The sequence below is a fragment of the Enterobacter sp. Ap-1006 genome (genome assembly GCF_011752835.1).
Classification (GTDB): domain Bacteria; phylum Pseudomonadota; class Gammaproteobacteria; order Enterobacterales; family Enterobacteriaceae; genus Cedecea.
The window spans coordinates 1,496,010-1,598,340 of the sequence record NZ_VWWU01000001.1 but is presented as its reverse complement, the minus strand read 5'-3'; the positions used below and the strand labels follow the sequence as shown (position 1 = coordinate 1,598,340).

General features: G+C 55.2%; 92 protein-coding genes and 1 pseudogene (1 of these 93 running past the window's edge). 50 read left to right on the top strand and 43 right to left on the bottom strand.

Going from position 1 to position 102,331, the window contains the following annotated elements; all coding sequences use genetic code 11:
* The 3 genes from F3J28_RS07330 to cueP all read left to right on the top strand — a co-directional run.
* A partial coding sequence (locus F3J28_RS07330; RefSeq protein WP_205247088.1) for a CS1-pili formation C-terminal domain-containing protein occupies positions 1–278 on the top strand: 278 nt, incomplete at its 5' end.
* The gene (locus F3J28_RS07325) at positions 278–1,531 is read left to right on the top strand and encodes a hypothetical protein (protein ID WP_166874330.1); all 1,254 of its coding nucleotides are present in this window, start codon (positions 278–280) and stop codon (positions 1,529–1,531) included. The genes F3J28_RS07330 and F3J28_RS07325, both read left to right, overlap by 1 nt.
* A 153-nt stretch (positions 1,532–1,684) precedes the next feature.
* Positions 1,685–2,233: a copper-binding periplasmic metallochaperone CueP gene (gene cueP, locus F3J28_RS07320; RefSeq protein ID WP_166874327.1), complete on the top strand. Its 549-nt coding sequence runs from the start codon at positions 1,685–1,687 to the stop codon at positions 2,231–2,233.
* Positions 2,234–2,270: 37 nt separating this feature from the next.
* On the opposite strand, the gene F3J28_RS07315 is transcribed toward cueP, so the two are convergent.
* A complete protein-coding gene (locus F3J28_RS07315) occupies positions 2,271–2,834 on the bottom strand; it encodes a helix-turn-helix transcriptional regulator (protein WP_353620571.1) in 564 nt (187 codons plus the stop codon).
* A gap of 698 nt (positions 2,835–3,532) precedes the next feature.
* Between F3J28_RS07315 and pgaA the strand changes: the two genes are divergently transcribed.
* The 4 genes from pgaA to pgaD are packed head-to-tail and all read left to right on the top strand — an operon-like array spanning position 3,533 to position 9,774.
* Positions 3,533–5,974, top strand: a complete 2,442-nt coding sequence (gene pgaA, locus F3J28_RS07310) for a poly-beta-1,6 N-acetyl-D-glucosamine export porin PgaA (protein ID WP_166874321.1) — start codon at positions 3,533–3,535, stop codon at positions 5,972–5,974.
* 8 nt (positions 5,975–5,982) lie between these two features.
* Complete coding sequence (gene pgaB / locus F3J28_RS07305) at positions 5,983–7,998, top strand: poly-beta-1,6-N-acetyl-D-glucosamine N-deacetylase PgaB (RefSeq protein ID WP_166874318.1); 2,016 nt, start codon at positions 5,983–5,985, stop codon at positions 7,996–7,998.
* Positions 7,991–9,319 (top strand): poly-beta-1,6-N-acetyl-D-glucosamine synthase, encoded by a 1,329-nt coding sequence (gene pgaC, locus F3J28_RS07300; RefSeq protein WP_166874316.1) that lies wholly within the window; start codon positions 7,991–7,993, stop codon positions 9,317–9,319. The genes pgaB and pgaC overlap by 8 nt, the downstream gene beginning before the upstream one ends.
* Positions 9,319–9,774 (top strand): poly-beta-1,6-N-acetyl-D-glucosamine biosynthesis protein PgaD, encoded by a 456-nt coding sequence (gene pgaD, locus F3J28_RS07295; protein WP_166874515.1) that lies wholly within the window; start codon positions 9,319–9,321, stop codon positions 9,772–9,774. Before pgaC ends, pgaD begins: the two co-directional genes overlap by 1 nt.
* Before the next feature lie 44 nt (positions 9,775–9,818).
* On the opposite strand, the gene F3J28_RS07290 is transcribed toward pgaD, so the two are convergent.
* The gene (locus F3J28_RS07290) at positions 9,819–10,724 is read right to left on the bottom strand and encodes a LysR substrate-binding domain-containing protein (protein ID WP_166874313.1); all 906 of its coding nucleotides are present in this window, start codon (positions 10,722–10,724) and stop codon (positions 9,819–9,821) included.
* A gap of 117 nt (positions 10,725–10,841) precedes the next feature.
* Between F3J28_RS07290 and F3J28_RS07285 the strand changes: the two genes are divergently transcribed.
* Positions 10,842–11,468, top strand: a complete 627-nt coding sequence (locus tag F3J28_RS07285) for a LysE family translocator (protein ID WP_166874309.1) — start codon at positions 10,842–10,844, stop codon at positions 11,466–11,468.
* Between the two features lie 4 nt (positions 11,469–11,472).
* On the opposite strand, the gene F3J28_RS07280 is transcribed toward F3J28_RS07285, so the two are convergent.
* Positions 11,473–11,787, bottom strand: coding sequence for a hypothetical protein (locus F3J28_RS07280; protein ID WP_166874307.1), 315 nt, complete (start codon positions 11,785–11,787; stop codon positions 11,473–11,475).
* Positions 11,788–11,789: 2 nt separating this feature from the next.
* The gene (locus F3J28_RS07275) at positions 11,790–12,878 is read right to left on the bottom strand and encodes an AbrB family transcriptional regulator (protein ID WP_166874304.1); all 1,089 of its coding nucleotides are present in this window, start codon (positions 12,876–12,878) and stop codon (positions 11,790–11,792) included.
* 191 nt (positions 12,879–13,069) lie between these two features.
* On the opposite strand from F3J28_RS07275, the gene F3J28_RS07270 reads away from it, so the two are divergent.
* Positions 13,070–13,678 carry a TetR/AcrR family transcriptional regulator gene (locus tag F3J28_RS07270; RefSeq protein WP_166874301.1) on the top strand — a complete coding sequence of 203 codons (609 nt, stop codon included), beginning with the start codon at positions 13,070–13,072 and terminating at the stop codon, positions 13,676–13,678.
* A gap of 7 nt (positions 13,679–13,685) precedes the next feature.
* Here the strand turns inward: F3J28_RS07270 and F3J28_RS07265 are convergent, their stop codons facing one another.
* Positions 13,686–14,825, bottom strand: a complete 1,140-nt coding sequence (locus F3J28_RS07265) for a DSD1 family PLP-dependent enzyme (protein WP_166874296.1) — start codon at positions 14,823–14,825, stop codon at positions 13,686–13,688.
* 93 nt (positions 14,826–14,918) lie between these two features.
* Here F3J28_RS07265 and F3J28_RS07260 point away from each other — a divergent pair, with 93 nt between their 5' ends.
* On the top strand, positions 14,919–15,824 hold the full coding sequence (locus F3J28_RS07260; RefSeq protein WP_166874294.1) for a LysR family transcriptional regulator: 906 nt from the start codon (positions 14,919–14,921) through the stop codon (positions 15,822–15,824).
* Between the two features lie 2 nt (positions 15,825–15,826).
* Here F3J28_RS07260 and F3J28_RS07255 read toward each other — a convergent pair whose 3' ends face one another.
* Positions 15,827–16,678 carry an MBL fold metallo-hydrolase gene (locus tag F3J28_RS07255; RefSeq protein WP_166874291.1) on the bottom strand — a complete coding sequence of 284 codons (852 nt, stop codon included), beginning with the start codon at positions 16,676–16,678 and terminating at the stop codon, positions 15,827–15,829.
* Positions 16,679–16,915: 237 nt separating this feature from the next.
* Between F3J28_RS07255 and F3J28_RS07250 the strand changes: the two genes are divergently transcribed.
* The 3 genes from F3J28_RS07250 (at position 16,916) to F3J28_RS07240 (ending at position 19,495) form a co-directional block, all read left to right on the top strand.
* Positions 16,916–17,818: a LysR substrate-binding domain-containing protein gene (locus F3J28_RS07250; RefSeq protein ID WP_166874288.1), complete on the top strand. Its 903-nt coding sequence runs from the start codon at positions 16,916–16,918 to the stop codon at positions 17,816–17,818.
* A gap of 42 nt (positions 17,819–17,860) precedes the next feature.
* Positions 17,861–18,823 carry a D-2-hydroxyacid dehydrogenase family protein gene (locus tag F3J28_RS07245; protein ID WP_166874285.1) on the top strand — a complete coding sequence of 321 codons (963 nt, stop codon included), beginning with the start codon at positions 17,861–17,863 and terminating at the stop codon, positions 18,821–18,823.
* Positions 18,824–19,012: 189 nt separating this feature from the next.
* A complete protein-coding gene (locus F3J28_RS07240) occupies positions 19,013–19,495 on the top strand; it encodes a glutathione peroxidase (protein ID WP_166874282.1) in 483 nt (160 codons plus the stop codon).
* Between the two features lie 121 nt (positions 19,496–19,616).
* Here the strand turns inward: F3J28_RS07240 and F3J28_RS07235 are convergent, their stop codons facing one another.
* The 6 genes from F3J28_RS07235 to F3J28_RS07210 form a co-directional block, all read right to left on the bottom strand.
* On the bottom strand, positions 19,617–20,648 hold the full coding sequence (locus F3J28_RS07235) for a methionine synthase (protein WP_008459294.1): 1,032 nt from the start codon (positions 20,646–20,648) through the stop codon (positions 19,617–19,619).
* Between the two features lie 25 nt (positions 20,649–20,673).
* The gene (locus F3J28_RS07230) at positions 20,674–21,651 is read right to left on the bottom strand and encodes a DUF1852 domain-containing protein (RefSeq protein ID WP_166874279.1); all 978 of its coding nucleotides are present in this window, start codon (positions 21,649–21,651) and stop codon (positions 20,674–20,676) included.
* A gap of 243 nt (positions 21,652–21,894) precedes the next feature.
* On the bottom strand, positions 21,895–24,963 hold the full coding sequence (locus tag F3J28_RS07225) for an efflux RND transporter permease subunit (protein WP_166874275.1): 3,069 nt from the start codon (positions 24,961–24,963) through the stop codon (positions 21,895–21,897).
* Positions 24,963–26,075 carry an efflux RND transporter periplasmic adaptor subunit gene (locus tag F3J28_RS07220; RefSeq protein WP_166874273.1) on the bottom strand — a complete coding sequence of 371 codons (1,113 nt, stop codon included), beginning with the start codon at positions 26,073–26,075 and terminating at the stop codon, positions 24,963–24,965. Before F3J28_RS07220 ends, F3J28_RS07225 begins: the two co-directional genes overlap by 1 nt.
* Positions 26,076–26,153: 78 nt before the next feature.
* Positions 26,154–26,771 carry a TetR/AcrR family transcriptional regulator gene (locus F3J28_RS07215; RefSeq protein WP_166874270.1) on the bottom strand — a complete coding sequence of 206 codons (618 nt, stop codon included), beginning with the start codon at positions 26,769–26,771 and terminating at the stop codon, positions 26,154–26,156.
* A gap of 81 nt (positions 26,772–26,852) precedes the next feature.
* Positions 26,853–27,731, bottom strand: coding sequence for a LysR family transcriptional regulator (locus tag F3J28_RS07210; RefSeq protein ID WP_008459283.1), 879 nt, complete (start codon positions 27,729–27,731; stop codon positions 26,853–26,855).
* Between the two features lie 107 nt (positions 27,732–27,838).
* On the opposite strand from F3J28_RS07210, the gene budA reads away from it, so the two are divergent.
* The 4 genes from budA to F3J28_RS07190 all read left to right on the top strand — a co-directional run bounded on the left by budA (position 27,839) and on the right by F3J28_RS07190 (position 33,147).
* Complete coding sequence (gene budA / locus F3J28_RS07205) at positions 27,839–28,618, top strand: acetolactate decarboxylase (protein ID WP_034809472.1); 780 nt, start codon at positions 27,839–27,841, stop codon at positions 28,616–28,618.
* A 23-nt stretch (positions 28,619–28,641) separates the two neighbouring features.
* Complete coding sequence (gene alsS / locus F3J28_RS07200; protein ID WP_166874268.1) at positions 28,642–30,321, top strand: acetolactate synthase AlsS; 1,680 nt, start codon at positions 28,642–28,644, stop codon at positions 30,319–30,321.
* A 19-nt stretch (positions 30,322–30,340) separates the two neighbouring features.
* Positions 30,341–31,111: a (S)-acetoin forming diacetyl reductase gene (locus F3J28_RS07195; protein ID WP_008459277.1), complete on the top strand. Its 771-nt coding sequence runs from the start codon at positions 30,341–30,343 to the stop codon at positions 31,109–31,111.
* 143 nt (positions 31,112–31,254) lie between these two features.
* Positions 31,255–33,147 (top strand): potassium transporter Kup, encoded by a 1,893-nt coding sequence (locus tag F3J28_RS07190; RefSeq protein WP_166874265.1) that lies wholly within the window; start codon positions 31,255–31,257, stop codon positions 33,145–33,147.
* Here the strand turns inward: F3J28_RS07190 and F3J28_RS07185 are convergent.
* Together F3J28_RS07185 and F3J28_RS07180 are read right to left on the bottom strand one after the other, a co-directional pair.
* Positions 33,144–33,725, bottom strand: coding sequence for a TetR/AcrR family transcriptional regulator (locus F3J28_RS07185; protein WP_166874262.1), 582 nt, complete (start codon positions 33,723–33,725; stop codon positions 33,144–33,146). The two genes, F3J28_RS07190 and F3J28_RS07185, sit on opposite strands and share 4 nt — an antisense overlap.
* A gap of 41 nt (positions 33,726–33,766) precedes the next feature.
* Positions 33,767–35,272, bottom strand: a complete 1,506-nt coding sequence (locus F3J28_RS07180) for an MFS transporter (protein ID WP_166874259.1) — start codon at positions 35,270–35,272, stop codon at positions 33,767–33,769.
* 189 nt (positions 35,273–35,461) lie between these two features.
* Here F3J28_RS07180 and F3J28_RS07175 point away from each other — a divergent pair, with 189 nt between their 5' ends.
* Entirely contained in the window at positions 35,462–36,076 is a 615-nt protein-coding gene (locus F3J28_RS07175; RefSeq protein WP_166874256.1) for an alpha/beta hydrolase, read from the top strand.
* A 99-nt stretch (positions 36,077–36,175) separates the two neighbouring features.
* On the opposite strand, the gene F3J28_RS07170 is transcribed toward F3J28_RS07175, so the two are convergent.
* Positions 36,176–37,210, bottom strand: coding sequence for an AI-2E family transporter (locus F3J28_RS07170; protein WP_008459267.1), 1,035 nt, complete (start codon positions 37,208–37,210; stop codon positions 36,176–36,178).
* 254 nt (positions 37,211–37,464) lie between these two features.
* On the opposite strand from F3J28_RS07170, the gene F3J28_RS22620 reads away from it, so the two are divergent.
* The 6 genes from F3J28_RS22620 to mrdB all read left to right on the top strand — a co-directional run bounded on the left by F3J28_RS22620 (position 37,465) and on the right by mrdB (position 42,733).
* Positions 37,465–37,563, top strand: a complete 99-nt coding sequence (locus tag F3J28_RS22620) for a protein YdgV (RefSeq protein ID WP_442892170.1) — start codon at positions 37,465–37,467, stop codon at positions 37,561–37,563.
* A 108-nt stretch (positions 37,564–37,671) separates the two neighbouring features.
* Positions 37,672–38,046: a multidrug/spermidine efflux SMR transporter subunit MdtJ gene (gene mdtJ, locus F3J28_RS07165; RefSeq protein WP_166874253.1), complete on the top strand. Its 375-nt coding sequence runs from the start codon at positions 37,672–37,674 to the stop codon at positions 38,044–38,046.
* On the top strand, positions 38,033–38,362 hold the full coding sequence (mdtI, locus tag F3J28_RS07160) for a multidrug/spermidine efflux SMR transporter subunit MdtI (protein WP_008459264.1): 330 nt from the start codon (positions 38,033–38,035) through the stop codon (positions 38,360–38,362). Before mdtJ ends, mdtI begins: the two co-directional genes overlap by 14 nt.
* A gap of 134 nt (positions 38,363–38,496) precedes the next feature.
* Complete coding sequence (locus F3J28_RS07155; RefSeq protein WP_166874252.1) at positions 38,497–40,650, top strand: bifunctional diguanylate cyclase/phosphodiesterase; 2,154 nt, start codon at positions 38,497–38,499, stop codon at positions 40,648–40,650.
* Between the two features lie 193 nt (positions 40,651–40,843).
* Positions 40,844–41,485 carry an ATP-dependent Clp protease proteolytic subunit gene (locus F3J28_RS07150; RefSeq protein ID WP_166874249.1) on the top strand — a complete coding sequence of 214 codons (642 nt, stop codon included), beginning with the start codon at positions 40,844–40,846 and terminating at the stop codon, positions 41,483–41,485.
* A gap of 135 nt (positions 41,486–41,620) precedes the next feature.
* The gene (gene mrdB, locus F3J28_RS07145; RefSeq protein WP_166874246.1) at positions 41,621–42,733 is read left to right on the top strand and encodes a peptidoglycan glycosyltransferase MrdB; all 1,113 of its coding nucleotides are present in this window, start codon (positions 41,621–41,623) and stop codon (positions 42,731–42,733) included.
* A gap of 51 nt (positions 42,734–42,784) precedes the next feature.
* On the opposite strand, the gene F3J28_RS07140 is transcribed toward mrdB, so the two are convergent.
* The 5 genes from F3J28_RS07140 to ynfM form a co-directional block, all read right to left on the bottom strand.
* Complete coding sequence (locus F3J28_RS07140; protein ID WP_166874243.1) at positions 42,785–43,591, bottom strand: trypsin-like serine peptidase; 807 nt, start codon at positions 43,589–43,591, stop codon at positions 42,785–42,787.
* A 98-nt stretch (positions 43,592–43,689) separates the two neighbouring features.
* Complete coding sequence (ydgU, locus tag F3J28_RS22615) at positions 43,690–43,770, bottom strand: small membrane protein YdgU (RefSeq protein WP_483862443.1); 81 nt, start codon at positions 43,768–43,770, stop codon at positions 43,690–43,692.
* Between the two features lie 115 nt (positions 43,771–43,885).
* Positions 43,886–44,365, bottom strand: a complete 480-nt coding sequence (gene asr, locus F3J28_RS07135) for an acid resistance repetitive basic protein Asr (RefSeq protein ID WP_166874240.1) — start codon at positions 44,363–44,365, stop codon at positions 43,886–43,888.
* Between the two features lie 152 nt (positions 44,366–44,517).
* Positions 44,518–46,002: a carboxypeptidase M32 gene (locus F3J28_RS07130; protein WP_166874237.1), complete on the bottom strand. Its 1,485-nt coding sequence runs from the start codon at positions 46,000–46,002 to the stop codon at positions 44,518–44,520.
* Positions 46,003–46,076: 74 nt separating this feature from the next.
* Positions 46,077–47,327: a multidrug efflux MFS transporter YnfM/SxtP(Kp) gene (gene ynfM, locus F3J28_RS07125; RefSeq protein ID WP_166874234.1), complete on the bottom strand. Its 1,251-nt coding sequence runs from the start codon at positions 47,325–47,327 to the stop codon at positions 46,077–46,079.
* Between the two features lie 99 nt (positions 47,328–47,426).
* On the opposite strand from ynfM, the gene ynfL reads away from it, so the two are divergent.
* The 3 genes from ynfL to bioD all read left to right on the top strand — a co-directional run bounded on the left by ynfL (position 47,427) and on the right by bioD (position 50,491).
* Positions 47,427–48,329 (top strand): multidrug efflux transcriptional activator YnfL/SxtR(Kp), encoded by a 903-nt coding sequence (ynfL, locus tag F3J28_RS07120; protein ID WP_166874231.1) that lies wholly within the window; start codon positions 47,427–47,429, stop codon positions 48,327–48,329.
* 125 nt (positions 48,330–48,454) lie between these two features.
* The gene (mlc, locus tag F3J28_RS07115) at positions 48,455–49,672 is read left to right on the top strand and encodes a sugar metabolism global transcriptional regulator Mlc (protein ID WP_166874228.1); all 1,218 of its coding nucleotides are present in this window, start codon (positions 48,455–48,457) and stop codon (positions 49,670–49,672) included.
* Positions 49,673–49,795: 123 nt separating this feature from the next.
* Entirely contained in the window at positions 49,796–50,491 is a 696-nt protein-coding gene (gene bioD / locus F3J28_RS07110) for a dethiobiotin synthase (protein ID WP_008459243.1), read from the top strand.
* Here bioD and clcB read toward each other — a convergent pair.
* From clcB to F3J28_RS07065, 9 genes are all read right to left on the bottom strand, one after another.
* A complete protein-coding gene (gene clcB / locus F3J28_RS07105; RefSeq protein WP_166874225.1) occupies positions 50,444–51,736 on the bottom strand; it encodes a voltage-gated ClC-type chloride channel ClcB in 1,293 nt (430 codons plus the stop codon). The two genes, bioD and clcB, sit on opposite strands and share 48 nt — an antisense overlap.
* A gap of 96 nt (positions 51,737–51,832) precedes the next feature.
* Complete coding sequence (osmV, locus tag F3J28_RS07100; RefSeq protein WP_166874221.1) at positions 51,833–52,978, bottom strand: osmoprotectant ABC transporter ATP-binding protein OsmV; 1,146 nt, start codon at positions 52,976–52,978, stop codon at positions 51,833–51,835.
* Between the two features lie 33 nt (positions 52,979–53,011).
* Positions 53,012–53,209, bottom strand: a complete 198-nt coding sequence (locus F3J28_RS07095) for a hypothetical protein (RefSeq protein WP_166874218.1) — start codon at positions 53,207–53,209, stop codon at positions 53,012–53,014.
* Positions 53,210–53,220: 11 nt separating this feature from the next.
* Positions 53,221–53,859, bottom strand: a complete 639-nt coding sequence (osmW, locus tag F3J28_RS07090; protein ID WP_008459235.1) for an osmoprotectant ABC transporter permease OsmW — start codon at positions 53,857–53,859, stop codon at positions 53,221–53,223.
* Positions 53,860–53,868: 9 nt separating this feature from the next.
* Complete coding sequence (locus F3J28_RS07085) at positions 53,869–54,774, bottom strand: glycine betaine ABC transporter substrate-binding protein (RefSeq protein ID WP_166874215.1); 906 nt, start codon at positions 54,772–54,774, stop codon at positions 53,869–53,871.
* An 18-nt stretch (positions 54,775–54,792) separates the two neighbouring features.
* The gene (gene osmY, locus F3J28_RS07080) at positions 54,793–55,509 is read right to left on the bottom strand and encodes an osmoprotectant ABC transporter permease OsmY (RefSeq protein WP_008459233.1); all 717 of its coding nucleotides are present in this window, start codon (positions 55,507–55,509) and stop codon (positions 54,793–54,795) included.
* 312 nt (positions 55,510–55,821) lie between these two features.
* Positions 55,822–56,448 carry a Tat proofreading chaperone DmsD gene (dmsD, locus tag F3J28_RS07075; RefSeq protein WP_166874212.1) on the bottom strand — a complete coding sequence of 209 codons (627 nt, stop codon included), beginning with the start codon at positions 56,446–56,448 and terminating at the stop codon, positions 55,822–55,824.
* Positions 56,449–56,538: 90 nt separating this feature from the next.
* A complete protein-coding gene (gene ynfE, locus F3J28_RS07070) occupies positions 56,539–58,980 on the bottom strand; it encodes a selenate/tellurate reductase subunit YnfE (RefSeq protein ID WP_166874209.1) in 2,442 nt (813 codons plus the stop codon).
* Positions 58,981–59,186: 206 nt separating this feature from the next.
* Positions 59,187–59,459: a DUF1161 domain-containing protein gene (locus F3J28_RS07065; RefSeq protein WP_008459230.1), complete on the bottom strand. Its 273-nt coding sequence runs from the start codon at positions 59,457–59,459 to the stop codon at positions 59,187–59,189.
* 106 nt (positions 59,460–59,565) lie between these two features.
* On the opposite strand from F3J28_RS07065, the gene F3J28_RS07060 reads away from it, so the two are divergent.
* The 7 genes from F3J28_RS07060 (at position 59,566) to paaY (ending at position 66,212) form a co-directional block, all read left to right on the top strand.
* A complete protein-coding gene (locus F3J28_RS07060; protein WP_166874206.1) occupies positions 59,566–60,276 on the top strand; it encodes a YnfC family lipoprotein in 711 nt (236 codons plus the stop codon).
* A 113-nt stretch (positions 60,277–60,389) separates the two neighbouring features.
* On the top strand, positions 60,390–61,808 hold the full coding sequence (locus F3J28_RS07055) for an ATP-binding protein (RefSeq protein WP_166874203.1): 1,419 nt from the start codon (positions 60,390–60,392) through the stop codon (positions 61,806–61,808).
* A complete protein-coding gene (locus F3J28_RS07050; protein ID WP_166874200.1) occupies positions 61,795–62,457 on the top strand; it encodes a response regulator transcription factor in 663 nt (220 codons plus the stop codon). The genes F3J28_RS07055 and F3J28_RS07050 overlap by 14 nt, the downstream gene beginning before the upstream one ends.
* Positions 62,454–63,272 carry a DUF2861 family protein gene (locus F3J28_RS07045; RefSeq protein ID WP_166874197.1) on the top strand — a complete coding sequence of 273 codons (819 nt, stop codon included), beginning with the start codon at positions 62,454–62,456 and terminating at the stop codon, positions 63,270–63,272. Before F3J28_RS07050 ends, F3J28_RS07045 begins: the two co-directional genes overlap by 4 nt.
* A gap of 89 nt (positions 63,273–63,361) precedes the next feature.
* A complete protein-coding gene (locus F3J28_RS07040) occupies positions 63,362–64,549 on the top strand; it encodes a glycoside hydrolase family 5 protein (protein ID WP_166874194.1) in 1,188 nt (395 codons plus the stop codon).
* Positions 64,550–64,674: 125 nt separating this feature from the next.
* Complete coding sequence (gene paaX / locus F3J28_RS07035; protein WP_166874190.1) at positions 64,675–65,601, top strand: phenylacetic acid degradation operon negative regulatory protein PaaX; 927 nt, start codon at positions 64,675–64,677, stop codon at positions 65,599–65,601.
* A gap of 14 nt (positions 65,602–65,615) precedes the next feature.
* On the top strand, positions 65,616–66,212 hold the full coding sequence (gene paaY / locus F3J28_RS07030; protein WP_166874186.1) for a phenylacetic acid degradation protein PaaY: 597 nt from the start codon (positions 65,616–65,618) through the stop codon (positions 66,210–66,212).
* A gap of 125 nt (positions 66,213–66,337) precedes the next feature.
* Here paaY and azoR read toward each other — a convergent pair whose 3' ends face one another.
* Complete coding sequence (gene azoR, locus F3J28_RS07025) at positions 66,338–66,943, bottom strand: FMN-dependent NADH-azoreductase (protein ID WP_166864322.1); 606 nt, start codon at positions 66,941–66,943, stop codon at positions 66,338–66,340.
* Between the two features lie 213 nt (positions 66,944–67,156).
* Between azoR and hrpA the strand changes: the two genes are divergently transcribed.
* A complete protein-coding gene (hrpA, locus tag F3J28_RS07020) occupies positions 67,157–71,056 on the top strand; it encodes an ATP-dependent RNA helicase HrpA (RefSeq protein WP_166874184.1) in 3,900 nt (1,299 codons plus the stop codon).
* A 96-nt stretch (positions 71,057–71,152) separates the two neighbouring features.
* Positions 71,153–72,256 carry a hypothetical protein gene (locus tag F3J28_RS07015; protein ID WP_166874181.1) on the top strand — a complete coding sequence of 368 codons (1,104 nt, stop codon included), beginning with the start codon at positions 71,153–71,155 and terminating at the stop codon, positions 72,254–72,256.
* A 36-nt stretch (positions 72,257–72,292) separates the two neighbouring features.
* Here F3J28_RS07015 and F3J28_RS07010 read toward each other — a convergent pair whose 3' ends face one another.
* Both F3J28_RS07010 and F3J28_RS07005 read right to left on the bottom strand, forming a co-directional pair.
* A complete protein-coding gene (locus F3J28_RS07010; protein ID WP_166874179.1) occupies positions 72,293–72,949 on the bottom strand; it encodes an O-methyltransferase in 657 nt (218 codons plus the stop codon).
* 67 nt (positions 72,950–73,016) lie between these two features.
* Positions 73,017–75,314 (bottom strand): FdhF/YdeP family oxidoreductase, encoded by a 2,298-nt coding sequence (locus F3J28_RS07005; protein WP_166874176.1) that lies wholly within the window; start codon positions 75,312–75,314, stop codon positions 73,017–73,019.
* Positions 75,315–75,500: 186 nt separating this feature from the next.
* On the opposite strand from F3J28_RS07005, the gene F3J28_RS07000 reads away from it, so the two are divergent.
* From F3J28_RS07000 to cybB, 9 genes and pseudogenes are all read left to right on the top strand, one after another.
* Positions 75,501–76,043: a GNAT family N-acetyltransferase gene (locus tag F3J28_RS07000; RefSeq protein ID WP_166874173.1), complete on the top strand. Its 543-nt coding sequence runs from the start codon at positions 75,501–75,503 to the stop codon at positions 76,041–76,043.
* A 397-nt stretch (positions 76,044–76,440) separates the two neighbouring features.
* Entirely contained in the window at positions 76,441–76,692 is a 252-nt protein-coding gene (locus tag F3J28_RS06995) for an HTH domain-containing protein (protein WP_166874171.1), read from the top strand.
* Between the two features lie 106 nt (positions 76,693–76,798).
* On the top strand, positions 76,799–78,448 hold the full coding sequence (locus tag F3J28_RS06990; RefSeq protein WP_166874168.1) for a putative bifunctional diguanylate cyclase/phosphodiesterase: 1,650 nt from the start codon (positions 76,799–76,801) through the stop codon (positions 78,446–78,448).
* Positions 78,449–78,611: 163 nt separating this feature from the next.
* A complete protein-coding gene (locus F3J28_RS06985; protein ID WP_166874165.1) occupies positions 78,612–80,306 on the top strand; it encodes a methyl-accepting chemotaxis protein in 1,695 nt (564 codons plus the stop codon).
* Between the two features lie 127 nt (positions 80,307–80,433).
* Positions 80,434–80,712, top strand: coding sequence for a VF530 family protein (locus F3J28_RS06980; protein ID WP_008459193.1), 279 nt, complete (start codon positions 80,434–80,436; stop codon positions 80,710–80,712).
* A 2-nt stretch (positions 80,713–80,714) separates the two neighbouring features.
* Positions 80,715–81,113, top strand: a pseudogene (fos, locus tag F3J28_RS22375) (fosfomycin resistance glutathione transferase); the annotation flags it as partial.
* On the top strand, positions 81,105–81,560 hold the full coding sequence (locus F3J28_RS06975) for a GNAT family N-acetyltransferase (RefSeq protein WP_166874513.1): 456 nt from the start codon (positions 81,105–81,107) through the stop codon (positions 81,558–81,560). The pseudogene fos and the gene F3J28_RS06975, both read left to right, overlap by 9 nt.
* A gap of 86 nt (positions 81,561–81,646) precedes the next feature.
* Positions 81,647–82,441: a YdcF family protein gene (locus F3J28_RS06970; protein ID WP_166874163.1), complete on the top strand. Its 795-nt coding sequence runs from the start codon at positions 81,647–81,649 to the stop codon at positions 82,439–82,441.
* 285 nt (positions 82,442–82,726) lie between these two features.
* Positions 82,727–83,263: a cytochrome b561 gene (gene cybB, locus F3J28_RS06965; RefSeq protein ID WP_166874160.1), complete on the top strand. Its 537-nt coding sequence runs from the start codon at positions 82,727–82,729 to the stop codon at positions 83,261–83,263.
* Between the two features lie 10 nt (positions 83,264–83,273).
* Here the strand turns inward: cybB and F3J28_RS06960 are convergent, their stop codons facing one another.
* Entirely contained in the window at positions 83,274–84,170 is an 897-nt protein-coding gene (locus tag F3J28_RS06960) for an AraC family transcriptional regulator (protein WP_166874158.1), read from the bottom strand.
* 124 nt (positions 84,171–84,294) lie between these two features.
* Here F3J28_RS06960 and F3J28_RS06955 point away from each other — a divergent pair, with 124 nt between their 5' ends.
* The gene (locus F3J28_RS06955) at positions 84,295–85,182 is read left to right on the top strand and encodes an SDR family oxidoreductase (RefSeq protein ID WP_166874510.1); all 888 of its coding nucleotides are present in this window, start codon (positions 84,295–84,297) and stop codon (positions 85,180–85,182) included.
* 41 nt (positions 85,183–85,223) lie between these two features.
* Here F3J28_RS06955 and F3J28_RS06950 read toward each other — a convergent pair whose 3' ends face one another.
* The 5 genes from F3J28_RS06950 to F3J28_RS06930 form a co-directional block, all read right to left on the bottom strand.
* Entirely contained in the window at positions 85,224–87,491 is a 2,268-nt protein-coding gene (locus tag F3J28_RS06950) for a TonB-dependent receptor domain-containing protein (RefSeq protein ID WP_166874155.1), read from the bottom strand.
* 90 nt (positions 87,492–87,581) lie between these two features.
* On the bottom strand, positions 87,582–89,690 hold the full coding sequence (locus F3J28_RS06945; protein WP_166874153.1) for a S9 family peptidase: 2,109 nt from the start codon (positions 89,688–89,690) through the stop codon (positions 87,582–87,584).
* 81 nt (positions 89,691–89,771) lie between these two features.
* Positions 89,772–90,560: a cell envelope integrity protein TolA gene (gene tolA / locus F3J28_RS06940; RefSeq protein ID WP_166874150.1), complete on the bottom strand. Its 789-nt coding sequence runs from the start codon at positions 90,558–90,560 to the stop codon at positions 89,772–89,774.
* Positions 90,561–90,566: 6 nt separating this feature from the next.
* On the bottom strand, positions 90,567–91,439 hold the full coding sequence (locus F3J28_RS06935) for a ChaN family lipoprotein (RefSeq protein ID WP_166874147.1): 873 nt from the start codon (positions 91,437–91,439) through the stop codon (positions 90,567–90,569).
* A 209-nt stretch (positions 91,440–91,648) separates the two neighbouring features.
* A complete protein-coding gene (locus tag F3J28_RS06930) occupies positions 91,649–92,446 on the bottom strand; it encodes an SDR family NAD(P)-dependent oxidoreductase (protein WP_166874145.1) in 798 nt (265 codons plus the stop codon).
* Between the two features lie 116 nt (positions 92,447–92,562).
* Here F3J28_RS06930 and F3J28_RS06925 point away from each other — a divergent pair, with 116 nt between their 5' ends.
* Together F3J28_RS06925 and F3J28_RS06920 are read left to right on the top strand one after the other, a co-directional pair.
* Positions 92,563–93,507 carry a GlxA family transcriptional regulator gene (locus F3J28_RS06925; protein WP_166874142.1) on the top strand — a complete coding sequence of 315 codons (945 nt, stop codon included), beginning with the start codon at positions 92,563–92,565 and terminating at the stop codon, positions 93,505–93,507.
* Between the two features lie 71 nt (positions 93,508–93,578).
* A complete protein-coding gene (locus tag F3J28_RS06920) occupies positions 93,579–94,130 on the top strand; it encodes a dihydrofolate reductase family protein (protein WP_166874139.1) in 552 nt (183 codons plus the stop codon).
* A 28-nt stretch (positions 94,131–94,158) separates the two neighbouring features.
* On the opposite strand, the gene F3J28_RS06915 is transcribed toward F3J28_RS06920, so the two are convergent.
* From F3J28_RS06915 to F3J28_RS06895, 5 genes are all read right to left on the bottom strand, one after another.
* Positions 94,159–98,169, bottom strand: a complete 4,011-nt coding sequence (locus F3J28_RS06915; RefSeq protein WP_166874137.1) for an NACHT domain-containing protein — start codon at positions 98,167–98,169, stop codon at positions 94,159–94,161.
* 142 nt (positions 98,170–98,311) lie between these two features.
* Positions 98,312–99,181 carry a hypothetical protein gene (locus F3J28_RS06910; RefSeq protein ID WP_166874134.1) on the bottom strand — a complete coding sequence of 290 codons (870 nt, stop codon included), beginning with the start codon at positions 99,179–99,181 and terminating at the stop codon, positions 98,312–98,314.
* A gap of 192 nt (positions 99,182–99,373) precedes the next feature.
* Complete coding sequence (locus F3J28_RS06905) at positions 99,374–99,760, bottom strand: hypothetical protein (protein ID WP_166874132.1); 387 nt, start codon at positions 99,758–99,760, stop codon at positions 99,374–99,376.
* Positions 99,761–99,842: 82 nt separating this feature from the next.
* On the bottom strand, positions 99,843–101,210 hold the full coding sequence (locus tag F3J28_RS06900) for a PepSY-associated TM helix domain-containing protein (RefSeq protein WP_166874130.1): 1,368 nt from the start codon (positions 101,208–101,210) through the stop codon (positions 99,843–99,845).
* A gap of 76 nt (positions 101,211–101,286) precedes the next feature.
* Positions 101,287–101,676 (bottom strand): DUF2946 domain-containing protein, encoded by a 390-nt coding sequence (locus tag F3J28_RS06895; protein ID WP_166874127.1) that lies wholly within the window; start codon positions 101,674–101,676, stop codon positions 101,287–101,289.
* Between the two features lie 259 nt (positions 101,677–101,935).
* On the opposite strand from F3J28_RS06895, the gene F3J28_RS06890 reads away from it, so the two are divergent.
* Positions 101,936–102,211, top strand: a complete 276-nt coding sequence (locus F3J28_RS06890) for a metal/formaldehyde-sensitive transcriptional repressor (protein ID WP_008459160.1) — start codon at positions 101,936–101,938, stop codon at positions 102,209–102,211.
* Between the two features lie 28 nt (positions 102,212–102,239).
* Positions 102,240–102,331 carry the 5' portion of an S-(hydroxymethyl)glutathione dehydrogenase/class III alcohol dehydrogenase gene (locus F3J28_RS06885; protein WP_166874124.1) on the top strand. It continues 1,027 nt past the right edge of the window, so only the first 92 of its 1,119 coding nucleotides appear in the window; its start codon is at positions 102,240–102,242; its stop codon lies off the right edge, out of view.

Genomic DNA, 102,331 nt, shown 5'->3' with positions numbered 1-102,331 from the left:
GCGATGGCCACGCCCTGGGCGGTGCTCAGGTGGTGAATCATGCCGGCAGGACGGTCACCGAATCCGACGGGCTGTTCACCCTCGAAGTGCATGAAAACAACCCGGTGCTGGCGGTGGAGTACCGCGCCACGAACCAGTGTGAAATACGCCTGAATCCCACCACGCAGAAAACGGCCGATGAGATTATTTTCCTCGGCAATCTGACCTGTGACGAATTATCGCTGGCGGGGAACGCAGGCTATGCGGCCAGCAAAGCAGCCAATAATAAGGACATATAATGTTTATCCGGCAGATGTATATTATCGACTTCATTAATAACGCCCTGTTTCGCAGAAGAAATACGGCAGCACTGTCCGCGCTGCTTTTATTGGCTATGATATCCACAGTCAACGCTGCAACGATGGACGTCACTGCGGAGTTTATCGCCGACCTGTCGCAGCCGCAGAAGAGTGCCTTTGTGAATACAACGCCCATTTCAGGGTTTTGTGCTGAATATCCCTCCTTTTGTCATGCTGACGAATTAAGTATCTTCATTCCTGGATTAGAGCACCACAAAGATTTTGATTCCGCATCCTTAGAGTTGAGGAATAATTTATCAATATCTATCAATGGAAGGGAAAAGCATATTGTATTAAAAGATATGAGAACATCGAATACGATCGATGCTGTATTTCGCATAACCTTTTTTGGTTTGAAATATAGCCGACTGAATGAGGCCGATGGTAGCTTAGGCGATGCATTGTACGCCGCAGTATATGAACCTCAGGGGGGGTGTTCAGGCAGAAATGGGACAGGGGGTCCCCACGTATACAATTTTGGATGGGGTGTGCCTGACAACAAAGTCGTTTGTTACTTTATGCTTAAAGCCCCCTTTAAAGGAACGGTCAACGCCTCCAATTTTAGTATTGGCTACAAGTTAGACATTGCTGACAATCCCTTAAATACTTATAGCGGAGACTATGAAAGCGAAGTGATTTATTCCGTGGGTGACGGGCAGGATATTGACTTTTATTCGGAAATACCTCCCGACAGCGAAATTCGAATCAAAATAAAAGCCACCGTTCGTCATGCGTTCAAGTTCTTCCTCGCGCCGGGCAGTGAAAACGTCAGCCTGGCTCCCAAAGGCGGCTGGAGCCAGTGGGTGAACGGCGGGCGGGTGCCGGACTTACTTAATAAAGAAGTCCCCTTTACCCTGTCGTCTACTTCTGGTTTCACCGTCAATATGCGCTGTGAGTATGATGTGGACGAGGGGTGTGCGCTGCGCGACTCACCCACCGGAGAAAAAATACCACTGGAGGTTGCCCTCACGTTACCGGGTTTTAAGGCGGAGAACGGCAGTGAAGTCAGAAATCTGTTGCTGAATTCATTACCGGCGGGTCATGTCATCCAGCCTCCCGGCAAGTTTGTGGTTGATCGTCGCTCACAGGTTGACTTCAGGGTCCGGAAACCCGGCGTTGAAACGATGGTGAAATCCCCAGGATCAACCTGGCGTGGGACTGTGACGCTGGTGTTTGATACTCAGACGGACTAGAAATGTCGAAAAATAGCTGATTGAGATCAATTAAAACTTCATAAATACAAATTCTTACCGTTCTTTACTGCCATGCCTTTGACCTTCCCCCCGGGGGAAGGTGTAACGTCCGCGTCAGTGGTTGTTAAACCTTACTCTGGAAAAGGAAACAGGATGAAAATACGTATCATGACGGCGTGGCTGGCGCTGGCCCTTAGTAGTTCTGCACTGGCGGCCACACCTGAGGCAAATGCCTTTCTGGCGAAACACGGGCTTGCGGGAAAAACCACCGAGCAAATGGTTGAGGCTATCGACCAGTCCCCGCAGGCTCGCCCGCTGGGTTTTAGCGCCGGTGTGACCAGCCGTGCGCTGGTGCTTTCGGACGGGCAGCAGAAGTTTAGCTACCCGCTGGGGGATAAGTTCTATCTGTCGTTTGCGCCATACCTGCAGCAAACGCATCCCTGCTTCAATCACAGCCTTTCCGGCTGCCAGGGTGAGATGGTCAATACGCCCTTTGAGATCAAAATTACCGATAAATTGGGCAACGTTATCCTGAATAAAACGCTTACCAGCCAGCAAAATGGCTTCATCGGCGTGTGGCTGCCGCGCAATACCGAAGGGACGGTCAGCGTCAGCTATCAGGGCCGCACCGCGCAATCCGCTTTTGCCACCTTCGACGACAGTCAAACTTGTATGACCACCTTGCCATTGCAGCAATCATAAGCCCGACGGGCGGCGGCCTCATGTCACACTGCCCAGACTAGGGGTACTGTTGCTCTTCGTCGGTATAAATGAGCAGGCAGGCCTCATTAAAGTTGGCCAGTCCCAATCTCTCGTGAAGTTCATTCCGTCGGCGATAAAGACTTTTCAGTGACGTGCAGAGCTTTTCCGCCACGGCTTCCATAGGTAAACCCTTTCTTAGCCACATCATCATCTTCCGCTCCTCCTGACTCAGACGCATGGCATAAAACCATTCCCCGGCCTGGCGATCTAGCTTCACTTTTTGCAGCAGCCAGAACAGTCCTTCAATGTCCCGGTACGGCATCGACATATCGAGGCTCCACTTAAGTCTCAGTGGGGAGAGTTCACTGTGGCGCATATCCAGCATGATGCAACGTACCGGTGCCTCCGCTTTCTCTGCGCTGGTGATGATGTTTTCCCACTGCTCCAGTGGTAACCGGCTATCGACCAGGACAGCGTACTCTTTGTAGCCATAGCTGAAGCTTCTTCTGTCGACGGAGTACAGCCGAATAACATCAGGAAAATAGTTTTTTATTCCCTGGTAAAGATAGCGATCTTGTGTGATCAAAATTGTCGCATTCACCGCAGTGTATTCCTTTAATATCATACAATCCAAATGTCTGGCCATTGAAACCAGAGGTATGCGTATTCACAGCGTGTCACTATTATTTCTTTAAAAATGAGCTAACTAACCTTTAGGTAAGTGTTGGTGTTGACATTAATTGTTGGTAAAGCGTTAGGGTCAAAGAGATATACTTCTTTATTCCTGTCGTGGGAGATTATAAATAAAATGAAATAAGAGAGAAGTCTGTGGTGTGGAAATTAGGATTCTTTGCCAGGAAATGTCCTGATTAATACGTTGATTTTCACTTAAACATATTGATAAAAACATCTCTCATATCATTTCTATATTTTTGATGTGGATTTTTTTCATTTAAAATCAGTTGCTTGTGTTTTTGTTTTGTATTGAGGGTCGTTCATTGAAAAGCCGGTACAGAGTATTCTTAAAAGCATGTTTTTGGCCGTCAGGAAGTGTTCACAAAATTATTCATGGTGACTTATCATTCTTGCTGTCTGACCTAATGTGTAATCTCCGCTATTTTGAGTTTGTTCCTAAAGCCAGATGCTGGAAAAGACGTTACGTGAGGTGTGCCCGTTTAAATAAATACTCTGCATATCAAGAGAGTGTTTTACCGTATGAATTACATCCGCTAATGCCGATATCCGGCATTTAACGCGGCGGATAAACTATGCTCATTCATAATGGAATAATAGATATTTATGGAACAGCGGCTGAGTATCAATAAGTTATTCTTTTATCGCGGCGTGAAGCTCTCGTTATTTTTAATCATGCCAGGGCTGCTTTCAGCGCAAGGGGTGGGGGCAACATCGCGCTATGACAGTCAGGTATTACAGGCACGAAATGGGAATTATCAACCCCTGCTTGACGCCTTAAAACATAGGGCACAGCAAAGAGCATTGAACCCGGAACAGGTGGCAGACTGGTTGCAGGTCGCCTCCTGGGCCGGGCGTGATGATGAAGTGGTCAGCGTGTGGCAGCGTTATCAGGAGCGTACTGCTATCCCGGCTCGTGGGGTCGCCGCTACTGCACAATCTCTGCGTAACCTTCATCGCTGGACGGAATCACTTTCCCTCTGGGAGCGGGTGCTTCAGCTCTCGCCTGGAAACGATGACTATCGTATAGGGCAAATTAAAACGCTGGCCGACGGGCAAAAAGCCTGGCAGGCCAGAGATAAAGCCCTGCGTTTGGTCGAGGAAAAGCCGACGCTGGCGCATTGGCAGACGCTCTCTTATGTCTATTTTCGGCAGGGAAAAACCTGGGACCAGTTGCTAAGCGACACGCAAGCTATCGCGCTTGCTCCAGGGGATAAAACGGCGCTGCAAAACCTGATATCCAGCCTGACAGTGAACAGGGTGAATACGCCAGCGCTGGCGTTTGCCAGGCAAGCGAACCTTCCGGCAAATGAGCGCAGAAGTCTGGAACTTAACGCGTTGGCCGAAAGGGTGCGCATGGCTGAAATCCCTCCAGGAGAGGAAAAAGCGCGTTTTACCGTCGCGCAGCGGGCGTTGGATCGTTACGACGTTTTGCTTGCCAAATGGCATGGTAATCCGCAGGCTCAGCAGGACGTCACCAGAGCGCGAATAGACCGGCTTGGTGCACTCTACGCCCACAATCATTACCCAAAGGTCATTCAGGAATATGAAGCCCTGGCCTCAGAAGGCGTGCGCGTTCCACCCTGGGCTTTACGCTGGGTTATTGCGTCTTACCTCGCAGTAAAGCAGGTAGAAAGGGCGCAGGCGCTAACGCCGCAGCTGTTCAGCGGCGCGACGAATGAGAATGAGCAGGCGATGTTTTATGCCTTGCTGGACAGCGGACAGTACGACGCTGCCGCTCGTTATCTGCAAAACCTGACTCAGACAACGCCTTATCGTCGCTACGTGCCGGGTTTCCCGAATCCCGAACCAAACGATCGCTGGCTGGAAGCTAAAACGCTCTCGCTGCAATACCTCCTGTCAACCAATGCACTGCCAGCAGCAGAAACGTTGTCCCAGCGCCTGGCCAGTACCGCACCGGGCAACCAGGGGTTACGTATTGATTATGCCAGGGTTTTGCAGGCGCGCGGGCTGCCGCGCGCCGCTGAACGAGAGTTAAAAAAGGCGGAGGTGCTTGAGCCATCCAACCTTGAGCTGGAGCGGCAGCAGGCTTATGTCGCGCAGGATCTGCACGAGTGGCGGCAAATGGATTTGCTGACCGACGATGTGATGTTGCGCGCTCCGCTGGATATCGCTTCTCAGCGGCTGAACCGAACGCGCGAAATTCACCGAATGTCCGAACTGCGTCTTAACGGTCAGCAGGGGCTCCACTCTGATACGCCCGTTAGCGGGGCGCACGACTTTAGCTGGGATATGGCGATTTACGGTCCACCCGTAGCCGACAGCTGGAGGCTGTTTGGCGGTCACCGCTTTGAGCGCGGTCGCTTTGAAGAAGGTAAGGGCTTAAGCCGCAGCGTGTTTGGGGGGATAGAGTGGCGGCCGCGCAATAGTTGGGTCGAGCTTGAACTGGCGAACAATAACTTCAACGGTGGCAATAAGCCTGGCGGGCGAGTTTCGTCCTGGCACAGCGTGAGCGACAGCTGGCGGGTAGGGGGTGAGGTGGAACGTTTGGCGCGGGCAACGCCGCTGCGGGCTTTACGCAACGGGGTAAGTGCTAATCAGGCCAACCTGTGGGTGCGCTGGCATCAAAATGAACGGCGTGAATATCAGCTTGCGACCGCGACCAGCTGGTTTTCGGACCATAACCACCGCCAGGAATACACCTTCCAGGGCAAAGAACGGCTATGGCAGACGGCGCGGGTCACGCTCGACCTGCAGCCCGGCGTGGCTTACAGCACCAACAGCAAGACCGACACCGCCTATTACAGCCCGAAATGGGACTTATCCGCCGCGCCGACCCTCGCCGCTAATCACGTGCTGTACCAGCACTATGACACCGTCTGGAGCCAGCAGATTAGCGCCGGAGTGGGCATTTACCGGCAAAAAAATTACGGAGCGGGGGCGATGACAACCCTGGGATATGGCCAGCGTATCCAGTGGAACAACGTGCTCGACACCGGGGCCATGCTGAACTGGGAAAAGCGCCCCTGGGATGGCAAACGAGAAACGCATCTCGCCGTCGCTTTTGATGCGAATTTACGATTTTAAGGACAAACATGCTGACCAACAGTTTTCGCCTCGGCCTGATCGTTTTGGGCTGGTTATTGACCTTTTCTGGCCCGTACGCGCAGGAGATCCATTTTCTGCCGCCAAAAGCGCGGCCGCAGCCTGAAGCCAACCAGCCCTGGCCGAAGAACCATTTTCTGGTGCTGGCTTACCATGACGTTGAAGATCGCGATCCCGATCAGCGTTATCTGGCGGTGCGCACCAGCGCCCTTAACGAGCAAATCAGCTGGCTGCTGCAAAACGGCTACCGTGCGGTTAGCGTTCAGTCGATTCTGGACGCTCACCGGGGCGGCACGCCGCTGCCGCCAAAGGCATTTTTGCTCACCTTCGATGACGGTTACAGCAGCTTCTACACCCGCGTGTGGCCGCTGCTTAAAGCATACAATGTGCCCGCACTCTGGGCGCCCGTGGGCAGTTGGGTAGACACCCCGCCGGGGAAGAAGGTGGATTTTGGCGGGCTGATGACCGCCCGCGATAAGTTTGCCACCTGGGATATGGTGCGCGAGCTTAGCCAGTCCCCGCTGGTTGAGATAGGGGCGCACACCTGGGCTTCACATTACGGTATTCAGGCGAATCCCCAGGGAAGCCGTGAGCCTGCGGTGGCCAACCGGGCGTGGAATAAAGTCACTGGCCAGTATGAAAGCGATGAGCAATTCACCCGCCGTATTGACGACGACGTGCGCCAAATCAGTCGCAAAATTCAACAGCTCAGCGGGAAGCCCCCTCGCGCCTGGGTCTGGCCCTATGGTGCGGCCAACGGCACCTCGCTTAGCGTGCTCAAAAAGCAGGGCTACCAGCTGGCCTTCACGTTGAATGATGGCCTCGCCGACGCCCGCGACCTGGACAATATCCCGCGCGTGCTTATCTCGGGCAACCCGACGCTCAAAGCGTTCGCCAGCATGGTGAGCCGCGTCCGGGAGCCCGATCCGGTGCGCGTTATGCATGTGGATCTCGACTACGTCTACGACCCGAACCCGGTGCAGCAGGCTAAGAATATCGATGCGCTAGTGCAGCGGGTGTATGACATGAAAATCAGCCATGTCTTTTTGCAGGCGTTCTCAGACCCGCTTGGCGACGGCAATATCAAGTCGCTCTATTTTTCCAACCGTTGGCTACCCGTACGCGCTGACCTGTTTAACTTTGTCGCCTGGCAGTTACGCACCAGAGGGGATGCCAAAGTGTTCGCCTGGCTGCCGGTGCTCTCTTTTGATCTGAATGCCGCGCTGCCCAGGGTGCAACGCTGGGACGCCGCCAGCGGGAAGACGCAGCGGGCCACCAGCCCTTATTTACGGCTTTCCCCATGGAACCGACAGGTTCGCCACCAGATAATCGACATCTACGAAGATCTCGCCAGACATGCGGTATTTGACGGCATTCTTTTTCACGACGACGCGCTCCTCACGGACTTTGAAGATGCCGGGCCGGACGCCATGGCAGCCTACCGGCAGGCAGGGTTCCAGGGCAGCATCGGCGACATCCATCAAAACCCTGTCGAACTGCGAAGCTGGACGCGCTTTAAAAGCCAGACGCTGATCGAATTCACACGCACGCTGACCGACGCGGTGCGGAATATTCGTGGCCCGCAGATAAAGACCGCCCGAAATATCTTTGCACTGCCGATTCTGGAGCCAGAGAGCGAAACGTGGTTCGCCCAGAACATTGACGATTTCCTGGCCGCTTACGACTGGACGGTGCCGATGGCGATGCCGCTGATGGAATCCGTGCCGCTGGAAGAGAGCAATAGCTGGCTGGAACGGCTAATTAAAGCCGTCGCGGCGAAGCCTTCGGGAATGAATAAAACCATTTTTGAGCTTCAGGCGCGCGACTGGAACCACAAGACGCAGAAAGGCATCGCGGATAAACAGCTGGTGGAATGGATGCAGCTGCTGCAGCTGAATGGGGTGAAACACTACGGCTATTACCCGGACGACTTCATCAATAACCAGCCTGATATTTCACATATCAGACCTGAAATGTCCTCTTACTGGTACCCAAACAATGACTGAACGTCTTCTTTCCTTGCTGATTCTGGGCCTGGTCTTTGGGCTGCCGCTCGGTATGGCGGCGGTATTTACCGGGAAAATCCTGCTGGATTTTGTGTTCTTCTGGCCACTGTTTATGTCGGTGCTGTGGATGACCGGCGGGCTCTATTTCTGGTACCGGCTGGAACGCCACTGGCCGTGGGGCAAAGATGTGCCGCCGCCGCAGCTGGAAGGTAATCCGCTGATTTCTATTCTGATCCCGTGCTTTAACGAAGGCAAAAACGCCCGCGAAACGATAGAGGCCGCGCTGGCCCAGCGCTACACCAACATCGAGGTTATCGCCATCAACGACGGCTCTCGGGATAACACCGCCGGGATCCTGAACCAGCTCGCGGTGGAATACCCAAAACTACGAGTGATTCATCTGGCAGCGAATCAGGGTAAAGCCGTAGCGCTAAAGGCCGGGGCCGCCGCCGCACGCGGGGATCTGCTGGTGTGCATCGACGGGGATGCCTTGCTGGAGCGGGACTCGGCGGCTTACCTTGTGATGCCGTTGATTCGGCACCCCAATGTGGGCGCCGTGACCGGAAACCCACGGATCCGCACCCGCTCGAACCTGATTGGCCGGATCCAGGTCGGTGAGTTTTCTTCGATAATCGGGCTGATTAAACGTACCCAGCGTATTTATGGCCGTGTCTTTACCGTTTCCGGCGTGATCGCCGCTTTTCGCCGCCAGGCGCTGGCGGATGTCGGCTACTGGAGTCCGGACATGATCACCGAGGACATTGATATCAGCTGGAAACTGCAGCTGCATCACTGGACGCTCTATTTTGAGCCGCGCGCGCTGGGTTGGATCCTGATGCCGGAAACGCTCAAAGGGCTTTGGAAACAGCGACTGCGCTGGGCGCAGGGCGGGGCGGAAGTGTTTCTGGTTAACCTGCGTCGCCTGTTCCGCTGGGAACACCGCCGGATGTGGCCGCTGTTTATGGAGTACGTGTTGTCGACGGTGTGGGCCTTCGCCTACGCGATCACCATCCTGCTGTTTATTGCCAGCCACCTGACCACGCTGCCGGCAAACCTGGTGGTTGAAACGCTCTTTCCGCCGGCGTTTACCGGGCTGCTGCTGGGCGTAATGTGCCTGATGCAGTTCCTGATCAGTCTGTTCATTGAGCGGCGCTATGAAAAGCAGATCGCCGGGTCGCTGTTCTGGATCGTCTGGTTCCCGCTGATGTACTGGATGATAGGCCTGTTTACCACTCTGGTGTCGTTCCCGAAAGTGATGCTTAAACGCCGCCGCGCCCGCGCGCGCTGGGTAAGTCCTGACCGTGGAAAAGGAAGAATATGATGCAGACCAACACGCTGATTTTGACCGAAGATCGACTGGGGCCGCGCCTGTTCGATGCCCTGATAACCGCTATTGCCTGGGCCGGTTTTTTGTACTTTGTGTGGAAAAACTTGCTGCTGCAGCTGATGTTATTGCCCAACCAGCGCGGGGAAATCATCGCGCAGTCGCTCAATTCCGTGCTGCTGTACCTGCTGATTGCGGCCATCAACGGTTGGTTGCTGATCCTCTGGTATCAGTACAGCCTGCGCAGGTACAGCGACCGATACCTCGATGAACACAAACCGTTTCAGCCTGGCGACCTGGCCCGCAGCTTTAACCTGCCGACGCAGCTGGTGTCCGAGATGAGCCGCTATAACCAGTTAACGGTTTATCACGACCAGATTGGGCAGATAATCGATCTTAAAAATAATCGTGCAGAGAGCGAGACAGGTTTCCCGGAGGAGGGGGCGGTGTAGATCCTTGTCAGATGGGGGCTCCCTGAGCCCTCTGCGAGACGTTTTCAGCGCAGCAGCGTCAATGTGTCGGGCAACTGCCGGGGAACAGCTTCTTTTAAGGCATCGCCCAGCAACGTGATATGGGCTACACGAGCCGAATGCTTCGGCCAGACCAGCCAGTAGCCTTCCCCGCTGGCAATCGCTTCGACAAAAGGCAGCGCGAGCTGGCCGCTTTCGATTGCCGTCTGGCATAACAACGCATCGCCGATTGAAACACCGTGGCCGCTGATTGCCGCCCGAATGCCCTGTTCCAGCGTGTCGAATACCGTGCCACGTGCAATATTAAGCTCGCTGAATCTTCCGGTACGTTTTAGCCATCTTAGCCAGTCACGGCGGTCCGGGGAAGGATGGATCAGCTCGCAGCGAGAAATGTCCATCCGGGCCTGTTCAACCAGGGGTGGTGCGCAGACCGGCACCAGCCATTCGTCGAACAGCAGACGGGTTTCCGTCCCTGCACCAAACCGACCGTCACCCAGCAGAATGGCGCAGTCATACGGCTCGCGCGTAAAGTCCACGCTATCGGTATCCATCCACACGCTGGTCATTTCAATTTCAGGCGTAGCGTGCCGCTGGCGGAAGGCGCTTAGCACGTCCAGCAGCCAGCGCATGGTCAGCGTTGACGGTGATTTTAAGCGCAGTTTACGGTTGCCGCTGCGAAATGCATGGCAGGCCTGATCCAGCCGATGAAATCCCTCCGAGAGCTGCATCGCCAGCGCGTTACCGGCGGCGGTAACCTCGACTTTGGGGCCATTACGGTGAAACAGCTCGCATTCGAACCAGGCTTCAAGCGTGCGGATATGTCTGCTGACCGCGCCGGGTGTGACGTTTAACTGCGCGGCGGCTTTGCTGAACGAACCTGACCGGGCGGCAACCTCAAACGCACGCAGCGCGTACAGCGGGGGCAGCGTCATAATAGCGCCTCTATTGTGAGTATTACTCACATTGAATCGCAGTTTTTTCCGTTTTTCAACGCCCGAAACAGAGGGTTTAATGCATCACAATGAAAACGATTGTGAGAATTTTGCACTATGAATCTTCCCCTGCTGGGCGCCTATACGCTCGCTGTCTTTATGCTGATCCTGACGCCGGGACCGGTTGTTGCCCTGGTGACCGGCACGGCGGCACGACACGGCAGCAAAAAAGCGTTTCTGACCGTCCTCGGGACCAACAGCGCTTCGCTGGTGCTGATTGCCTTTGCGGCCATGGTGCTGGCGGGCATTGTTTCGCTCTCGCCGCTGCACCTGTCTTTTTTGGGCCTGGCGGGCTCGGTGTTTATTGGTTGGGGGGCTATCGCCAGTCTGAAAAGCAGGCATGAAGGAGGCGGTGAAAAAACGGCAATAAGCGATGGGGGAGGACTCTTAAAAGGCTTTGTGGTTGGCGTTTCTAACCCGAAAGACATTCTGTTTTTTGTCTCTTTTTTCCCTCAGTTTATGGCGGTTACCCAGGATTTTAGCGCCAGTATTCTGACGCTCTCCCTGGTGTGGATTGCGCTTGATTTTGCCATCCTGGCGCTTTATATCCTCACCGTGCAGCGCTGGGTGCCTGAGCGACATGGTCAATTGCTCGACCGTATCTCAGCGCTGTTTCTGCTTGCCGTGGCGTTGTTTGGCCTGGTTTACAACGCCAGCGTGATTTTCTCGAACTATGGGGCGTAGCGACTTATTCCGGGCGAGTTGAAGTCTGTTTCACCTTGCCAAAGTGAACGGAGAGATAAAGTCCCATAAGCAAAAAACCGATGGCAGCGGGGATAAGATTATGGGGCTGGGCAAAAGCCGATTCGCTTTTGAAAATAAGCAGAAGCGCAATAAGTGCATTCAATGCGCCCCAAATAAAATTCATTAGCGACGAAGAAAGGCCCACGCCTCGGGGCTTGGCAAACGGCGTTGGGAAGCGTTCCCCCGTCAGGCCGCAAACCAAATGTGGTATGCAGTTGCACAGCAGTGCGCCGATAAACAAATTCATCACGAGATGCATTTTTACCTCTTAGCCTGTCGTTTCATGATATTGCCAATAATCGGCCCGAAGGCGACCAGAATAATAAAGCGGGTCATCTGCATCGACATCACAAAGGCGATGTCGATGTGCTTGCTGGAGGCGGCGATAATTGCCACGGAATCAGCCCCGCCGGGGCTCATGGCTAAATAAGCGGTGAGCGGGTCGATATCGGCCACGACCACCAATCCCGCCGCCATCAGGCCGCAAAGGGTAATTAAAATCACAATGCTGACCGCGATGCGCGGCAGTACCCGGGCGGCATGTTTTAACAGCGGACGCGTAAATTTCAGCCCAATGCGCCAGCCGACGATGGTGTATGCCAGCACCAGCACCCACTGCGGCAGCGCGATCTCAATCCAGTTATTTTGCGAGAGCACCACGCCAGCGACCAGCGTGATCAACAGCGCCCCGGCAGGCAAACGCAGAAGTTTAGCCGCAATACAGCCGAAGGCAATAAGCCCGAAAGTTTCAGCCATCGCAACGTAAGAGCCGTGCGCAAAAAGATCGATCGCCGCAGATGTGGCAGGGACGTGCTCGCCTGAGACTTTCATCAGCACGGAAGCAACGCTTGCCACCATAATCACCCGCAGATATTGCATGGCGGCCACAAGCTGTGTGTCTGCGCCGTTGGCTTCGGCCATCAGCGTCATGGCCGTGGCTGCGCCGGGGCTTAATCCCCAGAGCGCGGTGGTCCCGGGCAGGATGCGCATGCGGGTCATTATCCAGCCGAGCAGCATACAGATAAAAATTACCGAAAAGACGCAGACGATAAACAGCAGCCAGTGAGAGCCGAAGGTGTCGGCGAGGCTGCGGGGCATTTTGCTGGCAATCATGCAGCCGATGATGCCCTGCGCGATAAGAAACAGCGTACCGTTGGGCTGAATTTTTGCGCCGTTGAGGGAGACCACAATCCCGGCGGCCATCGGCCCGAGCAGCAGGGCGGCAGGAATATTCAGCCAGGTAAGCAGCCCGCCGAAAAGCGCGGTGGCAATAATCAGCGTGCTCCACTGCATACGCTGCGGTGACAGCAGGCGATAACCGTTAGGTGTGGCAGGATCTTGTTTCTTCATCGTTGTATAGCCGCCCGCAGCGCGGAAGAATATTCGGTTTAAGCTGGCTCACGCCGGAGTCGTGGCTTAAACTCTGGGAGAGTTAAGTTATGCGAGGATTCCCTCACATAACTTAGATTCTAGAGGATGCCCTCGCATATCTCAATGGGCGTTATGCGAATAAATGTTAGCGGATTGATACGAAATATTTTATGACGAAACCAGCGCCCTTAGCGGCAAACCAGCCTAAACGCCTGCGCGGCCATCTTCGCGTGGCGGCGATAACCGAAGCGGCCACCCGACTCTTCGCCGAGAAGGGCTTTGACGCCGTGACCATGACCGAGATCGCCGCCAGCTCGGGTACGGCCATTGGCTCGCTGTACCGGTTTTTCCCCAACAAAGAGTCGCTGGCCGACGCGCTGCTGCTGGAGTACACCCGCGAAGTGATCGACCGGCTGGAAGTGCTGGAGGCCAGCGTTACCGGGGTGGACATTCCCACCGCAGCGGACTTGTTCACTCGCTTTGTGCTTTCGCTGCAGTCACAGCGAACCTTTGCCCTGAGGCTGGTGGAGGAGCGTGGCGAGCATGAAGCGGCCCGCCTTCAGTTCAGGGATGCCATGCGCGGCGGGTTCTCCACCGCGCTGCAGGTTGTGATCCCCAGTTTATCCGCCGAACGTGCCGGCCTGATGACCATTGTTATCCTGCAAATGCTCAAAGGTGCGGCGGCGGCCAATCTGCAGAATGACGCAGAGCGTAAAGCGGTGCTCAACGAAGCACAGGCGCTGCTGGAGCTGTACCTTTTAACGGAACAGGCGAAGTAGAGGCAGGTTACCAGCCGACGATCCGCTGCCAGACCTCGTGCCCCTCGCCATCTTCGCTCAGAACCTGATAGTGCTGATGCATGGCGGCGGTGGCGCAGGCGTGGTTGGGCAGAATACGCACCCGGCTGCCGACGGGGAAATCATCGACGGTCAAAGTTGAACTGTCCGGCAGGGCAACGATGCCATGCTCCTGGTTGGTGGTGGTGACCAGCAGGTTTTCGTAGGGATCGCCGTTCAGGCTGCACACCTGGCCATAAGCGTAGTCCTGGCTTTGCGCCGCCGTGCCCCTGTCGCGAGAAAGCGCCATCCACCCGGCGTCAATAAATACCCAGCCTTTCTCCCTGTTGTGGCCAATCACCGTGGCGACAACGCTAAGCGCAATATCCTCCAGGCGGCAGACACCGACGTTTTTCATCACCAGGTCGAAAGTGGTAAACACCCCGGCTCTGACTTCGTTGATGCCCGTGAGATCGTCTGCAAAATGGGCTGTCGGCGTGGCACCTACGCTTAATACAGGGCAGCTATAGCCCTGCGAGCGCAGGTGGTTTCCGGCGGTTTTAATCGCGGCACACTCGGCTCTGGCGGCCGCGAGAATAGCTTCGTCCGTGCGGCAGCTATAGGATTCCCCGGCGTGAGCCAGCAGCCCGGTCAGCGTCGAGCCGCTTGCCTCAATGATGCGGGCCAGCGTCAAAAGCTCGTCGCTGTGCGGCGGCAATCCGCCCCGGTGGCCGTCGCAATCCACCTCAATAAATACCGAAAACTTGAGGCCGTGCGCCCGGCTGTATTCGGCCACGGCGCTAGCCTGGGGTTCGCTGTCGAGCAGAATGTGGAGGTTCACGCCTTTAGCCATCAGCGCCGCCACGCGGGGAAGTTTATGGGGCGCGATGCCGACGGCGTAAAGCAGGTTGGTGTATCCCGCGGCGGCAAACGCTTCCGCCTCGGCGAGCGTGGAAACCGTGGCCGGGGAATCACTTTGTTTAAGCAGGTAGCGGGCGGCCTCAATGGAGCGCAGGGTTTTCAGATGTGGCCGGACCTCGCTGCCCAGGGCGTGAACGCGCGAGTACAGGCGCTCAATGTTGCGCAAATATTTGCTTTTCTCGATCAGCAAAAAGGGGGTATCACGGGTGGTGAGCCATTCGGCGGACATAGCGGGTCTCCTGTGGGGTGAGGCTGCATCTTGTCATCCGGCTAATTAGGTATAAATTAATATAAAATCAATTAATGGTTAGGTTCAGACTTAATGATAAACAGCGACGATCTGGCTTTCTTCCGTACTATCGCTACTCACGATACGCTGGCCGCCGCCGCAAGGGCGATGAACGTCACGCCGCCCTCCGTTACGCAGCGGCTGCGCGGGCTGGAACAAAAGCTTGGCGTTGACCTTATTCTGCGGCCCTCGCGGCAGGTTTCACTCACCGATGAAGGCTCGCTGCTGCTGAGCCGGGCGGAGAAGATCCTCACCGAGCTGGCTGGCCTGCAGTCTGCCCTGGACGACAGGCGGCAGCAGGTCAGAGGCAAGCTGCGCGTGCTGGCGCCGCTGGGGTTTGGTAACGACTATATTGCGCCGCTGCTGGGGGAATACGCCTCGCAGCATGAAAACCTTGAAGTGGAGTTGACACTTTCCGACGACCCACACTGGGCCAGACTACACAAATGGGATCTGGTGATTTTCATCGGCGAGCTACGCGATTCCAGCATGCACTGCATCAAGCTTGCGCCTAACCAACGCTTTATCTGCGCTTCCCCGGACTACCTGAACCGAAAAGGCACCCCGCTGACGCCGGAGCAGCTGGTGGATCACGACTGCATTGCGCTGCGGGAAAACCGCGAAGACGTGACGCTGTGGCGTTTTTCCGGCCCAAAAGGAGACTGCCCGCAGCGGATCTCGCCCAAATTGTCGAGCAACGAAGGGCGAGTGGTAAAAGAGTGGGCGCTGGCGGGCAGGGGGATCATTATGCGGTCCGAATGGGATGTGCTGCCACAGATTCACAGCGGCGAGCTGGTGAGACTTCTGCCGGAATACACGCTGCCGGATGCCGATATTGTGGCGCTGAGCGGTGCCCCGCAGGCAGAACGAAGCCCGAGGGCGCAAAAGTTTATCGAACTGCTTAAGGCGCGGCTGGCGGGGAGGCCCTGGGGGGAATAGGCTCAGGCGATTGGCGCCAGGGCATAGGAAATAGCATCTCCATCATCAACCATGCCAAGGGTAGCAAAGCCTGCCCGGTCCAGATGCATGCCTGCAATCAGCAGTTTTTCCCTTGCGGCTTGTTTCAGCACTTTTTTCCGCGTTTGTTCGGCTTGCACCGGATCAACGTCAAAGAGAATAGAGGCGCCAGGCAGCGCAGATTGAATGTGGGGATAATGAACGATGTCTCCCCATATGAGTAAGCTTTTATCATCCGCATCAATGCGAAAGCCGGTGTGGCCCGGCGTGTGACCCGGTAACCAAACCGGGAGGACACCCGCTGTGATTTCACGCTGGCTAAAAAAATGCAGGTTCTGGGCATAGGTCTCTAATGTTTGACGTGCCAGCCTGAAGTTAAGCTTGCCCCGTTCGTTGGCGCCTGTTTCTTTTTCATCATCCCACCAATATTCTGCTTCCAGAGGGTGCAAATAAAGTTTCGCCTGTTTATAGACAGGGTTTCCTTCAGCATCCAGCAGGCCGCCAATATGGTCAGGATGACAGTGACTCAACAAAACCATGTCCACGTCATCAGGCCCGACGCCCAGGGCGGCAAGATTTGCTCTCAATTGCCCACCAACGTTATTCCGTCCCCCCGTACCTGTATCCACCAGCAGGGTTAGACCCTGCCCGCGAATCAGGTAAGCGTTAATGTGAATATTACCGGGCTCAGCCAGGCCTGCGCTCTGCTGGATGGCTTCTGCTTCTGCGATGTCGATGCCAGAGAGTAAATCCAGACTAGAGGGCATAGAGCCATCACTTAAGGCGGTAACCAGAAAATCGCCAATCTGGCAAGACGGAAAAGATGAATAATTCATAAAGACCTCAGGGGGAGTTCAGGAGAGAGACCCGGTTTTTATGCCTGACGGCGGTGGAGCAAAATCATTCGACGCTTGCTCACTTCCAGAAACATGACATCGACAAATTTCCGCAGGCTTAAATCAGCTTAATGATTTTTTGTCATGCTACTGGCTATGCTTCGGCAAATGAATCGACAATATTTCATTGATCAGTGATATTTAGTCACTGATTGTTCATTGTCTGTCTGGAGGCGTATGCGTAGAAAAATTCCCAGCAGTACATCTCTGCAAGCTTTTGAAGCGGCGGCCCGGCACGGTAACTTTGCCCGGGCCGCCGAGGAGCTTTCGCTGACGGAAGGGGCCATTAGTCGCCAGATTGCACGCCTTGAATCGTTACTGAATTGTCGACTATTTGACCGGACAGGGAGCCGAGTGAAACTCAACCCTGTCGGGACGCGTTATGCCTCTCATGTTCGCGAAACGCTTAAGCGAATGGAAAGAGACACTCAGTACATCATGGGGATGCCCAGGGACAGCAGGAGTCTGGATATTGCCGCCCCGCCGACATTTTCGAGCCGGTGGCTTATCCCCCGGCTGAGCCGTTTTGCCGCTTTGCATCCGGACATCACGTTAAATATTGCCGCCAGAACCGATCCTTTTGTTTTGAGCGGCAGCGGTTTTGATGCCGTAGTGCATTTTGAACATGCCGCGTGGACCGGGATGCGCGTGCAATTTCTCTTTGAGGAAAAACTGGTTCCCGTATGCCACCCGGATTTGTTAACAGATCATGAGGGAAAGGGGCAGTTGAAGGATTTACCAAGAATTCACCGACGACTGAACCCGGATGCCTGGCATCACTATGCCCGTGCAACGGGCATAAGCCTTGATAATCTGGCGCAGGGGGTCCGGTACGATCTTCATGAAATGGCCATTGCTGCCGCCCTGGCTGGGCAAGGCGTTGCCCTGGTACCACGTATGTACGTTGCACAAGAACTCGATAGCGGAAGGCTGGTCGCTCCCTGGCCGGAATCAGACTCGTTGAGTAAAAAATTCTGTTTAGTTAAACCGGTGGAAACGGGAATAAACGAATCTGCATTAAGCGATTTTGAGCGCTGGCTACTGGGCGAAATAAATACGCAAACAGGGACATTCCGCTAATATAGTGACGCAGCCTATAGCGTAATACCATTAAGGTGAATAATGACTATTCAGGTTTTAATTCCAGATGATTATCAGCTTGCCACTCAGGCACTCACTTTTCTCCGCAGCCATGATAAGTTCCGCTGCACGTCACTGGGGGATTTAACGAAAGCCGCTCAGGCAGACGAGGCGCTTTTGAATGCTCAGGCATTAATCCTTATTCGTGAAAGAACCGTGGTCGATGAGGCATTTTTACGCCGGACTCCGAATCTAAAGCTGATCAGCCAAACGGGTAAATTAGCAAGAAATGTTGATATTGAAGCCTGTACACGGGCAGGTGTTGCGCTGGTCGAAGGGGTGGGTTCTCCGGTGGCACCAGCAGAATTGACCTGGTTATTAATTATGGCCTCGAGGCGTAAACTGGTTTCCTCAGTGAATGCGATGAGAGAAGGGCGATGGCAAACGGAAATAGGATCTGCGGTCAGTCAGCAAGTCATCGGTATTCTTGGGTTCGGCAAGATAGGTAAACGCCTTGCAAGTTATGCGCAGGCATTTGATATGCAGGTTCAGGTTTGGGGAAGTGAACGGGCTAAGGAGGAGGCGCGGTCAGCCGGTTTCCAGGTGCCGGAAAATCGTGAACAGTTTTTTGCTACATCCGATATTGTCACCGTACACCAGCGCTTAGTGGCGCAAACAGAGGGCAACATTACCTTCGCCGACCTGTCAGCGATGAAAACAGATGCCTTATTCGTTAATACCAGCCGTGCGGAACTGGTTGCGGAAGGAGCACTTTACGAAGCGCTAAAGCAGGGGCGCCCTGGTTATGCTGCGCTGGATGTTTACGAGGATGAACCTGTCTATAACCCAACTAATCCTTATTTATGTATGCCGAATGTATTGTGTACGCCTCATCTTGGCTATGTAGAACAGGCCAGTTACGATTTATATTTCAAAGTGGCGTTTGATAATGTCATTAGATATTTCGAAGGGGATAGATCACAGGTGATGAATTTATCCTTTTGATAATCGATGGCGTGCAAAATAGATAAAGTTAGATGTCACTGGAGTGCTGGCTAATTTGCACTCCTCTCTGTGAATAATGTGGTAACCGGGGGGGATAGGTGAAGATGATATTTGATTTCATTTTTCTCTCTGGTTGCCCACACTGTTTTTATTGAAAGCATCGAGTAAACGAGCGCTAAGGACTCCAACATGCAGCCTTTTCATCAACTGACGGCTACCAGCCTGACTGGCCAGCAGATTACCCTGTCCGATTACGCCGGTAAGCTGGTGCTGGTGGTCAATACTGCCAGCCAGTGCGGCTTTACGCCGCAGTACGCAGGCCTTGAGGCGCTCTATAAGAAGTACGCCGCGCAGGGGCTGGTGGTGCTTGGTTTCCCCTGCAACCAGTTTGGTAAGCAGGAACCCGGTGACGCCGACGAAATCTCGCAGACCTGCCATATTAATTACGGTGTCAGCTTCCCGATGTTCGCAAAGGTCGAGGTCAACGGCACCGCAGCGCATCCTGTGTTTCGTTATCTGAAGAAAGAATTGCCTGGCGTGCTGGGCGGGCGGATCAAGTGGAACTTCACTAAGTTCCTGATTGGCCGGGACGGAAAACCGCTGAAGCGTTTTGCACCGTTCACTACCCCGGAGAAAATGGAAGCCGCAATTGTGGCTGCACTTAAAATATGAGTGGGCCCGTTATTAGAAAAGTAATGCCATCTGTGCGATGTGAAAGGGCTAAGCGAAGAACAGGATGATGAATAAAACCTGGCGATCTCTCAATCGCCAGGCGGGTTGCAAAGACTTTAGATTATTTACCCAGAATTTCTCTGCGCACGATCTCTGCCCCGGCACTCAGGGCATGCAGTTTGCCTCTGGCCACATGGCGCGGCAGCGGAGCCATACCGCAGTTGGTAGAAGGGTAGAGATTTTCGGCATCAACGAACTGCAGCGCTTTGCGCAGGGTGTTGGCCACTTCTTCCGGGGTTTCAATGGCGTGGTTGGCCACGTCGATGGCGCCCACCATCACTTTCTTGCCGCGAATCAGCTCGAGCAGGTCCATCGGCACGTGGGAGTTGTGGCATTCCAGCGAGATGATGTCGATGTTTGAGGTCTGCAGCTTTGGAAACGCCTCTTCGTACTGGCGCCACTCGGAGCCCAGCGTTTTCTTCCAGTCGGTGTTGGCTTTGATGCCGTAGCCGTAGCAGATGTGCACGGCGGTTTCGCACTTCAGGCCTTCGATGGCACGTTCCAGCGTGGCGATGCCCCATTCGTTAACTTCGTCGAAGAAGACGTTGAAGGCTGGCTCATCGAACTGAATGATGTCCACGCCGGCGGCTTCCAGCTCTTTCGCTTCCTGGTTCAGGATCTTGGCGAATTCCCAGGCCAGTTTTTCGCGGCTTTTGTAGTGGTTGTCATACAGCGTGTCGATCATGGTCATCGGGCCAGGCAGCGCCCATTTGATTGGCCGATCGGTCTGTTTGCGTAGGAACTTCGCATCTTCCACAAACACTGGTTTTTGACGAGCCACGGCGCCGACCACGGTCGGGACGCTGGCATCGTAGCGGTTACGAATGCGCACGGTTTCGCGTTTCTCGAAATCCACACCGTCCAGGTGTTCGATAAAAGTGGTCACGAAGTGCTGGCGAGTCTGCTCGCCGTCGCTGACGATGTCGATATCGGCCAGCTGTTGTTCGTGCAGCGCCAGGCGCAGGGCGTCCTGTTTACCCTCAATAAGTTCCTGATCCTGCAGTTTCCACGGCGACCACAGCGTTTCAGGCTGGGCCAGCCAGGACGGTTTTGGCAGGCTGCCGGCAGTGGACGTAGGCAATAATCTTTTCATGTCGAATAACCTTGTATTTGGTGTCTCAAAGAGGGTAGTTAGCAGACCACTGCTCTAAAATTGTTTGGTACGGTTTGATGAAGTGCTCTTCAGTAAACTTCCCTTGTTCGATGGCCAAACGGCTGCGTTCTTCACGATCGTAAACAATTTGAGTAAATGAATGATCCTGGTGGTTCAGGCTTGGCTGGAAGCACAGCCCGGCCGGAGAATTCGCGTTGTAAATCTCCGGGCGGTAGATCTTCTGGAACGTCTCCATGGTGCTGATGGTACTGATAAGCTCGAGGTTCGAGTAGTCATTCACCAGGTCGCCCGTGTGGTAGAAGGCAAACGGCGCCACGCTGTTGGGCGGCATGAAGTAGCGAGCCTTCAGCCCCATTTTGTTGAAGTAGAGATCGGTCAGGGAAGATGAATCTTGCTCATATTCAATGCCCAGCACCGGGTGGCGGTTCCCGGTCTGGCGGTAAACGTTTTTGCTGGAGACGCTCAGGCAAATCACCGGCGCTTTATTGAAATTTTCTTTGTAGGTGTCTGAGCCAACGAAGTGTCTGAACAAGTTCCCGTGCAGCACGCCGTAATCTTCCGGGATGGTGAATTCTGCGCGATCCTGGTTGTACGCTGGCAGCAGAACGCTGAAATCATAGTCGCGAACGTAGGAAGAGAAGTTGTTCCCGACGATGCCTTCGATGCGCTGGCCGGTTTTCTTATCCAGCACGTGAGTTTTTAAAATCTCAATCGCCGGGAAGGTCTTGCCGCTGCCTTCGACATCCAGCTCAACGGAAATAATTTCAAGTTCAACGCCGTAGCGATCGGAGGTGGGGTTGTCCCAGCTTGCCAGGGAGTTGAAGCGGTTATCAATCATGATCAACGCGTTACGCAGGTTCTCCTGACGCTTCTCGCCGCGGGCCAGGTTAGCAAAATTGGTTGTGATGCGCGTATTCCCTGACGGGTTGTAATTCTCATCAAAAACAATGCTCTTAAGAGTAAAAGTAAACGCTTTAGTCATGGTAATCCGGCACCTTAGTTCTGTTTTTTGCCTGTATCTACTGCTTGATTTCTCACAGATAACCTTTGGTTAGCTGTGGTTTTACCTGTCAGTAATCTTCACATTGCATGTCGTTAACAATATTGCATCTTTTATGCCTGAGTCACAGTTTTAGTAAAAGTGATTTAATTTCATTAGAACATGAGCGGTGTTCATGATTTGGAATATGGCCCGGAGAGGAGTCCTCCGGGCCTGATGAATCGGTCAGTTATCAATCTTTGGCGGGCGAATTTTGAACCAAATCGCATACATGGCGGGCAGGAACAGCAGCGTCATAAAGGTGCCGCCAAACGTCCCGCCGATAAGCGTGTAGGCCAGCGCTCCCCAGAACACGGAATGGGTCAGGGGAATAAACGCCAGAATCGCCGCCAGGGCGGTCAACAGCACCGGGCGCGAACGTTGGATCGTCGCTTCAACCACGGCATCAAAAGGCGTCAGCCCGGCCTGCTCGTTATGCTTAATCTGGCCGATGAGGATCAGCGTGTTGCGCATCAAAATCCCTGAAAGCGCAATCAGTCCCACCAGGGCGTTGATGCCGAACGGCTGGTTGAAAATCAGCAGCGTCGGTACCACGCCGATAAGCCCCAGCGGGCTGGTGGCGAACACCATCAGCATGGCTGAGATCGACCTAACCTGAAGAATAATCACCAGCAGCGTTAGCGCGATCATGATCGGGAACAGCGGAGCCATTGCCGCCGTGGCCTTGCCGGATTCTTCAATGGCGCCCGCTTCTTCGATGCGGTACCCCGCCGGAAGCTCTGCCACAATAGGTTGAATTTGTTTCACGATCGCCGTCGACACATCCGGCGGCTGAAGGCCATCGGCGACATCGCCCCGCACGGTTATGGTTGGCGTCCTGTCGCGACGTCGGAGCACCGGATCTTCCATCACAACTTCAACTTTACCGATTTGCGAGAGCGGCACTTTTTGCCCGTTCGCGCCAATGAGCGTCAAGGCGGCGAGCTGTGCCGGATCTTCCCGCACGCTGCCTCGCGCTCGCCCGGTAACCTGCACGGAACGGATATCTTCCCGCACTTCGGTCAACGGCGCGCCGGATAGCAGAAACTGTAATTGCTGCGAGACAGAAGCGGTGGTTAAGCCCACGGCGTAAAGCCGGTCCTGGTTCAGGGTGAAATGCAGGGTAGGAACCCTGGAGCCCCAGTCGATGTTCACGGTGCGCATCAGGCCGCTTTGATTCATCACTTTTTCAACCCGTAACGAAATCGTTCTGAGCACGTCCGGATCTGGCCCCATCACGCGAAACGCTACCGGGTAGGGCGTATAAGGCCCGAAGACCAGCTGGGTGACGCGCACCTGCGCCTCCGGTGCCAGGCCGTTGCTGATGGCCTGCCGCAGCCGCATTTTCAATGCTTCTCGTGCATCGGGATCGGGTGTGAGAATCACGATTTTTGCGAACGAAGGATCGGGCAGCTCCGGGGCCATGGCCAGGTAGAAACGCGGCGCGCCCTGGCCAATGTAGGAGGTGACGATTTTTGACTCTTTCTGCGCGCTGAGCCATTGCTCAATGCGCTCGGTAGTCTTCGTCGTTTGCTCGATAGATGTCCCGTAAGGCAGCTGAACTTCTACCAGCACTTCCGGGCGGTCAGAGATCGGGAAGAATTGTTTCTTTACCACGGCCATTCCGGCTATCGCCAGCACAAACAGGCCGACGACCGAACCAGCGGTCAGCCACTTGCGGGCGATGACTTTTTTCAGCAATGCCCGGAAGCGATTGTAATTTTTGCTGGTGTACAGCGCGTGTTCCGCCAGTGCGGCTTTGTGCATATCGGGTAGCAATTTCACGCCGAGATAGGGCGTGAATACCACGGCCACCAGCCAGGAGGCGATGAGCGCGATACCGACGATCCAGAACATGTTGCTGGTGTACTCCCCGGCGGTGGAGTGGGCGAAGCCGTTCGGCATAAAGCCGATGGCGGTTACCAGCGTGCCCGCCAGCATGGGCGCGGCGGTGTGGCTCCAGGCGTAGGCGGAGGCCTTCACGCGGCTATAGCCTTCCTCCATTTTCACCACCATCATTTCAATGGCGATGATAGCGTCGTCCACCAGCAGGCCCAGCGCCAGAATGAGCGAGCCTAAGGTTATCCTGTCGAAGTTTTTATCTGTGGCGGCCATGACGATAAACACCACCGCCAGCGTCAGCGGCACGGCGGCGGCAACCACGATGCCTACCCGCCAGCCCATGCTGATAAAGCAGACCACCATTACCACCAGCAGGGCGACAAAAAACTTCACCATAAACTCATCCACGGCGGAGCTGATGTTCACTGACTGATCGCTGACTTTACTGAAGCTCATGCCGAGCGGCATCGTGTCGTTGATTTTACGGGTTTCCTGATCCAGGGCTTTGCCCAAATCAAGCCCGTTCCAGCCGTCGCGCATGACCACGCCGAGCAGCAGGGCCGGCTCGCCGTTGTTTCTGACGAGGAACGTGGCCGGATCTTCATACCCGCGCTCGACGTCAGCAACGTCGGACAGTTTCAGCGTTTTCCCCTGGGCCACAATGGGGGTATCGCGGATTTTTGAGAGCTGATCCAGCGCGCCATCCACGCGGATAAACACCTGCGGGCCGGCAGTTTCTATTGAACCTGCGGGGGTGAGCAGGTTCTGGTTACTCAGCGCCTGAAAGATGTCCAGCGGCGAAACACCAAGCGTGGCAAGCCTGTCATGAGAGAACGAAACAAAAATGCGTTCCGCCTGTTCACCGATAATATTTACTTTTTTCACGCCGGGGACGTGCAGCAATTGCTGGCGCAGGTTCTCGGCATCACGCACCAGCAGGCGCTGCGGCTCACCTTTTGCTTTCAGGGCAAACAGCGCGAAGGTCACGTCCGAAAATTCGTCATTCACCAGCGGGCCAATCACGCCATCAGGCAGATTTTTGGCCTCATCGCTGATTTTTTTCCGCGCCTGGTAAAACTCCTCCGGCACGTTGGCGGGCAGCGTGCTGTCTTTTAGGGAGACAACGCTGTAGGCAAGGCCCGGACGGGTATAGGTTTCGGTGCGGTCATAATCGTCCAGCTCCTGCATTCTCTTTTCCAGCGGCTCGGCCACCAGATCCTGCATTTGCTGCGCGGTGGCCCCCGGCCAGGCGGTGATCACGGTCAGCTGTTTCACCGTAAAAGGCGGATCCTCGGCTCGGCCCAGTTTAAAGAACGCGATGATCCCGGCCAGCGTAATGAGCAGGATCAGGAACAGCGTGACTGATTTTTCACGTACCGCGAGGGCGGAAAGGTTAAAGCGAGAGTCGCTCATTACGGTGCTCCCGCCAGATCGGTGGCGCCCTGTGTAAGCAGTCTGACTTCTTCGCCGTCATGCAGCAGATGTGCGCCGAGGGCAACGATGCTGGCGTGGCTGTCGATTTGGGTGGCAACAATGGCGGATTCGTCGGTGATGCGGCGGATGCTCACCGGGTGCCAGCTCACTTTGGCGGGTTTGCCGCTCACTACCCAAACGCCTGTGCCTTTATCTTTCCCGGCGTCATAGAGCGAGGCCAAAGGCACAATCACGTTTTGTGAGGGCATGCCTGCGTCAGGAATGGTGACGGTCACCGTGCTGCCGAGCGGGGCCTGGGCAAGTGCGCCAGCGAGCACAAACTTCGCTTCAAATGTGCGGGTTTGTGGGTCGGCGGCGTCGGAAAGCTGACGTAAGGTAGCGGCCACGAGAGCGCTATCTGAACCGTAAAGATGAGCCTGAGCTACGGTGCCCAGCGCCGGGCGCAGCGTTTCCGGCAAATCGACGACCGCTTCACGCTGGCCCGCCCGGGCGAGACGAATCACCCCTTGCCCGGCGGCGACAACCTGGCCTGGCTCGGCCAGCGTATCCACGATCACGCCGTCAGAATCAGCCGTCAGCACCGCATAATTCATGGCGTTTTTAGCCACATTGGCCTGGGCAATGGCCGCCTGCAGATCCGCTCTGGCGCTGTCGGCCTGGGCTTTGATTTGATCGTACTGCGAGGCAGAAATTGCGCCACTGCCGACGATGCTTCTGTAGCGAGCTTCATCGGCGGCGGCCTGTTTAGCGCGGGCTTTGGCGGCGGCGACGGCCTGATCCTGCGCTTTAGCCTGCAGGCTTAAATCCTGAGGATCGAGTCGGAGCAGGGGCTGGCCGTTTTTTACCGTCTGGCCCTTGTCCACCAGGCGCTCAAGAATTTTTCCCGGAACGCGAAAACCGAGGTCGCTTTGGATTCGGGAGGCGACAATGCCGGTAAAAGCCCGGGCGTTGTCGTTGGCGGACTGAACCGCGACCACGCGAACCAGCGGAGGCTCGGTACGCGGATCCGCTGGCTGAGATGAGTCACCGCAGGCGGTGAGCGCCGAGCACAATAGCGCCACGGCGGCCGGAAAAGGCTTAAGACGAAACATACGTTCCCTTATAAACGCGGAGCAGGAACGCAGATAATTATTCAAGTGACCAATTTAGTCAATGGTCACAAGGTGCGATCAGGGCATCAAACTTTTGATGATAAGCGCGGGCAAAAGTTGTTCAGCCTGTTTAGCCAGCTCGAGGTTGTATTGCAGCTGTATCGGGCTGATAAACGGCAGCATGACGAGAAAAACGGCATTCACGGTGTCATCCATCGGGCTGCGGCGCTCGAATTCGCCGGACTGGCGGCCTGCATGAATGATGGCGGTAAGCACTTCCCGCAGCTGCAACTGGTAGCGTTCGGCCGAGGGCCAGTTCTCCAGGCAGGAAACAATGGCGATGTCGTGCAGTTTCCGGTCGTAGAAAAACAGATCGCTGCCTGCGGCAATAAGCGCGCTGAACATCGCCCGCAGCTTAGCCGACGCGCCGGGGGTGTCATCCACCGCCTGGCTGACGATTTCCATCATTTTTGTCAGGCGGTTGTCGCAGATAACTTCGCCAATTTCCTGCTTGGATTTAAAAAACTTGTAGATATAAGCCTTGGAATAGCCGATGGCTTTGGCCAGATCGGAAACCGTTGTTTTTTCAAATCCATAGTGGCCGAAGAATTCGGTCGCCGCCTCGATGATCTGTTCCCTGACGCTGTGTTCCGCAGGCCCTCTGGTTTCCCCGCCCTGAACGTGAGTTTCAGACATATTTTCTCCCTGTTTTCGGATTTGTGAATGGTGACTATTGTAGCATTGGGTCACTCAGGGAGCGATGTCGTTGCGGCCAGGCTAGTGGGCAAACAGCTGGATAAAGCGTTTCACCGTCGGAGAGCGTTCAAACTGCCGCCAGGCCAGCGCAATGTCCGTTTTCACCTGGTCACCGCGAATCGCGTGGAAGGTGACGTTCGGGCAGGCGATGCAGGTCATCGATTGGGGAACTAAGGCAAAGCCGAAGCCTGCCGAGACCATGCTTAACGAGGAAGAAATTTGCGAAGCCTGGCAGGCACTTTTCAGATCGATGCCTGCCCGCAGGCAGGCGTTATACATCAGTTCATATAATCCGGGGGCCACTTCTTCCGGGAACAGCACTGGCGGGACATCGGCCAGCGCCTGCAGGGCCAGTTCTTTCTCCCCGGAAAGAGGATGGTCCTTGTGCAGAGCAATCATCATCGGCTCTTCGTCAATCAGCTTGAGCGTAAACCGCTTGCTGCTTTCACATGGCAGGCGCACAAACGCCACGTCCAGCAAGCCATCATCCAGCTCCTGCATCAGGCCCGCCATATTGGTTTCTCGCTGGCGCAGTTCGATGGCCGGATAGTGAGCCTGAAACTGGCGCAGCAGGGAAAAAATCTTTGGATTGAACGCGTTTGAACTGGTTATCCCGAGCGACAGCTTGCCGTTAATACCGCGGGCAATGCCGCGGGCTTTCTCCAGCGCGGCATCGCTGTGGGCCAGAATCTGGCAGGCATCCTGATAAAACGCTTCTCCCGCATCCGTCAGCTCTACACCTCTGGTCAAGCGGTGCAGCAGGGGCGTGCCCACTTCACGCTCCAGGCGCTGAATCTGCTGGCTAAGAGGAGGCTGCGAAATACCCAACAGCTCGGCTGCCCGGGTGAAATTATGCGTCTGGGCAACGGCGACAAAATAGCGGAGATAGCGAAGTTCCATATCGAAAACGTCTCAAACCAGAAGGGCTTTTATATTGGAACTGTGAGCTGGATCACGTCAACATTTAATTAATGTTTCTTAACCTTCAGCCCGAGGTGACAGACGCCATGAGCGATCTAACTCTATGTTCCTGCGAAGAAAGTCTTTTAGAGATGGTCGAGACCTTCGCCGCAGCCAATAAAGAAAACATGATATATCAGACTTCATTGATGAGCGCGTTATTGAGCGGCGTCTATGAAGGGGAAACCACCATGGCCGACCTGCTTAAGCACGGTGACTTTGGCTTGGGGACCTTTAACGAGCTGGACGGCGAGATGATTGCCTTCAACAGCAACGTGTATCAATTACGGTCAGACGGCAGCGCCAGAGCGGCCAGCCCGCAGCAGAAAACGCCGTTTGCGGTGATGACCTGGTTTAAACCTCAGTACCGCTTGCGCATCAATAGCCTGACCAGCCGTCAGAAACTGCACGAGATTATCGACGCAAAAATTCCCTCCGATAACCTGTTTTGTGCGCTGCGCATCGACGGTCATTTCCACCACGCACATACCCGCACGGTACCGCGCCAGAAGCCGCCATATCGCGCGATGACAGACGTGCTGGACGACCAGCCGGTGTTCCGCTTTAACGGCCGTAAAGGCGTGCTGGTGGGGTTCCGCACTCCACAGCATATGCAGGGCATTAACGTGGCGGGCTATCACGAACACTTTATTACCGATGACCGCCAGGGCGGCGGGCATCTACTCGATTATCAGCTGGAGCAAGGCGAGCTGACCTTCGGTGAGATCCACAAGCTGATGATCGATCTTCCGGCAGACAGTGCATTTCTTAACGCCAACCTGCACCCCGAAAATCTCGACGCGGCTATCCGCGCGGTTGAAAACTAGCGTTCCCTGAGGAGATGTGAGCCATGAATAATAAAAAACCTTTGCGCCAGTGGGCGCACGGCGCTGACATGGTGGTCAGCCAGCTTGAAGCTCAGGGCGTGAAGCACGTCTTTGGGATCCCAGGGGCGAAGATCGATAAGGTCTTTGATTCGCTGAACGACTCGCCGATTGAACTTATTCCGGTCCGCCACGAAGCCAATGCAGCCTTTATGGCGGCGGCGGTGGGGCGCATCACCGGGAAAGCGGGCGTGGCGCTGGTGACCTCCGGCCCTGGCTGCTCAAACCTGATCACCGGTATGGCAACAGCCAACAGCGAAGGTGACCCGGTTGTGGCGCTTGGCGGGGCGGTAAAACGTTCCGATAAAGCCAAACTGGTACATCAAAGCATGGACACCGTGGCGATGTTCAGCCCGGTGACGAAATACTCGGTGGAAGTCCCTTCTTCGGACGCCATTGCTGAGGTGGTTTCAAACGCTTTCCGCGCCGCCGAGCATGGCCGCCCCGGGAGTGCCTTTGTCAGCCTGCCGCAGGACATCAGCGACGGCCCGGCAACCGGGAATATTTTGCCTGCCAACGGGGCGGTGAAAGCCGGTGCAGCGCCTGACGCCGCTATTAACGATGTGGCGAAACTTATCTCGCAGGCCAAAAATCCTGTATTCCTGCTTGGGCTGATGGCAAGCCAGCAGGAAAACAGCGCGGCGCTGTTCCATCTGCTGGAAAAAAGCCATATCCCGGTCACCAGCACCTATCAGGCCGCAGGCGCGGTGAATCAGCAGCACTTTGCTCGTTTTGCCGGGCGCGTGGGGCTGTTTAATAACCAGGCCGGTGACCGCCTGTTACAGCTTGCGGACCTGGTTATTTGTATCGGCTACAGCCCGGTGGAGTATGAACCGGCGATGTGGAATACCGGTGATGCCACGCTGGTGCATATCGACGTTCTGCCCGCCTATGAAGAACGCAACTACGTGCCGGACGTCGAGCTGGTGGGCGATATCGCCAGCACGCTGGACAAGCTCACCGCCCGTATAGAAAAACCGCTGGTCCTTAGCCCACGTGCGTCAGAAATCCTTGTGGACAGGCAGCACCAGCGTGAACTGCTGAGCCGCCGGGGTGCACAGCTGAATCAGTTTGCACTCCATCCGTTGCGCATCGTCCGGGCGATGCAGGACATCGTGAACGACGACGTGACCCTCACCGTCGATATGGGCAGTTTTCACATCTGGATCGCCCGCTATCTTTATAGCTTCCGCGCCCGTCAGCTGATGATCTCCAACGGCCAGCAAACCATGGGCGTAGCGCTGCCGTGGGCCATTGGCGCGTGGCTGGTGAATCCGGGCCGCAAGGTGGTTTCGGTGTCCGGCGACGGCGGGTTCCTGCAGTCCAGCATGGAGCTGGAAACGGCGGTGCGCCTGGGCGCTAACGTGCTGCACATCATTTGGGTGGATAACGCCTACAACATGGTGGCGATTCAGGAAGAGAAAAAATATCAGCGTTTATCTGGCGTGAACTTCGGGCCGGTGGACTTCAAGGCTTACGCGGATGCCTTTGGCGCTCGAGGCTTTGCGGTGGAAAGCGCGGAAGCGCTGGAGCCGACTTTACGCGCCGCCATGGATGTGAAGGGTCCGGCGGTGGTCGCCATTCCGGTTGATTACAGCGACAACCATTTGCTGATGAGTCAGCTGCACCTCAGCCAAATTCTTTAAACTACAGAAGGATATTGTGATGAAAAAAGTAGCATTGGTTACCGGGGCCGGTCAGGGGATCGGGAAAGCTATCGCGCTGCGTCTGGCTAAAGACGGCTTTGCCGTCGCCGTGGCGGACTACAACGCCAAAACCGCAAAAGAAGTGGCGGACGAAATTAACCGCAATGGCGGCCGCGCGCTGGAAGTGACTGCGGACGTGTCTGACCGCGATCAGGTCTTCGCCGCCGTTGAGGCTGCCCGCAAAGGACTGGGCGGGTTTGATGTCATCGTCAACAACGCTGGCGTAGCCCCTTCTACGCCTATCGAGGACATCACCCCGGAAATCGTCGATAAGGTCTATAACATCAACGTGAAGGGCGTAATTTGGGGTATTCAGGCCGCGGTTAAAGCCTTTAAAGCTGAAGGGCACGGCGGGAAAATCATTAACGCCTGTTCCCAGGCTGGGCACGTGGGTAACCCCGAGCTGGCGGTTTACAGCTCCAGCAAATTTGCCGTGCGCGGCCTGACCCAGACCGCGGCGCGCGACCTGGCCCCGCTGGGCATCACAGTGAATGGTTACTGCCCAGGGATCGTCAAAACCCCAATGTGGGCCGAAATCGACCGTCAGGTGTCTGAAGCAGCGGGTAAACCGCTGGGTTATGGCACCGCAGAATTCGCCAAACGCATTACCCTGGGCCGTCTTTCTGAACCAGAAGATGTGGCCGCCTGTGTGTCTTACCTGGCCAGCGCGGACTCCGATTATATGACCGGGCAGTCGCTGCTTATCGATGGCGGGATGGTCTTTAATTAAAAAAGCGTTTTAATGTGGAGTACCTTTTGGCCTGGCGGGGAACCGTTGGGCCTTTTTTATTTGCCCCTGTTTATCTTAAGTTTTTTATCCACCTCTATACTTTGTCATGGCAACAGCCAGAAAAATCACAGAAAGGACTGGACATGACAAACCTGTCGCAGACGGACGGCGCGGAAGCCTCCGGGACAACGCCGCATAAATTTATCCTCGCGGGAAGCGCCCTCGGCGTGGTGTTTGGCGATATCGGCACCAGCCCGCTTTATACCCTGAAAACGGTGCTGCTGTTATCCGGCAACGATCCGACCCCGTCGGTTATCCTGGGTCTGCTGTCGCTGATTATCTGGACGCTGATCCTCATCACCTCGGTGAAGTATGCGATGTTTGCGATGCGCATCGACAACCACGGGGAAGGCGGCATTATGGCGCTGATGTCGCTGCTGGTGGCGAGAGACAAAGGCTCGCGTTGGGTGGTGCTGGCGGCTTTATTGGGCGCGGCGCTGATCTACGGTGACGGAGCGATTACGCCCGCAATTTCAGTGCTCTCCGCCATTGAAGGGCTGAATATTATCCTGCCGGAGGCCGAAACCTGGGTGCTGCCAATTGCGGTGACGATTCTGGTACTGCTGTTTGCCGTGCAGCCTTTCGGCACGGCTAAGATAGGTAAAGTCTTCGGGCCGATTATGGCGCTGTGGTTTATTTCTATCGCCGGGCTTGGGATTTGGGGTATCGCGCAGCATCCGGCCGTGCTGCTGGCTATCAATCCCTGGTATGGCCTGCAGTTTCTCGTCTCTAACGGTTTTGTCAGTTTTATGGTGCTGGGCGGCGTGTTTCTGTGCGTCACCGGGGCGGAAGCGCTGTATGCCGACATGGGACATTTCGGGAAAAAACCTATCTGGATGGCGTGGTACGGCGTGGTATTCCCAAGCCTGCTGCTGAACTACGCGGGGCAGTCGGCGCTGATCCTTTCCGGGGCCGATATCACCCAGAATATCTTTTTCCGCCTTTGCCCGCCGGCACTGCTGATCCCACTGGTGATCCTTGCCACGCTGGCCACCATTATTGCCAGCCAGGCAATTATCACCGGGGCATTTTCGATGACCCGGCAGGCAATACAGCTGGGCTGGCTGCCGCGCCTGCGCATTCGCCAGACGGCGGCGGAAAGCTACGGGCAAATTTATATCGGCGTGATCAACTGGCTGCTGATGGGCGTCACGCTGTTCCTGACGGTGTTCTTCAGGTCGTCCGAGAACCTGGCGGCGGCTTACGGGATTGCGGTATCTCTCACCATGCTGATGACCTCCGGGCTACTGTACGTGGCGATGCGTCACATCTGGCAGTGGCGGCGGCTGACCAGCGCGCTGGTGGCGGGGGGCTTTTTGATCGTCGATACCTGCTTCCTGATCGCTAATCTGATCAAGGTACTGGAGGGCGGTTATATTCCACTGCTGCTGGCGGCGATTGTCTGCACGACGATGCTGGTCTGGCACCGTGGCGCGGCGGCGGCGTCCAGGGCGGTGAACGAAAAGGTGATCGATGTGAACACCTTCTTCGCCGCGCTGAAAGAGCGTGGCGTACCGCGCGTGCAGGGTTCAGCGGTGTTCCTGACCAAAACGCGCAACGGTATTCCGCCGGTGATGCGGTGGCATGTGGCGCGCAACCACGCGCTGCAGGAGCAGGTACTTTCGCTGACCATTTCTATCATGAACGTCCCGCGCGTACCGGCTGGAGAGAGGTTGGTGATCGTGGAGCAGGCACCGAATTACTGGCGCGGTATCGCCCAGTACGGCTTTATGGAAAGACCGCATATTCCTGAACTTATGGCGAGACTGGGAGAGATGGCGTGTGCCTTCCGCGTGGAGGATGTGACCTACTATCTGGGCCATGAAACCATCGTGGCCCGTGAGGACGGGCAGGGGATGCCAGCCTGGCAGCGTAAGTGCTTCGCGTTCATGGTGAGAAACGCCACGCACGTGACGCATTATTACCGCCTGCCGAGCGACAGCGTGGTAGAGATCAGCCGCCGGATAGCAATTTAATCCGCCCGCAGGACCAGGCGAATAAAACTGTCGATGTCGTCCAGCGCCAGCTGCCTGTCGGCAGGGGCTGAGGCGACCAGCAGTTTGTCGGCATAACCGTTTAGCAGGGCGCTAAACTGGCGCGTAGCTCTGGCGGCATCCACCGCCTTAAACACGCCGGCCGCAATGCCGTCATCGACGATATCGGCCAGCACTTTTTCCCATTTTTGCGTCATCACCAGCGCAAGCTCGGCCCATACGCTGCTGTGCGCTGCCTGGTGCCACAGCGCGCCGTAAAGCTGCCAGACAGCGTCCGGCGCGTGAGGGAGATACGTGTGGATCAAGCGTTGTAGCTTATCTTCCGGGGAAAACGTGTCGGTTTCAGCGGTAAACTTGTGCAGATCGGCCATCAAAAACGCGGTCATCGCTTCAATGCAAAGTGTTTGCCAGTCGCTGAAGTAGTGGTAAATGTGGCTCCGTGAAATACCCACCCGCTCGGTAAGTTCGCGGGTGGTCACTTTCTCAATACCTTTCTCAATGAACAGCTCAATGGCCCCGCTCAGGATTTTGCTTCTTAGCGTGTCCGGTGCTTCTTTCATGACGTTTCCACGGTTATCTGAATCGCTGGTGTGGCATCTTATCAGTTTTTAACTCGTTGGCTGGACAGCTTTTCCGGCTGGCGCAGCACATATTTCAAGATCGCGGTGCTGACGGCGACCAGCACGGCGGCGCAGATAATCACCGTCAGATAGGCGTGGCTGAAGGCGTTTCGCGCCAGCTCTTTCAGCAGGGCGGCGCTTGCCGTGCTCATCGAGCCTGCAAGGTGCAGAGCCTCATCCAGACTGTCGTACGCGCTGTTTCCTGCCACCAGGCCCTCAGGCAACACCAGGCTTGCGCTGTAGACCGCGGTCATCAGGCCGCCCAGCAACGTCACGCCAAGTACGCCGCCCATTTCCCATGAGACATCCTCAATCGCGGCGACCATGCCGGCTTTTTCTTCCGGGGCATTGAGCATGATGGATGTTGATGCGGCGGTAAACGCCACGCCGAGCCCAAGCCCGATGACAAACAGCGCGGCGAGCTGTGGCGTCAGGCTGTAATCGGCCAGCAAAGCCATACTCGTCATGCCCATCGCTGTCACCAGCAGGCCGAAGACCATAAGTTTGGCGCCGCCCCAGCGTGGCAGCACGACGCCGGCCAGCGGTGAAGCCAGGGCCGAGCCAATCGGGATAGGCAGAATCGACAGCCCGGCCAACAGCGGCGTCAGGCCCAGGACAAGCTGCAGGCGCTGGGTCAATACCAGCTCAATGCCGGTTAGCGCAATCATAGTAATGATGGCGACGCTAATGCCGCTGGCGAACATACGGTTGCGGAACAGCGAGAAATCGATCATCGGCTGGGCCGAACGCTGTTGGCGACGAACAAACAGCGTTAAAAAGACGACGCCAGCCAGCAAAGAGCCGGTCACGGTTAGCCACGAGGCATCCATCTTGCTGAGTTCCTTGAGCGCGTAAATCACGCCTACAAGGCCAAGCATAATCAGCAGCGAAGCGGTGAAATCACAGGGACGGCTGGCGTTCCCCGCATCCCGTGGGATCAAGAACCAGGCAAAAACGATAACCAGCAAGACGACCGGTACGTTAATCAGGAAGACCGATCCCCACCAGAAGTACTCCAGCAGCACGCCGCCAATAACCGGGCCAAGCGCCGCGGCGGCAGAAGCCACGGCAGACCAAATGCCGATGGCCAGCGCCCGTTCGCGCTCGTTGGTAAAGACCTGACGCACGATGGCAAGCGTGGCCGGCATCATCATTGTGGCACCAATAGCCAGAAACACGCGTGAAGCGATCAGCAGTTCAGCCGTGGGCGAGTAGGCCGCGCAGAGCGAAGCGAGGCCGAAAACAGGTAACCCGGACATAAATAGCAGCTTGTGGCCCAGGCGGTCACTCAGCATGCCCGCGCCGGGTAGCAGGCCCGCCGCCACCAGCGGATAGGCGTTAATGATCCACAGTTTTTCAGACGCCGTAGCGTTTAAGGCCTGGGTGAGCCTGGGCAGTGCCGTGTAAAGCACCGTCATATCTATAATGATCAGGAAAAGGGTGCTGGTCAGGATCGCCAGAATCAGCCAGCGGTTAGTGAAGCGCATGTTGAATGCCTCTAAAATAATCCAAATTTGAGCGGTTGCTCAAGCGCGAAATATACTTGAGCACTTGCTCAAAAACAAGCGCGACATTGCCGCGTATTTAGCGGTGGTTTACTTGTTGTAGAGGGGGCGAACGCGATAAGGTAGCCGCCTGCGAGGATATTCATTCAGGTTTGAGCACAGGGCAGGGAAATGAAAAAACTGATCGTGATGTTACATGGGGTAGGGAGTTCCGGGGCGGATCTCGAAGGGCTGGGGCTTTTTGTCCAGCAGGTCATGCCGGAAGTGCTATTTGCCTCACCGAACGGCAGCGAGCCTTTTGACGGCGGCGGCGATGCCTGGCAGTGGTTCAGTCTGGAAGGCGTGACAGCACAAAACCGCCCGCAGCGCGTTGTAGAGGCCCGGGCCGCGTTTGATGCGAAGCTGGAAGCTATTTTTAAGCAGCATGACGTGACGCCGGGTAAAGATCAGGTCATTCTGCTGGGCTTCTCTCAGGGATCTATCATGGCCCTGGATGTTCTGGCCACCTCCCGTTTTCCACTGGCGGGCGTGGTGGCGTTTTCCGGGCGTCTTGCTTCACCCAAACCGTATCATGTGGCGGCAGATGCGTCGGCGCTGTTGATTCATGGTATGGCGGATCAGGTGATTCCGTGGGCTGAAAGTGAAGCGACTGCGGCGGCATTAATTGAAGCCGGCGCGGAAGTTGAAACGCTGTTTGAACCCGGCGTGGTGCATACCATTAGCGCGGATGGTGTGTCGCAGGCGCTGGGGTATATTGCGGAGCGTTTTGAGTTAGATCCGGAGTGATTTTTTCCCTCACCCTAACCCTCTCCCAAAGGGAGAGGGGATAAAACATATTGCATGTGATCTTACCTCTCACCCCTTTTGGGGATAGGGGCAAAATCTTCAGGACTTGCTCATATCACTCAGCAGCACCGCAATGCTTTTCCCGCCTTCCGTTTGTTCCAGCGCAATCTTCACCGCAATCGTCAGCGGCACGGACAGCAGCATACCGACCGGGCCGAGCAGCCAGCCCCAGAAGATGAGTGACAGGAATACCACCAGCGTAGAGAGCCCAAGCCCTCGGCCCATCATGCGCGGCTCCAGGATATTGCCAAACACCAGATTAATCAGAAGATAACCCGCGACGACAATCAGGGCCTCGTACAATCCGTTAAATACCAGAACCTGCACCACCGGTGGGATGGCCGCCAGCACGGAGCCGATGTTTGGAATATAGTTGAGCGCGAAGGCCAGCAGCCCCCAGATAAAGGCAAAGCGGACGTCAAGGGCGGCAAGCATGCCCCATACGACAAGGCCGGTGACGATGCTGATGGCCGTTTTTAGCACCAAATAATGGCTGACGCTGTCCAGCGCACGCTGAATGGCGCCCATACCTTCTTCCGGGCGAGCCATCAGCTGCTGCAGCTTGCGCGGCAGTTGTGGGACCTCAATCAGCATAAACACCACGGTCAGCAGCAGTAAAAAGATAGACGTCATCGCGTTGGAAAGCTGCGTCAGCAGACCGGTAACCAGCGTCATCAGGGCATTAGGATCGACATACTTCATTAACTCATCGACAGAAACAGAAATTCCCGCGCGCTGCAGCCAGGGTTCAAGGGTTTTTAACGGCACCACCAATGAAGAGCGGTACTGCGGCAGGGTCCGCGCAAGTTCGTTTAGCGAAGTGCCGAGATAGGCCAGCAGCAGCACCATGCTCAGGATAATGACGACAATCACCAGGCTGATGGCCAGCACGCGCGGCACCCGAAGCCGTTCAAGACGACGAATTAGCGGGTTTAGAATAACGGCAATAAATAGCGCCAGAATAAATGGCACGATGATGTCGGCGGCCGCTTTAATACCCACCAGAATAATGACCAGCATTCCCAGCATAATCACGGCTTTCAGTGCTTTGAGTGTAATGATTGGTTTTGCCATTGTGGCTGGTTCTCCAGTGTGCGGGCGGGGGAAATAATACACCACCGTTAAAATAGTCTTCCCTTTATTACGTTATTTTAAACGTTAAAAACAGTTTATTACATCGTGTTTTTACTGCCGCCTTGCGTAAAGGAGTGTAAAGGTCAGGCGCTAACATACCGATTTATGGTATAAAATCGGCGTGTTTAACTACTGAGGACAATTTTCTATCCGCAACTGATGAGAAGCAACACCGCGGGTAAGTTGGAAATATTATGGACAATACGTTCAGCACTTCATTCAATCAGCATTCTGTTTTTATCACATCTACATCTTCACTCTCTGGTGAGCAGCACTGGCGCAACGCGCTATAGTCCCTTTCTTCTGACATTTTTTTTCTGGTTTTCAAATTTTCTCTTGCTCGTCGTGTGACGTGGCTTGTCGGTTTTTGCATCTTTATTTTCTCTGTCAGGAGAGAAATCATGATTTATTGGATTTTATTGGGCTTAGCCATCGTTGCCGAAATTACCGGCACCTTGTCAATGAAATGGTCAAGCGTAAACGAAAGTAATATGGGGTATATTTTCATGCTGGTCATGATCGCGATCTCCTATATTTTTCTGGCGTTTTCGGTTAAAAAAATCGCCCTTGGCGTGGCATATGCCATGTGGGAAGGCATCGGTATTCTGTTTATTACCGTCTTCAGCGTCATGCTGTTTGATGAGTCCATTTCACCGCTAAAAATACTTGGCTTAACTACGCTGGTTATTGGTATTGCGCTGATTAAGTCGGGTACGCGAGAGAAAAAATCACGCCCGGTGAAATCAGAGAAAGGGGAGCATCATGCAGTCGTTTGAGTGGGTACACGCCCTGTGGCTAACGTTAGCCATTATTCTGGAAATCGTCGCCAATATCTTTTTAAAACAATCTGATGGTTTCAAACGCCCGATTTACGGCGTGCTGTCTCTGCTGGCCGTGCTGGCCGCGTTCAGTGCCCTGGCTCAGGCCGTTAAAGGCATTGAGTTATCCGTCGCCTATGCGCTCTGGGGCGGGTTTGGTATCGCCGCCACCGTGGCCGCGGGCTGGATCCTCTTCGGCCAGCGCCTTAACCGCAAAGGTTGGGTTGGCCTGAGTTTGTTGCTGGTCGGGATGGTTATTATCAAAATTGCCTGATCCATCACGCTGCCCGTTAATTATTCGGGCAGCGCTTTCCTCAGGGTGTATTACGCTTATTTTACGGTAAAAGCACTTCTCTAAATCAAAAGCCTAAAAACCTTCACGTTATTTCACTTAGAAGAGAGCTGAAATTGCGTAATCCTCTTAGCTGGAAAAGCACGCCCGTTGCTGGAGCCCTGTTTGCCATGGTGTTTATGGCAGGCATCGGGCTGATCGTGTCTATTATCGCGCTCCTCTACCTTTCACTTCACCTTATTAGCAGTAAAACCAATGAGATAGATGAACACCGGAGCGCCCTGTCGGTACAGGGGGCCATACAGACTTCGGTCAACCGCGTGTGGGCGCTGGTGATTGATAATGCGGTCTGGGACGATGCCGTAAATCAAGTTTATCGCCCTGAGCTGGACGTTAACTGGCTGTATAACACCTGGGGCGCGGGTTACAAAATCAATAACCTCTATGATGGCGTGTACGTGCTGGATGAAGGGTTCAATGTGCTTTGGGGCTCGTTTCGTGGGCAACGCGTAACGGGGCAAAACATTTCTCAACTTGGGAAGGGGTTTGCGTCCCTCGTGTACCAGAACGCGCAAATGCTTAAAGACGACAAAAAAATTTTTGCCGGGATCACGCAAACCGAGAGCGGCGTTTCGTTTATCGGCATTGGGCTGATTCGGCCCATGTTGGGGCGGCTTCAGGTTCACGACGCCACGCGCCGTTACCTGGTGATTGGCCGTCAGATTAATAACTCGATGCTAAAAGAGCTGGGAAACACGTTTCAGATTGAAAACCTACGCCTGACGCCCACGCCATCTGATTCTTCAAGTGTGCCGCTGAACAGCGCCTCCGGTGAAACGCTGGGATATCTTAGCTGGCAGCCGCGGTTGCCTGGAGCAGAGGCGGCCCGCGCCGCTTCGGCAGATATTATGCGCATTACGATGCTTGCGGCGGTGCTAATCCTGGTCTTTATCGTCATCAGCAGTCTGGGACTGTACAAGCTGGCTCGAGGTGAAAAGCAGGCGAGAAATATCGCGTTAACCGACTGGCTCAGCCATTTACCTAACCGACGAGCGCTCATCGAGCGGCTGGAAACCATCAGCAAACGGGGAGATAACGACGAAAAAAGCGTGGTATTTATCGATCTCGATGGTTTTAAGGACGTGAATGATATTTACGGGCACGATAAAGGCGACCAGTTAATCGTGACCATTGCTCATGCTCTTCGCGATCGCGTGCCACCAAACGGCATGCTGGTGCGCATGGGAGGGGATGAATTCGCCATGATGATCGGCGGGGAGAGAGCCGGGGAACACTCAGCCGCCTTCGCGGGTTCAGTCCTGGATTTTCTTAGCCAGCCTGTCCCCGTGGGAGAAAGTACCCTTCATATTAGCGCCAGTATCGGAATAGCTTCGGGCTCGCTGGTGGATTGCAGCAGCTCGGAGCTGTTCCGCCGGGCCGATATCGCTATGTATCACTCTAAAATTACCGGAAAAGGTCGCACGACTTATTATGATGCCGCGTTGAATAACGTTCGCGAGCGCCGTTTAACCATCGAAAATGACATTCGCGCGGGCCTTGTACGGAATGAATTTGAGGTGTGGTACCAGCCGATTATGGATGCACGTAGCCAGGCGATGGTCGGTGTGGAAGCGCTGGTACGCTGGCCGCGTCGCCCTGGCGGAGAACTGTTGCCAGATGAGTTTATTCCGGTGGCTGAAACGAGCGGTCTTATCTATTCGCTCGGATTGTTTGTGCTCCGCCAGGCGTGCTGTGATTTAGCTCCCCATGAGGATCTGCGGCTGTCGGTAAACATTTCTCCGGCGCAGTTCCGGGACCCGGAATTTGAAGACAAGGTTGCCCGGGTGCTAAAGGAAACGGCGTTCCCGGCGCAAAGGCTTGAACTGGAAGTGACGGAAAGCTATGTGCTGGAAAACCCGGAGCGCGCCCTGGCGGCAATTCGCAATCTTAAGTCTCAGGGCACGGCGGTGGCGCTGGACGATTTCGGCAACGGCTATTCGAGCATCGGCTATTTGCGCCGTTTTAACTTTGACACCATCAAAATAGACAAGTCCCTGTCCGGACTGGTGGACAGCGATGAACAAGCGCTGGCTCTGGTTAATGGAACGGTACGTATTGCCACCGCGCTGGGGATGGCAGTGACGGCAGAGGGCGTAGAAAACGAAGAGCAGCTCAAGCTGCTTGGCCAGGCAGGCTGCGACCGGCTGCAGGGCTATTATTTCAGCCCGCCTAAGCCGCTGGAGGTCATTTTGGCGCTACGCCCGGCGTAGTGGGCTATTAAATTATGGGTTAATATTACCTGCTATTACAGAGGGTTATTTTATTTTTTATGTTGTTGGGTTTTTTCTTTTTAATATTAACTCTTTGTTTAATTACTGGTTATAAATCACCTTGCTTTTGCAATCCCATGTTATAAGCTATGAAGAAATGGAATGTTAAGTTGAGTTTATCAAGGAGAGACATGTGAAAGCCGCAATACACCTGATCATTACAGTGTTAATTTCGTATTCTTCATTTGCTGCAGCGCAGCCAGTGGAAGATAAAAATAAAATAGCCAAAATTTATTATACCGGGGAAATGCAACCTTCCGCCGTATCGAGGCTGGTCAGCGTTTTTGATGAAGTTAATAAAAATAATGATGTAGAAAGAATTTATCTCTACATCAATAGCTATGGCGGTGATATGGATGCGGGCTTGATGGCTGCCGCTGCCATCAGAAGCTCTGCTATCCCCGTAACAACCGTGGCTATGTCCACCGTCGGCTCTTCAGCAACGATTATGTTTTGCGCCGCAGACGACAGGCGTTCATTGCCTGAAGGTAGCCTGTTCCTGCACCCGGCCTCTATCTCACATCAGGGAGATGTCAGGCCAGCAGATGTGGCTTATCTTGAAAAAGAAACACGTCGTTTCAATGAGATGTTTAAAAAAACGTATCGGGCATGTACAAAACTTGATGATGCCAAAATAGCCGAGATATTGCATAGCGAGTATAACCTTACAAACTATTCTCCCAGTGAAGCAATGGCCGTAGGGTTAATATCCTCCGTGGATAAAAAAATAATTCCGGCCACCTACAGCTACGCTATCACCAGCAGCTCAAATTAATAGTCGAATATTACCGGGTAAACTATCGGGTCATGACCTGGATATGGCAATAACGCTGAGGGCAATCCGTTAGTTTGTCCCGGAAAATATATCAGGAACCATGCCTGAATTACCTTATGGTGGCAGAGGTATTACATGGAAAATATTCACCAGAAAAGAATGTTTTGGCTAAAGATTCATCTTGATGCTTCGCTGCTGCTGTTGATTATGCTGCTGCTTGCCTACAGCGCGTTTGTGATGTGGAGCGCCAGCGGCCAGGATCCTGGCATGATGGAGCGCAAAGCCGGGCAGATAGCTATGGGGCTTATCGTGATGATCGTCATGGCGCAAATCCCTCCTCGCTTTTATGAAAGATCCGCCCCCTGGCTCTTTGCCCTGTGCGTTATTTTACTGCTGCTGGTGGATAGCATCGGGCAAATCAGTAAAGGGGCTCAGCGCTGGTTGGATCTCGGCGTTATCCGCTTCCAGCCTTCTGAAATCGCAAAGATTGCCGTCCCGCTGATGGTGGCGCGGTTTATCAATCACAATCCCTGTCCTCCATCGCTGAAACATACCGCCATCGCCCTGGCGCTGATCTTTGTTCCCACCTTGCTTATTGCGATGCAGCCCGACCTCGGGACCGCCGTTCTGGTGGCCACATCCGGTCTTTTCGTGTTGTTCCTGTCCGGCATTAGCTGGCGGATTATCGCCGCCGCTGCAGCGCTGATTGCGGTGTTCATTCCGGTGCTGTGGTTCTTTCTTATGCATGACTATCAGCGTGAACGCATCATGATGCTGTTGGATCCGACCCGCGATCCGCGTGGGGCGGGCTATCACATTATTCAGTCAAAAATTGCTATTGGTTCCGGCGGTATGGTAGGGAAAGGCTGGCTGCACGGCACACAGTCGCAGCTGGAGTTTTTACCGGAGCGGCACACCGACTTTGTGTTTGCCGTTCTGGCGGAAGAACTGGGCTTTATCGGCATTTTAGTGCTGCTGGCGCTGTATCTGCTGGTGATTATGCGCGGGTTGATCATCGCCGCTCAGGCTCAGACGCTTTTTGGCCGCATGGTTGTCGGCAGTCTGATACTGATTTTGTTTGTTTATGTGTTTGTGAACATCGGTATGGTGAGCGGAATCTTGCCGGTAGTCGGTGTTCCGCTGCCGTTAATAAGCTACGGAGGCTCGGCGCTGATCGTGCTAATGGCCGGGTTTGGCATCATTATGTCAATACATACGCACCGCAAGATGATGTCAAAAAATGTTTAACTGCCGGGCAACCGTTATTGCTACGGTGCCCGACGGTATCGGGTTGAGCGCTTATTGTGCCAGCGCTTCCAGTCTGTCGCGGAAGCCGGTGACTGAAATGGCGCGGTTGTCAGCTCTGTATCTGTCTTTGGCTGCCGGGGCAGAACTTTGCACCGCAATCAGCTGCCAGCCCTGATCGGTTTTCAGCAACAGCGGTGAACCGCTATCGCCGGGGAGCGTATCGCACTGGTGCGACAGCACGGACGCCTGCGCCCAGCCCGTCACCAGGCAGTTGCTGTGGGTATACAGATCGTCGAGATGATCCAGCGGATAGCCGGACTGCGTCACTTTACGATCCTGCGCCTTTAATGCTTCGGTGAGCGCGTCTTTGTCGCCGGTAAACAGCGGCAGTGGCGTGATGCCCGAAGGCGGATTACGGATAATAATCAGGCCAAAATCGTAAGGCGCTGCGTTAGACGGAACCAGCCATCCGTCACCGTCCGGCTTAAGGCGGCGACCCAGGGATCTGTCCACGCGGCCTTCGATATCATGGATCTCATAGCGCCATTGCCCTTTGTGGGAAATAAAGCGCAGGGCGATGGCTTTGTCTGCCTTACCACGCGGCGGCTGCAGCAGGCAATGCCCGGCAGTTAAGGCCAGATGCGGTGAAATCAGGGTGGCGGTACATAAGTTGCCGCTGGCGGTTTCCAACTGGCCAATGGCATCCCAGGGGGCGTCCTCAGGGTTGGTCACGCGAATACGGTCATCTTTGCCGAAGAACAGTGTTTTAACGTTCGCCGGGCTGTCGTCTTCGTCCGCGTGAACGAGTTGAGGTAAAAGGATCAATGCTCCTAAAAACAACACAACACTTTTGCGCATAGCTCTCTCTGAAGGGGCTAATAATTATGGTTTTTATAGATGCAGTAACTATAGTCGGAACGGACCGAAAGTGGGAGTGAAAACAGCAGACTACGCTATCAGAGCCAGAAGCTCAGCGTAATAATACCGCAGATGATCAGCAGGGCGAGGATTAACTCGAAACTGTAGCGTCGCAACATTATCCGCACTCCAGAAATAAGTACGTGCTAAAGGCTGTGCCTTATTCCTAATAAAACACCCGGCAAGCCGGGTGTTTATGTAAACGCTTCAAGCTAACGGGTCGCCCCGTTTAACTTATGCTGCTGGCTGTGCAGCTGGTTTAGCAGCGGCTTTGTGATGTTTTTTCACGTGTTTTTTAGCAGCCTGAGCTTTCTGTGCAGCTGGTTTTACTGCTTTTTTGTGGTGTTTTTTAGCAGCCTGAGCTTTCTGTGCAGCTGGTTTTACTGCTTTTTTGTGGTGTTTTTTAGCAGCCTGGGCTTTCTGAGCAGCTGGTTTGGTTGCTTTTTTGTGGTGCTTTTTAGCAGCCTGAGCTTTCTGCTCGGTCGCTGGTTTAGCGGCTTTTTTGTGTTTCTTTTTAGCAGCCTGAGCTTTCTGAGCGGCAGCTTTTTTGTGTTTCTTGTGATGCGTTACTTTTGCAGCTGGCGCTTTAGCAGCAGGAGCAGCAGCGGTGGTTGCTGGAGCAGCAGCTGGAGCGGTAGCGGTGGTGTCAGCAGCGAAAGCGGCAGAAGACAGACCCATAGCAGCGGCAACAACCAGAGCTAATACTTTTTTCATTTCGACATCCTCGAATTTGTTTGTGTGTCAACCCCACTGCGGGGCCGTTGAAATGAACTATAGGCTGGGGAATCAAAGTGTTCAGTGAGTGATTGGTATCGGCATGTAACGTAATGTACAACGCCGGGTACAGACGACCCGGCGTGAGGGGATTACAGGTAACGTGATTCTAAATGTTTGCGGAAATACAACGGGTTAAGATCTTCTCCGGTTGCGTTGGTTATCAGCTGTGAGGTGGTGAAACGGCTGCCGTGCTGCCAGATATTTTGCTTCAACCAGTCAAATAAGGCGGTGAAATTCCCGCTGGCGATCGCCTGCTCCAGGTCCGGCAGCGCGCGTGATGCCGCGCTAAAGAGTTGCGCCGCGTACATCGCGCCCAGCGTGTAGGACGGGAAGTAGCCGAAAGCCCCATCGGTCCAGTGAATATCCTGCATACAGCCATTGCGGTAATTGCCTTCGGTGGACAGGCCCAGCCAGGACTGCATCTTCTCATTCCACAGCGCCGGAATGTCATCCACCTCTATATCACCGTCGATCAGCGCCCGTTCAATTTCATACCGCAGCACAACGTGCGCCGGGTAGCTCACTTCATCGGCATCGACGCGAATATAGCCGCGTTCCACCTGCTGGTTGACGTTGATAAAATTGTTCAGCTCGAACGCCGGCTGCGGACCAAAACGCTCAATCACTTTGGGTAACAGCAGTTTCAGGAACGGCGCGCTACGCCCAAGCTGCATTTCAAAGAACAGGCTTTGGGATTCATGAATGGCGGTAGAACGCGCCAGCGCAACGGGCTGGCCGAGCCATTCCCGGGGCAGGTTTTGCTCATAGCGGGCGTGGCCGGTTTCATGAATCACGCCAAACAGCGAGCTGAACATCTCTTCTTCGTTATAGCGAGTCGTGATTCGCACATCTTCAGGCACGCCGCCGCAGAAGGGATGCGCGCTGACGTCAAGGCGGCCGCCGTTAAAGTCAAAGCCGAGCAGCGCCATGGTATCCAGCCCGAGCTGACGCTGGGTTTCGGTGGCGAAAGGGCCCTGTGGCGTCAGCATTTTTTCTTTGGACTGCTTACCAACCACCTTCTGGAGCAGATCCGGCAGCCAGCCGCGCAGATCGCCAAACAATACGTCGAGCTTGGCGCTGGTCATGCCGGGTTCATAGATGTCCAGCAGCGCATCATAGCGGGAAATGCCTTTTGCCTCTGCGCGCAGACGTGCCTCTTCGCGGCTGACGCGCACAACTTCCTTCAGGTTCGCGGAGAAACCCTGCCAGTCGTTCGCCGGGCGCTGGGTACGCCAGCCGTGCTCACAGCGCGTACCTACCAGCGATTTCTCTTCTACTAACGCATCCGGGAGCAGCACTGCTTCCTGGTAGTGGCGAGTCATTTCACGCAGGTTGGCACGCTCCACATCGTTCAGATCTTCCTGAGCTGCGGCCTGGAGCAGGGTGGCAATTTTCTTGTCGGTCAGGATCTGGTGCTTAAGCACGCTGAGTTCAGCGAGAGCCTCGCCGCGCGCCTGGCTACCGTTAGCGGGCATCATGGTGGACATGTCCCAGCCGGCAATGGCTGACAGATGATCAAACCGGGACAGACGCTGGAAGGTTCGGGTCAGGTGATTATAGTTTTGCTTTTCCATATGGCCTCGTGAACAGGTTGTTAACGCCAAAGAAAATAGCATTAAGCTTACCTGAACACGAGAGCGGCAGCAGGTTAGTGCGCCTTATGGTGCAAACGGGTGGCAACCAGCAGGGCGACCAGCAGCAGCGAGCCGATAAACGCCGCCACGCCGTTCCAGCCAAACTGGTGCCAGAACACGCCGCCAAGGGTACCCGCCAGGCTGGAGCCAAGGTAATAGCTGAACAAATACAGCGACGAAGCCTGGCCTTTGGCCCGACGTGCGCGTGGCCCAATCCAGCTGCTGGCAACCGAATGGGCGGCAAAGAAACCGGCGGAGAACAGCAGCATCCCGGCAAAAATAACGATAAGCGAGGAGAAAACGGTCAGCGTCAAACCAAGGAACATAATGGCCGTGAAGCCAATCAGCACGGGGCCGCGGCCATATTTCGCGGTCATGGCGCCTGCTTTAGGTGAGCTCCATGTCCCGGTCAGATAGGCGACGGACAGCAGGCCCACCACCGCCTGGCTCAGAAACCATGGGGCTTCCATCATGCGGTAGCCAATGTAGTTAAAGAGGGTGACAAACGCCCCCATCAGCAGGAAGCCTTCCGCAAACAGCAGCGGTAACCCCTGGTCCCGCCAGTGCAGGCGGAAGTTAATAAACAGCGTTTTAGGGCGAAGGCTGGAGGCGCGAAAATGCTGCGACTGCGGCAGAATCTTCCAGAACATCAGCGCTGAGGCAAGGGCAAAACAGCCGATAGCCGCGACGGCCACGCGCCAGGTAAAGAAATCGGTGAGTACCCCGGCGATCAGGCGACCGCTCATTCCGCCGATTGAGTTCCCGCTGATGTACAGGCCCATCGAAAACGCCACCACGCTCGGGTGCATCTCCTCGCTGAGGTAGGTCATGCCCACGGCAGCAACGCCGCTAAGGGAAAGGCCGATGAGCGCTCGCATGATCAGAATGCCGTGCCAGCTGGTCATCAGCGTTGACAACAAAGTACAGCAGGAAGCCAGCAGCAGAGCCGTAACCATGACCTGTTTACGGCCAATGGCGTCCGATAGCGGGCCGGTAAACAACAGCCCGATAGCCAGCATGGCGGTAGAAACCGAAAGCGAAATACTGCTGCTTGCCGGGCTGACGCCAAATTCATGAGAGAGCACCGGTAAAATAGGCTGGACGCAATAGAGCAGGGCAAAGGTAGCCAGCCCGGCGGAAAACAGCGCCAGCGTGACGCGCATAAACTGAGGGGTACCGCGTTTAATATAGCTGACTGAAGGGGCAGACCGGCTTTCGTCAACGTCCTCTGTCGGGGCTGTGCTGACGGTAGTAGTACGACTCAAGGGAGATCCTTACGCAGGTGTTAACTTATTCTTTACAGAGTAGAAAAGTGTAAATGTTATGTCTAATATATTAATAATCTCAAATGATACTTTAAACATATGAATATCGAGCTGCGCCATCTGCGCTATTTCATCGCCGTTGCCGAAGAGCTGCATTTTGGCCGGGCGGCGGCACGGCTGCGGATCTCCCAGCCGCCTCTTAGCCAGCAAATTCAGATCCTTGAAGAGCAAATCGGCGCTCGCCTGCTGGCGCGCACCAACCGCAGCGTTAACCTGACCGCGGCGGGTCAGCAGTTTCTCGCCGACGCCAGGCAAATTCTCGGCCAGGTGGATGCCGCAGCCGCGCGTGCTGCCCGGCTGCATCAGGGCGAAACCGGCGAACTGCGCATTGGCTTTACCTCCTCTGCACCGTTTATTAAGGCCGTTTCTGACAGCCTGTCTCGCTTTCGCAAGCGCTACCCTGACGTGCATCTTCAGATGCGGGAAGTGAACACCCGGGAACAAATTGCTCCCCTGAATGAGGGCGAGCTTGAGCTGGGATTGATGCGCAATACGCGTCTGCCGGATACCCTGAACTGGACGCTCATCCTGCGTGAACCGCTGCTGGCGATGGTGCATCGCGATCATCCGCTGGCAGGCAGCCGTTCGATATCGCTGACACAGCTTGCTCAGGAGCCGTTTGTTTTCTTTGACCCGCACGTAGGCACCGGGCTTTACGACGACATTATTGGGCTACTCCGCCGCTATAACATCGTGCCGTACATCACCCAGGAAGTTGGTGAGGCGATGACGATCATTGGGTTGGTGTCTGCCGGGCTGGGGGTTTCCATCTTGCCAGCTTCGTTCCAGCGCATTCGCTTGAGTGATGTGGTTTGGCTTCCCATTGACGAGGCAGAGGCACAGTCTGAGCTGTGGCTCGTCTGGCCAAAGCATCGGGAATTATCGGAAGCAGCGAAGCGAATCTCGGCGCTGCTGACCGAGGCCTCATGGGCGTTAAAATAGGCCAAATGTGGCGGGAATATGTGCGGTAAATCACAACCCTACGTAAATATTTGACGACCCCACTTGAAGTGTTTCACCATAGCCTAAAAGTTTATTTCGAAGCGCGAAAATAAAGGGAGTACCACGTGGTTGCTGATAGTCAACCGGGCCATATCGATCAGATTAAACAAACCAATGCCGGCGTTGTTTATCGTTTGATTGATACCCACGGTCCGGTGTCGCGAATCGATCTTTCCCGCCTGGCGCAGCTGGCTCCGGCCAGTATCACCAAGATTGTGCGGGAAATGCTTGAGGCGCATCTGGTACAGGAAACGGAGATTCAGGACCCCGGCAGCCGTGGTCGCCCCGCGGTGGGCTTAATGCTTGAAACAGAAGCCTGGCATTACCTCTCCATTCGCCTGAGCCGCAGTGAAATTTCACTGGGGCTTCGCGACCTTAGCAGCAAACTGGTGGTGGAAGACACGGTAGACTTGCCGACGGACGACCCGCAGCCTTTACTGGAACGCATCATCTTTCAGGTCGATCAGTTCTTTATTCGCCATCAGCAAAAGCTTGAACGCCTGACCGCCATCGCCATTACGCTACCGGGCATCATTGATACCGTTCATGGCGTTATTCATCGCATGCCGTTCTACGATGTCTGCGATATGCCGCTGGGCGAAGCGCTGGGCAATCACACCGGCGTCCCGGTCTTTATCCAGCACGATATCAGCGCCTGGACCATGGCAGAAGGGCTATTTGGTGCTTCTCAGGGCGCAAGAGATGTGATTCAGGTGGTGATTGATCACAACGTTGGCGCAGGCGTTATCACCGATGGGCGTTTGCTTCACGCGGGCAGCAGCAGCCTGGTGGAAATTGGCCACACGCAGGTCGATCCTTACGGAAAACGCTGCTACTGCGGCAACCACGGCTGCCTTGAAACCATTGCCAGCGTCGAAAGCGTGCTGGAGCTGGCGCAGCAGCGTATGAGCCAGTCAATGGGCTCAATGTTACACGGCCAGCCGCTGAGCGTGGAATCCCTGTGCGACGCCGCGTTAAGCGGAGATCTGCTGGCAAAAGATATCATTATCGGCGTCGGGCAAAACGTGGGGCGTATTCTGGCCATCATGGTTAACCTGTTTAATCCGCAAAAAATTCTTATTGGTTCGCCGCTTAACCGCGCCGCCGCCATCCTTCACCCAGCGATTACGGACTGTATTCGCCAGCAGGCATTACCCGCCTATAGCAGTCATACGGTGGTCGAAGGGACGCAGTTTGATAATCGAGGCACCATGGCCGGCGCGGCGCTGGTAAAAGATGCAATGTATAACGGCTCTTTATTAATTCGTCTGCTGCAGGGCTAATCTTCGGCCCTGATTCAACAAAAATTGCGCTATCTCAATCTGGCTACAGCGCCATTCTTTTAGACTTTCCCGCGTTAGTTTTTCTCTTTATTTATCTGGCTAGCATTACCTCGGGAGACAGCCATGCTTAAGCGTTTCTTTATAACGGGTACGGATACTGCCGTAGGGAAGACGGTGGTGTCGCGAGCCTTACTGCAGGCGTTGTCGGCCAGCGGGAAAAGCGTCGTTGGCTACAAGCCGGTCGCGAAGGGCAGTAAAGAGACGCCAGACGGGCTGCGCAATAAAGATGCGCTGGTACTGCAAAGCGTCTCCACGATTAAACTGCCCTATGAAGCGATCAATCCTATCGCGCTCAGCGAAGAAGAGAGCAGCATCAGCCATCACGGGCCGATTAACTACTCGCTGCTGTCAAGCGGCCTGCAAAGGCTGGCCGACCAAATGGACCACGTTGTCGTCGAAGGCACGGGCGGCTGGCGCAGCCTGATGAACGATCTTCGTCCGCTGTCGGACTGGGTGGTACAAGAGCAGCTGCCGGTGCTGCTGGTGGTGGGGATTCAGGAAGGGTGCATCAACCATGCGCTGCTGACAGCGCAGGCGATTGCCAACGACGGGCTGCCGTTTATTGGTTGGGTAGCGAACCGTATCAACCCAGGCCTTGCGCACTACGCGGAAATTATCGAGGTGTTGAGCAAAAAACTGCCGGGGCCGCTGGTCGGTGAACTGCCGTACCTGCCCCGGGCCGAACAGCGTGAGCTGGGAGCCTATATCGACCTAACCCGGTTGCGTAGCGCTCTGACGGTAGACCGACTGCGGGCGTAGCCAGCGCGAAAGCGTTGAGGCTATCACGCAGGTCAGCAGCAGGCCGGGGAGCAGCGTAAACTCCCCGGTCATTTCACAAATCATCAGCGTCGCCATGATCGGCGCGTGCGTCGTGGCCGCCAGCAAAGACGCCATTCCCGTCAGCCCCAGCAGGATCATCAGCGGTTCACCGCCGCCCCACAGGCCACAAACCTGGCCAAACAGCATGCCCAGCGCCGCCCCCATAAACAGCGTGGGCGTAAATACGCCGCCCGGCGCGCCGGAGCCGCTGCTTGCCATCACCGCCAGCAGTTTGCACAGCAGCACACCACCGACAAACAGCAACGCAGGCGGGCTGGAAAGAAACGACTGCACCACGCTGTAGCCGTTGCCCCATGCCGTCGGGGTGACCAGCGAAAGCAGGCCGACAATCAGCCCGCCGAGCGCCAGCTGCAGCGGCGGCGACAGCTTAAGTGAACGAAACAGCGCGCTGCTTCGCGCCAGCAGCCAGAGAATTAGCGGCCCGAGCACGCCCGCGGTTAAGCCGAGCAGCGCCATTAACCCATAATGCGAAGGCTGAGGGGGATCAAGCAGCGTGACGATATACAGCGGAGCCTGCCCGCCGTTCAGCAAATGCGTCATCAGCAGGGCGCTGACGGCGGCAATCACCACCGGCCCCAGCGAGGCAAGCATCAGTGAGCCAAACAGAATTTCCGCAATAAACAGGCTGCCCGCCAGCGGCGCATGATAGGCGCTCGCCATCCCCGCAGCCGCGCCGCAGGCGACCCACAGCTTCCACTCTTTGTCCGGAGTAAAGCGCTGGGCAAACAGCGAAGCAAAAACCGTTGCCAGCAGAATCATCGCCCCTTCGCGCCCTATTGCGCTCCCGCTGGCGACGACTATCAGCGAAGCGGCGGACTTCACCAGGCTGGACGGCACGTCCAGACGACCATCGCCGGTTTCGATGGCTTCCATATAGTCGGTGGGGGCAGAAGGGCGCTGGCGAGTGGCTCGTTGCCAGCTCCACAGCAAAAGCCCGGCCAGCAGGCCACCTGCGGCAGGCGTCAGGACGCGTCGCCAGGGGTCGAGTGCCGCAGCGGCTGCAACCAGGCTGCCGCCGTGATCGCCGAGGAAGACGTTTTCAAGCAGGTACATGGCCTGCCGAAATAGCCAGACCACCAGCGCGGAAGCCAGGCCAATGAAGACCGCAATCACCAGTCGGCGAAGCATCTCTCTGATGTCAGGCAAGGCTTGTATTCGGTGCATAGCGCATAAGATGGCGAAAGAATGGCGCTATTGTGGGGGAGAACGTCGCTAAGCTCAAAGGAAAATGCGCCGCCACAAAGCAGCGCATAGGATTGATTAACTTTGTTGGATATTCAGCGCCCGACGGGTGCGGCCCGAGCTGAGATAATCGGCAATATAATCCTGCGAAATTTCGCCACTGTAGCGGCCATCTTCATCGGTGATCGGCATCCAGACCATGTTGTGCTCATAGAGCTTAGAAAGCACGATGCGCAAGTTTTCCTCCGCGCGGCCGGTGACGCGGAACGGGTGAAGGAGGTCGGTGCAAGTGCCCGTCGCGCCTCGCGCTTCACGCCGCTTAACGAAGCCCAGCGGTTTACCTCCGGCGTCAACGACGGTGATGGAACGCATGTCGTTGTCATCCATGGTGGCGAAAGCTTCCGCCAGCGGCGTGGATTCACGAGCCGTAATGGTCGGCTGCTGGTCGGTTACGTCTCCGGCCTGCACCAACAGGAGGCGCTTCAGCGTGCGGTCCTGGCCAACAAACGAGCCGACGAAGTCATTGGCCGGTTTCGCCAGCAGCTCGTCAGGGCTGGCGCACTGCACAATTTTACCCTGGCGGAAGACGGCAATCCGGTCGCCAAGCTTCAGCGCCTCGTCGATATCGTGGCTGACCAGCATTACCGTTTTCTTCAACTGGCGCTGCATCTCCAGAAACTCGTTCTGAATGGTTTCGCGGTTAATCGGGTCAACCGCGCCAAAAGGTTCATCCATCAGCAACACCGGCGGATCCGCCGCCAGGGCACGAATCACCCCGATACGCTGCTGCTGGCCGCCCGACATTTCGCGCGGATAGCGGTTGAGGAAGCGGTTAGGGTCGAGGGCGACCATGCTCATCAACTCCTGGGCGCGTGCTTTACAGCGGGCTTTATCCCAGCCCAGCATGCGCGGCACAACAGTGATGTTCTCTTCAATCGTCATGTTCGGGAACAGGCCGATTTGCTGGATAACGTAGCCGATGTTGCGGCGCAGGGTGACGGTATCCAGATCGTTGGTGTCCTGGCCGTTGATTAAAATCTTGCCGCCAGTGGGTTTTATTAGGCGGTTGATCATTTTCAGGGTGGTGGTTTTGCCGCAGCCGGATGGGCCGAGCAGCACGCACATTTCACCTTCGGGCACGTTCAGGCTGATGTTGTCGACAGCGTTAAAAGTCTGGCCATTTTTCTGTACAAATTGTCGCGTGAGGTTTTCAAGTTTTATCATTATCGGGTCCTCTTTGGCGCTGGTCTCAGCGCATTAATTCATAAGCTTGCGGCGGGAGTCGTCACACTTCTGCTTAAGTCGTTGCACCGCGTCCGGCAGCATAGGCGCGGTCATCATATGGCGATAATTCATGCACTCTGGGGTGTCCTGAGGCGGTTCTGGCGCTGGCCGGGAAGAGCAGGCGGTCAGCAGCGCCAGCGTTGAAAGTATGCAGAGTGGGATAAAACGCATAACGGCCTCTTTTACCATTTAGTGAAATGTAGCTGCAGGCGATGCAGCAGCCAGTCGAGCACGATGGCTAACAGGCAGATCATCACCGCTCCGGCAATCAGCATGCGGATATCACTCCCGCCTATACCGTTAAGCAACAGCAAGCCCAAGCCGCCCGCGCCAATGACGGCGGCAATGGCCATGACGCCAATGTTCATCACCACCGCGGTTCGAATTCCGCCAAAAATCACCGGCAGCGCCATAGGAATTTCCACCCAGCGCAGGCGCTGCCAAAACGTCATCCCGATGCCTCGCCCGGCCTCACGTAACCCCGGCGGCAGGCTGTCCAGCGCGGTGTGGGTATTGCGGACAATCGGCAGCAGCGAATACAGGAACACCGCCGTCACCGCAGGGACTACGCCAATACCCTGACCGATCAGCGAAAACAGGGGAATCATCAGGCCAAACAGCGCCACGGACGGAATGGTGAGCAAAATAGTGGCAAAGCCGAGTATTGGCGTGGCAAGCCATTTATGGCGCACGATAAGAATGCCCAGCGGCACGCCAATCAGGATTGCCAGGCCGACGGCGATCAGCACCAGCCACAGGTGATGCAGGGTGAGGGAGCCAATATACCCTGCGTTATCAATCATATAATGTAACGTTTCCATGATACCTCCTCAGAGTAAGCCTTTCTGCTGCAGGAATTCACGGGCCACCTGCTGCGGGGTTTCATGGTCGATATCAACTTTAGCGTTCAGGGTTGTTATCACCTCATTGTTCAGTTCGGACGAAAGGGTGTTCAGCGCCGCCTCAAGGCCCGGGTGCGAGTCCAGCACGTCTTTACGCACCACGGGCGTGACAGCGTAACTTGGGAAGAAGCCCTTATCGTCCACCAGCGCTTTCAGGTCAAAGCCCTTCATACGCCCGTCGGTGGTGTAGATCAGACCGGCATCAACAAACCCGTCGCGGATGGCATTATAGACAAGGCCGGGGTCCATCTGGCGGATTTGCGGTCGGTCCAGCGGCATCTTGTAAACCTGCTGCAGTGGTTTCAGGCCGTCGCTGCGCCCGGCAAACTCCAGATCCAGGCCCAGCATCCAGTTATGTTTTGGGTCGGTCTGGCGCACATGTTCGATGTGCTCCACCAGCTGCGACATTGTGGTAATGCCTTCTTTTTCTGCCCGTTCGCGCTTCATGGCAAAGGCGTAAGTGTTGTTCATCTCCGCGGGTTTAAGCCAGACGAGGCCCAGCTTTGCGTCCAGTTTTTTGACCGTGTTGTACGACTCTTCCGGCGTCATTCGCTGATTAATGTGGTTAAAGATAATCAGCGAGGTGCCGGTATACTCCCAGGTCATATCTACCTGTTTGTTGATCATCGCATTGCGGGAAATTACGGTGGCAATGTTGGTCTGCGGCGTCACCTGAAAGCCCTTTTTAGCCAGATACTGCGTGGTCATGGCCGACAGAATATGCTGCTCGGTAAAGCTTTTGGTCGCCAGAATCAGCGGTGCGGCCTGGGCCTGAGTAGCGATAAGGGAGGCTGCGGCAAACGCCGTCGTTAGCATCCGTGAAAGCAGTTTCATACACGCTCCTTATTGTTGTTATTGGGCGGTGTGGGGGCTGAGCACCCGCCCCAGGCTGGCAAGCGCTAAGTCGAGGATGAGCGCAAACAGGGCCGTCGCCACGGCGCCGAGTATCAGCGTTGGGAAATCGTTCAGGTAAATCCCCGGAAAAATAAGCTCTCCGTAGCTGCTCGCGCCGATAAGAAAGGCCAGCGGGGCGGTGCCGACGTTGATGGCGGTGGCAATCCGCACGCCGGACAGGATCACCGGCCAGGCGTTGGGGATCTCCACCTGACGCAGCCGCTGGAATTTGGTCATGCCAATCCCATTGGCGGCTTCTATCAGTGACGGAGGAACGCTGCAAAGCCCGGCATAGGTATTACGGACAATCGGAAGCAGTGAGGCAAGAAACAGGGCGACGATCGCCGGTTTGTCGCCAATGCCGATAATCACCATCGCCAGGGCTAACACCGCCAGCGGCGGCAGCGTGTTGCCGATATTAAAAATCTGCATGACGTACTCGGCCCAGCGGCGAGCCGCAGGGCGGCTGAGCAATATTCCGCTGGGGATACCGACCAGTAGGGCGAGCGCCATTGAGCTGAACACCAGAATCAGGTGCTGCTGCCCGAGATAGAGTAAATCGACCTGCCGGGCTTTCAGTGTGTCGAGGCCGATGCCCCAAACCACCAGAGCAAGCACTAAAATCAGCGCCACTAGCCCAAGTAAGAACCGTGTTGCGAAGGATGCGTTTTGCATTGCAGTGTGTCTCCCTGTGTGCACGCGTTATCGCCGCCGGGGAGGCGGCCTGTTGTTATGCCATGTGTCGGCAGGGTGTCTGGAGCTATAGCAACGCAGCGGGAAGGATTCCAGTTTAAGGGACAATTAAGAGGCTAATGATTTAGTCGATAAACTGATGCTCAGGCCTTATGGCATCTGGCCTGTGGATGAAAAGTAAAGATTTGTCTTAAAAATGTTAATGCAAAGTGACGTTGTCACATTTACGGAGTGCAGAAATCCTCGTTTTTTCAGGAAACCGGATGCGCCCGGCTTCCTGAAAGCCCAGGATTCTTAGAAATGCAGTTCTTTGCTGGCGACGGGCATCAACATGCCGTTTTGCCAGCCTGAGAGGGTCAGTTTTGCCAGCTCGCCCAGGCCACGATAGAAATCATTCGCTGTGTTTTCGGTAAACAGGCTCAGATAACGTTCGGCCCAGGGCAGCAGATGCCAGGCCAGCAGCTCATCCAACGGCTGCCGCTGCCCCTGGTCGGCCAGCCAGGCCGCCAGCATCAGCATTAAGCCAAAATGATCTTCAGGCTCGTTTTGTTCCGTCTGTGGGGCAAAGCCTTGGGTCCGCATCCACTGGCGAAGCTCAAGCAGCGAGTCGCCAAACAGCACATTTTCTTTGTCGAGATAGACCGAGCCCCACGGCGGGGCCGGCAGCGCATAAGGGCCGATGAACAGGCGCTGGAACTCTTCGTTTATCGGCGTGGCCTGATCCGCAAGGCCTGCAGTCATGAGAGGCGCAACTGCCGCAAGCGTTGGGGTCTGGAACGGCCATTCGCTCACCCAGTCCGGTGCGGCAAGCATCGCCATCAGCGCGGCGCTGTCCGGGTGGTTGGGGGCATGATAAAACAGGGCTCCGAGCACCCGGCCGCTAAGGGCTATCGCCGACAGGCGTTGTTGTTCAGAGAGCATTTTCATTCCTTTTCGTCGGGCACCCGGCTCCGCTATACGTCGCTGGAGCCGGGTGAATACAGGCAAAGCGATAAGCCTTTGCCATCACGCTTAAATCTTCTTAATTTCAACCAGATTGGTATGCTGCGGGTTGCCTTTTGCCAGCGGTGAAGGGCGGTGCGTGGTTAGCGTATTAATGCAGGCGCCGTGGTCAATGCGGTCGCCGTTCATGTCGGCGTCATGCCAGGCGCCCTGGCCCATAGCGGCAACGCCTGGCATGATGCGCGGGGTGACCTTCGCCTCAATATGCACTTCACCGCGCCCGTTAAACACGCTGACTTTGTCGCCGTTGGCAATGCCGCGACGTTTTGCGTCGAGCGGATTAATCCAGACTTCCTGACGCGCGGCGGCCTGCAGGACGTCAATGTTGCCGTAGGTTGAGTGGGTCCTGGATTTGTAGTGGAAACCAAACAGCTGGAGGGGAAACTCGCTGCGCTGCGGAGAGTCCCAGCCTTCAAACGTCGAGGCATACACCGGCAGCGGACTGATGGTTTCATCTTTTTCCAGCTCCCAGCTGGCGGCAATTCCGGCGAGCTTGCTGGAGTAGATTTCAATTTTCCCGGACGGCGTTTTGAGTGGGTTGGCCTGAGGATCTTCGCGGAATTTTTTGTAAGCCACAAAATGGCCAGCCGGATCTTTACGCTTGTAAATGCCCATCGCCCGCAGATCTTCATAGGCAGGCAGCGCCGGGTCTTTCGCCAGCATTTTCGCGTACAGATATTGCAGCCACTCGCGCTGGGTTCGTCCTTCCGTGAAGGCCTGATGCACCTCGTCGCCCAGGCGTTTAGCCACTTCGCTCATCATCCAGTAGATAGACTTGCGCTCAAACTTAGGCGCGGTGGCGGGCTGGATGAAAATCAGGTAGCCCATATTACCGGCGTAATCGTTAGGAATAATGTCCTCCTGCTCGACGGTCATCAGGTCCGGCAGCAGGATATCGGCGTATTTCGCCGACGAAGTCATAAAGTTCTCGATCACCACAATCATTTCGCACTGCTTATCGTCCTGCAAAATGGCGTGGGTTTTATTGATGTCGGAATGCTGGTTAATAATCGTGTTGCCGGCATAGTTCCAGATGAACTTGATCGGCACGTCCAGCTTCTCTTTCCCGCGCACGCCGTCTCGTTTGGCCGTCATTTCGGGGCCGCGAGTGATGGCGTCCGTCCAGCTGAAGCAGGAAATCTGCGTTTTGACCGGGTTTTCCAGCACCGGCATACGTTCAATGGTGATGGTATAGGTGGATTCACGCGCGCCGCTGTTGCCACCGTTAATCCCCACGTTGCCGGTCAGGATCGGCAGCATGGCGATGGCGCGTGAGGTCAACTCGCCATTGGCCTGGCGCTGCGGCCCCCAGCCTTGGGCAATGTAAGCGGGTTTTGCACCCGCAATCTCTCGCGCCAGCTTGATGATTCTGTCCACCGGAATACCGGTTATCCGGGAGGCCCAGTGCGGCGTTTTCTCTGTCCCGTCATCGCCTTCACCTAAAATATAGGCTTTGTAGTGACCGTTGCGCGGGGCATCGGCGGGCAGGGTTGTCTCGTCATAGCCGACGCAGTATTTATCCAGGAAGGTCTGATCGACCAGATTTTCGCTAATCATGACGTGGGCAAGCCCGGCCACCAGCGCGGCATCCGTTCCGGGGCGAATAGGGATCCATTCATCTTCCCGGCCTGCCGCAGTGTCGGTGTAGCGCGGGTCGATAACGATCATGCGGGCGTTGGAACGTTCGCGAGCCTGTTCAAGGTAATAAGTGATCCCGCCGCCGCTCATACGCGTTTCTGCTGGATTATTGCCGAACAGGACGACCAGTTTACTGTTTTCGATATCCGAAGTGCTGTTGCCGTCATTGCTGCCGTAGGTGTACGGCATGGCGCAGGCAATTTGGGCGGTGCTGTAGGTGCCGTAGTGGCTCAGAAAACCGCCGTAGCAGTTCATCAGCCTGGCGACCAGCGAGGCGTAAGGGGAAGAGCGGGTGATATTCCCGCCAACCACGCCGGATGAGTAATTAATGTAGACCGCTTCGTTGCCATATTTTTCAACGGTCTGCTTCAGGCTGTGGCTGACAATCTCCAGCGCTTCGTCCCAGCTGATGCGTTCAAATTTACCTTCACCCCGTTTGCCCACGCGCTTCATCGGATAATTCAGGCGTTCCGGGTGGTTGATCCTGCGGCGGATGGAGCGCCCGCGCAGGCAGGCGCGAACCTGGTGGTCGCCATAGGCGTCCAGCCCGGTATTGTCCGTTTCAACCCAGTAAACCTCTTCGTCGCGAACGTGCAGCCGCAGTGCGCAGCGGCTGCCGCAGTTAACCGAGCAGGCTCCCCAGACAACTTTGTCTTTATTTTCCGGCGACAGGGCGTCAGCAACCGCGGCCGCGGCGCTACGCATACCAAAAGGCAGCGAAATGCCGCCTGCGGCGAGGGCCAGGCCGCCAATGGCTGATGATTTTACCAGGCTGCGGCGGCTAATCCCGCCTGGATGATTGAGGTTCGACATCGCTCTCTCCATGACTTTTTGTCGTGTGGAAGACGTTATTATTTGTATTTTTTGTGATTCGGTGATTGCTGAGGCTGCCCGTCAGGGGGCGCTCGGGGGAAGAGTGTTACTTAATTAGGAGTAGACGTTATTAACGTTAGTCAAAGTTGCGGTGGATGAGGGGAAATAGATGAAGGAAAGCAGGGTGCCCGGCACCCTGCAGGGGATTATTGCGGTTCATTTTCCGGCGCAGCACCGCCCGCGATGCGGGTATAAACGATTTTTTGCGTGTCGTTCGCACAGTGGCCGACGACCTGGCCGCCGGCTTTGTCTGCCTGATCGTTAGGTACGATAGTGAGCGAAAAGCCTGACTCAGGCACGCCGTTATTGACAATTTTCTGCTGAATATCCGCTTTCACTTTTTCGCAACTGCCCTGTGCGGCCAACGCCGGTGCGGCAGCGATCAGCAGTATCGTGCTTAACCAAACGGTACGTTTCATCATCTCTTCCTTATGTTGAGTTGAACGTTAAGAATAGCGCTTTTAGTGTAAAGTGTTGTATTTGCTTATATCATGTTATGACATAAAAACAGGAGAGCGGCAAAACGTGAAGAAAATCATTACCCTCGGTGCGCTGGTTTTGAGCCTTGCAGGCTGCGATAACTCGACGTCGCCGCAGGCGTACACGCCGGAAATGGCCAGTTTTTCTAACGAATTTGATTTCGACCCGATGCGCGGCCCGGTAAAGGATTTTAGCCAGACGCTGATGAACGACAAAGGCCAGGTTTTGAAAAGGGTCAGCGGTACGCTGTCGGAAGAAGGCTGCTTCGACACGCTGGAATTTCACGATCTGGAGAACAACAGCGGGGCATCGTTGACGCTCGATGCAAACTACTATGTTGATGCGGTCAGCCTTGAAAAACGCGTTCGGCTGCAGGGGAAATGCCAGCTTGCTGAACTGCCTGCCGTGGGCATCACCTACGACACCGACGACAACGACTTTGTGAGCACCGCCAAAGGCAAGGATGTGCTGATAACCTATAAGTACGACAGCGAAGGCTATCCGCTGGGGAAAATCACCAAATCGAAAGACAGCGAACTTGCCATCGTGGCGAAAGCAGGTGTCGATAAAAAGAAAAAGCTGGATTACAGCGCGACAACCAGCCTGAACGGCAAAATCATCGGGGTCGCAAAGCAAAGCTGTGACTATGACCGCCATTTCAACTCGCTGTCCTGCGATCTGGAAATGACGGATGATTCCGTCACGCCGCCAAAGGTGGACCGCTACACCATTAAAAATACGGTGGAGTATTATTGAATATGCCGCGGTATTACGAAGATTGAAGCCACTTTCTCTCTTCGTAATCTTTTGACAACCACCTGGCGCAACGCTACAACCTTGCCATCCTCTACTGACTAAGGTTCTCCTCCGTGGTCCACCGTCTCTCGCGCAATTTACGTTTAGCGTTATTTTACCTGTGCGTCAGCGGCTGGCTGCCCGCAGCAGCAGGACGCGGCGTGGATCTCACTGAGCAGATAGCTAAGTTTAGCGCGGCGTTAAGCCAGGCAACCCCGGCGGCGCAAGTCTCGCTGCAAACCCTTCAGCAGCTTGATGCTACGTTGCTCAAGCCCGAATCCATGTATCCTCAGTTTCAGGCCTGGTCGCTGCCGGACCTCACGGCGTTTTACCACCTGGACAAGCGCTGTGCCAGCGGGGACGAGTTGTCACCCTCGGTGAAATCATTTCTTGCCGCCTTATGCCAGCCGAAGATTCCGCCTGCATCCTGGTTCGCCGCGAATCCGCTCTATCCGCTTGGGGGGAGCAGTGCCTGGCAGTACATCCTGCGTCATCCGGGCGCGGCATCGGTGCTAAGAAACTCGCTGCATGTGCGGGAAAGACCTGACGACCTGGCGGGCATTGGGAGGCTGTCTGATGACAATCTTGAGGCATTGCTTGGGGGCCAGCTTTGGCTGCTGCAAAACGGCCAACTCTGGCGATTCAGCCAGCAGCAATGGCAGCGTTATGAGGCAAAGGTCTGGCAGCCTCTGGCCCGACAGTCCGATATCGAACTGGTTAATGCCGGGGGGCGCTGCGATATGCGGGCAGGGGCGCTGTGCGTCAATGCTCGGGAAGGTTATCGCGATGTCTGGCGCTGGCTTTTTGGCCTGCTGGCGCTGTTTACCGCGTCGGGGTTGATATGGATGGCCTGGCAGCGGAGGCAACTGCGTGAGCGTCAGCGCTTTATTACGCAAATGCTGACCCATGAGCTGCGTACGCCCATCGCCCAACTGAGCAACGTGGTCGAACATTTTCGCCGTGACTTCGACCAGTTGCCGGAAGGTGCCCAGCTTAATTTTGTGGCTCTGGCCGGCACGCTGCAACGGATGCGGCAGATGGCTGAAACCAGCCAACACTACCTGATAGCGGAGCATCAGCGGGAGGCGCTGGAAACGCCCACTCAGGTCCGGCTCAGCGACTGGCTCGATCACCTTTGTGTGGATCGCGACGGGCTGACGTACTGCCTGGAAGAAAACATGATCGTGGGCGTGTCGCTCTACTGGAGCAGCCTGTGCCTGACGAATTTACTGGATAATGCGTTCCGGCACGGCGAGCCTCCGGTTCATTTGACGGTGCAAAAAAGTAAAACGCACCTTATTTTTCAGGTTAGCGATAGCGGAAATATCACTCAAAATCCGCTGCTGAACAGCCGCCGCTTACGCTGGTCAAACAGCAGTCTTGGCCTTGGATTGACCATTGTTCAGCGGGTTGCTCATCGCCTTCACGGCAAGTTAACGTTCAGCCCCGCGCCAACCACGTTTACCCTGGAGTTGCCGTATGAACCCGACTAAAACGCATACTTTGTTGTTAATTGAGGACGATATCGCGCTGGGCGAAGGGCTGGCGACATTTTTGCAGCAGGAGGGGTTTAGCTGCCGCTGGCTGCGAAACAGCGCGAATGTCCTCGAACATTGGTATCAGGCGGATTTGGCGATTCTGGACCGCCAGCTTCCCGAAGGCGACAGTCTGCGGCTTTTGCCTCAGTGGCTGGCAAAAAAAGCCCTGCCGACGATCGTGCTGACGGCAAAAGTGAGCATTGAAGAGCGGGTGGCGGGGCTGGAGGCGGGCGCGCGTGACTACCTGAGCAAGCCTTTTGCCCACGTTGAACTTCTGGCCCGCATCCGGGCTCAGCTTCGCCCTTTAGGCGATGGGTTGCTGGTCTGCGGTGAACTCAGCTTACTTCCGGCGCGGCAAATTGCTGCCTGGCAGGGAAAAGAGGTCGCGCTGACGGCAACCGAGTTTGCGCTGCTGGCGATGCTGATGCAGATGGCGGGACGCGTGTTTACCCGGGATGAATTGCTCAATCAGGTTTGGGGCTATCAAAGCTTTCCGTCAACCAGAACGGTGGATACGCATGTTTTACAGTTACGGCAAAAACTGCCGGGTCTGCCGATTGCGAGCGTGCGCGGGGTTGGCTATCGGCTGGAGCTAGCGGAATGAAACTTCCCCTGTCAGCTCTGCCGATCGTCTTCTCGTTCAGCGTCGGTGCAACGTTGCCCCAAACGTCGCTGGAGCCCGTATATCATCAGCTGTTTAACCAGCGAGGCGACCTTGCTAACAGCCAGTTGATTGATGTCTGGCCGCGGCTGAATAGCGCGGCACAGCGGCTGGCCTGGAAAGAGGCGCTTAATGCCGTGGTCAGTCGGCAATGCGGCAAAGATCTTACTCCGGCGGTTCCTGAGTGGCTGGACGACTTAACGCTCACGTTGATGCAGCGTGATATGCCGCTTAACCGAATTTATCGCATAACTTTGAGTGGAAAGAGCCCCCGCCAGGATATTAACGTTGCCCTGATGCTGCCCGATGGCAAAAAAGCGCTCGCCGCAATGCCGGTGCAGTATGAAGCGGCAGGTGAGTTTCGGGTCGAAAGCGAAGAATTTACTCAGCCGCTGAGCGAAGGGGTTTATCTGCTGACCGTATCGAGCGGCGGGCAGCAATGGCAGCAGCCTCTGGCGTTACAAGGCCTTGACGGGTTAACACAGATCCAGCTTCACGATCGCGCCATTACGCTCACTACGCCGTCGGTGTCTCCTGCTTGCCCCAAACCCTGGCTTGAGCAAACGCTGCTTAATCGCAGCGACTATAGCCAGATTTGGTGGGCAAAAAGCGACCAGCTGACGCTGATGCCCTGGCCTGCGAAGCCTGCCGAAAGCGTATGGGCCACGGTGGCCGTGGTCAGTGCGGAAAACCGGGGCAGCGTGGCGGTAAGAACCGAACACCGCTTCGCCGGTCCGCTGGCAACGATGAAAAACTAAAGCCTATAGCGCTATCCTGACATTCCTCTGACAATCGACGCCCGCTAACCGGCAATACTGCAGCCTCTTTCGTTACTGAGGTATTTGTCATGAAACTCAAAGCACTTTGGGCGGGGCTGGCGCTGCTCTCTGGTTCCGCCTTTGCCATGGACAGCATCGCCTTCTGGAATTCGCCGCAGCACGGCGGCAACAGCTTTAACCGTCTGCCGCCCGATCAAGCCTATTTCACCGCTCTCAAAGGCTACGGTGCCAGTTGGGTAAGGCTTTCGTGGGACAAATGGCGACCGGAACAACGTGATTTTTTGCTGGGTAATGCCGACAACTATCGGGGGCTGATGACGCAGGATCTCCGCATCCTCAAAGAGACGCTGGCGCGTGCTCACTCCGCCGGACTCAAAGTGGTGATTACGCCGCTGTCGCTGCCCGGTATGCGCTGGGCGCAAAACAATGATGGCCGCTTTGACGACCGGCTGTGGCAGGATAAACGTTACTGGCAGCAAAGCGCGCAGTTCTGGCGCGACCTGGCCGGGCAGCTAAAAGATAACCCGGCGATTGCCGCCTACAACCTGATCAATGAGCCTGCGCCGGAGAAGCGGGGTGGCCTGCCGGAACATGCCTCGCTGGAAGAAATGAAGGTCTGGTACAAAGCGCATCAGGGCACGGCCAGAGACTTGCCAGAGTTCTATCAAACCGTGATCAACGCGATTCGCGAAGTGGATAAGACGACGCCCATCATGGTGGATAGCGGCTGGTACGCCGCCGCAGACAGCTTTAGCTACTGGCCTTCCGCCCTGAGCGACGATCGTGTGCTTTACAGTTTTCATATGTACGAACCCTATGATGCGACCAGCGCGCCAAACCTCAAACGCCTGAAGCCGTATGTCTATCCCGGCGTTGTCCCTTTTGGCGGTAAACAGGAAAAATGGAACGGAGAGCGCGTAGCCGGGTATCTGCAGCAGCCATTCTGGTGGGCTAAGCAGCGAGGGGTGGCGCAGAATCGTATGGTGGCGGGGGAGTTTGGCTGTATGCGCCAGTTGGCCGGGTGTCGCCAGTATCTCGAGGATGTCCTCAGCGCGCTGGATAAAACGCAGGCGCACTGGGCATTCTACAGCTTTCGCGAAGATGCCTGGGACGGCATGGATTATGAGCTGGGAAAAAGGAAAGTGCCCTGGTCGTACTGGCAGGCAATGGATGAACATAAGCCGGATACTTTACCGCGCCATGCCACGCCTGAGTTTGAGCCTATTAGCCGCCGCCTGGGGCCGCCGGTGCATTGAGTTATGTGTTACGCCATAGCGGTGAATTTGAGTTTTTTTGAATCATATTCGCTAATTCAATGTGGGCCGTCCGCTTTATTATGCTATTTTTTTCTCTGAAATTCCCATAGCGGCAATGAGGCAGGATGAGCAGCAAACTCGACACTTTTATTCAGCAGGCCGTCAGCGCCGTGCCCATCAGCGGCACGTCGCTGATTGTCTCTTTGTACGGCGATGCGCTGGCTCATCGAGGCGGCGAAATCTGGCTGGGTAGCCTCGCGGCGATGCTGGAGCCTTTGGGATTCGGCGAACGTTTTGTGCGCACGTCGCTTTTTCGCCTCAATAAAGAGGGCTGGCTGGACGTGGAGCGAGTGGGGCGCCGTAGTTTTTATCGCCTGACCGATATGGGCCAGAGAATGACCCGCCGCGCTGAGTCGAAAATTTATCGCGCCGGACAGCCTGCCTGGGACGGAAAGTGGCTGCTGCTGCTTTCCGAAGGGTTGGAAAAAACCACGCTGCAACAGGTGAAAAAACAGCTCATCTGGCAGGGTTTTGGGGCGCTCGCGCCGAACCTGATGGCTTCGCCCTCGCAAAACCTCGCGGATATCCAAAGCCTGCTGCATGAGGCGGGCGTGGCTGAGCAGGTCATCTGTTTTGAGGCTGAATCTCCGCTGCAAACGTCCCGCGCAGCGCTGAGATCCCGCGTGGAAGAGTGCTGGTTGCTGACCGACAAAAACGAACGTTACGCTGAATTTATCAACTCTTTTCGCCCGCTTTTACCGCTGCTGCGTGAGGCGGGAAACGATGAGCTAACGCCGCAGCGCTGTTTTCACATTCAGCTGCTGCTGATCCACTTCTACCGCCGTGTCGTGCTGAAAGATCCGCTGTTGCCGGATGAACTGCTGCCGCCGCACTGGCTGGGGCAGAACGCCCGCCAGCTGTGCATCAATATCTATCAGCGCGTCGCCGCCGGGGCGCTTACCTATGTCAGCGAGCTGGGCGAAACCTCGGTGGGCGACTTGCCCGCCCCGGTGAGCGGTTACCAGAAGCGATTCGGTGGACTCACCCCCTAAAATAAGGAGCCCGTATGTCCATTTATCAGATTGATGGCCTGACGCCTGTCGTCCCGGAAGACAGCTATGTTCACCCGACGGCGGTGCTGATCGGCGACGTTATTCTCGGGCACCGCGTTTACATTGGCCCGAATGCCAGCCTGCGCGGGGATTTTGGGCGGATTATCGTCGAAGACGGGGCGAATGTGCAGGACAACTGCGTGATGCACGGTTTTCCTGAACAGGACACCGTTGTTGAACAGGATGGCCACATCGGGCACGGCGCCATCCTGCACGGCTGCCGCATTGGCAAAAATGCGCTGGTGGGCATGAACGCGGTGATTCTGGATGGGGCACAAATTGGTGAGAATTCGATTGTCGGCGCAGCGGCTTTTGTTAAAGGCAAGGCGGAATTTCCGGCGAATACGATGATTATCGGCAGCCCGGCGAAAGCGATACGTGAATTACGGCCTGAAGAGCTGGCCTGGAAGAAACAGGGCACGAAGGAGTACCAGGATTTAGTTATTCGCTGCCAGCAAACGATGCATCAGGTGGAGCCGCTGCGGGAGGTTGAGGCGGGGCGGAAGCGTCTGGTGTTTGAGGATTTGCATCAGCCTAAGAATAGCTGTTAATTCCCCTCACCCCGGCCCTCTCCCCAAAGGGGCGAGGGAGAAAACAGGTTTGGAGAATAGTGTTTATCCCCTCTCCCTTGTAGGGAGAGGGCAAGGGTGAGGGGCAGTCACCCAGAGAGCAAATCTTACGCCGTAACGATGCTGTCGATAGCCGCTTTCGCGTCAGTCTGTGCTTTAGCCGCTACTTCCGGGCCATAGCCAAAGCCTTCAGCAAACACGTAATTCACGTCGGTGATCCCGATGAAGCCCAGGAACACGTTCAGGTAAGGCACCAGCAGATCGGTTGGGGTGTCTTTATGGATCCCGCCGCGGCTGGTCACAACCAGAGCACGTTTACCGGTTACCAGGCCTTCAGGGCCTTTCTCGGTGTAGCGGAAGGTTACGCCAGCGCGAGCCACCAGGTCGAAATAGTTTTTCAGCTGGGTAGGGATGTTGAAGTTATACATTGGCGCGTTGAAGACAATCACGTCGTGCGCTTTCAGTTCGGCAATCAGCTCATCAGACAGCGCCAGAGCTTCCTGCTGACGTGGGGTCAGCGCGGCATCGGAAGGGCGCAGAGCACCGACCAGTTCACCATCCAGCACTGGAATTGGGTTTGCTGCCAGGTCACGAACGGTGATTTCGTCAGCGCTGTGTTTTTCACGCCATTGTTCAACAAAATAGTCGGACAGCTGGTTGGACTGAGAGTAACCTGCCAGGATGCTGGATTTCAGAACTAATACTTTGCTCATGGGGTGATTCCTTAGTGTTTGGTCAGTCGGACAGTGTGCCCGTTCGTTAGGACTTACTGTATTCACAATCCGATGACAGAGATAGCGCAATATATCGAACCCTATATTCGAATTTATTGAACAAGGCGCTGGAAATCGGGGTGTGGTAAAATAGCGGAAATTGACGCCGTGACTTATCCGGTTGTGCCCGGTAGCGAAATAACGATAGATAAAATGGAAATGACAAAACCCTCGCTGTCCTCTTTGTTCGCCCGTCTTGACGGGCTGATGCTCCGCGACAGACAACGCTTTTCTCGCCGCCTGCACGGCGCGAAGAAAATTAAAAATGCTGACGCTCAGCAGGCCTTATTCGACACGCTGGCCGCAGAAATTGACGCCGCAGCGGGCAAAGTACAGCTGCGTGAAGCCGCGCGCCCGGCGATTACCTACCCTGAAAACCTTCCGGTCAGCCAGAAGAAACAGGACATTCTGAACGCCGTGCGCGACCACCAGGTGGTGATCGTGGCGGGTGAAACTGGCTCCGGCAAAACCACTCAGCTGCCAAAAATTTGTATGGAGCTGGGGCGCGGTGTTAAAGGGCTGATCGGCCACACTCAGCCTCGCCGTCTGGCGGCACGTACCGTGGCTAACCGTATTGCGGAAGAGCTGCAAACCGAACCCGGCGGTTGCGTAGGTTATAAAGTGCGTTTCTCCGACCACGTCGGCGACAACACGATGGTCAAATTGATGACGGACGGGATCCTGCTGGCGGAAATTCAGCAGGACAGGCTGCTGATGCAGTACGACACCATCATCATCGATGAAGCGCACGAACGCAGCCTGAATATCGACTTCCTGCTGGGTTACCTGCGTGAACTGCTGCCGAAGCGCCCCGATCTTAAAATCATTATTACCTCGGCGACTATCGATCCGGAGCGTTTCTCGCGCCACTTCAATAACGCGCCAATTATCGAAGTGTCAGGCCGCACTTACCCGGTGGAAGTGCGCTATCGCCCGATGGTGGAAGACAATGACGATGTCGATCGCGATCAGCTGCAGGCGATTTTCGACGCTGTGGATGAGCTGGGCCACGAAAGTTCGGGCGATATCCTGATCTTTATGAGCGGCGAGCGTGAAATTCGCGACACCGCTGATGCGCTAACTAAGCTCAACCTGCCGCATACGGAAATTCTGCCGCTCTATGCACGTCTGTCCAACAGCGAGCAGAACCGCGTTTTCCAGGCGCACGTCGGGCGGCGCATTGTGCTGGCGACCAACGTCGCGGAAACCTCGCTGACGGTGCCGGGGATTAAATACGTTATCGACCCAGGTACGGCACGTATTAGCCGCTACAGCTACCGCACTAAGGTTCAGCGCCTGCCGATTGAGCCAGTGTCTCAGGCTTCGGCCAACCAGCGTAAAGGCCGCTGCGGCCGCGTATCGGAAGGGATCTGTATACGTCTTTATTCCGAAGATGATTTCCTGTCGCGCCCGGAATTTACCGACCCGGAAATTCTGCGCACCAACCTGGCGTCGGTCATTCTGCAAATGACGGCGCTGGGCCTGGGGGATATTCAGGCGTTTCCGTTCGTAGAGGCGCCGGACAAGCGCAACATTCAGGACGGCGTGCGGCTGCTTGAAGAACTGGGCGCCATTACCAGCGATGAAGACCATAGCGTTTACAAACTGACGGCCTCTGGCCGCCAGCTTTCGCAGCTGCCTGTCGATCCGCGCCTCGCTAAAATGGTGCTGGAAGCGCAGAAATTTGGCTGCGTGCGTGAGGTGATGATCATTACCTCCGCGTTGTCGATTCAGGATCCGCGCGAGCGGCCGATGGATAAACAGCAGGCATCTGACGAGAAACATCGCCGCTTCCACGACAAAGAGTCTGACTTCCTGGCCTACGTGAATCTGTGGAATTACCTCGGCGAGCAGCAAAAATCGCTCTCTTCGAACCAGTTCCGCCGCCAGTGCAAGCTGGACTTCCTCAACTACCTGCGCGTCCGCGAATGGCAGGATATTTACACCCAGCTGCGCCAGGTGGTGAAAGAGCTTGGCCTGCCGGTAAACAGCGAGCCGGGGGACTTCCGCTCGGTGCACTCGGCGCTGCTGACGGGGCTGCTGTCCCACATCGGGCAAAAGGACACGGAAAAGCAGGAATACACCGGGGCGCGCAACGCCAGATTTTCCATCTTCCCAGGCTCGGGCTTATTTAAAAAACCGCCGAAGTGGACGATGGTCGCCGAGCTGGTGGAAACCAGCCGCCTGTGGGGGCGCATTGCCGCCCGGATAGACCCGGAGTGGATTGAGCCGCTGGCACAGCATCTGATTAAGCGCTCCTACAGCGAACCGCACTGGGAGAAAGCCCAGGGCGCGGTAATGGCGCAGGAAAAAGTAACTCTGTATGGCCTGCCGATTGTGGCGGCGCGGAAAGTGAATTACAGCGATATCGATCCGGCGCTGTGCCGCGAGCTGTTTATTCGTCATGCTCTGGTTGAGGGCGACTGGCAAACCCGTCACGCGTTCTTCCGCGATAACCTCAAGCTGCGGGCGGAAATCGAAGATCTGGAGCATAAATCCCGTCGCCGCGACATCCTGGTGGATGACGAAACGCTGTTTGAGTTTTATGACCAGCGCATCGCCCATGATGTAATTTCCGCACGCCACTTCGACAGCTGGTGGAAAAAGATCAGCCGCGAAACGCCGGATCTGCTGAACTTTGAAAAAAATATGCTGATCAGGGAAGGCGCGGAGCAGGTCAGCAAGCTGGACTATCCGAACTTCTGGCATCAGGGCAACCTCAAGCTGCGGCTGACTTACCAGTTTGAGCCAGGTGCGGACGCCGACGGCGTGACGGTGCATATCCCGCTGCCGCTGCTGAACCAGGTTGAAGAGTCTGGTTTTGAGTGGCAAATCCCTGGCGTGCGCCGCGAGCTGATTATTGCCCTGATCAAATCGCTGCCGAAGCCGGTGCGCCGCAATTTTGTGCCGGCCCCGAACTACGCGGAGGCGTTTTTAGGCCGGGCTACGCCGCTGGAACTGCCGCTGCTGGACAGCCTGGAGCGCGAATTCCGCCGCATGGCGGGCGTCACCATAGACCGGGAAGACTGGCACTGGGATCAGGTGCCCGATCACCTAAAAATGACCTTCCGCGTGGTGGACGAGCACAACAAGAAGCTCAAAGAGGGCAAAAACCTCAGCGAACTGAAAGGTGGCCTGAAGGATAAAGTGCAGCAGACGCTTTCCGCCGTGGCGGATGACGGCATCGAGCAGAGCGGGCTGCACATCTGGAGCTTCGGCTCGCTGCCGGAAAGCTATGAGCAGAAACGCGGCAATTACCGGATGAAAGCCTTCCCGGCGCTGGTGGATGAAAAAGAGAGCGTGGCGATTAAGCTGTTTGATAACCCGCTCGAGCAGCAGCAGGCGATGTGGCGCGGGCTGCGCCGTCTGCTGTTGCTGAACATCCCGTCGCCGGTGAAATATCTGCACGAAAAGCTGCCGAACAAAGCCAAGCTGGGTCTTTATTTTAACCCGTACGGCAAGGTGCTGGAGCTTATCGACGACTGCATTTCCTGCGGCATTGATAAGCTGATTGCGCAAAACGGTGGGCCGGTCTGGAGTGAAGAAGGCTTTGCCGCGCTGCACGAGAAAGTGCGCGCCGGGCTGAACGATACGGTGGTTGAGATTGCCAAACAGGTGGAGCAGATCCTCACCGCGGTCTTTAACATCAACAAACGGCTGAAAGGGCGTGTGGACATGACCATGGCGCTTGGCCTGTCGGATGTTAAGACGCAGATGAGCGGCCTGGTTTACCGAGGTTTTGTCACCGGCAACGGCTATAAACGCCTCGGTGACACGCTGCGTTACCTGCAGGCAATCGAAAAACGGCTGGAAAAAATGGCTATCGATCCGCACCGCGATCGCGCGCAGATGCTCAAGGTGGAAAGCGTGCAACAGGCCTGGCAGCAGTGGCTGAACAAGCTGCCGCCGGCCAGCCGCGAAAACGAAGAGGTGCAGGAGGTCCGCTGGATGATCGAGGAGCTGCGCGTCAGTTATTTTGCTCAACAACTTGGGACCCCGTACCCGATTTCCGATAAGCGTATTTTGCAGGCCATGGAGCAGGTAGTTTTATAGATAATACTGACTCATTCATTATTTTCGATGGATGAGTCTGTCTGTTCTTTCGACTCAATGTAAATAATAAAGAAATCAGCTTAGGATGTTGCTCAGATGGATATTAGTCGTGTTCAGAAAGCGTTAATTATAGGCAGTATTTTTATTACCTCTGGATGTGGTTATGTTATGCCCGCTATTGATTTAACCCACGGTGTACTGGTCAGGTATGCAGAGAAGCAGCAGCTGAATGCACCCCCGCCTTATACTTTCGATCGCGTAACATGGTATGCGCTCAGGAATGACCTCGTCCACGATTGCGACAGAGCATCCATTGGCGAGGGATCTTATTTTTCCTGGTCCGGAGCCCCTCCTTGCAAAGATATGACTATTCTGGACAGCATGAATCAGGATCCTCAGAAAGTCATGACCGTCTATTTCTTTTATAAAGGATATCGCCGCCCTGACAATGAAGTTAAGGCACCGCGCGGCCAGTCTGAATTGTTTCTCACCGAGCTGGCGGCGAGCACTGCGGCCAGAAATCTTGGGGCAAATCCTGATATTTACTCTGAGTATGAACAAGACCGCGACACTATGGGGTTAGCGAATGTTGATAAAGCAACCTTCGATAGGGGACTGGCTGCTTTTACGGCAAAGCAATTTGAGTTCCGTCGACGCTATCAACAGCTGGAGGCTATTGTTGCTGAGGAAAATAAAAAACTTCTGCAGGAAACCAAACAGGCATTCGCTAAAAGCTCTCCTGAAGGCAGGATAAATTATGAAATCGTTGATTTGACGGGGAGTGCTGTCAATCAGGTTAATGCTGAACTCAGGCGTCTTAATTTCGTTCGCCGCAATGTTAATTATTCTCACAGCGTCGACATTAATAACGGTAAGAAGACGGTGACCATGGGGGTGGATTATATCTACACGGTTAATGGCCGAGTGCTGCCCGATTATTTTAATCCGCAAACATTGGTTAATAGCCTTGAGGTGGAGGCTGATAAGTGCCAGAAGTATGGGACATATGCATCTTCGGCCGCTGCCGTAGCGGATTGTATTCGGCCCGTAACGACGGCTATTCGGATTTGGGGGGCGATGGCCAGAGATAAAAATATCTCCGACCAGGAATGGCTTAGCGGCTCCAATGGTGAGATTGACGGAAAGATTAATATCCGTAAATGGGTTAGAGAGACCGGCCATAATAGCGGTGCTTTTTAACATTGGCTAAGCGGGTAACACATTTACCCGTTTTGACTAATTAACCCTTGCCAGCGTAAAACCGTCCCAGCCTTTACTGCCTACCGTCTGTAGCGCAGTGGCAGAGAGATTTGGGTTGTTGCCCATCAGTTCGATAAAGGTTCGCACGCCCTGAACGCGGTCATCAATGCTCTCAGGGTTGGCAACCTCGCCGTCACGGACCACGTTATCACCGATGATTAACGTCCCGGGACGCGAATATTTTAATGCCCACTCAAGATAAACCGGGTTGTTCGGCTTATCGGCATCAATAAAAATCACATCGAACGGTGCGTAGTGGCCTAAACCGGCCAGCGTTTCTGCCGCTGGGCCAACATGCAGGTCAATCTGTTTTTCCAGCCCGGCAAGCTGAATGTTCCTTTGCGCAACTGCGGCGTGACGAGGGTCAGCTTCAAGGGTGACGAGCTTGCCGTCAGCGGGCAATGCTCTTGCCATCCAGACGGAGCTGTACGCCCCGAGCGTCCCAATTTCCAGAATCTTTCTCGCGCCGGTAATCTCCACCAGCAATTGCAGGAATTTCCCCTGGTTCGGGGCCACATCGTGGGCGGGCAGCCCGGCGGCATGATTATTGGCCAGAATTTGCTGGAAAACAGCATCGGAAGGGATCAGGGAATGAACGAGGTACTCATCAACATCGGACCATTTTTTCTGCATCGCTTACTCCATATTTAGAGATAACGTTTTCCCTCTCGCTTTGCGTGAGAGGGAATGGGATATCCGATCAGGCAATACGCTGCGTATGCTCCGCTTTGCTGCGGGTGATTTTCACCGGCACGGATTTTGACGTCGGCGTACCCGTACCGTCCCCGACGCTGCCGAGCGGCACCAGCGGGTTGGTTTCCGGGTAATAGGCCGCGAGATTACCACGCGGGATATCATAGGCCACCAGCTTAAAGCCGCTAACTTTACGGGTGATGCCGTCATGCCAGATGGTTTCTATATCGACCTTATCGCCATCGTTCAGACCGAGTTCACCCATATCATCAGGGTGAATAAACAGGATTTCACGCTGGCCGTACACGCCGCGATAACGATCGTCGAGGCCGTAAATCGTGGTGTTGTACTGGTCGTGAGAGCGCAGCGTTTGCAGCGTGAACGGGGCTTCCACACCTTGCCACAGCGAATCCGGCAGCGGGGCATTGCTGAACTCAGCCTTGCCGCTTGGCGTATTAAAGCGCAGTTCTGCCGCCGCGTTACCCAGGTAGAATCCCCCAGGTTCTTCGCAGCGCTGATTGAAATCTTTAAAGCCAGGTAATGTGGCGGCGATGTGATCGCGAATCAGATTATAGTCGTCGGCCAGCGCCAGCCAGTCCAGTTTGCTTCTGCCCAGAACGGCATCAGCGATGCTGGCCACAATCGCGGTTTCAGAGCGCTGGGTGTCCGCAATCGGCTTGCCGATGCCTTCGGAGGCGTGAACCATGCTAAAGGAGTCTTCGACGGTGACAAACTGGCGGCCAGAAACCTGCATGTCTTCTTCGGTACGGCCAAGCGTCGGCAGGATCAACGAGGCTTTACCCGGCACCAGGTGGCTGCGGTTCAGCTTGGTGCTGATGAACACGGTCAGGCCGCAGCGGCTGATGGCTTCTTCCGTGCGCGGGCTGTCCGGTGCCGCAGCGGCAAGGTTGCCGCCAAGCGCAATCAGCACTTTGATTTCGTCGCGCAGCATCGCGGCCAGGGCTTCAACGGTATTGTGGCCATGTTCGCGCGGAGGCGTAAAATCAAAGTGTTTGGCCAGGTTATCGAGCAGGCTTATCGGCGGCTTTTCATCGATCCCCATCGTGCGGTTACCCTGCACGTTACTGTGGCCGCGCACAGGGCAAAGGCCCGCACCCGGACGGCCTAAATGGCCGCCCAGCAGCTGCAGGTTAACGATTTCCCGCACGGTATTCAGGGAGTGTTTGTGCTGGGTGATGCCCATAGCCCAGGTGAAAATCACCCGCTTTGAATGCTGCCAGATAGCTGCGGCGTCGCGAAGCTGCAGTTCGCTCAGGCCGGACTGATGGGTGATTTTCTCCCAGCTGGTTTCATCGATGGCGGTAAACCAGGCTTCAACGCCGTGGGTATGGGCATCGATAAACGCCAGGTCGAACACGCCGTCTTCACCTTCGGTGATGAGGCGACGATGGGTTTCCAGCAGGGCTTTTGCCATACCGCGTACCGCCGCCATGTCGCCACCAAGATTTGGCTGGTAGTAGTTGGTGCTGATGGTGCCCGCCAGCGGGGTGATCACTTCCAGCGGTTTTTGCGGATCGGCGAAGCGTTCCAGGCCGCGCTCGCGCAGCGTATTGAAGGTGACTATTTGCGCCCCGTTTTCTGCCGCATGGCGCAGGCTGTGCAGCATTCGCGGGTGGTTGGTGCCGGGATTCTGGCCAAACACAAAAATGGCATCGGCTTTGTCGAAATCATCCAGCCGAATAGTGCCTTTCCCGACGCCGATACTGCGTTTTAGCCCGCTGCCGCTGGCTTCATGGCACATATTTGAGCAATCCGGGAAATTGTTTGTACCCAGCATGCGGCCAAAAAGTTGATAAAGATAAGAGGCCTCATTGCTGGCGCGGCCAGAGGTGTAAAGCTCAATCTGGTCGGGGTTATCCATCGCCTGAATATGTTGCGCAATCAGGCTTAGCGCGCTGGCCCAACTGATAGGCTCGTAGCGATCGGTTTGAGGATTGTAGCTGAGCGGTTCAGTCAGGCGGCCCTGATATTCAAGGAAGTAGTCGCTTTGCTGATAGAGTTTGCTGACGCTGTGTTGAGCAAAAAAGTCGCTGTCGATAAAGCGGCGAGTCGCTTCCCAGGTGACCGCTTTGGCGCCATTTTCGCAGAAGCTAAAGGTGCTTTTGTTATCATCCCCCCAGGCGCAGCCCGGGCAATCAAAGCCTTTGGCTTTGTTCATACGCAGCAGGTTGCGCAGGTTTTTCAGAGCATGTTTGCTGTCGATGACGAAGCGGGTGGTCGCTTCGAGAGAACCCCAGCCGCCCGCAGCGGCCTGGTAAGGCTTAATAGCCGATTTGAATTTCATATGGCAGGTGTCACTTGTTATGGTTGATTGCGCAATAACACAGATGAGTTGCTTACCTTTAGTTTACTCCTGATTAACATTTGTGGAAGCGCTAACGTCAATCGGCCATCAACGAAACGGCCAGGATTCACGGCAGCAGGCTGTTAAAATACCGGGCATTAATGCCAGTCAATGAAGGGAATACTGATGTTGTATGCCAGTGATATTAGGGATATTGAAGAGCTGCAGCGCGTTGAGACAGCCGCTGCGCACCGCTTTCTTGCCGTGCCTGAACTGGCTTTTTTAGCCTCCGCTGGGGTAACGAGCAAGCAGACTCACGCCTCTGCCATCGAAAATAAGCTCGCCTGGAAGGTCGTCGGGAGCGACGGCAGGATCCAGGGTTTTTGCTATTGCGAGCGGCACGAGGATTCGCTTTATCTGGCTGAGATATCTACCCATCCGGATTTTCAGCGTCAGGGCGTAGGGGCTATGCTGCTGGCTGAAGTCAAACGCATGGGGCAGGCGCTTGGCGCAAGCCAAATCACGCTGACAACTTACAGAGATGTGAGCTGGAATGGCCCCTGGTATGCACGCCACGGTTTTGTCGTTATAAATGATGCGGAGTTAACGCCGGCGCTTTCTTGCTGCCTTGCGCACCAGCGCGAAGAAGGCCTGATGATTTTACCCCGTTGCGCAATGCGGTATTTACTCGGGGAGGGGAAGCCCCCGGTCGGTAAACCATTTTTGTAGCCGCGTGAGCTGGCGGATGTGGTAGCCGATGGCCAATTCTTCGTACAGCGTCGAGGGAGGCGTCAGCGGCGCGACATCGGGTCTGCCGCTCAGGATGGCCCGTCGTGCCTGATGCCAGGCCCGTTGTTTCATCTCAATTTCATCTGGCCTTGTTACCCGATGTTTACTCACGGTCATAGTCTGCCTACTTATTGTGAGGCGCGATTATACCCTGCAAAGACGTCAATATGTTGTCCGATCTCCACGGGTGTTAATTTTCGTTCAAAAAAATCTAGTCTTGTCATAATGTTGCGTAATAATTACCCAGCAGACGCGCGATATATTCTGTCAATGGCTGACACGACCTGTCATTTGTTCGCGCTAACATTCCTGACACCGACTTGCAGGAGACACACTCATGACCCCCCCCGAAAAAAGCACGCAGCTTGCCAACAGAATTGCCGGTATTTTTTGTGAAATGCTGAACTGTGAGCGCGTGTCCCGTCATCAACTGGCCAGTAAATTTGGCGTAAGCGAACGGACGATATACCGGGATCTCCGGCGGCTAAGCAACTATGTTTATCATGTGGGGGACGATCAGTATGCCCTCAGCCTGGAAGTCACCCAGCAACTGGAAAACTATCTGCAACGAGTGAAGCGGGAAAAATGATCGGCTACAGGCGATAACGGGCTTAAAGCTTCGTGGCTCCGTCGCCGATAATGCGATAAATTATTCTTTTTATTAACAAAATAACCACAATTAACTCAAGGGTAAGATGCGTACTGAAAGCTTAACTGATATCGCCTATCGTCACTTTGTGGAGAGCGTAAAAGACTACGCTATCTACATGCTGAACGTTGATGGCACCGTAGCCACCTGGAACGAGGGGGCGCTGCGAGCGAAGGGATATCTGCGCGAGGAGATTGTGGGGCAGTTTTTTGGCGTTTTCTACAGCGATGCGGAGCAAAAAAACGGGCTGCCCGAGCGTAATCTGAATATCGCACTTAAAAATGGAAAATTTGAAGGGGAAGGCTGGCGCTATCGCAAGGATGGCAGCCGGTTTTGGGCGCATGTGGTGATTGATGCCATCTATGATGAGCATCACACGTTGTTGGGCTATGCCAAAATTACGCGGGATATTAGCGAGCAGAAGGTTGTGATCGACAAAATCTCGTGGCTTGCTCGCTATGATGCGCTGACCGGGCTCCCTAACCGCGTCGAATTCTTCAGTTTTGTGGAGAAACTGTTCACTGAGTCTGACTATAACCACATTGCTATTTGCACCGTTGATCTCGATAAATTCAAAGAGATCAACGATACCGAAGGGCATTTAGTCGGTGACCAGCTTCTGCAGCGAGTTTCATCCTCGGTGCTTAAAGCGATGGAAAAAGATGAGATAGTTGCCCGCTTTGGTGGCGACGAATTTGTTGCAGCCAAACCTTATAACCACGATGACGAACTGCGTAATTTCACCGAGCGCTTGCACAGCTGTTTTGTCGGCAAACAGATTTTTGCCCACAGCGAAATTACCGTTAGCGCCAGTATCGGCGTGGCGGTTTACCCTGATGACGCCACGGACATCAATACGCTTATCAGCAATTCAGATCTGGCGATGTACCGTGCCAAAGCCAATCTGGATAACAAGATCTGCTGGTATGAAAAAGACATGGATGAAAAAACGAGGCAGCGCAACCTGATGGCCGCGGATATTCGCCGTGGCATCAAAGAAGGGCAGTTCTTCATTCATTACCAGGAGAAACGCTCGCTGAAAGATAAGGCGATTACAGGCTATGAAGCGCTGCTTCGCTGGAATCACCCGGAGCAAGGACTGATTCCACCTGATGAATTTATCCCTATTGCCGAGGAAAGCGGGGCCATTGTTCCGCTGGGCTATTGGGTGATTGAAACAGTATGTAAAGAGTCGCTTGCCAACAAGCTGGACAAAAAAATCTCGATCAATATTTCTCCAGTGCAGCTGCGTAATCTCAGCTTTATCGACAACGTCCGTGACATTCTCATGCGAACGGCGTGGCCAATAACGCTGCTTGAGTTTGAGGTGACGGAGACTGCGTTCATTATTAATAAAAAGCTGACGTTTAATATCCTGCATCAGTTCCAGAAAATGGGGATCAGCATTGCGCTGGATGATTTTGGTACCGGATATTCTTCTTTGAGCACGCTGCGGGAATTCCATTTTGACGTTATTAAACTGGATCGTAGCTTCCTGACGAACGTTGAAAGTAACTTCCAGGCGCGTTCCTTCGTTCGGGCGATCATTTCGCTCGGCAACTCCATCAATACGCCGCTAATCGCCGAAGGAGTGGAAACCAACGAGCAGCTACGTATTCTGGAGGAAGAAGGGTGTACCGAAATTCAGGGCTTCCTGTTTGGACAGCCGGTTGATATCAAGAACATTCATCGCTGAAAGGGCGGCAGAACAGCGGCTGGCACAAACCTGTGATCCACTTAACTCTCCGGGACTTCTGTGAGCTTCATTAACGCAAATCTGTGACGTGGCGCGTAATGTTTTTCCGCGCCGGGGCCGATGACCTTTGAAGGGAATTCCCCATACAAAGAGAGTCACGGACATGTCGATAAAAACTCTGACCCCACAAAACGGCGTGCGCTTCTGGCATCACATCCGGCTGGTGCCGCTGTTTTCCTCTATCCTCGGCGGCATTCTGCTGCTGTTTGCGCTATGCATCGGTTTCGCCAGCTATTTTCTCATTCAGAGTGACCGTGCGCTTCAGGACGTCACCGAAGAAATCCAGGTGCGAATGGGGCTGGCGGACAGCGCCAACCACCTGCGTACGGCACGTATCAATCTGATCAACGCCGGAGCCGCAAGCCGCGTGGCGGATATGGATCAGGTTAAGCAGAACGTGGCGAATGCCGAAGGGCTTATCCAGCAGGCGCAGGCTGGCTTCAGCGCCTATATGGCGCGAAAAGTAAAAACGCAAGCTGATCAGGCGCTGGACAAAGTGCTGCAGGATGACTTTGCCGCCTACCTTGAAAAAGGGATGAAGCCAATGCTGAAGTTCGCCAAAAACGGCATGTTTGAGGCGATCATCACCCATGAAAGCGAAGTGGTGCGCAAGCTGGACGGCGATTACGATGCCAAACTGCAGCAGGCCGTCAACATCCGTACCGACCGGGCAAACGCCCTGAGAGAGCAGGCCGACAGCCGCACCCGTACCAGCGTGGCGCTGATGGCCGGGGCCTTTGCGATTGCGCTGTTTATGACGGTGTTCACCTTCATCATGCTGCGTCGCGTGGTGATTGGTCCGCTGCAGCGCGCCGCGAAGCGCATCGAGCACATCTCCGCGGGTGATTTGACCCAGCCAGCAGAGGTGACCGGCAACAGCGAAATTGGCAAACTCAGCCAGCACCTGCAGCATATGCAGCAGCAACTGGTCAGCACCGTCAGCACGGTGCGCGAAGGTGCCGAGGCTATCTATCAGGGCTCGAGTGAAATTTCCGCCGGCAATACCGATCTCTCTTCCCGCACCGAGCAGCAGGCGGCGGCCATTGAACAGACCGCCGCCAGTATGGAGCAGTTGACCGCCACGGTGAAACAAAACGCCGACAACGCCCACCACGCGACAAAGCTTGCGGAAGATGCCTCCCAGAAAGCCAGCGACGGCGGGCGTATTGTGTCGGGCGTGGTCAGCACCATGGACAACATCTCCTCCAGTTCGAAGAAAATCTCTGAGATCACCGCGGTGATTAACAGCATCGCTTTCCAGACCAACATTCTGGCGCTGAACGCCGCCGTGGAAGCGGCAAGGGCGGGGGAGCAGGGGCGAGGTTTCGCCGTGGTGGCAAGCGAGGTGCGAACGCTGGCACAGCGTAGCGCCCAGGCGGCAAAAGAGATCGAGGGGCTTATCAGCGAATCCGTGTCGCTGATCGACAGCGGCTCCCGCCAGGTGGCGCAGGCTGGCACCACGGTGACCGGGATTGTCGAGGCCGTCCGCCGCGTGACCGATATTATGCTGGAAATTGCTGCCGCTTCGGATGAGCAGAGCCGTGGTATTCAGCAGGTTGGGCAGGCGATACACGAAATGGATAACGTCACGCAGCAAAATGCCTCGCTGGTGGAGGAGGCGTCTGCCGCCGCTGTTTCTCTGGAAGAGCAGGCCGCCCGCCTGACGGAGGCGGTTGGAGCCTTCCGTCTGACAACGGGCTTCACCGCTGCGCCGCAAAAACAGGCCGTCGTTACTTCTCCTGCGTCCTCCACGGTTCGCCAGGCGACGGCGTCTGCCGACAACTGGGAAACATTCTGACCGATCTCTCTCGCGGCTCAGAAATGGGCCGCCTCTCACTTCTTTCCGTTTCGCCTCCGCCCCCTGTTGCGCCCTATCTTTAGAATCAGTAAGGTGTGCGCAAATTGACGAAATAGCCGGAAAAAACATGAGTTCAAAAGATCCGCTGCACGGCGTGACGCTTGAAGCGTTGCTTAACGCCCTGGTCGAACGTTACGGCTGGGCCGAAATGGCGCGGCAGGTAAATATCAACTGCTTTAAAAGCGATCCCACCATTAAGTCCAGCCTGAAGTTCCTGCGCCGTACGCCCTGGGCGCGCAAAGAAGTGGAAGAGATGTACATCGCTTCTCTGGATGAGCCAGAGACCAGAAACGACGCACCGGCGGACAGCCCCTGGGCCAACTGGCAGGCCAAAAATAAGGAATAACCATGCTAACTGGCCTGAATCACTTGACGCTTGCGGTGCGAGACCTGGCGCGGAGTCTGGCGTTTTATCAAAGCCTGCCGGGCATCAGGCTGCATGCGTGCTGGGAGGCCGGGGCTTATCTTTCCTGCGGTGACTTATGGCTGTGTCTTTCTCTGGACGCAAAGGCCGGTGAGCGGCCCGCGCATTATACCCACTACGCGTTCAGCGTGAGCGCAGAGGCCTTTCCCCGAACGGTTAAGGCGCTGGAACAGCAAGGCGCGCGGGTCTGGAAAGACAATCGCAGCGAAGGGCATTCCTTCTACTTTCTTGACCCGGATAACCACCAGCTTGAGCTGCACGTCGGGGATTTAGCCAGTCGGCTTGCGGCCTGCCGGGCAAAACCTTATCAAGGTATGACTTTTCAGGGCGTTGGCCTGACGGTGCGGCATGCCTCGCTGGAGGAGATCCTCGCGCTTTACCACCGCCTGCCCGAATTTGGTGATTGTAGAAGCGTGGCGGATCTTCAGACTCGTCTCGCAACGAACCAAACCAGCCAGCTTATCGCCTGTGTCAACGGCGTTCCCGCCGGGTTTAAGCTCGGCTACGCGCTCGGTGAGACGGCGTTTTACAGCTGGCTCGGCGGCGTTTTACCTGAGTTCAGGCGGGACGGCGTCGCTCAGGCTTTACTGGTCGAGCAGGAAAAATGGGCGATGGAACAGGGCTTCCGCACGCTGACCGTGAAAACCCGCAACAAATTTCGCGGCATGCTAATGATGCTGCTTAAAAACGGCTATCAGCTTATTGAGATTGAGCCGCAGGGCGACCCGGACGATCACCGCCTGCTGCTGCGCAAGTCGCTGGCAGCCTGAAACAGCCCTTTCAGTCGCATCTGATTGGCGTATAGCCTTGACCGGGCTAGGCTACACGCTGGTTTTTAACCGGGAGGATCCCGCTCATGATGACATCCCCAACCTTGAGTCAGCCGACAATTCAGGCCGTTAATACGCTCGGCCAGTGGCTGGCGCAAAGCGATTTTACAGGCGCACCGCAGGCACAGGATGCCGATCTGATTATCCTGGCCGGTAACGCCGTGATCCCAACGCTCGAGGCCGCGTGTGAGTTTGCCGCCAACAGTGAAAAACCGCTGCTCATCGCCGGCGGTATAGGCCATTCCACAACATACCTCTACGCGGAAATTGCCCGCCACCCGCGCTACAACACGATTCCAACCACCGGCCGTGCCGAAGCGGCGATCATCCAGGACATTGCCCACCAGTTCTGGAAAGTCCCGAACGAGAAAATTATCACCGAAGAGAAATCGACCAACTGTGGGGAAAACGCGCGGTTTAGCGTGGAGAAAATGGCCGAACATGGCCTGAGCCCCGAGCGTGTGCTGATTATTCAGGATCCGACCATGCAGCGCCGCACCGTGGCGACTTTTGCTCGCGTCTGGCAGGGCGACGCGCAGGCGCCGGAATGGCTAAGCTGGCCCGGCGTGTCTCCTGAATTAGTCGAGGGAGAACAGGGCACTGTTTTTGCCGGAGAAGCGGAAGGTTTATGGCCGATTGAGCGCTACGTTTCGCTGGCGCTGGGTGAAATTCCTCGCTTACGTGACGACGCAACCGGCTATGGTCCGCAGGGGCGGGACTTTATCGTTCACGTCGAAATTCCCCCGCAGGTGATGGCTGCCTGGCATGCGCTCCAGCAGAATATGGCGCTAAGCGCATTGATTCGCGAGCGGGGGCTGTAATCCCGCTGGCTTTGCTCTGAGTAACGTTAAGGCTAAAAAATTACAGGCTGAAACAAATTAACGGGCATAATATGTTGATGTTCATCATCTTTCTGACAAATTATCTGGTAGTGGAAGACATACCAGAAGGCTCGTTAAAATCAGGAAAATCAATTTATTGATTTTCGGCTGATAGTCACAAAGAGGGAAAAACCGCGTTTTTTTCCTCTTTGTCAGTAATTTTATACTCTTTTAATGTTTCTTCGTTATCCTGGCATTCAACGTAATTTCAGGGCAGAGGCTCTTATGCGCACTAAATACACCTCGGTACAGATTTCGATCCACTGGCTGGTTTTTCTGCTGGTCGTGGGGGCTTATTGCGCCATGGAACTGCGTGGCTTTGCCCCGCGCAGCTACCGGCCACTGATCAACGCCATTCATTTCACCTGCGGCATTTCCGTGCTGGGGCTGATGGTTGCCCGTCTGCTGGTGCGCATCAAATACCGCGCCCCGGCCATTGTGCCAAAGCCGCATCCAGCGGTGACCGGCATCTCTCATCTGGTTCACACGATTATCTATCTGATGTTTATTGCGCTGCCGGTGCTGGGCTTTCTGGCAATGTACTACCGCGGCAGTGACTGGGTGGCCTTTGGGTTACAAATGCCGGTGGCGGCGGTACCGGACGAAGACCTGGAGTTCAGCATCAAATCCTGGCATGAGCTTCTCGCCAACACCGGCTATTTCGTGATTGGCCTCCACGCCTTCGGCGCGCTGTTTCACCATTACGTCTGGAAAGACAACACGCTGCTACGGATGATGCCTGGCAAACGCGGGCAGCCCTGACTGCCTGCCGCTAGCCTTTTGAATACTGCCGGGGTGAGCAGCCCATCACCCGTTTGAAAGCCTTACCGAACGCGCTTTCTGATTCATACCCCAATTCCACAGCAATACGCGCCAGGGAATCACCGGACTGGCGCAACCTGTCAGAAGCCAGCATCATTCGCCAGCGCGTCAGGTAGTCAATAGCCGATGCGCCCGTCACCGCTTTAAACCGGGCGGCAAACACCGACCGCGACATCCCCACGCGCTCCGCCAGTTTTTCCAGCGTCCAGTTGAAGGCAGGCTCTTTATGCATGCAGGTCAGAGCCAGACTGAGCTGTTTATCCGCCAGCGCATATAGCCAGCCCACGGCGGGCTGATGAGTTAAGTGCAGCCTCAGAGCCTGAATCAGCATCATCCAGGCGAGCTGCTGGACGATAAGCGCGCTGCCGGGGCGAGGATGGCGGACTTCATCGGTCATTTGATCCAGCGCCCAGCGCATGGCGGCCTTACTCTCAGGTTGCTGAATGCAAACGACCAACGGCAAAGAGTTCAGCAACAGGTCGGCCGCTTCCCCACTCAAAACAAAATGCCCGCCGACCAGGAAACAGCTTTCCTGCTGGCCGGGAACAACGTCAGGCCCCAGCTTCCCTGCCTCGCGCAGCGTGTAAAAATCCACGGGGGTGGCATCCAGCCCGGTAGCCAGGCAAAAAGGCGGCCCCGGCGGCAGAAGATAACAGTCACCGGCCTGAAGCAACTGCGGTTCACTCATACCGTCAACCGAAAGCCAGCAGCGGCCTGACACCACGGCATAGCACTTGATGCCGACATGCTCAGGCCACTGAATGGCCATACCTTCATGCAGCGCCACGCCGCCGGAGGCATAGCTTTGGGGTTTCAGCAGGGAAAGCAGTTCAGACAGCGGATCCATAGTAACTCCGGACGATGGGACCAAAAATGGCGACTTTTGAACATTGTTCGTATTGCTCCCTCTGTTTACAGTAAATCCCGTCGGACGGCAACTCAGTCCTCAGTGACGGTTTGGGATAATGACTATGCGTATTTTTGTCACCGGTGCGACCGGTTTTCTTGGCTCGGCCATCGTTCAACAACTGCTTGCTGCCGGGCATCAGGTACTGGGGCTAACGCGTTCTCAGCGTGGGGCCGAGGCTTTATCAGCCTGGGGCGCAAAAGCACATTATGGCGATCTGGATAACCTCGCCAGTTTGCAGCACGGGGCAGATCTTGCGGATGCAGTGGTTCACACCGCTTTTAATCATGATTTTTCTAACTTTGTCGCCAACTGTGAGGCTGACGGAAAAGTGATTGCCGCTATGGGGAACGCGCTGGTGGGCTCGACTCGCCCGATGGTGATCACCTCTTTTGTCGCTATGGGCGCAACCGAGCCGGGCAAACCGGCGACGGAAGAGGGGTATAACCTCCAGACGCTCAATCCGCGTAAGGCCACGGAAGTTGCCGGAGTCAGCCTGCTTGAGCGGGGAGTTAACGCCTCTTTTGTACGCTTGCCGCAGGTGCATGACACCTTCAGGCAGGGGCTAATTACGCCGCTTATTGAGCTGGCTCGCGACAAAGGCGTGGCGGCATATGTTGACGAAGGCAAAAACCGCTGGTCGGCGGTACACCTGAGCGATGCCGCTCGTCTGTATGTCCAGGCGGTAGAGAGAGGTATAGCGGGGGAGCGCTACAACGCCGTGGCGGAAGAAGGGATCGCCACTAAAACGATCGCCGAAACGATCGGGCAGGGGCTTGGGGTGCCGGTACGCAGCATTGCCGCCGACAAAGCCAGCGATCATTTTGGCTGGCTGGGGAGTTTTGCCGCACACGACATGTCGGCCTCAAGCGCCGCCACGCAGCAAAAAACTGGCTGGCGGCCAACGGGACCGGGGCTGATTGAAGACTTGCAGAAGATGAAATACCGCTAATTGCCCATCGCCCGGCTAAAAACCGGGCGACGGGATGACAATCAGAAGCGAACTTCGGCGCCAAAGATCCAGGTTCTGCCTCGTGCAGTGTTTGCCCGGCTGGCATCATCTCCAGGCCCGGGCATCATATTGAGCTTGTTCAGCGCCTCGGAGTAATCCCGGTTCATCAGGTTTTGTACCGTGAGTTTCAGCATCAGATTACGGTTCACCTCATAAGTGCCGTAGAGGTCGATAATCGTCGGGATCTGCGGTAAATCCTCTTTAACGATGGCCCCGGTACGCTCATCGGTTTCAAAATCCGGCGACAGCCGCCGTGCTTTACCGGTGTACTTCACTATCGTCCCGAGGGTCAGAGCCTTATCGAAGAAGCGCACGCCGGCATCCAGCGTCATGTATTTCCGTGGCAGCTCGGTAATATCCCCCGCGCCAAAGTAGGTGCTGGCGATAGACGTGGGCTGGTCGGTCTGCTGCTGGCTGAAGGAGAGTCGGCTGAAGGCGAAGCCTGCGTCGTAGTCCATCTCCAGCTCCACGCCGTGAGCGGTGACGCCGGTGGCCGAGTTCACGTAAATGTACATATTGTCGCTGTACTCGTCGCTGATGTCCGCCCAGTCATTGCCCAGCACCTCGGTCATATTGCATTTTCTACCGCCGGTACAAACCTGATAAGACTCGCTGAAGATATAGTTCTGGATCCTGCTGCGGTAGGCCAGCGCCTTAAAGCGCAGCGAGTCGTGCTGAACGAGCAGATCTTTGGTGTCGATATTAAATCCGGCCTGCCAGGTTTCTGCGCGTTCAGGTTTTAAGAACGGGTTCATGGATGCGCCGCCGGAGTTGGAGAAAAACATCTCCTGAATATTAGGCGCACGCATCGACTTACTGTAGCCGACAAATGGCTGAAGCCACGGCGTAGCCTGGGCCGACAGCTGGACCGATGGGTTAAAGCCGCTCTCTCGCTCATCGACGTCGTAACTTCCCTGGGGGACGCAGACAACGCGTTCGTCACAGGGCGGCTTATGCCCGGTGATCCTGTTACGCGTGTAGTTGAGGTTAAGATCTGCCTGCCAGATACCGCGCGTCACCTGTAGCCCGGTATATAACGCCGAAATATCCTGCCGCCCGGAAGGGGCGAATGGATTGTTTTCGATCGCCTCGTGGTTGGTTTTCTCATCGCCTGCGGCAGCATTAATGAGTTTGGTGTAACGGGTACGCATTAACTTGCTGCCCAGCGTAAACGCCAGATCGTTATCGCCCAGGCTAAAACGGCTGGTATTGTTTATATCCAGCGCATCGGAACGGTTTTGCGCGGACGTGCTGTAAAAAGTAAACAACGAATCATCCCGGTATTTCTGATCGCCGCGGCTGGTGCTGGCCGTGACGTTAAAATCAATTAGCTCAGAGAACGGGGCATAGTGATATTTAATATAATAATCGTCGCTGGTGATGTCCCGGCGGGAGAATCTATTTTCATAGGTTCTGGCCGACAGTTCGACGCTATTGAATTCGTTGGGCTTAATGTCCATTTTATAAAGCTGGGATTTCGGGTTCTGCTTCATAAATTTATCGTAACCAAACTCTTCACTATTAATGCCTGAGCCGTTCGAGAAATTAGAATAAACAGAACTGCCGCTGATGGCGGCCATTGCGCCAAAGCTCCCGGTATCGGTAAAGGCGTCTGTTCTTCCGGCCGTCGCAATCATCCCGCTGCGCCCGATCCCGTTGCTGCCCACCGAGAAGCGCGACCGCAACCCGTAATCATTCCCCTTAAAAATCACGTCATCGACGCCGAGGGTGCGCATGTTTGCGCTGCCGGCAAGGGCGTTGATTCCCGCGGAACCACTGCTGTCCCCACGCGTGACGTCCACGCCGACCAGGAAATTCGGGTCGATAAGCACCCCGGCCTGGTTGTTAGTGGAGCCGTGAACGGTCGTGCCGGACGTGGTGGTGCCGTAAAAGCTTTGGGTGATGCCGTCCACCATCGTGTTAACCCGGCCAAAACCGCTCATCCCGCGAATGTTCACGCTCACCGTCCCCTGGCCAGGATCGATTTGGGTATAGGTGCCAGGCATACTACGGAGCGTGGCATCCAGAGATTGCAGGTTTTTATCCGTGGCGCGGGAGCTGGTTGCGCCAGGTTTTTCCAGCGCCTCTTGCTCGCGGGTAATATTTCCGGCGGAAACATTAAGTGGGCTAAATACCGCCGAGCCTTTTTTATTCCCGCTGTTTATTTCATTATTGTCTTGTGCCGCCACGCCGGCGCTGAGCAATAGCATGCCCGAGCCGAGAGTTACGACCAGTTTATTAACGTTCATACGTGTCCTTGAAGTATTGTAATAAAATAAAAGTTATTTTTATTATTATGTTAACTGAATATGCCTCCCCATTAAGGGAAGGCTTCCAGGTTAGCGCTGTTTATCTGCCTCCAGAATAAAACTATATTCAAGGGCGGTATTCTCCAGGCGTTTTATTCGGCCTGATTTACCGCCGTGCCCGGCCTGCATCTCGGTCATCAGAAGGATTTTGCCGGAGCCCCGCTGGTTTTCACGCAGCTTCGCGACCCACTTCGCTGGCTCCCAGTATTGCACCTGCGAGTCGTTGAGGCCGCTGGTCACCAGCAGATTTGGGTAGTGCGAAGGCTTAACGTTGTCGTAAGGACTCCAGGATTTGAGCCGCAGATAGTCCGTTTTGCGGTGTGGGTTGCCCCATTCGTCATATTCTCCCACCGTGAGCGGCAGGGATTCGTCCAGCATGGTTGTCACCACGTCCACAAACGGCACCTGCGCCACTACGGCATTAAAGAGCGTGGGTTGCTGGTTAATCACGTTGCCCATCAGCAAGCCGCCAGCGCTTCCGCCCATGGCGTAAAGCCTGCCAGCCTGCCCGAAGCCCAGCTTAACCAGGCCGTGGGTCGCATCGAGAAAATCATTGAAGCTGTTGGGCTTGTTTTCCAGCTTCCCTTGCTGATACCAACGCTGGCCAAGTTCACCCCCGCCGCGAACGTGCACAATAGCGAACACAAAACCGCGGTCCAGAAGGCTGAGCCGGTTGGCGCTGAAGGCCGGATCCATGCTCATTCCGTAGGCACCATAGCCGTAAACCAGCAGCGGGCTGTGGGCCGGTTTGAACATTTTTTTGTTATACACCAGCGAGACGGGAACCTTCACGCCGTCGCGGGCGGCGATCCAGATCCGCTCGCTGTGGTAATTCTCCGGCGAGGTGTTATTGACCTCCTGGCGTTTTAGCAGGGTGCGTTCCCCGCTGGCCAGATCCCATTCATAAGTGCTGGTGGGCGTGGTCATCGAAGAGTAGCCATAGCGCAGCTTGCCGGCCTGTGGCTCCGGGTTATAGCCGAGCCAGGCCATATAGCTGGCGTCATCAAACTGTAGCGTCTGCTCACTGTGGTTCAGCCAGTTAATCTTACGTATCTGGCTCAGCCCGTCCCGGCGTTCAGCCACCACCAGCCAGTCTTTAAACAGGGTGAATCCTTCCACCATTTTATTGGGTTTGGGCGCAACCACCGCCTGCCATTTATCGCCGGGCGCGTGGCTTTTATACAGCCCAAAATTGGCGCTTTCCTGGTTTGCTCGCAGGTAGAACTCCCCCTCAAAATGGTCGAGATAATATTCAATCCCCGGCCTGCGGGTGACGAAAAGTACCGGGGGTGTTTCGGGTTTATCCGCATCGATCAGGCGGGCTTCTGATGAGGTGCTGGCACTGAGCGTGATGATTAAATAGCGGTCCGAAGCCGAACGGGAAAGCCCAAGGTAATAGCCGCCGTCAGCCTCTTGATAGACCAGCACGTCCTCGGCAACAGGCGTGCCGGGGCGATGCCGCCAGACCTGCGAGGGCACCAGGGTTTGTGGATTATTGCGGATATAAAACAGGTAGCGCCCGTCATTAGACCAGACCATATTCCCGGAGGTGTTTTCGATCGCATCCGGGAGCCATTTTCCGTTGTTCAAATCGCGCAGCGAGAGGCGATACTGGCGGCGGCCCGTCGTGTCCTCGGCAATCGCCATCATCTGATTGTCCTGACTGACGACCAGGCCATTTAGCTGATAATAGGCCTGGCCTTTGGCGCGCAGATTGCCGTCCACCAGCGTTTGCCAGTCACCTTCGCCCCCGACGAGCTGCCGCTGGCTGACGGTGTATTCCTGCCCGGCCAGATAAACATCCTGATAGCGATAACCGTTTCGCTGGAAGGGTACAGAGCGGTTTTCCGGGCTCATGCGTGCGACCATTTCCTGATACAGCGTGTCCGTTAACGCGGCGGACGGCTTCAGTACCTCGCGGGCGTAATTATTCTCCTCCTCAAGATGACGCCGCACTTTCGCGTCGCTACGGCTGTCATCCCTGAGCCAAAAATAGTTATCCACGCGAACATCGCCATGCTCAATAAGCTGGTGGGGAATTTTGGGCGTAACCGGGGGCTGCGGCGCGTCGGCGATTGCCCAACGGGCAGATAGCGAACAGGCGAGGAGCAGCGGGGTGGCTTTCCATAGTTTTTCCATGAGGCGTCCTTAATGTCGGGCGATGGGGCACCCTGCCGAATATTCAGCATAAAGTTAACGTTCAGGTTGTGGGGCTTAGCGCTAGCTTCGGCTAAGTTCCGTCAGGTCGAAATTGATTGGCATTGTGACGTTATACACGCCTCCCTTTAAGCGTTCGACGGGCGGTTTCGGCAGCGGCTGGGCACGTTCTAAAACGGCCACGGCTTCCCGATCAAGCGAGCGTGTTCCCGATGAACCGGTTAGAGAACTGGCAACAACTTTGCCCGCAACATCCACGGTAAACGTCACCACTGCGATGCCCGTTCTGGCTCGCTGACGGGCGTCGCCGGGGTAGCGTTTGAAGCGGTTGAGATGGCCTTTGACCCGGCTCTCCCAGCTATCCTGCTGGCTATTTTGCTTCTCGGCATCGCTGTGGTAAGGCGCGGCAACACGTGAGGACACCACGCTGGGCTGAGGAGCGGCATTGGTCGAGATGGCCGCCTGGCTGCTGTCGCTGGTTTGCTCCCTGACGTTGCGCGGTGGGAGAGGTTTTTTCTTTTCACCTTCGACAGCTTTTTTCCGACGAGTGACTTCAATCACCGCATCTTTGGCTACCGGCAAAGGCTGCTGTTGCTTGTCTTCAGCCTGCTGCTTTTCTTCTGCCGCCGCTGACTCCTGCTGGGCAATACCCACCGGAAGCGGGACTGGTGTCGGCGGGGCTTCGATATCGTCGGCCCATTGTAGCATCACGGCGGGCGCAGGCTGCAGGGCTGAGGGCGTGTCAGACACCTGCCAGATTAGCGCTAAAAAAAGGCCTCCGTGGAGAAGCAGAGACAGCGTAAAACCCGTGCCGCCTCTGCCCGCCAGAGAAGGAGTCAACGTGTCTGTCATCGACGGTTACCGTTTTGCCGGAGCAGGCGCAACAAACCACACATAATCAGCCTGATCTGCCGTGATATTCATGCCTTTTTCCGCCAGCATCAGCACTACCGGCTTCGAGGTGGGAGACAAGTCCTCCATATGCAGCGGCACGCCGATGCTCCTGGACGCATGATATCCGCCTGCAATCAGTAAAGCGGGCGTTGGGGCGTTCAGCAACTGTTGGGCCATGTAGCGATCGCGCTGCTGCTGAATCGCCAGCATTGACGTCAGCTGTTGGCCTTCGATGTTGCCCCCGTGCATGGCAATAATCGTTTCTTTCAGCGCGGCCTGTACGGCGGGCGCGGTTGATTTTTTCCCTTCCGGGAAGCGCGGGTCTTTATAAAGACGCATTATCTCATCGCGGTTGATATTGGCGTTGAGTAAAGGTGAGGGCGCGCGCAAGGCTTCGGTCACAACGCCGCCATACATCTCCCACGGCCAGCCTTTCTGCCAGTGAAGCAGTTCCTGAATGCGGCTGTCCCGCACCTGCGGCTCCTCTTTGAGCCAGGCCTTCACCTGGGTGACGCGCGGCTGTTGGCTGGCGGTCAGCATCTCCAGCAAGACGCTGCCCTGAGGGCGCTCTTTTTGCAGATTCTGCAGCAGCCAAAGCTCAATCTGGTGATGTTCGGCGTTATCGTGCTTTTCGCCGACGATAAGCCGCTGAGCGCTGGCGAGTTTGGCCAGCAGCTGTCGTTCTATCAGCGTTTCGCCACTCTGCAAATCAATGATTTGCCCATGCGTGACGGCGACATGGCTTGCCGCTTGAGGAGAGGGAGAGGTTTGGCTGCAGGCGCTGAGGCCCAGGCTGGCTAACGCTATCAAAGACGTAAGGATCAATTTTTTATGCATATCTTTTGCCCGGAGGTAGCCTTCACTGGCTGTTAGTCTTGATGTCGATCAATTTACCGCGGGCAGGATGTTAACAAATAAAATATTTAAATGATACTCATTATCATTTAAATATTCTTACAGGCAGGTGATTTGAGCGAGAGTTAGCGTTGATAACAGCAAAAATGCCGCCTGATGGCGGCATCTGTAGAGCAAAATAGCGTGATTGCTTAGCGAGTGTAACGCGGCGCTGGCTGAGAAGCGCTCAGATGCGAGCTAATCACCCGGCGTTCAGCCTCCCAGTTATCCCATTCGCGGCCATCCTGCAACGAAGGAATGGTCACCTTTTCACCGGCATCAAGGCCGACGAGCGCGGCATCCACCATATCTTCCGTGCTCATCACCCAGCTTTGCGGCAGATTTTCGTGGCCGCCCACGCCGGGAATATTCCAGAAATCCGTGGCCGTGGCGCCAGGCAGCACGGCCTGAATACGTACGCCGGACTCCGCCAGCTCCTGCTGCAAAGAGTGACTCAATGCCAGCACGAACGCTTTGCTGGCGCCATACACGCCGTTCAGCAATTCAGGGGCAATAGCGACGACCGAAGCAATGTTAATAATGGTGCCGTGCCGGCGGGCAGCCATTGCCGGGGCTGCGGCATAGGTCAGGCGAGTTAACGCAGTCACGTTGAGGTCTATCATCGCGGTCATTTCATCCACGCTGGCTTCCAGCACGCTTTCTTTTGAGCCAAAGCCCGCGTTATTCACCAGCAGCGTAATAGACTCGTCGTTTTTTAGCCGCGTTTCGATCTGCAGCAGCTCTGTCGCGTTACCCAGATCGGCGGGAACGACCTCCACCGATTGCCCGCTTTCTTCACGAATACGCCGGGCGACCTGGTTCAGACGGTCCGTGTTGCGAGCCACCAGAATCAGGTTATAACCGCGTTTAGCCAGGCGGGCCGCGTAGACGGCGCCGATCCCGCCGGATGCACCGGTGACGAGGGCTGTGCCCGTAGATGTGTTGCTCATTGTGTAGCTCCTGAAAGGGGGTTAATTGACGAAAGCAACATTAACACTGGCTTTTTGTGTCTCAAATGTCATATAACCGTCTTTTTATGACATCATCAATCACGGCGGTCTGTCACATGCAAAAGGTCGGTTTTGTTGTTACCCCCGGGTATTCCACCATGGGATTCGCCGTCATTACGGCATTTGAAGTGGCTAACCTGATGGCGAGCGAGCCGGTGTATGAGCTGCATTTGCTGTCTGAGCAGGGCGGCGGGGTGCCTACGTCGGCAGGGTTTGAGGTGATGACTGAGCCAATGGCGGATACGCAGTACGATCTCCTGCTGTTCGGCGCCACGATGGAACAGGCTTCCCCCGCGACGATTGATTTTGTTCGCCAGGCGGCGGTCTATGCGCGCCGCGTGGCCGCCGCCTGCCTCGGGACCTTTTTATTGGCCGAAGCCGGGTTGCTGGAGGGCCGGCGGGCCACCACGCACTGGATGTATGCGCGAGATCTGCAGCAGCGTTTTCCGGGCATCAGCGTGGAAGAAGATAAGATTTTTATTTGCGACGGGCCTTACTGGACCTCTGCGGGGATGACGGCGGCCATCGATCTTGCGCTGGCGCTGATTGAAGACGATCTGGGGGCTGATATCGCCCGCACCATCGCCAGGAAGCTGGTGCTCTATCACCGCCGTTCCGGTGGGCAGTCGCAGTTTTCCTCCCTTCTTGAACTGGAGCCTAAATCTGATCGTATTCAAAAAGTGATGACTTACGCCCGCGCGCACCTGGAAAACGCCTTGAGCGTGGAAGAGCTGGCGGCGGTGGCCAATTTATCGCCCCGGCAGTTTAGCCGCAGTTTCCAGGCGGAAACCGGGCAGTCGCCCGCTCGCGCCATCGAACATTTGCGTCTGGAGTCCGCCCGTATGCTGCTTGAAACCAGCGCCCGCTCCATCGACGAAGTGGCCCGGCAAACTGGGTTTGGCGAGCGGGACAGAATGCGCCGGGCGTTTCTTCGCGCCTACGGCCAGCCTCCGCAGGTGATACGCCGCCAGGCGCGAGGAGATGAAGAACTGCAAGCCTAAAATTGGCAGTGGCGAGAGGTTTTTATCTCTGTACACTCAGTCGGATAATGGCCTGACTGAGAGGGAAAAACATGGCGAATTTAGTCTATTACGTTGCGGCGACGCTGGATGGTTACATTGCCGATCGGCAGCATCAGCTGGACTGGCTAATGAACTTCCCGCTGGGGGATGACGCCACGCCATACGATGAGTTTTATCAAACCGTCGGGGCGGTGATCATGGGGGCGGAAACCTACAGCTGGATCCTGGAAAACTCGCCAGAGGCCTGGCCCTATGCCGATGTCCCGGCATTTATCGTCACGCACCGTTCGCTATCGGTGCCTGAAGGGCAAAATATCACGCTGGTACAGGGCGAAGCCGCTGACATTTCAGCACTGGCCCGCGATGCCGCCAAAGGCAAAGATGTCTGGCTGGTTGGCGGAGGCAAAACCGCCGCTATGTTTGCCGAAGCCGGAGAGCTGCAGCGCCTGTTTATCACCCAGATCCCGGTCGTTATCGGGGCGGGGATCCCGCTGCTGCCGGTGAGCAAGGCGTTGAGCCTTAAGCCTGTTACACAACGGGTGCTAAAGAGCGGTGGCGTTGAGTTTGTTGCTGATGTGAATATGACATCCCAGCCCATTTAAGGGCCGGGATTATTTTTCACTGCCAGGATTATTCACCGGAAACATCGAAGACAAAAACATCGATTTTTTTCTCTGTAATCTTTGCTTTTAGTCTCTTTTTCAGTGCTTCAGCTGTTTGAGGCACTGGACCTTCATTCGGTGTGGGAACGGCTGGGGCTTTTTTTAACCCGAACCAGAAAATACCGTAGATACCAAAACCTTGTGCGTCCGGATCCCGGGTATAGAAGCGGTCGAGTTGCTGCTCGACAGCGGTCCAGAGCTCGGCATGATAGTGTCGTTTCAGTTCGATAACCAACTTCATACGCGGGCCCATAATACAAATATCAGCGCGTTTGTCAGAGGACATATGCCCCTCTGGTTCAACATGAAGTCCCAGGGGGCGTAACCGGCCCCGAAGCATCTCGACAAACGCATCCCGGCAAATTTCCTCCGGTTTGGGATTATCAATTCGTCCGTAGCTGTCTACATTCCAGAATTGTTTGTGTGGATCGGTATTCGCGCCGGCGATCTGTTGCCCGATAGTGCTAATGAGATCCATCACAAGAGCCTGGAGATCGGCAATATTCGCGGGTATACCGCCTGAGAGCGACTGCTGTACCTCCTGCCATGAGGGGCGCCTGAAATGGGCATCGGCGTACCGCACACGCTGAGTTGTCAGCGCATGCTGGAGATGTTTCCGGTAGCTTTTCAATGCGTCATCTGTGATGAGCTCAATGAGCGCATCAGTGGCCGCCTGTGTGGGGGTGGCAGAGAGTTTTTTTATCCGTGCAATCACAAAATCGCTGGCATCCCAGGGATTACAGTCACCGCTCCAGCCATCATGTGGGTGGTAGGTTAGAGCCTGCCTTGAACCCACCAACCTGATTGCAAAGGTCTCAAGTTTAATGCTTATAGGCTGCGCATCAGCATGTAACCGTTCCTCTCGCAGGTTAACTGCATTCCGAATCGCCCAGATAAAGGGTGTGACCGTGTCGGCCTTTGCCTGGGTAATGGCTTCTTCACATCCTGGAACATCAGAAAGTAGTCCGAATACGGTCCAGAGCATCCAGTCGCTGGCGCTGCCTGTCGCGATCGCGGATTTAAGACCTGTTGGTATGATTTCGGCAAACTGCTCAGGTGCATCAACAAAGGCACATGCCGTGAGGCTTTTCAGCGTGCGCCCTGTACAGGTGATGAAGTCACGAAGTAATAACATGACATAATGGGCACGGATACCGGCGAGTTCTGGGTAGCCGACAAGTTCTGCAAGTCCTGCTACATGCTCTCTGCCCAGCTCGATATGGTGGCGGATGAGTAGGGCATAGGTTTCGGCCACGAAGGTGGGGTTATTCTCAAGAAGTTCACGTTGCCAGCTATGCTGTCTTACGCTGCTCTTTTTGCCCTCGGTAATAAAAGTGGAACACAAGCGATCGACTATCAGGGCGGCGCGGAGGCGATTCTCGTCAGTTTCCGCCAGAAGAAATCCCTTATTGTGGCCCTCACTGAGTCCCGCCATGAATGTGTACCAGTCACCTCTTTCTTCGTACCGTGTATCACAGTCGAAGATTTCCTCAACGGAGGGGTACGGACCGCTGAAGGCCAGCGACTCGGCTGTCTTTAACGCCAGCTCAGCTCTTTCCGCGCCCAGTTCATCGATCAGGCGATCCCGTGGGGTGGCTTCAGCATCAAGGCCTATGCCAATGGCGTAATAGAATAGCCCTATCATGCCAAGCCCTTCTCTGTCGGTACCTGCTTCAATGGCGGAACGGTGTGTATCAAAATACTGTTGATTGTTGCGTCTTTCCGCCTGCCGCAAGGTGTTCTGATGAGCTAGTCGGCGCATCATATCAAGGCGTTCATCCTGAATTTCACTTATCGATAATCGTTCTATGATGGTACGAAATGCGGCATTGTCCTGCATTTCTACCAGTTCACCGAATGATGCTACTACGCTGGTACCTGCCTGTAAGGCTGAATACAATGCTATCTCAAAATAAAATGGACGAGTGGAGTCAGTGGCTGTTCGCATGTCCGTCATGGCACATTCGAGGAGCAGAGACCAGTCCGTGGTCCGGGCTAACAATCGGTTCAGGTCGTGAATTGCACGCCAGGGTTCATGGTTGCCTGCGTGAACGGCAAGATGCTGCGTGATTAAACGGGCCAGTAAGGGACGGTTGCTGGCCAACGTCTCACCTAATACCCTGTTACATTCGGGATAATATTCCTGGCTTAGCTGGGTGAGCTTATCTAGCCAGCGTAGAATCTTTTCCGCGGCAGGCGTCACAGGGTTAATGATTGCGCGACGCGCGAGGTTACTGAGAATGCGGGTCACACCTGAGAGGTTCAGGTATCGAGAGCCGTCATCTGCCACGGCATCCGGAAGGGTAAAATCGTCCAGAATAGTTATAACATCCCTATCAGGGATGGCTTCATCCAGACGCCAGAAAGCCCCTATTGGCAAATGATCTTCCTCGTGGAATATCGCGCTGAGGAGGGACATCACTGCTTCAGGCTTCACCCCCCGGCCGTTCAGTTCGCGAATGATATATCCCCTGAGCGGGATGTCTTCCCGGGTATCTGACAGACAACTCAGCATGCTCCGGACCCTATGCAGCCCGTTTTCACTAGTCTGAAGCAGTAGATCAACCGCAGTTCGCCGCTCATTCAATAAGATGGCTGAGTTTTTGGCTACATCGCAGAGCACGTCCGCCATGCTCTCAGCGAGATGGCCTTCTTTGATCGCATCAAACACAATGCCCCGCAGGCTATGGGATTCGTGCTGAGTGAGCAGAATGTCTGAGAACTGGGGTATCAAATCCGTCTGGCCCAGGCCGGATACCGGCGTTTCCCAATGTCCTGAACGGAACCATGGATCACTCTGAGCAAGCCGGGATAAGGCATTAATCAGATGGCAGCGTGCGCCTGGGCTTAACGACGCCGGATCTCCATATGTCATGACGCCGAACGGATCGGCATCAATCAACACGCTGGCCTGTTCTGGCAGGTGGACCGCAAGCCAGGCATGAAGACCACGAAGCTCGGTAGTGGGTATACCATTCTGGGTTATCAAGGCAATGATCCTGCCTGATGGAAGCCCCTGGCGAACCCGATCAGCCAGCCACTCTGCTGCAACAAATTCTGCAAGCGTTCTGTGCAGGTAATCCGCGGTTTCGTCGGTCGTAAAGAGGCGGGAACCCAGCGCATTTAGAAGATGAGTCCTGGGAACCAGAGAAATCTCATCGTACCCAGGGCAGTCTTCACTCGTCCTGTCTTCCTGCAGCGCAATGCCTCGAATGTCACTGATAAGCCGAAGGGCACAGGCTGCCCCAGCGGCTTCTTTCTGTTGCTCCGCTGTGGCGTCGTGTTTGGCCAGACGCCTGTGGGCAATGTCATGTTCAGACAGTAGCAGATTTACCGCATTCGCAAACAATGCCCGACGTGTGGCCGGCCATTCTCCGGCTTTGGCGTTCACCTGATTCCATAACATTGTTAGCGTCTGCGGATTATCCAGCATTGACTCCAGTCCTCGCGAAACGGCCTGTTCAATAAACTGTTCGGGCTGTAAAGCTCCAAGAGTTCGAAGCAATGTGGCCTGTTCGGCAGGGGAAAGCGGCTCCAGGACGAGGATAATGAACTCCTCATCTGTGCCGGTTACCAGGTTAAGCGTTGACAGGTCGTTATCACCCAACCAGTCTGCAGCCCGGCATGCAAGGCGCACGCAGAGAATGTTGAGCTGTACAAGCTTCCCGGCAATCCTGTCAATGACACTGTCGGCGTCTCTGCCACTGCGCTGCTCATCCAGAGCATCAATAAACAGGTGAGTAATGCCATGAAATTTACTGTCTGGATAAACGAGAAACTGCCTTGCTGTGAGGTAAAGTCGGCTGTCTGCTGTCGCGAAAAAACGAAATAGGTGTGTCTTCCCGGCACCTGGTGTGCCCAGCAAAACAAGATGCCGTTCATTGTCAAATACAGAGAAAAGACGCTGTTTTGGCTCTTGTTCCGAAGTGCCGTGCGTATCTATCTGACGTACCAGACGATCAACCATGGTATTTTTCATTTCCCTTTCATGACATGCTGGGCGGGTAGAATGCTAAGCTGTTAAATTATCTTATATTATCTCTCGTCGGCGATAAACAATGAAGCCCGTAGCAGGCGGTGGTCGCCGATCGTATTCGGTTGGTATATGGCTGGAAACTGGACTACAACATCAGGTCTTTGCGAAAGCGATAGTATTCACGCATTTCGTAGAGTTGTAGATGATCATCCATATCTTCGAATCCTTCCGTCATTAACCGGGCAGAGGGATGCCATTCTTCTGCACTTCCCCGAATATCAGGCAGCGTTTGCTGGGGTGTCATTGCCCTTTTTAAATTTTTCGGTAAATCGGCTGGCGAAACAATCGTCAAATCGGCAAATCGATAATATTTATAGGTGGCATCTTCACCGGGGCAGGATTTCCAGCGCGTTGATTTTGCTCGATCCTGTTCAAGATTTGAAAGATGGAGCGAGAATGAAAAATACCAAATTTCTGTATTGCCGCAGAAATCGGTTATCTCAATATAATGATGATATCGGTTGAGTTTTCTTAACGGTTTACCGTCTACTTCTCCGGATGCTGACGCGGAAAAATAGTAGTAAAAAGGCGTACTGTTAAATGAGAATCCTCCCTGATTTGCATATTTACTGGGAAAACTATGCTGGCGCATACTACGTGGCGTAGAGCAGATGGTTTTATTTATCCCTACAGGTGAACGTTCTTCAAGTGCATCAAAAATCTGCGATCTGCGAATACCGCCGATCAGCGAAGTTATGCTGAGGGCATGATCGAAGTCGAGTGTTTTTGAACTGGCGGAGTTATAAATTTTAACCCGAAAATGAGGCCCGTAAAGATAGCGTTTTAGCCAGGTTGTTTTTATCAATAATACATGATTATTCCCCCGCATATTATAGCTCGCCAGGCGGGCACTTCTTCCGCTTAGCTTGATAGCGAGTATGGCTAGCATCAGAGAAAAGAATGAGAATACATGAGGAAGATATTTCAGGATCTGTTCAACAATCAGGTGGAACATTAATGCATTTCCTTTTCTGCCCATAAGGTTAGATGAAAGCGGTCAGGGAATGCTCCCAACATAGACCAGTACGTTATTTATTTCCAGCACGGACACGCTGCACGGTTGTTATCGGAACAGGGCGTGCATACGCCATCCTTGTGAACGGTGGCGTTACATCGCAAAGGAAGGTGGCAGGCTATGGATGAGCTATTATTTTCGGTACAAGCTGCCCCGGCCCGACCTCGCTCGCCCCCAGATTTCTTCATCCGTCAGCGTGGTTTCAATAAGCTCAATCGGGACGCCATTATCGTTAATGACGGCCACAAAAAAGTCATCAATGGGTTCATACGGCCCCAGGATAACATCCTCTCCTTCGATGGCCTTTGACAGATTGTCAACTTTGAACGCTACGTGTGGCACGGTTTTTAGCAGTGGGTGCAGCGGCGATTCATCGGTAAATCTGTGCCACTGGACGCGAAATTTACCCGGATTATCGGCGGTGTACATCCCGGCTTTTTCACTGTGCGTGCCTTCAGTCAGACCATCCTGTAAGGGAATACCAAAATGATGGAAGGTGTAAGTTACATCAGGCTTCATGCTGCCTCGCTGATTGGTTTCGTCACTGTTTTCGATACAGCCCAGCCATTGAGCTAGCTGGGCTGAAAAACGTATTTTGCCATTACTCCGTCTGGCGCGCGGCAGAAAAATCGTTGGCACGGCGCCAGCGAACCACATCAAATCCGATAAACATAAGCAGGCTGAGGCCAAGCACCGGCATGGCAACACCGAGCAGAATCGCAATAATCAGAACCGATACTCTTCCTCGGAGGGATAAATCGTACCAGCTCTGCGTCAGCGTCAGGAGCGGATTGTACCTGGCAGGCGTGGGGCGACGTATCCACCACAGGCGGTAGCCCATGACAATCATTACGCATAAGCCCGTACCGAATGCGATCAACAACAGTTGGTTAACCAGGCCAAACAGCACGCCCATGTGAAAGTCCACGCCCCATCGGGTCAGCTTTGCCATCAGGGGAAACGTTTCAAATCTGGTGCGGTCCACGACTCGCATCGTGGCAACATCGATAGCCACAGCGTCGACCTGAGTCGGCCAGCCGCGATCAATTTCTGTCACAGTCCAGGCTTTGTCGTGACCTTTGGCTGGCCTTATCTCGATAGCGTTTGCATCAATCCCGACGCTTTGTGCTAACTGACGCGTTTTATCAAACAGGGAAAGATCCGGCGACATATCCATGTTCATGGGCATAGTCATCCCGGCATGATGCTCTGCATGCGGATCCTGAGCACCGTTTGTGCCGCTGAGTTGCGTTTTAAGCTGAGGAGTTTCCCAGTTTAATGCCGCTCGCAGCAGATCCACATTGCCGCCTGCCCACTGCGACCAGGTTAAACCGGTGACAGAGAGCACCAGCATACCTGCCAGCAGTAACCAACCGAGGGTCACATGCCAGCGGCGGGTACGCTGGACAAGATTATTCATTCGGCGTTTGGGGCGGGTATAAAACCAAAGTGCGATCCCGCCGCAGGCGACAATCCACATCCACGAGGCGGCTAATTCACTGTAAAGCCTGCCTGCGGAGCCTAATAACAGAGAGCGATGCGCATAATCAATCCATTGCCGCAGAGGCAAAATGCCCGAGGTACCATAGACCGTCATGTCTCCCTTTACGGCCAAAGTGATGGGATCGATGAATATAGCCCGGCTTTCAGAACTCCCCAGGCCCGGCGCGTTAAACATTACGCGGGTTGTCACGCCGGGGAGTATTCCCGGACGAACGGCGTAGAGCGGCAAATGCTCGCCCGTGACTTGCCTGGCCACGGCAATCTGTTCAGCAAGCGAGTGAGCTTCACCGCTTGTGTTTGCCGTTAGCGCATCATGATAAATAAACTGCTCCAGTTGAGGCGTGGCAACGTAAAGCGTGCCGGTTAGCGCAGCTACAAAAATAAAAGGCCCTACAAATAAACCAATAGCAAAATGCAATCGACGTAGAAAATTTATCCAGGCCGCGCGCGGGGTGCAGGTGGTCATACTTTTCCTTAATACAAGCAAAACGAAGTTATGGCGTTAAAACGCCCATATTTTAGTTTTCAGCAGGTAAAGTCGTTTATGCCGGAGGCGCGCGAGGATGAGGATAAAGCCAGGCAAAGAAATGCCGTATTTCGAGTAAAGGTGATGAGGGCTGAAAGCCCTGGAGCAAGAAAAGAGTGTGAAGGGGGGTAATTAGCTCTGGCTGTAAGCCTGGCATGTGCGACATCAGCACACAGTAACCGCAGGCCTCAGCGTGATCGACGGGCATCAAAACCGGTTTATGCCCGGCGTGGTGCTCATGCATTTCCATCATAGGGTGATGCATCATGCCTGGCATCGTCGGCATCGGCGATTTTTGCAGAGAAATCGAGACGAGCGGCGCCACAACGATCAGGGCAAGCGCAAACAGCGCCAGTCCTGCGGCGATAACTCTGCTACGACCACGATGAAATCGATTCTCTGCCATGCTTCCCCCAGACTGCCGGAGGAGTGTAAATGATTTGAAGCGGTGAAGTTAACAAATGTTGTTAGTGCTGGCACTGGCCTGCCGTTTCTTCAGATCAAAAAGAAGAACCGCCCAGGGTGTATGGCGGGCACATGAACCCCGATAGATTCGCTGAGTTTGTTAAATTTTCTCAACCAACTGATAATTATATAAAATATTAAATTATCAATAGCATGAAAATTACGGTACTATACCCCCCTACAGTACCTAAGGGGCGGTTATGCCACACTCTCCGGAAGACAAAAAACGTATTTTGACCCGCGTCAGGCGCATTCGCGGCCAGGCCGAGGCGCTTGAGCGCGCGCTGGAAAACGGCGACCCGTGCCTCGCCATTTTGCAGCAGATCGCTGCCGTTCGCGGGGCAGCCAACGGCCTGATGGGCGAAATGATGGAAATTCACCTTAAAGACGAGCTGGTCACCGGCGACACCTCCGAAGAGCAGCGCGCGCTGCGGATGGCGGAAGTCGGGAATTTGCTGCGCTCTTATCTAAAATAAAAACACCCCCACCAAAAGGAACAAAACAATGAAATCACGTGCTGCGGTGGCCTTTGGGCCGGGTAAACCTTTAGAAATTGTGGAAATCGACGTTGCGCCCCCGCAAAAAGGTGAAGTGCT

Excerpts from the sequence above, each read along its gene's own strand:
- F3J28_RS07325 (WP_166874330.1), top strand. The coding sequence starts at position 278 with ATGTTTATCCGGCAGATGTATATTATCGACTTCATTAATAACGCCCTG.
- cueP (WP_166874327.1), top strand. The coding sequence starts at position 1,685 with ATGAAAATACGTATCATGACGGCGTGGCTGGCGCTGGCCCTTAGTAGT.
- pgaA (WP_166874321.1), top strand. The coding sequence starts at position 3,533 with ATGGAACAGCGGCTGAGTATCAATAAGTTATTCTTTTATCGCGGCGTG.
- pgaB (WP_166874318.1), top strand. The coding sequence starts at position 5,983 with ATGCTGACCAACAGTTTTCGCCTCGGCCTGATCGTTTTGGGCTGGTTA.
- pgaC (WP_166874316.1), top strand. The coding sequence starts at position 7,991 with ATGACTGAACGTCTTCTTTCCTTGCTGATTCTGGGCCTGGTCTTTGGG.
- pgaD (WP_166874515.1), top strand. The coding sequence starts at position 9,319 with ATGCAGACCAACACGCTGATTTTGACCGAAGATCGACTGGGGCCGCGC.
- F3J28_RS07290 (WP_166874313.1), bottom strand. The coding sequence starts at position 10,724 with ATGACGCTGCCCCCGCTGTACGCGCTGCGTGCGTTTGAGGTTGCCGCC.
- F3J28_RS07285 (WP_166874309.1), top strand. The coding sequence starts at position 10,842 with ATGAATCTTCCCCTGCTGGGCGCCTATACGCTCGCTGTCTTTATGCTG.
- F3J28_RS07280 (WP_166874307.1), bottom strand. The coding sequence starts at position 11,787 with ATGCATCTCGTGATGAATTTGTTTATCGGCGCACTGCTGTGCAACTGC.
- F3J28_RS07275 (WP_166874304.1), bottom strand. The coding sequence starts at position 12,878 with ATGAAGAAACAAGATCCTGCCACACCTAACGGTTATCGCCTGCTGTCA.
- F3J28_RS07270 (WP_166874301.1), top strand. The coding sequence starts at position 13,070 with ATGACGAAACCAGCGCCCTTAGCGGCAAACCAGCCTAAACGCCTGCGC.
- F3J28_RS07265 (WP_166874296.1), bottom strand. The coding sequence starts at position 14,825 with ATGTCCGCCGAATGGCTCACCACCCGTGATACCCCCTTTTTGCTGATC.
- F3J28_RS07260 (WP_166874294.1), top strand. The coding sequence starts at position 14,919 with ATGATAAACAGCGACGATCTGGCTTTCTTCCGTACTATCGCTACTCAC.
- F3J28_RS07255 (WP_166874291.1), bottom strand. The coding sequence starts at position 16,678 with ATGAATTATTCATCTTTTCCGTCTTGCCAGATTGGCGATTTTCTGGTT.
- F3J28_RS07250 (WP_166874288.1), top strand. The coding sequence starts at position 16,916 with ATGCGTAGAAAAATTCCCAGCAGTACATCTCTGCAAGCTTTTGAAGCG.
- F3J28_RS07245 (WP_166874285.1), top strand. The coding sequence starts at position 17,861 with ATGACTATTCAGGTTTTAATTCCAGATGATTATCAGCTTGCCACTCAG.
- F3J28_RS07240 (WP_166874282.1), top strand. The coding sequence starts at position 19,013 with ATGCAGCCTTTTCATCAACTGACGGCTACCAGCCTGACTGGCCAGCAG.
- F3J28_RS07235 (WP_008459294.1), bottom strand. The coding sequence starts at position 20,648 with ATGAAAAGATTATTGCCTACGTCCACTGCCGGCAGCCTGCCAAAACCG.
- F3J28_RS07230 (WP_166874279.1), bottom strand. The coding sequence starts at position 21,651 with ATGACTAAAGCGTTTACTTTTACTCTTAAGAGCATTGTTTTTGATGAG.
- F3J28_RS07225 (WP_166874275.1), bottom strand. The coding sequence starts at position 24,963 with ATGAGCGACTCTCGCTTTAACCTTTCCGCCCTCGCGGTACGTGAAAAA.
- F3J28_RS07220 (WP_166874273.1), bottom strand. The coding sequence starts at position 26,075 with ATGTTTCGTCTTAAGCCTTTTCCGGCCGCCGTGGCGCTATTGTGCTCG.
- F3J28_RS07215 (WP_166874270.1), bottom strand. The coding sequence starts at position 26,771 with ATGTCTGAAACTCACGTTCAGGGCGGGGAAACCAGAGGGCCTGCGGAA.
- F3J28_RS07210 (WP_008459283.1), bottom strand. The coding sequence starts at position 27,731 with ATGGAACTTCGCTATCTCCGCTATTTTGTCGCCGTTGCCCAGACGCAT.
- budA (WP_034809472.1), top strand. The coding sequence starts at position 27,839 with ATGAGCGATCTAACTCTATGTTCCTGCGAAGAAAGTCTTTTAGAGATG.
- alsS (WP_166874268.1), top strand. The coding sequence starts at position 28,642 with ATGAATAATAAAAAACCTTTGCGCCAGTGGGCGCACGGCGCTGACATG.
- F3J28_RS07195 (WP_008459277.1), top strand. The coding sequence starts at position 30,341 with ATGAAAAAAGTAGCATTGGTTACCGGGGCCGGTCAGGGGATCGGGAAA.
- F3J28_RS07190 (WP_166874265.1), top strand. The coding sequence starts at position 31,255 with ATGACAAACCTGTCGCAGACGGACGGCGCGGAAGCCTCCGGGACAACG.
- F3J28_RS07185 (WP_166874262.1), bottom strand. The coding sequence starts at position 33,725 with ATGAAAGAAGCACCGGACACGCTAAGAAGCAAAATCCTGAGCGGGGCC.
- F3J28_RS07180 (WP_166874259.1), bottom strand. The coding sequence starts at position 35,272 with ATGCGCTTCACTAACCGCTGGCTGATTCTGGCGATCCTGACCAGCACC.
- F3J28_RS07175 (WP_166874256.1), top strand. The coding sequence starts at position 35,462 with ATGAAAAAACTGATCGTGATGTTACATGGGGTAGGGAGTTCCGGGGCG.
- F3J28_RS07170 (WP_008459267.1), bottom strand. The coding sequence starts at position 37,210 with ATGGCAAAACCAATCATTACACTCAAAGCACTGAAAGCCGTGATTATG.
- F3J28_RS22620 (WP_442892170.1), top strand. The coding sequence starts at position 37,465 with ATGGACAATACGTTCAGCACTTCATTCAATCAGCATTCTGTTTTTATC.
- mdtJ (WP_166874253.1), top strand. The coding sequence starts at position 37,672 with ATGATTTATTGGATTTTATTGGGCTTAGCCATCGTTGCCGAAATTACC.
- mdtI (WP_008459264.1), top strand. The coding sequence starts at position 38,033 with ATGCAGTCGTTTGAGTGGGTACACGCCCTGTGGCTAACGTTAGCCATT.
- mrdB (WP_166874246.1), top strand. The coding sequence starts at position 41,621 with ATGGAAAATATTCACCAGAAAAGAATGTTTTGGCTAAAGATTCATCTT.
- F3J28_RS07140 (WP_166874243.1), bottom strand. The coding sequence starts at position 43,591 with ATGCGCAAAAGTGTTGTGTTGTTTTTAGGAGCATTGATCCTTTTACCT.
- ydgU (WP_483862443.1), bottom strand. The coding sequence starts at position 43,770 with ATGTTGCGACGCTACAGTTTCGAGTTAATCCTCGCCCTGCTGATCATC.
- asr (WP_166874240.1), bottom strand. The coding sequence starts at position 44,365 with ATGAAAAAAGTATTAGCTCTGGTTGTTGCCGCTGCTATGGGTCTGTCT.
- F3J28_RS07130 (WP_166874237.1), bottom strand. The coding sequence starts at position 46,002 with ATGGAAAAGCAAAACTATAATCACCTGACCCGAACCTTCCAGCGTCTG.
- ynfL (WP_166874231.1), top strand. The coding sequence starts at position 47,427 with ATGAATATCGAGCTGCGCCATCTGCGCTATTTCATCGCCGTTGCCGAA.
- bioD (WP_008459243.1), top strand. The coding sequence starts at position 49,796 with ATGCTTAAGCGTTTCTTTATAACGGGTACGGATACTGCCGTAGGGAAG.
- clcB (WP_166874225.1), bottom strand. The coding sequence starts at position 51,736 with ATGCACCGAATACAAGCCTTGCCTGACATCAGAGAGATGCTTCGCCGA.
- osmV (WP_166874221.1), bottom strand. The coding sequence starts at position 52,978 with ATGATAAAACTTGAAAACCTCACGCGACAATTTGTACAGAAAAATGGC.
- F3J28_RS07095 (WP_166874218.1), bottom strand. The coding sequence starts at position 53,209 with ATGCGTTTTATCCCACTCTGCATACTTTCAACGCTGGCGCTGCTGACC.
- osmW (WP_008459235.1), bottom strand. The coding sequence starts at position 53,859 with ATGGAAACGTTACATTATATGATTGATAACGCAGGGTATATTGGCTCC.
- F3J28_RS07085 (WP_166874215.1), bottom strand. The coding sequence starts at position 54,774 with ATGAAACTGCTTTCACGGATGCTAACGACGGCGTTTGCCGCAGCCTCC.
- osmY (WP_008459233.1), bottom strand. The coding sequence starts at position 55,509 with ATGCAAAACGCATCCTTCGCAACACGGTTCTTACTTGGGCTAGTGGCG.
- dmsD (WP_166874212.1), bottom strand. The coding sequence starts at position 56,448 with ATGCTCTCTGAACAACAACGCCTGTCGGCGATAGCCCTTAGCGGCCGG.
- ynfE (WP_166874209.1), bottom strand. The coding sequence starts at position 58,980 with ATGTCGAACCTCAATCATCCAGGCGGGATTAGCCGCCGCAGCCTGGTA.
- F3J28_RS07065 (WP_008459230.1), bottom strand. The coding sequence starts at position 59,459 with ATGAAACGTACCGTTTGGTTAAGCACGATACTGCTGATCGCTGCCGCA.
- F3J28_RS07050 (WP_166874200.1), top strand. The coding sequence starts at position 61,795 with ATGAACCCGACTAAAACGCATACTTTGTTGTTAATTGAGGACGATATC.
- F3J28_RS07045 (WP_166874197.1), top strand. The coding sequence starts at position 62,454 with ATGAAACTTCCCCTGTCAGCTCTGCCGATCGTCTTCTCGTTCAGCGTC.
- F3J28_RS07040 (WP_166874194.1), top strand. The coding sequence starts at position 63,362 with ATGAAACTCAAAGCACTTTGGGCGGGGCTGGCGCTGCTCTCTGGTTCC.
- paaX (WP_166874190.1), top strand. The coding sequence starts at position 64,675 with ATGAGCAGCAAACTCGACACTTTTATTCAGCAGGCCGTCAGCGCCGTG.
- paaY (WP_166874186.1), top strand. The coding sequence starts at position 65,616 with ATGTCCATTTATCAGATTGATGGCCTGACGCCTGTCGTCCCGGAAGAC.
- azoR (WP_166864322.1), bottom strand. The coding sequence starts at position 66,943 with ATGAGCAAAGTATTAGTTCTGAAATCCAGCATCCTGGCAGGTTACTCT.
- hrpA (WP_166874184.1), top strand. The coding sequence starts at position 67,157 with ATGGAAATGACAAAACCCTCGCTGTCCTCTTTGTTCGCCCGTCTTGAC.
- F3J28_RS07015 (WP_166874181.1), top strand. The coding sequence starts at position 71,153 with ATGGATATTAGTCGTGTTCAGAAAGCGTTAATTATAGGCAGTATTTTT.
- F3J28_RS07010 (WP_166874179.1), bottom strand. The coding sequence starts at position 72,949 with ATGCAGAAAAAATGGTCCGATGTTGATGAGTACCTCGTTCATTCCCTG.
- F3J28_RS07005 (WP_166874176.1), bottom strand. The coding sequence starts at position 75,314 with ATGAAATTCAAATCGGCTATTAAGCCTTACCAGGCCGCTGCGGGCGGC.
- F3J28_RS07000 (WP_166874173.1), top strand. The coding sequence starts at position 75,501 with ATGTTGTATGCCAGTGATATTAGGGATATTGAAGAGCTGCAGCGCGTT.
- F3J28_RS06995 (WP_166874171.1), top strand. The coding sequence starts at position 76,441 with ATGACCCCCCCCGAAAAAAGCACGCAGCTTGCCAACAGAATTGCCGGT.
- F3J28_RS06990 (WP_166874168.1), top strand. The coding sequence starts at position 76,799 with ATGCGTACTGAAAGCTTAACTGATATCGCCTATCGTCACTTTGTGGAG.
- F3J28_RS06985 (WP_166874165.1), top strand. The coding sequence starts at position 78,612 with ATGTCGATAAAAACTCTGACCCCACAAAACGGCGTGCGCTTCTGGCAT.
- F3J28_RS06980 (WP_008459193.1), top strand. The coding sequence starts at position 80,434 with ATGAGTTCAAAAGATCCGCTGCACGGCGTGACGCTTGAAGCGTTGCTT.
- F3J28_RS06975 (WP_166874513.1), top strand. The coding sequence starts at position 81,105 with ATGACTTTTCAGGGCGTTGGCCTGACGGTGCGGCATGCCTCGCTGGAG.
- F3J28_RS06970 (WP_166874163.1), top strand. The coding sequence starts at position 81,647 with ATGATGACATCCCCAACCTTGAGTCAGCCGACAATTCAGGCCGTTAAT.
- cybB (WP_166874160.1), top strand. The coding sequence starts at position 82,727 with ATGCGCACTAAATACACCTCGGTACAGATTTCGATCCACTGGCTGGTT.
- F3J28_RS06960 (WP_166874158.1), bottom strand. The coding sequence starts at position 84,170 with ATGGATCCGCTGTCTGAACTGCTTTCCCTGCTGAAACCCCAAAGCTAT.
- F3J28_RS06955 (WP_166874510.1), top strand. The coding sequence starts at position 84,295 with ATGCGTATTTTTGTCACCGGTGCGACCGGTTTTCTTGGCTCGGCCATC.
- F3J28_RS06950 (WP_166874155.1), bottom strand. The coding sequence starts at position 87,491 with ATGAACGTTAATAAACTGGTCGTAACTCTCGGCTCGGGCATGCTATTG.
- F3J28_RS06945 (WP_166874153.1), bottom strand. The coding sequence starts at position 89,690 with ATGGAAAAACTATGGAAAGCCACCCCGCTGCTCCTCGCCTGTTCGCTA.
- tolA (WP_166874150.1), bottom strand. The coding sequence starts at position 90,560 with ATGACAGACACGTTGACTCCTTCTCTGGCGGGCAGAGGCGGCACGGGT.
- F3J28_RS06935 (WP_166874147.1), bottom strand. The coding sequence starts at position 91,439 with ATGCATAAAAAATTGATCCTTACGTCTTTGATAGCGTTAGCCAGCCTG.
- F3J28_RS06930 (WP_166874145.1), bottom strand. The coding sequence starts at position 92,446 with ATGAGCAACACATCTACGGGCACAGCCCTCGTCACCGGTGCATCCGGC.
- F3J28_RS06925 (WP_166874142.1), top strand. The coding sequence starts at position 92,563 with ATGCAAAAGGTCGGTTTTGTTGTTACCCCCGGGTATTCCACCATGGGA.
- F3J28_RS06920 (WP_166874139.1), top strand. The coding sequence starts at position 93,579 with ATGGCGAATTTAGTCTATTACGTTGCGGCGACGCTGGATGGTTACATT.
- F3J28_RS06915 (WP_166874137.1), bottom strand. The coding sequence starts at position 98,169 with ATGAAAAATACCATGGTTGATCGTCTGGTACGTCAGATAGATACGCAC.
- F3J28_RS06910 (WP_166874134.1), bottom strand. The coding sequence starts at position 99,181 with ATGTTCCACCTGATTGTTGAACAGATCCTGAAATATCTTCCTCATGTA.
- F3J28_RS06905 (WP_166874132.1), bottom strand. The coding sequence starts at position 99,760 with ATGAAGCCTGATGTAACTTACACCTTCCATCATTTTGGTATTCCCTTA.
- F3J28_RS06900 (WP_166874130.1), bottom strand. The coding sequence starts at position 101,210 with ATGACCACCTGCACCCCGCGCGCGGCCTGGATAAATTTTCTACGTCGA.
- F3J28_RS06895 (WP_166874127.1), bottom strand. The coding sequence starts at position 101,676 with ATGGCAGAGAATCGATTTCATCGTGGTCGTAGCAGAGTTATCGCCGCA.
- F3J28_RS06890 (WP_008459160.1), top strand. The coding sequence starts at position 101,936 with ATGCCACACTCTCCGGAAGACAAAAAACGTATTTTGACCCGCGTCAGG.